This is a genomic window from Actinokineospora enzanensis DSM 44649, from assembly GCF_000374445.1.
GTDB classification, from domain to species: Bacteria; Actinomycetota; Actinomycetes; order Mycobacteriales; family Pseudonocardiaceae; genus Actinokineospora; species Actinokineospora enzanensis.
The window spans coordinates 1-113,875 of the sequence record NZ_KB894419.1; the positions used below are offsets into that span (position 1 = coordinate 1).

Annotated in this window: 112 protein-coding genes and 1 riboswitch; of the genes, 65 read left to right on the plus strand and 47 right to left on the minus strand. The window is 70.1% G+C overall.

The genetic code is table 11. The annotated features are described in order from the left end of the window. Positions 1-435: 435 nt before the first annotated feature. On the minus strand, positions 436-1,389 hold the full coding sequence (locus C503_RS0119770; RefSeq protein ID WP_018683953.1) for a 4-hydroxy-3-methylbut-2-enyl diphosphate reductase: 954 nt from the start codon (positions 1,387-1,389) through the stop codon (positions 436-438). Positions 1,390-1,498: 109 nt separating this feature from the next. On the opposite strand from C503_RS0119770, the gene C503_RS0119775 reads away from it, so the two are divergent. From C503_RS0119775 to C503_RS0119790, 4 genes are read left to right on the plus strand one after another with little or no spacing between them, the layout of a single operon-like run. Then, positions 1,499-2,020 (plus strand): lipid droplet-associated protein, encoded by a 522-nt coding sequence (locus C503_RS0119775; protein WP_018683954.1) that lies wholly within the window; start codon positions 1,499-1,501, stop codon positions 2,018-2,020. Beyond that, a complete protein-coding gene (gene xseA / locus C503_RS0119780; protein ID WP_018683955.1) occupies positions 2,017-3,261 on the plus strand; it encodes an exodeoxyribonuclease VII large subunit in 1,245 nt (414 codons plus the stop codon). Before C503_RS0119775 ends, xseA begins: the two co-directional genes overlap by 4 nt. A gap of 2 nt (positions 3,262-3,263) precedes the next feature. Further along, the gene (locus C503_RS0119785; protein ID WP_018683956.1) at positions 3,264-3,686 is read left to right on the plus strand and encodes a hypothetical protein; all 423 of its coding nucleotides are present in this window, start codon (positions 3,264-3,266) and stop codon (positions 3,684-3,686) included. Next, positions 3,683-3,883, plus strand: coding sequence for an exodeoxyribonuclease VII small subunit (locus tag C503_RS0119790; RefSeq protein WP_018683957.1), 201 nt, complete (start codon positions 3,683-3,685; stop codon positions 3,881-3,883). Before C503_RS0119785 ends, C503_RS0119790 begins: the two co-directional genes overlap by 4 nt. A gap of 675 nt (positions 3,884-4,558) precedes the next feature. On the opposite strand, the gene C503_RS40045 is transcribed toward C503_RS0119790, so the two are convergent. Together C503_RS40045 and rmuC are read right to left on the minus strand one after the other, a co-directional pair. Beyond that, on the minus strand, positions 4,559-5,206 hold the full coding sequence (locus tag C503_RS40045) for a DUF6542 domain-containing protein (protein ID WP_018683958.1): 648 nt from the start codon (positions 5,204-5,206) through the stop codon (positions 4,559-4,561). Positions 5,207-5,443: 237 nt separating this feature from the next. Beyond that, positions 5,444-6,382, minus strand: coding sequence for a DNA recombination protein RmuC (gene rmuC, locus C503_RS0119800; protein ID WP_018683959.1), 939 nt, complete (start codon positions 6,380-6,382; stop codon positions 5,444-5,446). Between the two features lie 134 nt (positions 6,383-6,516). Here rmuC and C503_RS0119805 point away from each other — a divergent pair, with 134 nt between their 5' ends. The 3 genes from C503_RS0119805 (at position 6,517) to C503_RS0119815 (ending at position 11,605) form a co-directional block, all read left to right on the plus strand. Further along, positions 6,517-7,659 carry an exonuclease SbcCD subunit D gene (locus tag C503_RS0119805; RefSeq protein WP_018683960.1) on the plus strand — a complete coding sequence of 381 codons (1,143 nt, stop codon included), beginning with the start codon at positions 6,517-6,519 and terminating at the stop codon, positions 7,657-7,659. After that, positions 7,656-10,616, plus strand: coding sequence for an AAA family ATPase (locus C503_RS0119810; RefSeq protein WP_018683961.1), 2,961 nt, complete (start codon positions 7,656-7,658; stop codon positions 10,614-10,616). Before C503_RS0119805 ends, C503_RS0119810 begins: the two co-directional genes overlap by 4 nt. A 77-nt stretch (positions 10,617-10,693) precedes the next feature. Further along, entirely contained in the window at positions 10,694-11,605 is a 912-nt protein-coding gene (locus C503_RS0119815) for a hypothetical protein (RefSeq protein ID WP_018683962.1), read from the plus strand. Between the two features lie 15 nt (positions 11,606-11,620). On the opposite strand, the gene C503_RS0119820 is transcribed toward C503_RS0119815, so the two are convergent. After that, positions 11,621-13,090 carry an AlkA N-terminal domain-containing protein gene (locus tag C503_RS0119820; RefSeq protein ID WP_018683963.1) on the minus strand — a complete coding sequence of 490 codons (1,470 nt, stop codon included), beginning with the start codon at positions 13,088-13,090 and terminating at the stop codon, positions 11,621-11,623. Positions 13,091-13,225: 135 nt separating this feature from the next. Next, entirely contained in the window at positions 13,226-16,432 is a 3,207-nt protein-coding gene (locus tag C503_RS0119825) for a S8 family serine peptidase (RefSeq protein WP_018683964.1), read from the minus strand. A gap of 342 nt (positions 16,433-16,774) precedes the next feature. Between C503_RS0119825 and ychF the strand changes: the two genes are divergently transcribed. Next, positions 16,775-17,848, plus strand: coding sequence for a redox-regulated ATPase YchF (gene ychF / locus C503_RS0119830; RefSeq protein WP_018683965.1), 1,074 nt, complete (start codon positions 16,775-16,777; stop codon positions 17,846-17,848). 160 nt (positions 17,849-18,008) lie between these two features. Here the strand turns inward: ychF and C503_RS0119835 are convergent, their stop codons facing one another. Next, positions 18,009-18,725 (minus strand): HAD family hydrolase, encoded by a 717-nt coding sequence (locus C503_RS0119835; RefSeq protein ID WP_018683966.1) that lies wholly within the window; start codon positions 18,723-18,725, stop codon positions 18,009-18,011. Positions 18,726-18,778: 53 nt separating this feature from the next. Here C503_RS0119835 and C503_RS0119840 point away from each other — a divergent pair, with 53 nt between their 5' ends. Together C503_RS0119840 and C503_RS42700 are read left to right on the plus strand one after the other, a co-directional pair. Next, positions 18,779-19,288: a helix-turn-helix domain-containing protein gene (locus C503_RS0119840; protein WP_169514563.1), complete on the plus strand. Its 510-nt coding sequence runs from the start codon at positions 18,779-18,781 to the stop codon at positions 19,286-19,288. A gap of 180 nt (positions 19,289-19,468) precedes the next feature. Next, positions 19,469-19,975 (plus strand): radical SAM protein, encoded by a 507-nt coding sequence (locus C503_RS42700; RefSeq protein WP_156893347.1) that lies wholly within the window; start codon positions 19,469-19,471, stop codon positions 19,973-19,975. Positions 19,976-20,321: 346 nt separating this feature from the next. Here the strand turns inward: C503_RS42700 and C503_RS48575 are convergent, their stop codons facing one another. The 4 genes from C503_RS48575 to C503_RS0119865 all read right to left on the minus strand — a co-directional run bounded on the left by C503_RS48575 (position 20,322) and on the right by C503_RS0119865 (position 23,399). After that, positions 20,322-21,245: a methyl-accepting chemotaxis protein gene (locus C503_RS48575; protein WP_018683968.1), complete on the minus strand. Its 924-nt coding sequence runs from the start codon at positions 21,243-21,245 to the stop codon at positions 20,322-20,324. After that, on the minus strand, positions 21,242-21,784 hold the full coding sequence (locus tag C503_RS0119855) for a PAS domain-containing protein (RefSeq protein ID WP_018683969.1): 543 nt from the start codon (positions 21,782-21,784) through the stop codon (positions 21,242-21,244). Before C503_RS0119855 ends, C503_RS48575 begins: the two co-directional genes overlap by 4 nt. 78 nt (positions 21,785-21,862) lie before the next feature. Next, the gene (locus tag C503_RS0119860) at positions 21,863-22,537 is read right to left on the minus strand and encodes a Clp protease N-terminal domain-containing protein (protein WP_018683970.1); all 675 of its coding nucleotides are present in this window, start codon (positions 22,535-22,537) and stop codon (positions 21,863-21,865) included. 52 nt (positions 22,538-22,589) lie between these two features. Then, positions 22,590-23,399, minus strand: coding sequence for an ATP-grasp domain-containing protein (locus C503_RS0119865; RefSeq protein ID WP_018683971.1), 810 nt, complete (start codon positions 23,397-23,399; stop codon positions 22,590-22,592). A 221-nt stretch (positions 23,400-23,620) separates the two neighbouring features. On the opposite strand from C503_RS0119865, the gene C503_RS46090 reads away from it, so the two are divergent. Beyond that, positions 23,621-26,296 (plus strand): RNA polymerase sigma factor, encoded by a 2,676-nt coding sequence (locus tag C503_RS46090; RefSeq protein WP_026316496.1) that lies wholly within the window; start codon positions 23,621-23,623, stop codon positions 26,294-26,296. Between the two features lie 110 nt (positions 26,297-26,406). Here C503_RS46090 and C503_RS0119875 read toward each other — a convergent pair whose 3' ends face one another. Beyond that, complete coding sequence (locus C503_RS0119875; protein WP_026316497.1) at positions 26,407-26,703, minus strand: 4a-hydroxytetrahydrobiopterin dehydratase; 297 nt, start codon at positions 26,701-26,703, stop codon at positions 26,407-26,409. 34 nt (positions 26,704-26,737) lie between these two features. Continuing rightward, a riboswitch (TPP riboswitch) is annotated at positions 26,738-26,851 on the plus strand. Positions 26,852-26,872: 21 nt separating this feature from the next. On the opposite strand from C503_RS0119875, the gene C503_RS0119880 reads away from it, so the two are divergent. From C503_RS0119880 to C503_RS0119890, 3 genes are read left to right on the plus strand one after another with little or no spacing between them, the layout of a single operon-like run. Then, positions 26,873-27,910 carry a thiamine ABC transporter substrate-binding protein gene (locus C503_RS0119880; RefSeq protein ID WP_018683973.1) on the plus strand — a complete coding sequence of 346 codons (1,038 nt, stop codon included), beginning with the start codon at positions 26,873-26,875 and terminating at the stop codon, positions 27,908-27,910. Beyond that, entirely contained in the window at positions 27,886-29,472 is a 1,587-nt protein-coding gene (locus C503_RS0119885) for an ABC transporter permease (protein WP_018683974.1), read from the plus strand. Before C503_RS0119880 ends, C503_RS0119885 begins: the two co-directional genes overlap by 25 nt. Before the next feature lie 27 nt (positions 29,473-29,499). Continuing rightward, positions 29,500-30,498 carry an ABC transporter ATP-binding protein gene (locus tag C503_RS0119890; RefSeq protein WP_018683975.1) on the plus strand — a complete coding sequence of 333 codons (999 nt, stop codon included), beginning with the start codon at positions 29,500-29,502 and terminating at the stop codon, positions 30,496-30,498. A 19-nt stretch (positions 30,499-30,517) separates the two neighbouring features. On the opposite strand, the gene C503_RS0119895 is transcribed toward C503_RS0119890, so the two are convergent. From C503_RS0119895 to C503_RS0119910, 4 genes are all read right to left on the minus strand, one after another. Beyond that, positions 30,518-31,990 carry a hypothetical protein gene (locus C503_RS0119895; RefSeq protein WP_018683976.1) on the minus strand — a complete coding sequence of 491 codons (1,473 nt, stop codon included), beginning with the start codon at positions 31,988-31,990 and terminating at the stop codon, positions 30,518-30,520. Positions 31,991-32,191: 201 nt separating this feature from the next. Continuing rightward, positions 32,192-33,052 (minus strand): ABC transporter permease subunit, encoded by an 861-nt coding sequence (locus tag C503_RS0119900; protein ID WP_018683977.1) that lies wholly within the window; start codon positions 33,050-33,052, stop codon positions 32,192-32,194. Then, positions 33,049-34,062 carry an ABC transporter ATP-binding protein gene (locus C503_RS0119905; RefSeq protein WP_018683978.1) on the minus strand — a complete coding sequence of 338 codons (1,014 nt, stop codon included), beginning with the start codon at positions 34,060-34,062 and terminating at the stop codon, positions 33,049-33,051. Before C503_RS0119905 ends, C503_RS0119900 begins: the two co-directional genes overlap by 4 nt. Further along, positions 34,059-35,150 carry a LolA family protein gene (locus C503_RS0119910; RefSeq protein ID WP_026316499.1) on the minus strand — a complete coding sequence of 364 codons (1,092 nt, stop codon included), beginning with the start codon at positions 35,148-35,150 and terminating at the stop codon, positions 34,059-34,061. The genes C503_RS0119905 and C503_RS0119910 overlap by 4 nt, the downstream gene beginning before the upstream one ends. A 132-nt stretch (positions 35,151-35,282) precedes the next feature. On the opposite strand from C503_RS0119910, the gene C503_RS0119915 reads away from it, so the two are divergent. The 3 genes from C503_RS0119915 (at position 35,283) to C503_RS48760 (ending at position 38,200) form a co-directional block, all read left to right on the plus strand. Further along, positions 35,283-36,002: a response regulator transcription factor gene (locus C503_RS0119915; RefSeq protein ID WP_018683981.1), complete on the plus strand. Its 720-nt coding sequence runs from the start codon at positions 35,283-35,285 to the stop codon at positions 36,000-36,002. After that, positions 35,999-37,336 carry a sensor histidine kinase gene (locus tag C503_RS0119920; RefSeq protein ID WP_018683982.1) on the plus strand — a complete coding sequence of 446 codons (1,338 nt, stop codon included), beginning with the start codon at positions 35,999-36,001 and terminating at the stop codon, positions 37,334-37,336. Before C503_RS0119915 ends, C503_RS0119920 begins: the two co-directional genes overlap by 4 nt. Before the next feature lie 222 nt (positions 37,337-37,558). Next, the gene (locus C503_RS48760; RefSeq protein WP_018683983.1) at positions 37,559-38,200 is read left to right on the plus strand and encodes an NUDIX domain-containing protein; all 642 of its coding nucleotides are present in this window, start codon (positions 37,559-37,561) and stop codon (positions 38,198-38,200) included. A 29-nt stretch (positions 38,201-38,229) separates the two neighbouring features. On the opposite strand, the gene C503_RS0119935 is transcribed toward C503_RS48760, so the two are convergent. Then, a complete protein-coding gene (locus tag C503_RS0119935) occupies positions 38,230-38,427 on the minus strand; it encodes a hypothetical protein (RefSeq protein ID WP_018683984.1) in 198 nt (65 codons plus the stop codon). A 131-nt stretch (positions 38,428-38,558) separates the two neighbouring features. On the opposite strand from C503_RS0119935, the gene C503_RS0119940 reads away from it, so the two are divergent. Together C503_RS0119940 and C503_RS0119945 are read left to right on the plus strand one after the other, a co-directional pair. After that, positions 38,559-39,434, plus strand: coding sequence for a Scr1 family TA system antitoxin-like transcriptional regulator (locus C503_RS0119940; RefSeq protein WP_018683985.1), 876 nt, complete (start codon positions 38,559-38,561; stop codon positions 39,432-39,434). Continuing rightward, positions 39,431-39,613, plus strand: coding sequence for a DUF397 domain-containing protein (locus C503_RS0119945; RefSeq protein WP_018683986.1), 183 nt, complete (start codon positions 39,431-39,433; stop codon positions 39,611-39,613). The genes C503_RS0119940 and C503_RS0119945 overlap by 4 nt, the downstream gene beginning before the upstream one ends. A gap of 43 nt (positions 39,614-39,656) precedes the next feature. Here the strand turns inward: C503_RS0119945 and typA are convergent, their stop codons facing one another. Further along, the gene (gene typA, locus C503_RS0119950) at positions 39,657-41,576 is read right to left on the minus strand and encodes a translational GTPase TypA (RefSeq protein ID WP_018683987.1); all 1,920 of its coding nucleotides are present in this window, start codon (positions 41,574-41,576) and stop codon (positions 39,657-39,659) included. Between the two features lie 203 nt (positions 41,577-41,779). Between typA and C503_RS46845 the strand changes: the two genes are divergently transcribed. From C503_RS46845 to C503_RS40055, 11 genes are all read left to right on the plus strand, one after another. Further along, a complete protein-coding gene (locus C503_RS46845; protein WP_169514565.1) occupies positions 41,780-41,920 on the plus strand; it encodes a hypothetical protein in 141 nt (46 codons plus the stop codon). A gap of 159 nt (positions 41,921-42,079) precedes the next feature. After that, on the plus strand, positions 42,080-43,045 hold the full coding sequence (trpS, locus tag C503_RS0119955) for a tryptophan--tRNA ligase (RefSeq protein WP_026316501.1): 966 nt from the start codon (positions 42,080-42,082) through the stop codon (positions 43,043-43,045). A 354-nt stretch (positions 43,046-43,399) separates the two neighbouring features. After that, positions 43,400-45,064, plus strand: a complete 1,665-nt coding sequence (locus C503_RS0119960; protein ID WP_026316502.1) for an ABC transporter family substrate-binding protein — start codon at positions 43,400-43,402, stop codon at positions 45,062-45,064. A gap of 237 nt (positions 45,065-45,301) precedes the next feature. Further along, positions 45,302-47,116 carry an ABC transporter family substrate-binding protein gene (locus tag C503_RS0119965; RefSeq protein WP_018683990.1) on the plus strand — a complete coding sequence of 605 codons (1,815 nt, stop codon included), beginning with the start codon at positions 45,302-45,304 and terminating at the stop codon, positions 47,114-47,116. Between the two features lie 173 nt (positions 47,117-47,289). After that, on the plus strand, positions 47,290-48,288 hold the full coding sequence (locus tag C503_RS0119970) for an ABC transporter permease (protein ID WP_018683991.1): 999 nt from the start codon (positions 47,290-47,292) through the stop codon (positions 48,286-48,288). After that, complete coding sequence (locus tag C503_RS0119975; protein WP_425393529.1) at positions 48,281-49,222, plus strand: ABC transporter permease; 942 nt, start codon at positions 48,281-48,283, stop codon at positions 49,220-49,222. Before C503_RS0119970 ends, C503_RS0119975 begins: the two co-directional genes overlap by 8 nt. Beyond that, a complete protein-coding gene (locus C503_RS0119980; RefSeq protein ID WP_018683993.1) occupies positions 49,222-50,373 on the plus strand; it encodes an ABC transporter ATP-binding protein in 1,152 nt (383 codons plus the stop codon). Before C503_RS0119975 ends, C503_RS0119980 begins: the two co-directional genes overlap by 1 nt. Next, entirely contained in the window at positions 50,370-51,419 is a 1,050-nt protein-coding gene (locus C503_RS0119985; protein ID WP_018683994.1) for an ABC transporter ATP-binding protein, read from the plus strand. The genes C503_RS0119980 and C503_RS0119985 overlap by 4 nt, the downstream gene beginning before the upstream one ends. A gap of 167 nt (positions 51,420-51,586) precedes the next feature. Next, positions 51,587-52,459, plus strand: a complete 873-nt coding sequence (gene mshB / locus C503_RS0119990; RefSeq protein WP_033400834.1) for an N-acetyl-1-D-myo-inositol-2-amino-2-deoxy-alpha-D-glucopyranoside deacetylase — start codon at positions 51,587-51,589, stop codon at positions 52,457-52,459. Further along, positions 52,456-52,872 (plus strand): hypothetical protein, encoded by a 417-nt coding sequence (locus tag C503_RS0119995; protein ID WP_018683996.1) that lies wholly within the window; start codon positions 52,456-52,458, stop codon positions 52,870-52,872. Before mshB ends, C503_RS0119995 begins: the two co-directional genes overlap by 4 nt. Further along, entirely contained in the window at positions 52,853-53,662 is an 810-nt protein-coding gene (locus tag C503_RS40055) for a hypothetical protein (RefSeq protein WP_018683997.1), read from the plus strand. The genes C503_RS0119995 and C503_RS40055 overlap by 20 nt, the downstream gene beginning before the upstream one ends. A gap of 115 nt (positions 53,663-53,777) precedes the next feature. On the opposite strand, the gene C503_RS0120005 is transcribed toward C503_RS40055, so the two are convergent. The 9 genes from C503_RS0120005 to C503_RS40060 form a co-directional block, all read right to left on the minus strand. Beyond that, on the minus strand, positions 53,778-54,770 hold the full coding sequence (locus tag C503_RS0120005) for an aldo/keto reductase (protein WP_018683998.1): 993 nt from the start codon (positions 54,768-54,770) through the stop codon (positions 53,778-53,780). 83 nt (positions 54,771-54,853) lie between these two features. After that, positions 54,854-55,621: a cyclase family protein gene (locus tag C503_RS0120010; RefSeq protein WP_018683999.1), complete on the minus strand. Its 768-nt coding sequence runs from the start codon at positions 55,619-55,621 to the stop codon at positions 54,854-54,856. Then, complete coding sequence (locus C503_RS0120015) at positions 55,612-56,850, minus strand: FAD-dependent monooxygenase (protein ID WP_018684000.1); 1,239 nt, start codon at positions 56,848-56,850, stop codon at positions 55,612-55,614. The genes C503_RS0120010 and C503_RS0120015 overlap by 10 nt, the downstream gene beginning before the upstream one ends. Before the next feature lies 1 nt (position 56,851). Beyond that, on the minus strand, positions 56,852-57,607 hold the full coding sequence (locus C503_RS0120020) for an SDR family oxidoreductase (RefSeq protein ID WP_018684001.1): 756 nt from the start codon (positions 57,605-57,607) through the stop codon (positions 56,852-56,854). Beyond that, a complete protein-coding gene (locus C503_RS0120025; protein ID WP_026316505.1) occupies positions 57,604-58,359 on the minus strand; it encodes an SDR family NAD(P)-dependent oxidoreductase in 756 nt (251 codons plus the stop codon). Before C503_RS0120025 ends, C503_RS0120020 begins: the two co-directional genes overlap by 4 nt. Then, positions 58,346-60,136, minus strand: coding sequence for an AMP-binding protein (locus C503_RS0120030; RefSeq protein ID WP_018684003.1), 1,791 nt, complete (start codon positions 60,134-60,136; stop codon positions 58,346-58,348). The genes C503_RS0120025 and C503_RS0120030 overlap by 14 nt, the downstream gene beginning before the upstream one ends. Further along, positions 60,129-61,073, minus strand: coding sequence for an aromatase/cyclase (locus tag C503_RS0120035; RefSeq protein WP_018684004.1), 945 nt, complete (start codon positions 61,071-61,073; stop codon positions 60,129-60,131). Before C503_RS0120035 ends, C503_RS0120030 begins: the two co-directional genes overlap by 8 nt. Before the next feature lie 26 nt (positions 61,074-61,099). Continuing rightward, positions 61,100-61,879 carry an SDR family NAD(P)-dependent oxidoreductase gene (locus C503_RS0120040; RefSeq protein ID WP_018684005.1) on the minus strand — a complete coding sequence of 260 codons (780 nt, stop codon included), beginning with the start codon at positions 61,877-61,879 and terminating at the stop codon, positions 61,100-61,102. 130 nt (positions 61,880-62,009) lie between these two features. Then, on the minus strand, positions 62,010-63,584 hold the full coding sequence (locus C503_RS40060) for an FAD-dependent oxidoreductase (protein WP_018684006.1): 1,575 nt from the start codon (positions 63,582-63,584) through the stop codon (positions 62,010-62,012). A gap of 241 nt (positions 63,585-63,825) precedes the next feature. On the opposite strand from C503_RS40060, the gene C503_RS0120050 reads away from it, so the two are divergent. Then, positions 63,826-64,323, plus strand: a complete 498-nt coding sequence (locus C503_RS0120050) for a nuclear transport factor 2 family protein (protein ID WP_245572533.1) — start codon at positions 63,826-63,828, stop codon at positions 64,321-64,323. 67 nt (positions 64,324-64,390) lie between these two features. Here the strand turns inward: C503_RS0120050 and C503_RS40065 are convergent, their stop codons facing one another. The 6 genes from C503_RS40065 to C503_RS0120080 form a co-directional block, all read right to left on the minus strand. Next, a complete protein-coding gene (locus tag C503_RS40065) occupies positions 64,391-64,645 on the minus strand; it encodes an acyl carrier protein (protein ID WP_018684008.1) in 255 nt (84 codons plus the stop codon). Next, positions 64,642-65,862 carry a ketosynthase chain-length factor gene (locus tag C503_RS0120060; RefSeq protein ID WP_026316506.1) on the minus strand — a complete coding sequence of 407 codons (1,221 nt, stop codon included), beginning with the start codon at positions 65,860-65,862 and terminating at the stop codon, positions 64,642-64,644. The genes C503_RS40065 and C503_RS0120060 overlap by 4 nt, the downstream gene beginning before the upstream one ends. Continuing rightward, positions 65,859-67,130 (minus strand): beta-ketoacyl-[acyl-carrier-protein] synthase family protein, encoded by a 1,272-nt coding sequence (locus tag C503_RS0120065; protein WP_018684010.1) that lies wholly within the window; start codon positions 67,128-67,130, stop codon positions 65,859-65,861. The genes C503_RS0120060 and C503_RS0120065 overlap by 4 nt, the downstream gene beginning before the upstream one ends. A gap of 185 nt (positions 67,131-67,315) precedes the next feature. Beyond that, positions 67,316-68,134: an SDR family NAD(P)-dependent oxidoreductase gene (locus C503_RS0120070; RefSeq protein ID WP_018684011.1), complete on the minus strand. Its 819-nt coding sequence runs from the start codon at positions 68,132-68,134 to the stop codon at positions 67,316-67,318. Then, positions 68,131-69,717 (minus strand): CocE/NonD family hydrolase, encoded by a 1,587-nt coding sequence (locus C503_RS0120075; protein WP_018684012.1) that lies wholly within the window; start codon positions 69,715-69,717, stop codon positions 68,131-68,133. The genes C503_RS0120070 and C503_RS0120075 overlap by 4 nt, the downstream gene beginning before the upstream one ends. Next, positions 69,714-70,589 (minus strand): NAD(P)-dependent oxidoreductase, encoded by an 876-nt coding sequence (locus C503_RS0120080; RefSeq protein WP_018684013.1) that lies wholly within the window; start codon positions 70,587-70,589, stop codon positions 69,714-69,716. The genes C503_RS0120075 and C503_RS0120080 overlap by 4 nt, the downstream gene beginning before the upstream one ends. A gap of 178 nt (positions 70,590-70,767) precedes the next feature. Here C503_RS0120080 and C503_RS0120085 point away from each other — a divergent pair, with 178 nt between their 5' ends. Beyond that, on the plus strand, positions 70,768-71,445 hold the full coding sequence (locus tag C503_RS0120085; RefSeq protein ID WP_051114884.1) for an O-methyltransferase: 678 nt from the start codon (positions 70,768-70,770) through the stop codon (positions 71,443-71,445). 278 nt (positions 71,446-71,723) lie between these two features. Here C503_RS0120085 and C503_RS0120090 read toward each other — a convergent pair whose 3' ends face one another. After that, the gene (locus C503_RS0120090; RefSeq protein ID WP_018684015.1) at positions 71,724-72,176 is read right to left on the minus strand and encodes a MarR family winged helix-turn-helix transcriptional regulator; all 453 of its coding nucleotides are present in this window, start codon (positions 72,174-72,176) and stop codon (positions 71,724-71,726) included. A 94-nt stretch (positions 72,177-72,270) separates the two neighbouring features. Between C503_RS0120090 and C503_RS40070 the strand changes: the two genes are divergently transcribed. Both C503_RS40070 and C503_RS0120100 read left to right on the plus strand, forming a co-directional pair. Then, complete coding sequence (locus C503_RS40070) at positions 72,271-73,686, plus strand: MFS transporter (protein WP_018684016.1); 1,416 nt, start codon at positions 72,271-72,273, stop codon at positions 73,684-73,686. Positions 73,687-74,025: 339 nt separating this feature from the next. Then, entirely contained in the window at positions 74,026-74,847 is an 822-nt protein-coding gene (locus tag C503_RS0120100) for an AfsR/SARP family transcriptional regulator (protein ID WP_018684017.1), read from the plus strand. 112 nt (positions 74,848-74,959) lie between these two features. On the opposite strand, the gene C503_RS0120105 is transcribed toward C503_RS0120100, so the two are convergent. Further along, positions 74,960-75,682: a GNAT family N-acetyltransferase gene (locus C503_RS0120105; RefSeq protein ID WP_018684018.1), complete on the minus strand. Its 723-nt coding sequence runs from the start codon at positions 75,680-75,682 to the stop codon at positions 74,960-74,962. Between the two features lie 154 nt (positions 75,683-75,836). Between C503_RS0120105 and fdxA the strand changes: the two genes are divergently transcribed. Beyond that, entirely contained in the window at positions 75,837-76,157 is a 321-nt protein-coding gene (fdxA, locus tag C503_RS0120110) for a ferredoxin (RefSeq protein WP_018684019.1), read from the plus strand. Further along, positions 76,154-77,239, plus strand: coding sequence for a succinyldiaminopimelate transaminase (gene dapC, locus C503_RS0120115; protein ID WP_018684020.1), 1,086 nt, complete (start codon positions 76,154-76,156; stop codon positions 77,237-77,239). The genes fdxA and dapC overlap by 4 nt, the downstream gene beginning before the upstream one ends. An 85-nt stretch (positions 77,240-77,324) precedes the next feature. Here dapC and C503_RS40075 read toward each other — a convergent pair whose 3' ends face one another. Together C503_RS40075 and dapD are read right to left on the minus strand one after the other, a co-directional pair. Further along, on the minus strand, positions 77,325-78,191 hold the full coding sequence (locus C503_RS40075) for a CHAD domain-containing protein (protein ID WP_018684021.1): 867 nt from the start codon (positions 78,189-78,191) through the stop codon (positions 77,325-77,327). A 35-nt stretch (positions 78,192-78,226) separates the two neighbouring features. Then, positions 78,227-79,222, minus strand: coding sequence for a 2,3,4,5-tetrahydropyridine-2,6-dicarboxylate N-succinyltransferase (dapD, locus tag C503_RS0120125; RefSeq protein WP_245572534.1), 996 nt, complete (start codon positions 79,220-79,222; stop codon positions 78,227-78,229). 44 nt (positions 79,223-79,266) lie between these two features. Here dapD and dapE point away from each other — a divergent pair, with 44 nt between their 5' ends. From dapE to C503_RS0120140, 3 genes are all read left to right on the plus strand, one after another. Further along, positions 79,267-80,334, plus strand: coding sequence for a succinyl-diaminopimelate desuccinylase (gene dapE, locus C503_RS0120130; protein ID WP_018684023.1), 1,068 nt, complete (start codon positions 79,267-79,269; stop codon positions 80,332-80,334). A 237-nt stretch (positions 80,335-80,571) separates the two neighbouring features. Continuing rightward, positions 80,572-81,327 (plus strand): LOG family protein, encoded by a 756-nt coding sequence (locus C503_RS0120135; RefSeq protein WP_018684024.1) that lies wholly within the window; start codon positions 80,572-80,574, stop codon positions 81,325-81,327. Continuing rightward, positions 81,309-81,860: an LOG family protein gene (locus C503_RS0120140; protein WP_018684025.1), complete on the plus strand. Its 552-nt coding sequence runs from the start codon at positions 81,309-81,311 to the stop codon at positions 81,858-81,860. Before C503_RS0120135 ends, C503_RS0120140 begins: the two co-directional genes overlap by 19 nt. A 60-nt stretch (positions 81,861-81,920) precedes the next feature. Here the strand turns inward: C503_RS0120140 and C503_RS0120145 are convergent, their stop codons facing one another. After that, the gene (locus tag C503_RS0120145) at positions 81,921-82,592 is read right to left on the minus strand and encodes a lysophospholipid acyltransferase family protein (protein ID WP_018684026.1); all 672 of its coding nucleotides are present in this window, start codon (positions 82,590-82,592) and stop codon (positions 81,921-81,923) included. 78 nt (positions 82,593-82,670) lie between these two features. Between C503_RS0120145 and folP the strand changes: the two genes are divergently transcribed. Together folP and C503_RS0120155 are read left to right on the plus strand one after the other, a co-directional pair. After that, on the plus strand, positions 82,671-83,558 hold the full coding sequence (gene folP / locus C503_RS0120150) for a dihydropteroate synthase (protein ID WP_033400835.1): 888 nt from the start codon (positions 82,671-82,673) through the stop codon (positions 83,556-83,558). Next, positions 83,555-84,472, plus strand: a complete 918-nt coding sequence (locus tag C503_RS0120155) for a glucosyl-3-phosphoglycerate synthase (RefSeq protein WP_018684028.1) — start codon at positions 83,555-83,557, stop codon at positions 84,470-84,472. The genes folP and C503_RS0120155 overlap by 4 nt, the downstream gene beginning before the upstream one ends. 3 nt (positions 84,473-84,475) lie before the next feature. Here C503_RS0120155 and C503_RS0120160 read toward each other — a convergent pair whose 3' ends face one another. Beyond that, a complete protein-coding gene (locus C503_RS0120160) occupies positions 84,476-84,943 on the minus strand; it encodes a GNAT family N-acetyltransferase (RefSeq protein WP_018684029.1) in 468 nt (155 codons plus the stop codon). A 96-nt stretch (positions 84,944-85,039) separates the two neighbouring features. Between C503_RS0120160 and C503_RS0120165 the strand changes: the two genes are divergently transcribed. Genes C503_RS0120165 through C503_RS0120175 form a run of 3 tightly spaced genes read left to right on the plus strand, consistent with a single transcriptional unit; the run spans position 85,040 to position 86,330 of the window. Then, complete coding sequence (locus C503_RS0120165) at positions 85,040-85,348, plus strand: DivIVA domain-containing protein (protein WP_018684030.1); 309 nt, start codon at positions 85,040-85,042, stop codon at positions 85,346-85,348. Then, a complete protein-coding gene (locus C503_RS0120170) occupies positions 85,345-85,785 on the plus strand; it encodes an SRPBCC family protein (RefSeq protein WP_018684031.1) in 441 nt (146 codons plus the stop codon). Before C503_RS0120165 ends, C503_RS0120170 begins: the two co-directional genes overlap by 4 nt. Further along, positions 85,782-86,330 (plus strand): DNA-3-methyladenine glycosylase I, encoded by a 549-nt coding sequence (locus C503_RS0120175; RefSeq protein WP_018684032.1) that lies wholly within the window; start codon positions 85,782-85,784, stop codon positions 86,328-86,330. Before C503_RS0120170 ends, C503_RS0120175 begins: the two co-directional genes overlap by 4 nt. 1 nt (position 86,331) lies before the next feature. Here C503_RS0120175 and C503_RS0120180 read toward each other — a convergent pair whose 3' ends face one another. Beyond that, entirely contained in the window at positions 86,332-87,162 is an 831-nt protein-coding gene (locus tag C503_RS0120180) for an enoyl-CoA hydratase-related protein (RefSeq protein ID WP_018684033.1), read from the minus strand. A gap of 15 nt (positions 87,163-87,177) precedes the next feature. After that, the gene (locus C503_RS0120185) at positions 87,178-87,969 is read right to left on the minus strand and encodes a PaaX family transcriptional regulator (RefSeq protein ID WP_026316512.1); all 792 of its coding nucleotides are present in this window, start codon (positions 87,967-87,969) and stop codon (positions 87,178-87,180) included. Positions 87,970-88,137: 168 nt separating this feature from the next. On the opposite strand from C503_RS0120185, the gene C503_RS44760 reads away from it, so the two are divergent. Both C503_RS44760 and C503_RS0120195 read left to right on the plus strand, forming a co-directional pair. Continuing rightward, a complete protein-coding gene (locus tag C503_RS44760) occupies positions 88,138-88,305 on the plus strand; it encodes a DUF3117 domain-containing protein (protein WP_018684035.1) in 168 nt (55 codons plus the stop codon). Between the two features lie 41 nt (positions 88,306-88,346). After that, positions 88,347-89,876, plus strand: a complete 1,530-nt coding sequence (locus tag C503_RS0120195; RefSeq protein WP_018684036.1) for a leucyl aminopeptidase family protein — start codon at positions 88,347-88,349, stop codon at positions 89,874-89,876. Here the strand turns inward: C503_RS0120195 and C503_RS40080 are convergent. Then, positions 89,798-90,355, minus strand: coding sequence for a GtrA family protein (locus C503_RS40080; protein ID WP_169514567.1), 558 nt, complete (start codon positions 90,353-90,355; stop codon positions 89,798-89,800). The genes C503_RS0120195 and C503_RS40080 overlap by 79 nt on opposite strands. A gap of 52 nt (positions 90,356-90,407) precedes the next feature. Beyond that, positions 90,408-91,568, minus strand: coding sequence for a glycogen synthase (gene glgA / locus C503_RS0120205; protein WP_018684038.1), 1,161 nt, complete (start codon positions 91,566-91,568; stop codon positions 90,408-90,410). Positions 91,569-91,697: 129 nt separating this feature from the next. Here glgA and glgC point away from each other — a divergent pair, with 129 nt between their 5' ends. Continuing rightward, a complete protein-coding gene (gene glgC, locus C503_RS0120210; RefSeq protein ID WP_211222428.1) occupies positions 91,698-92,924 on the plus strand; it encodes a glucose-1-phosphate adenylyltransferase in 1,227 nt (408 codons plus the stop codon). 15 nt (positions 92,925-92,939) lie between these two features. Here the strand turns inward: glgC and C503_RS0120215 are convergent, their stop codons facing one another. After that, a complete protein-coding gene (locus C503_RS0120215; RefSeq protein ID WP_018684040.1) occupies positions 92,940-93,590 on the minus strand; it encodes an O-methyltransferase in 651 nt (216 codons plus the stop codon). A gap of 171 nt (positions 93,591-93,761) precedes the next feature. On the opposite strand from C503_RS0120215, the gene sigE reads away from it, so the two are divergent. The 4 genes from sigE (at position 93,762) to tatB (ending at position 97,332) form a co-directional block, all read left to right on the plus strand. Beyond that, positions 93,762-94,400 carry an RNA polymerase sigma factor SigE gene (sigE, locus tag C503_RS0120220; RefSeq protein WP_425393530.1) on the plus strand — a complete coding sequence of 213 codons (639 nt, stop codon included), beginning with the start codon at positions 93,762-93,764 and terminating at the stop codon, positions 94,398-94,400. Between the two features lie 43 nt (positions 94,401-94,443). Continuing rightward, on the plus strand, positions 94,444-95,052 hold the full coding sequence (locus C503_RS42705; protein WP_018684042.1) for a zf-HC2 domain-containing protein: 609 nt from the start codon (positions 94,444-94,446) through the stop codon (positions 95,050-95,052). A 280-nt stretch (positions 95,053-95,332) separates the two neighbouring features. Next, complete coding sequence (locus C503_RS0120230) at positions 95,333-96,877, plus strand: S1C family serine protease (RefSeq protein WP_018684043.1); 1,545 nt, start codon at positions 95,333-95,335, stop codon at positions 96,875-96,877. A gap of 44 nt (positions 96,878-96,921) precedes the next feature. Beyond that, on the plus strand, positions 96,922-97,332 hold the full coding sequence (tatB, locus tag C503_RS0120235; protein ID WP_018684044.1) for a Sec-independent protein translocase protein TatB: 411 nt from the start codon (positions 96,922-96,924) through the stop codon (positions 97,330-97,332). A gap of 196 nt (positions 97,333-97,528) precedes the next feature. On the opposite strand, the gene C503_RS0120240 is transcribed toward tatB, so the two are convergent. Further along, a complete protein-coding gene (locus C503_RS0120240) occupies positions 97,529-98,674 on the minus strand; it encodes an Mrp/NBP35 family ATP-binding protein (RefSeq protein ID WP_018684045.1) in 1,146 nt (381 codons plus the stop codon). A gap of 146 nt (positions 98,675-98,820) precedes the next feature. On the opposite strand from C503_RS0120240, the gene C503_RS0120245 reads away from it, so the two are divergent. Next, the gene (locus C503_RS0120245) at positions 98,821-99,273 is read left to right on the plus strand and encodes a MarR family winged helix-turn-helix transcriptional regulator (RefSeq protein ID WP_018684046.1); all 453 of its coding nucleotides are present in this window, start codon (positions 98,821-98,823) and stop codon (positions 99,271-99,273) included. A 151-nt stretch (positions 99,274-99,424) separates the two neighbouring features. Here the strand turns inward: C503_RS0120245 and C503_RS0120250 are convergent, their stop codons facing one another. The 3 genes from C503_RS0120250 to C503_RS0120260 are packed head-to-tail and all read right to left on the minus strand — an operon-like array spanning position 99,425 to position 102,210. After that, positions 99,425-99,982, minus strand: coding sequence for a DUF1003 domain-containing protein (locus C503_RS0120250; RefSeq protein ID WP_018684047.1), 558 nt, complete (start codon positions 99,980-99,982; stop codon positions 99,425-99,427). Next, a complete protein-coding gene (locus C503_RS0120255; RefSeq protein ID WP_018684048.1) occupies positions 99,975-101,249 on the minus strand; it encodes a magnesium transporter MgtE N-terminal domain-containing protein in 1,275 nt (424 codons plus the stop codon). The genes C503_RS0120250 and C503_RS0120255 overlap by 8 nt, the downstream gene beginning before the upstream one ends. A gap of 46 nt (positions 101,250-101,295) precedes the next feature. Then, on the minus strand, positions 101,296-102,210 hold the full coding sequence (locus C503_RS0120260) for an ArsR/SmtB family transcription factor (protein ID WP_245572539.1): 915 nt from the start codon (positions 102,208-102,210) through the stop codon (positions 101,296-101,298). Positions 102,211-102,549: 339 nt separating this feature from the next. On the opposite strand from C503_RS0120260, the gene C503_RS0120265 reads away from it, so the two are divergent. From C503_RS0120265 to C503_RS0120325, 13 genes are all read left to right on the plus strand, one after another. Next, a complete protein-coding gene (locus tag C503_RS0120265; protein ID WP_026316514.1) occupies positions 102,550-103,614 on the plus strand; it encodes an HpcH/HpaI aldolase/citrate lyase family protein in 1,065 nt (354 codons plus the stop codon). Beyond that, positions 103,607-104,464 (plus strand): HpcH/HpaI aldolase/citrate lyase family protein, encoded by an 858-nt coding sequence (locus C503_RS0120270; protein WP_018684051.1) that lies wholly within the window; start codon positions 103,607-103,609, stop codon positions 104,462-104,464. The genes C503_RS0120265 and C503_RS0120270 overlap by 8 nt, the downstream gene beginning before the upstream one ends. A gap of 58 nt (positions 104,465-104,522) precedes the next feature. Further along, entirely contained in the window at positions 104,523-105,638 is a 1,116-nt protein-coding gene (locus tag C503_RS0120275; RefSeq protein ID WP_018684052.1) for an AAA family ATPase, read from the plus strand. Beyond that, entirely contained in the window at positions 105,631-106,293 is a 663-nt protein-coding gene (locus tag C503_RS0120280; RefSeq protein ID WP_033400845.1) for a DUF4276 family protein, read from the plus strand. Before C503_RS0120275 ends, C503_RS0120280 begins: the two co-directional genes overlap by 8 nt. Before the next feature lie 18 nt (positions 106,294-106,311). After that, a complete protein-coding gene (locus C503_RS0120285; RefSeq protein WP_018684054.1) occupies positions 106,312-106,587 on the plus strand; it encodes a hypothetical protein in 276 nt (91 codons plus the stop codon). A gap of 156 nt (positions 106,588-106,743) precedes the next feature. Continuing rightward, positions 106,744-106,929 (plus strand): hypothetical protein, encoded by a 186-nt coding sequence (locus C503_RS0120290; RefSeq protein ID WP_156893350.1) that lies wholly within the window; start codon positions 106,744-106,746, stop codon positions 106,927-106,929. Between the two features lie 92 nt (positions 106,930-107,021). After that, positions 107,022-108,218: an acyl-CoA dehydrogenase family protein gene (locus tag C503_RS0120295; protein WP_018684056.1), complete on the plus strand. Its 1,197-nt coding sequence runs from the start codon at positions 107,022-107,024 to the stop codon at positions 108,216-108,218. Between the two features lie 51 nt (positions 108,219-108,269). Further along, positions 108,270-108,797, plus strand: coding sequence for a YflT domain-containing protein (locus C503_RS0120300; RefSeq protein WP_018684057.1), 528 nt, complete (start codon positions 108,270-108,272; stop codon positions 108,795-108,797). 170 nt (positions 108,798-108,967) lie between these two features. Then, positions 108,968-110,245, plus strand: a complete 1,278-nt coding sequence (locus tag C503_RS0120305) for an ABC transporter substrate-binding protein (protein WP_051114880.1) — start codon at positions 108,968-108,970, stop codon at positions 110,243-110,245. Beyond that, positions 110,242-111,168, plus strand: a complete 927-nt coding sequence (locus C503_RS0120310) for a carbohydrate ABC transporter permease (RefSeq protein WP_018684059.1) — start codon at positions 110,242-110,244, stop codon at positions 111,166-111,168. Before C503_RS0120305 ends, C503_RS0120310 begins: the two co-directional genes overlap by 4 nt. Then, on the plus strand, positions 111,168-112,013 hold the full coding sequence (locus tag C503_RS0120315; RefSeq protein WP_018684060.1) for a carbohydrate ABC transporter permease: 846 nt from the start codon (positions 111,168-111,170) through the stop codon (positions 112,011-112,013). Before C503_RS0120310 ends, C503_RS0120315 begins: the two co-directional genes overlap by 1 nt. A 3-nt stretch (positions 112,014-112,016) precedes the next feature. Continuing rightward, positions 112,017-113,198 carry an ABC transporter ATP-binding protein gene (locus C503_RS0120320; RefSeq protein WP_018684061.1) on the plus strand — a complete coding sequence of 394 codons (1,182 nt, stop codon included), beginning with the start codon at positions 112,017-112,019 and terminating at the stop codon, positions 113,196-113,198. Positions 113,199-113,311: 113 nt separating this feature from the next. Then, the gene (locus tag C503_RS0120325; protein WP_018684062.1) at positions 113,312-113,695 is read left to right on the plus strand and encodes a peptidase inhibitor family I36 protein; all 384 of its coding nucleotides are present in this window, start codon (positions 113,312-113,314) and stop codon (positions 113,693-113,695) included. Positions 113,696-113,875 lie beyond the last annotated feature (180 nt).

Here is a 113,875-nt window from a genome sequence, read left to right on the forward strand (position 1 = left end):
ACACCACACGACACGCCACCGAGGCAATCTCCGATCACTCATGAACCCATGAAGATCATCTCACAGGCGGCGCATCGACCCATTGAGGTCAAGGATCCCCGGATTTCTACGTTACCGCTGGTAGGCGAGGTTGTGCGCGGAGCTGTCCACAGGCGCCGTGGTGTGCGGGCTCGTCAAGTGGTGGTGTGCGGCCTGGGGATGGTTCAGCGGGGCTGTGGACAACTCGCCGGGGAACCCCCGGTTTCCACGCTACCGGCAGCAGCCACAGGCATGCGGCGGCTTGTCCACAGGGGTGCGGAGGGGCAGGCGCGCGGCATGATTTGCTGTGACTGTGTCTACCCTGGGTAGCGTGGAATTTCGGGGGTTCCCTCACGGTTGTCCACAACCGCCGGATTCATCCACAGGCGCCGTAGCAGCCTTGACAACAGAGGAAGCTCAGGCCTTCAAAGCCTTGCGCAACTCCGCAGGCAACGCGAACGCCACCTTCTCGTTCGCCGTCGTCACCTCATCAACCTGGCCATACCCACGTTCCGCGAGCCACCGAAGCAAGTCCATCACCAGGTTGTCCGGTACCGACGCACCGCTGGTGACACCCACCGTGCTCACACCGTCCAACCACGACTCCTGGACCTCGTGCGCGAAGTCCACCAGGTACGCCGCGTCCGCGCCGGCTTGGAGGGCGACCTCGACCAGGCGCTTGGAGTTGGACGAGTTCTGGGAGCCGACCACGAGCACGAGTTCGCACTCCGGGGCCAGCGCCTTGACCGCGACCTGCCGGTTCTGCGTCGCGTAACAGATGTCGTCGCTCGGCGGGTTCTGCAGGTCGGGGAAGCGTTCGCGCAGTTGGTCGACGCGTTCCATGGTCTCGTCGACCGACAGTGTGGTCTGCGACAGCCAGATCACTTTGGACGGATCGCGGACCTCGACCTTCGCCACGTCCTCCGCCGTGTCCACCAGCTGCACGTGCTCGGGCGCCTCACCCGCCGTGCCCTCGACCTCCTCGTGCCCCTCGTGCCCGATGAGCAGGATGTCGTAGTCCTCCTTGGCGAACCGCCGGGCTTCGAAGTGGACCTTCGTGACCAGCGGGCACGTGGCGTCGATGGTGCGCAGCCCGCGCTCCGCCGCCTGCTCGTGCACGGCCGGGGACACCCCGTGCGCGGAGAACACGACCAGTGCGCCCTCGGGGACCTCGTCCGCCTCGTCGACGAAGATGGCGCCGCGTTCGCGCAGGGTCTCCACCACGTGCCGGTTGTGGACGATCTCCTTGCGCACGTACACCGGCGCGCCGTAGGTCTCCAGCGCCTTCTCGACGGTGATCACCGCACGGTCGACGCCCGCGCAGTAGCCGCGCGGGTTGGCGAGCAGGACGCGTTTGGTGGGGGCGCTCATGCCGTCCAGGGTACGGCGAGTTCCCGGACACACCGGGTGTGGTGTCGGACTCGCTGCGTTCGCCTAGGCTGCACTGGGCAGATCCACCGGACTCGGGCAGGCTGGTCACATGAAGTCTCTTCCCCTGCCGCTGCGCGTCGCGGCCGGGCTCGCGGTCACCGCCGTCGAACGGGCGCGGGACCTGCCGACCCGGATCGCCGGGCTGCCGGTGACCGTGGCCAGCCAGGCGCTGCAGGTGTCCATGCGGGTGCAGCAGCACGTCACCGAGCTGGCCGTCAAGGGTGACGAGGCGCTGGCCTCGCTGCGCCCCGCCGAGGAGAATCCCGAGTGGGCGACTTTCGACGAGGACCTGGACGACGAGGCGCCCGCCGAGGACCACCGGCCCGCGTTCGACCGCGTCGAGGACGACGAACCGGAGCAGGCCGAGGAGCTGTGGGACGAGCGGCGCGGCGCCCCGGCCTCGGTGGCGAGCTACGACGAGCTGTCCATGGCGCAGTTGCGCGCCCGGCTGCGCGCGCTGTCGGTCGACTCGCTGGAGGAGCTGCTCGACTACGAGCGCGCGCACCAGAACCGTCCCTCGTTCGTGAGCATGCTGACCCGACGCATCGCCACTGTTCGTGATAACGCGTGACCGGTCCGACCGCCGAAGAGCCGTGGCCGGTCCGCACGGTCGCCCGCAAGATCGCCGACTGGGTCAACCGGCTCGGCACCGTGTGGGTCGAGGGCCAGCTCACCCAGATCTCCGCCCGTCCGGGCACTGGGACCGCGTTTCTCACCCTGCGTGACCCGGCTGCGGACGTGTCGATGACGGTCACCTGCTCGACGCAGATGCTGCGTTCGCACGAACCGCCGCTGAGCGACGGAACTCGCGTTGTCGTACACGCGAAGCCGACATTCTTCCTGAACCGCGGAACGCTCAGCCTGCGTGCCGATGAAATCCGCGCGGTGGGCATCGGGGAATTGCTCGCCAGAATCGAAAGATTGCGCAGGCTGCTCGCCGCCGAAGGATTGTTCGACCCGCGACGGAAACGTAAGCCGCCGTTTCTTCCCACCAAAGTCGGCCTGATCACCGGTCGGGCCTCGGCGGCTGAACGGGACGTGCTGGCGAACGCGAGCGCGCGCTGGCCCGCCGTGCGGTTCCGGGTGGAGAACGTCGCGGTGCAGGGCGCGCTCGCCGTTCCACAAATCCTCGACGCGTTGCGCGTGCTCGACCGTGACCCCGAGGTCGACGTGATCGTGATCGCGCGTGGCGGCGGCAGTGTCGAGGACCTGCTGCCGTTCTCCGACGAGGCACTGTGCCGCGCGGTGGCGGACTGCCGCACCCCGGTGCTCAGCGCGATCGGCCACGAACCGGATACGCCGCTGCTCGACCACGTCGCGGACGTCCGCTGCTCCACCCCGACCGACGCGGGAAAGCGGGTCGTCCCGGATGTCGCCGAGGAATCCACGCGCGTGCGACAACTTCGCGACCGGGCGCGACGCGCACTGCACGGATGGGTGGATCGCGAGGTCCGCGTGCTGGCGCAACTGCGCAGCAGGCCGGTATTGGCAGACCCGTTGACACCCCTGCACCGGCATGGCGAACAGGTGAATGCCCTGGTCGAACGGGCCAGGCGGGCATTGCTCGCGCGGCTGGCGCAGGAGCGGTCCGGGCTGGACGCGACGAAAGCCCGCTTGACGACCTTGGGACCAGCCGCCACGCTTGCCCGTGGGTATGCGGTCGTACAGCACACCGATGCCGACGGGACTCCCCGGGTTCTCCGCTCGATCGAGGACGCCACCGAGGGCACCGCCGTCCGCATCAGGCTCGCCGACGGTGCCCTGCACGCGGTCGTCACCGGCGACCGGGAAGCGGCAGGCGAAGGGAGGTAGCGGTGCGGCCCAGTCGGGAACCGACGTTCCTCCCGCTGACCCTGTCCACGGTCGGGGCGGTGTGCGCGCGATCCGGCACCGAACCACGCGCCCAGGTGGTCCAGGCCACCGCCCGCCGCGCCGACTCGGCCGCCGCCGAGTGCTGGGCGGCGCTGCTCGCGGGCTGCGACGCCCCGGGCAGGCACCAGCTGCCGGGCAGGCTGCGCGAACTCTCGGAAGCCACCTCCGCCTACGCGGGCCACTCGTGGTGGCAGACCGCGGGCGCCTGTCACCGCGGCCGCATCGACCGCGCCCGCGCCCGCATCGAGGAGGCCGTCGCCGAACGCGACGGCGCCGACTTCGCCGAGGCGTTCGTCGGCTACGACCAGGCGGTCGCCACCGCCCTGGTCCGCGCCCACAACCGACTGGAGAGCACCCCCCGGTGAGCGAACCCGGCTACGAGCAGGCCCGCGACGAACTGGTCGCCGTGGTGGCCAAACTGGAGGCGGGCGGACTGTCCCTAGAGGACTCCCTGATCCTCTGGGAACGCGGCGAGACCCTGGCCAAGATCTGCGACCGCCACCTCGCGGGCGCCCGCGAACGCGTTGAGACCGCCCTCGCCGCCGCCGAAGCCGACGACTGATCTACCGTCTACGGGCGTAGTCGAACTCCCTGGCGGACCCCCGATCTCCACCCCACGACAGAACCTGTGGATGACTCATCCCCATTGTGGATAACTCCCTGGGGACCCCCGAGGTCCATTCTACCCGCGGGGCTAGGTCGGCCGCGACCATTAATGATCTTGCCTGTGGACAACCGTGTGGACACGGGTCGGTCAAGCGCTTGGCGAGGCCTGTGGATGGTTTTGCGGGCTTGTGGACAACTCGCTGTGCCCCGGTTTTCACGCTACCCGAGCTGGGCTCGGGGTGAAGGGAACTGTCCACAGGGCTGGGATTTGCGTGGTGGGGAGAGCGGAGGGGTTGTCAAAGGCGTGGTGGGTGCCTGTGGATGGATTGCGGGCCATGTGGACAACTCGCCGGTGGACCCCCGGAATCGACGCTACGGGAGGTGGGTGTGCGATGCCAGGGTGAGGGTGCGGCTGTGGATGGTTTGGCGGGATGTGGATAACCGCGCTGGGAACCCCCGGATTCAACGCTACCTGGGCGCGGGCGCGTGGGGATAGGGGCGAGTTGGGGCTGTGGATGATTTCGGGGGATGTGGATAACTGGCCGGGACCCCCGAAATCAACGCTACTGGGTAGCGGGCGCGCGGCGATAGACGGCGACGTGAAGGGTGTGGATAACTGCCTGATCCGGCGCTAGCGGCTTTCTGGGCGCGGGCGGCGTGGGGGAGTGCGGTCTCGCGAGTCGCGGGTGGGGGACTGGCGGTCGCGGGAGGGGCGGTCCGCGGCGGGGCGGCGGTCGCCTGCGGGGCGGTCCTTGGTGGGACGGTCGCTGGCCGGGCGGCGGTCGGGGGTGCGGGTTGGTTTGGGGGCCCGGGTGCCGCGGTGGGGGTCGCGTTGGGTCAGGAGGCGGACTATGCCTAGGACCAGGGCTATGCCGGTGGCGATGGCCATGGTGGGGAAGTTGCTGGTCAGCGGGAGGCCGACGGAGAAGACCAGGTCGCGGAGGCCGCCGCTGTCGTCGGGGGCGAGGGCCAGGTTGGCGGTGATGGCGACGATGGCGAAGACCAGCGGAGGCTGGACCATGGGGGCGAAGATGTCGCGCCTGCGGACCAGGCAGATGGCGGCGACACAGCCGATCACGTAGGCGTACTGGAAGACCTTGCCCAGGGTGTCCTGGCGCTGGGCGTCGACCAGGGCCGCGACCGCGGTGAGGCCGAAGGCGAGCAGGACGGCGCCCCACCAGGGCAGGCCGCGCGAGCGGCCGAGGATGGGGCGTTCGTCCCAGGTCGGCTCGGCGCGGTCGTTGTCAAGATCGCTGCGGCGCTCGCGTGTCGCGGTCACGCGGCCACAGTAGCCCGTCCGAGGAGCGGGGTGGCGGGGCTCGTCCGCAAGCAGCCGCCGGGACCACTCGTTGTTGTGATCCTCGCGTGTCGGATTTGTCTGACCGGCGTGGTCACTCCGCACGCCACATCCCGTCTACGCGGTGCCGCTCGATCATCGGCATGGCGCATTTTGGGGGGCCTGCGCACACAATTACGAGGCCATTCCGGCGGCAGCACCCAGCCACGCCGTCTGGTGCTAGTGGTCGTCCACGGCTCCGTTGAGGGTGACCACCGCTTCCTCCGCGCGGCGGACCTCGGGCAATGGGCCGGGAGTGGCAGCAGCGTCGCGCAATGGTTCGACAGTCGAGCGGAATTGTTCCAGTGCGTCCAGCTCACGGCGGCGGGCGGACAGGAAACGCTGTAGGTGGGTGCTGGAGAGGTTTACCGCGTCGATTGCGGCGACGGCGGCGCGTTGGGCGGATTCGGCGCTCGCGCGTACCGCGGCGACGTCGGCGGCGATGGTGCGTTCGGTGGCGGCGAACAAAGCCGCTGAGGCGACCACGGCGAAACCGGTCGGGCCGCAGAGGAAGACGCGGCGGTCGAGGAGCCAGCGGAGGAGTTCCGGGTCGGTGTCGAGGGCGGCGACGACGGCCGCGTCGGAGGGGACGAACATGACCGTGCCGTAGATCGCGTCCGCCCAGCGCTGGTAGCCCTTGCCCGCGAGCTCGGCCGCGCGGGAGCGGATGTTGCGCACGTGCACGCGCAGTGCGTCTACCCGTTCCTCTGTGTCGTTGGTCTCCACTGCCTCCGCCCAGCACGCCATGCTCATCTTCGCGTCGACCGGCACCCTGCGGTCGCCGTCGACGACCAGGAGCAGGTCGGGGCGGACGGCTCCGCCGCCCGCCACATCGGTCTGGAGCGTGAAGTGCAGGCCCTCGCGCAGGCCGAGAGCGCGGGCGGTCTCCACCAGTACCTGCTCGCCCAGTTCGCCGCGGCCGCTGATGGACGCGAACGCCACCTCGTAGCGGCGCAGGGCCAGCGACTGGGCGTCGGCGCGGGCGCGTTCGGCGGAGATCTCGGCGCGGGCGGCGTCGGCGCGGCGGACCGCGTCGGTGTAGAGGCGCCAGAACAGGGCTCCGGCCGCGACGAGCAGCAGCACGAGCACGGCGACGATCGTGCCCAGGACGGCGGTCACGGGTCGGCCTCCTCGGGAAGTGGTGTGGCTGCGGTGATCTCTACCGTATTCCCCCGACGGAACCAGGCTCGAACGGGCGTTCGACCGGCGAGCCTCCCCCGATCGGGGGGACGATCCGCCTAGCCTGGCGCGCCATGCGGGTGCTGCACACCTCCGACTGGCACGTGGGGCGCACGTTCCACGGCCGGGACCTGCTTGCCGAGCAGGAGGCGGTGCTGGGGAGCCTGGCCGACCTGGTCGCGGACGAGCAGGTCGACGTGGTCGTGGTGTCCGGCGACCTCTACGACCGAGCGGTGCCCTCGGCCGAGGCGGTGGACGCCTGCACGCGCGTGCTGGGCGCGATCTCGGCGGCGGGCGCCCGGATCGTGATCACGCCCGGCAACCACGACTCCGCACCCCGGCTGGGCGCGTTCGCCGGGTTCGCCGCGGCCGGTGGTCTGTACCTGCGCACGACGATCGCCGAGCTGCACAGGCCGGTGCTGATCCCGGACGAGCACGGCCCGGTCGCTTTCTACGGCATCCCCTACCTGGAGCCCGAGCTCGCCCGGCACGCCCTCGACGACCTGGAGCTGCGCGGGCACGCCGCGGTGCTGGGCGAGGCGATGCGGCGGATCACCCGGGACCTGGCGACGCGGCAGGCCAGGTCGGTCGTGCTCGCGCACGCGTTCGTCATCGGTGGCGAGGCCAGCGACTCCGAGCGCACGATCTCCGTCGGCGGTGTCCCGCACGTGCCCGCGGGGCTGTTCGACGGTGTGGACTACGCCGCGCTGGGGCACCTGCACGGGCCGCAAACGCTTGCCGAGCACCTGCGCTACTCCGGGAGCCCGATCGCGTACTCGTTCTCCGAGGCGCGGCAGCGCAAATCGGTGTGGTTGGTCGACCTCGACGCGCGCGGTCTGGCCGGGGTGGAGCGGCGGGAGTTGCCGGTGCCGCGCGCGCTGGGGACGTTGCGTGGCGACCTGACCGAGCTGTTGAGCGATCCGGTGCTGGAGACCGAGGTCGACAAGTTCCTCTCCATCGAGCTGACCGACGTCGTGCGTCCCTTGGACGCCATGCGCCGGTTGCGTGAACGGTTCCCGCACGCGTTGCACCTCGACTGGCGTCCCGAGGGCGGTAGGCCTATCGCGCGCCGGTACACGGAAGCCGTGCGGGGGCGTACGGACGAGGAGGTCGCGTGCTGCTTCGTCGCCGATACGCGTAACAGCGCGCCCACGGAGTCCGAGCGTGCGTTGTTGCGTGAGGCGTTGGCCGCGGTTGCCGGGAAGGAGCCCGAGTGAGGCTGCATTACCTGGAGCTGAGTGCGTTCGGGCCGTTCGCGGGCACGGAGACCGTGGACTTCGACCTTCTCGGCGCGGAGGGCCTGTTCCTGCTGCACGGTGACACCGGCGCGGGTAAGACGACCTTGTTGGACGCTGTCGCGTTCGCGTTGTTCGGGGCTGTGCCGGGCGCGCGCGCCGAAGCCAAGCGGCTGCGGTGCGACTACGCGGACCCGGACACACACACCGAGGTGACGCTGGAACTCACGGTCCAGAACCACCGCCTCCGCATCGTCCGCAGCCCGGAGTATGAGCGCCCCAAACGGCGTGGCGACGGTATGACCAAGCAGAACGCGCGCGCGTCGCTGGTGTGGGTCGGCGGCGCGTCGCCCAGCGGGCACCGGTCGGAGGGCGTGAGCCGGATCGACGAGGTGGCGCGCACGGTCGAGCGGCTGCTGGGGATGACCAAGGACCAGTTCTTCCAGGTCGTGCTGCTGCCGCAGGGCGAGTTCGCCCGGTTCCTGCGGTCCTCCACCGAGGACCGGGAGACGTTGCTGGAGAAGCTGTTCGGCACGCAGCATTTCGAGCGTGTGGAGCAGTGGTTTCGTGAGCGCCGCCGGGAAAGCGGGCGAGCGTTGGAACAGTCGCTTTCCACGTCCCGGGAACTGGTCGCGCGGTTCGCGCAGGCGGCGGGTGTGGAACCGCCGGAGAAGTCGGATTCGGCTTGGTTGAGCCAGATTGTCGCTGAATCGGAGAAGGCTGATTCCGAGGCGCGTGTGGCGGCGGAGGCGGCGTCGGCGAACCGGGCTCGTGCCGAGGCGGCGCTGGTCGACGGGCGTGATCTGGCCAACCGGGTCAACCGGGTGCACCGGGCCGTCAACGGGCTCGCGGAACTGGCGCACCAGGCACAGGACCGGACGCAGTGGAAGGAAGAACTCGCGGCCGCCGAGCGCGCGGTCCCGGTCGTCGCGGCGACCGAACAGTTGATGCGCTTCGAAAGGCGCGCGGACGACGCCGACGGCAAAGTGCGGGCGTTGGCGGAATCGGCGCAGGCACAGGGGTTCGGAGATCCCGATGCCGGTTTGGCGAAGCTGCGCGAGGCGGCGGCGGACCTTCGCGAGGAAGCGGGTGGACTGGCCAAGCTGGTCGAAGAGGCGGAACGGCAGCGGGCGGATTCCCGACGCCTGCACGCTTTGCGCGAGCGGGTCGAGTCCGTGCGCGTGCAAGCCGATGAGGTGGCCGGGAAACTCGATTCCACGACGGTCGACACCGCGCGGGAACGGCTCGCCGAGGCGGCGACCGCGCGGGCGGCGTTGGCCGGGATGCGGTCCCGTTGCGAGGAACTGACCGCGGTCGTCAAGGATCGAGACTCGGTGCCCGGTGTGGAACGGGCGCTCACGAAAGCGAAGGATGCCAGCCGGGAAGCCATCGACCTGCACCATGCGGCGCGCGAGGAAGTGTTGCGGCTGCGGCAAGTGCGGCTTGACGGCATGGCGGCGGAATTGGCGACCGGATTGAGCGCGGGGGAGCCGTGCCCGGTGTGTGGTGGGGCGGAACATCCGCATCCGGCGCCGGTGGCGACCGCGGTGGCGACAGCCGCGGACGAGCGGGCCGCGCAATCGGTCGAGCAGCAGGCATTGCGGAAGCGGGAATACGCGGTCGCCGCGGTGGAGAAGGCGCGGACGACACTCGACGGATTGACCGCGCGGTTGGTGGCGTGGGCGGACAAGGATCTCGATCTGCTGCGGTCCGTCGCCCTGACCGAGTACCGCGCGACCGAGGACCTGGCGTCCCGGCACCCGACGCTGCTACGGGCGGTCGCCGAGGCCGAGCGGGAGCAGGAGACGCTGCGGTCGGAGCGCGGCAAGCTCGAACAGGAGTTGGCCCAGCTCGTCGCGCAGGCGGCGGAGGTCGGGTCGGTGATGGACCGCCGGGCGTCCGAGTTGGAGCAGGCGCGTGGCGAGTTCGCGAGCGTGACCGAGCGGCGGGCGCGGCTGCTGGCGACCGTGACCGCGGTCGACGCGTTGGTCGAAGGGCGCGGCGTGGCTCTGGGTGCGCACGAGCGCGTTCGCGAACAACAGGACGTGGTCACGGACCGGGTGTCGACGGCGGGCTTTTCCGGGCACGCGGAGGCGATGGCGGCCGCGCGTTCCGACGCCATCATGGAGAAGCTGCGCGAACGTCTGACGGAAGCGTCGGAGGCCGAGCAACAACACCGGGCGACATTGGCCGACCCCGATCTCTTCGGTATCGACGCCGAAGAGGACGTGGATCTCGCGCCGCTGGTGTCCGCTGCTGGCATGGCGCGGTCCGAGGCGGAAGAAGCGGTGGCGGTCGCGCGCGCCGCTGCTACCCGGGTGGAGCAGGTGGGCCAACTCGGCAAGCGTTTGCAGCGGGTCTGGGTGGAATTGGCGCCGCGGGAGTCCGAATACGCCGAACTGGACGCGCTGACCGATGTAGTGAATGGCCGGGGACAGAACAGCACGCGGATGTCCCTAAGGTCCTATGTTCTGGCGGCCCGGTTGGAAGAAGTCGCCACGGCCGCCAGCGCGCGGCTGCGGAGAATGACGCAGGGCCGGTACTCGTTCGAACACTCCGACCAGGCCGGCGCCCGCGGCACCCGTGGTGGCCTGGGCCTGGACGTGCTGGACGACTACTCCGGCCAGACCCGCCCGGCGAAAACCCTGTCCGGCGGGGAATCCTTCGTGGCCTCGCTCGCCTTGGCCCTTGGCCTGGCGGATGTGGTGGCCGCGGAAAGCGGCGGCGGCGCATTGCTGGACACGTTGTTCGTCGACGAGGGGTTCGGCACGCTGGACGCCAGCACCCTGGACGAGGTCATGGCCATCCTGGACGACCTGCGCGACGGCGGCCGGGTGGTCGGCATTGTGTCCCATGTGGACGAATTGCGCCAGCGCATTCCGTCGAAACTGCATGTCCGAAAAGCCCGAACCGGTTCCACCCTCGAACTGACCGCCTGACGGCTCGTCCCGGGAATGTCGTAACACCCGTAGCGGCCGCGCGGATATTCGCCGAGTCATGCGCGTGCATCACCGAGATGCGCAGGCTGAACCTGGAGGGCCGCCGGTTCGAGGAGGACAAGAACGAGCGGCTGATCGGCCTGCGGGACCGGCAGGTGGTCGTCGCGGCCACGCTCGGCGGCATGCACACCCGCATCGACCACGCGGAGCTCAACGCCCGCGGGTTCCGGCAGTGCGTCCAGAAGGCCAAGATCGGCCGATTGCTGCCGCGGGCCCTGATGCTGTTGCTGATCACCAACCTGACCGCGCTGGTGCTGGTCATGTCGGGCAACCTCGCGCACGGACCCGACGCCATGCGGCAGACACTGATCGTGGTCGGCGGGACCGGTGTGGCGGGTCTGTTGGTGCTGGCGATGTTCCGGCTGTGGGACCGGTGGTTCCCGCCCGGGGTGCACGTCGAGCCGGTCACCGTGGAGCGGGTCCGCGAGGTCACCGTCCACGCGGAGCGGACGTTGCAGCGGGTGCGGGCCGACAACCAGCGGGTCGCCCGGATGGCCGCCCAGGTCGAGCAGCGGCTCCAGACCGTGCGGGTCATGGACTTCATCGCGCTGCGCGACCTGCACCACGAGTCCGTCGGCTGCGCGGACGGCGCCTACCGGCACTACCGGTCCGCGGGCCTCTCGCTGGACTCCATGTCCGGGATGCTGGTCCGGGTGCGGGCGAACCTGGCCCTGCGCAGGCCCACGCGCGGTGGGAACCGGGGGACGCTCAGCGCGGCGGCGGCGAACCTGGCGCAGACGAAGCAGTCGCTGGGGGTCGAGGTCAAACGGGGACGCGCCATGGTGCACACGCTCAACGCCAACACGGCCCAGTTGAAGCACTCGATCAGGGACAACTGCGGCAAGCGCGGACAGCGGTGGTACGCGGAACTGGAACAGCGGACCGAGGCGAGGAAGGCGCAGAGCGATTCGGCCCGGTCCGGAAGTTAGTTACTGCGAAGCAAATTACAGGGTGGTTCCGGCGGCCGCGGCGCGCCAGAGGTGCATTCCGGCGTAGGAGCGCCAGGGTCTCCAGGCCCTCCCGTGCTCGGCGAGATTTTCCATGCTCGACGGCAGGCCCAGCGCGCGGGCCCCGTTGCGCAGGGCGATGTCCTGCGGCAACAAGATATCCGGGTCGCCGAGCAATCGCATGACCACATATCCGGCCGTCCACGGACCGATCCCGGCATAGGACTGGAGTCGGCTGCGCAGGGTCTCCGCGTCCACGCCCACGTGCAGTTCGATATCGCCGGAGGCGATCGCCGCACATACCGCGCGAATGGTCTCCACCCGTCTGGCCGGGCCGGTGAGGATCTCCGACGCGCGTTCCGCGACGGCCGCCGCGGACGGGAACAACGTGGTCAGGTCACCTTCCGGGGCCGGGAGCTCCTCGCCGACGGCCTCGGTCAGCTTCCGCGCGGCCGTGCGCGCGGCCGAGACGCTGACCTGCTGGCCCAGCAGCGCCCGGACCACGGTCTCGGTCCCGTCCACGCTGCCCGGCACCCGGATGCCCGGGGTCGCCGCCACCGCCGCGGTCAGCGCCGGGTCGGCGGCCAGCACGCCGTCGATCACCGCCGGGTCCGCATCCAGGTCGAGCAGTCGGCGCAACCGGGCCACCGCCGTGCTGAGGTCACGTAAATCGGCCAGCTTCAGCGTGCATTCGACATGGGTGCCCGCCGGACGCAGATGCGCGGTAGCCGAACCGTGCGGCAGCCGCAGCGTGCGGGAATACCTGCCGGGGCGCGAACTCTCGACGCCGGGGATCGCTCGGGCGCCGAGGAAGGCAAGGATCCCGGACGCGTCGAACGGTGTGCGCACGGGTAACCGCAACCGGACACGGCCACCGGTGGCGTGTTGGCGTACCCGGCCCGCCCGCTGCGCGGCGATGCGCAGGTCCGACGGCGTGGTCGCGAACACCGCGCGGATCGTGTCGTTGAACTGGCGCACGCTCGCGAAACCCGACGCGATGGCCACGTCCGACACCGACATCGTGGTGGTCTCGATCAGCAGCCGCGCGGTATGCGCGCGATGTGCCCTGGCCAGCGCCAACGGGCCCGCGCCAAGCTCGGCGGTCAGCACCCGGGTCAGGTGCCTCTCGGAGTAGCCGACCCGGCGGGCCAGGCCGGGTACCCCCTCGCGCTCGACCACCCCGTCGATGATCAGGCGCATCGCCCGACCGGCCAGGTCGCCGCGCAGGTCCCATTCCGGGGAGCCGGGGACGATATCCGGGAGGCACCGCCTGCAGGCCCGGTAACCCGCCTGTTGGGCCGCCGCCGCGGTCGGGAAGAACTCGGCGTTCCGCCGCCGCGGCGCGATGGACGGACAGGACGGCCTGCAATAGAGCCCGGTCGGTCGGACGGCGAGGAAGAACTGACCGTCGAAGCGCGCGTCGCGGGAGACGACCGCGCGGTATCCCTGCTCCGGGTCGATCAACACCCGACCATGCTGCCGGCGCGCGTCCGGAAGGGCTGGCAGGAAAGAGACATCTGGTTCGCGATATCGCGGAAATGCGGCGGGGACCCGTCCGGACGGACGGGTCCCCGCTTGTTTCGTCGGGAAAATACCGGCTGGTTAGGAAACCGCCGAGACCTCCACGTCACCGGAGCCGATCAGCACCCCGGCGTCGTTGCGCACCTCGACGTTGCCGATCAGCACACGTCCGGCCCCCGGCGCCTCGGTCGCGGTGACCGTGGCCGGGACCGTCCAGCTCGCCCCGGTCGCCCGCGTCGACGCCGTGTCGGTGATCGCGATCGAGCCGTAGACCGGGTTGGTCAGCACGTCCAGGTAGTCGTAGGTCGTGGTGCCCGCGGGCACCGAGTACCCGGCGACCAGCGCGATCCAGACACCCGCTGCCGGGTTCGGGATCGTCACCTCCTCCTCGGAGTCGCCGTCGGCCGACTGCCCGGCGAGCACGCAGGACCCGGACGAGCAGTTGTAGACGGCCAGGTCGAGGTCGGCGGCCGCGTCCGAGACGTTGCCGATCTTCACCCGCAGCGCCGTGGTGCCCGGCAGGACCTGCACCTGGTACTGCTGGTCGGTCTGGTTGGCGATGGTCGGCTTCTGCTTCTTGGCGCTGCCCAGCGCGGTGCCGCCCGCCTTGCCGGTGAACGGCCCGAACAGGTTCTTCAGCGTGTACTGCCGGGACACCGGGGTGTTCTTGGCGACCGACGGGATCACGTCCGGGTTCGGCGAGACGCTCACGCCGAGCGCCTGCGCGGTCAGCACGAACGGGGCATACGCCACGTCCGAGGTGCGCCGCGCCTCGACCACGACCTCCCAGACGCCCGGCGTCGGGTTGGCCACCACGCGGCTGGACGGGTCGCCCGCGTCACAGCCCGCGACCGGCGGGTTGTAGCAGTTGGTCGAGGTGTTGGCCTCGACGCCGGTGCCGTACGGGTGGAAGCGCAGGAACCGCAGCTGGCCCTGGCCCTTGCCGGTGCCGCCGCCCTGCAGGTCCACCTTGAACGTCGAGGTGCCCTGCGGGACCCGGTAGAAGAACTTCTGCACCTCGTTGCGGCCGACCTGCCCGCCGGTGCGGACGGTGAACGAGTTGTCCGCGGTGAAGTCGTTCGCCGCGATCACCGTGTTCAGCGTCTGCGCGTCGATGCCCGCGGTGAGCGGGCTGTCCAGGTTCAGGATCGCCGAGTGCACGCCCACGCTGCGCGGGTTGATCGTCACCGTGTACTTGACCGCGCTGTTCTTCGGCAGCGTGATCGTCGGCGCCGAGGTGAAGGTGCCGTCGTTGCCGACCCAGCGGGCCTGGTAGGTGACCGGGGAGTCCGAGCCGGAGGTGCGGTTGAAGGTGTAGGTGCGGGTGTAGCGGTCGCCCTGCTTGACGCCCTCGCGATCGTTGATGCCGACGCCGATGCCCGGGGTCTTCAGCTTCGCCGACAGCGCGGTGTTCACCGGCACGGACGCGGAGATGTCCGGGGTGCTCGGGTTGTCCTTGAGCAGGTTCCAGGCCTTCTTGGTGTCGATCAGGCCGTTGCCCTGCTCGTAGGCGCCTAGGCCGTCGATGAACCGGGCGGTCGACTTGAACGCGGTGCGGATTTGCGCGGCGGTCGCCGAGACGTGCTTGGCCCGCGCGGCGCTGACCAGCAGCGCGGCCGAACCGGCGGCCTGCGGGGAGGCCATCGAGGTGCCGTTGAACATGCCGTAGCCGGGCGGCAGGGCGAAGACGCCCGCCACCGGCTGGCCCTCCTGCCAGGTCGGCACCGCCGAGATGGCCGAACCGGGGGCCACGATCTCCGGCTTGAAGCCGCCGTCCTCGCGCGGGCCGCGCGAGGAGAACGGGTGCAGCGACTCGGCGCGGCCGAGGTCGGAGCCGTAGTTGGCCTGCCAGGTGGCCTTGGTGATGTAGGAGCCGACGGACAGCACCTTGGTGGCCACCGACGGGTCGCCGACGGTGTTCTCACCGGCGCCGTTGTTGCCCGCGGAGATGAACATCTGCACGTTGTAGGTGTCGATGATCTTGTCGTAGAGCTCGGCGCGGGCGTTGTTCGCGTCGTTGAGCGGCGGCAGGCCGCCGATCGACATGTTGATGACGTCCACGTGCGCGTCGCGGGCGGCGTAGATCATGCCCTCCAGCAGCGCGTGGTTGGTGCAGCCGGTGATGAACAGGCAGACCCGCACCGAGACCAGCTTGGCGCCCGGCGCCGCGCCGTTCATGGTGCCGCCGAACAGCCGGTTGCCCGCGACGATGCCCGCCACGTGCGAGCCGTGCGCGCCGGAGACGATGCCGATGTTCACGGCCTCGTCCGCCGGGTCGGTCTGCACGACGAACGGCAGGGACTCGCTGACCGGGGTCGCCGGGTTGTCCTTGCCGAAGTGGCCGATGTCGTACTTGACCTTGTAGTCGGTCATCGGCTGCTCGTCGCCGAAGGTGCCGTTCTGGTTCGTGTCGACCCAGACGGTGCCGGTGCCGATGTTCCACACCACGCCGAACAGGCCGCTGCTGCCCGCCGGGTTGCCGTCCCGGTTGACGTCGTTGCCCAGCTCGCTGCCCAGCCGCGGGTCGCGCTCGTTGAGCACGCCGTAGCGCAGGTCGCCGGTCTCGTTCGGCAGGCCGCGCGCCGCGCCGGTGGTCTTGGTGGTCATCTGCAGCCACGTCGGGTCGTCATCGTCGTTGACGCCGTCGGTGAAGTGCGGGTTCGTCGCGGTCACCCAGTCGACGATCTTGCGCTCGTTGGTGGAGGTGGTGTTCAACGCCGGGTGGTCGAGGTCGACGCCACTGTCCACGATCGCCACCGTCGCGCCCCGGCCGTCCCAGGTCGGGTGGTCGTTGACGAACTGCGCGGCGTTGGTGTCGCCGGTCGGCATGTACGGGTTGACCCGCGGCGTGCCCGGCCCGGGGGCGGGCTGCGGCGTCGGGTCGGCCTGCGCCTGCGGGCGCGGGTCGTCCAGCGGGACGTTCTCGTCCAGGTCGAGCGCCGACACGCCGGGCAGCTTGGCCACCTTCAGCACCTGGTCGACCGGCACCTCGGCACGCACATAGCCGATCTGGTCGTCGCGGTACTCGACGTCCGCGCCTGCTTTGGCGATCTCGTCCACGTGCTTCGCGCTGTCCCCCTGTTTGGTGGAGATCAGCACGGTGACGGACTTCTCGCCCGCGGCGCGGGCCTTGTTCAGCAGCTCCAGGTCGTGCTTGCCGATACCGGGACCCTCGCCGGTGGGTGCCTGCGCGGGGGCCGCGGTGGCGGACGGGGCGGTCACCAGCAGGGCGCTCGCCACCGCGGTGGCCACGCCGATGGCGAGCCCGCGCCTTCGGGGTTGATACATCCCACTTCCTTCTTCCTCAGCGGGTGAGCTGGGCGCGCCCGGTGAAACCCCCGGTGGGCGGACGACAGCAGGGCGCTCACGGAGTGTTCTTTGCGGGTGACCCGGTGACTAGCGTCCAACCGGGCTAATCCATGGGGGTTGATCCGGACTATTTGGCACGGAGTGTGTACGCATCGTCGCCGAGTGCGGCAACGTTACCCAGCGAATGGGCGCTTTCGTGCGTATGTACAGCCCCGGACACAGCGCGTTCGGTAGTCAAATCTGGTAATGAGTGTTGGTAACTATTTCGCACACCTGTGGGGTCTGAGGCATCCGGATGGGCGGTCCGTAGACTCAGTCCCCGTGAGTTTGACCCTCGGGATCGTCGGCCTGCCCAACGTCGGCAAGTCCACCCTGTTCAACGCCCTGACGAACAACGACGTGCTCGCCGCGAACTACCCGTTCGCGACCATCGAGCCCAACGTCGGCATCGTGCCGCTGCCCGACCCCCGGCTCGACGAGCTGGCCAAGCTCTACGGCAGCGAGCGTGTCGTGCCTGCCACGGTGTCCTTCGTGGACATCGCGGGCATCGTCAAGGGCGCATCGGAAGGCGCGGGCCTCGGCAACAAGTTCCTCGCCAACATCCGCGAGGCCAACGCCATCTGCCAGGTCATCCGCGTCTTCGACGACCCGGACGTGGTCCACGTGGACGGCGCGGTCGACCCGTCCTCGGACATCGAGACGATCAACACCGAACTCATCCTGGCCGACCTGCAGACCCTGGAAAAGGCCCTGCCCCGGCTGGAGAAGGAGGCGCGCACCCGCAAGGAGGCCCGCCCCACGCTGGAGGCGGCCACCGCCGCCAAGGACATTCTGGACGGTGGCACGACCCTGTTCGCGGCGGGCACGGACGTGTCACTGCTGCGCGAACTGAGCCTGCTGACGACGAAGCCGTTCCTGTACGTGTTCAACGCGGACGAGGCCGTACTGACGTCCGCCGAGCGTCGGGCCGAGCTGACCGCGCTGGTGGCGCCTGCGGACGCGGTGTTCCTGGACGCGAAGGTGGAGGCCGAGCTGCTGGAGCTGGACGAGGAGTCCACTCGGGAGCTGTTGGAGTCGGTGGGGCAGACTGAGCCTGGGTTGAACGCGTTGGCTCGTGCCGGGTTCCATACGCTTGGGTTGCAGACCTATTTGACGGCTGGGCCTAAGGAGGCTCGGGCTTGGACTATTCCTCAGGGGGCTACTGCGCCGCAGGCTGCCGGAGTTATCCATACGGACTTCGAGCGGGGCTTCATCAAGGCGGAAATCGTGTCATTCGACGACTTGATGGCTGCGGGGGCGATGACTGCGGCTCGGGCGGCTGGGAAGGTTCGCATGGAGGGTAAGGACTACGTCATGGTTGATGGGGACGTAGTCGAGTTTCGTTTCAACGTTTAGCTGGAATTTGGCCCGCTCTTATCGCGACTGGTCGTGGGCGGTCAAATACGCAGGTAGGCTGAGGGAACCCGCTGTGGCACACCCGGTGTGTCATGGCGGGTTCTCGCCGTTTCCCGGTCCCGTGCTGGCTTGGTGCTGACTCCGTCGGGGGTTTTGAGTCCTAATCGGACGGTCCTTGGATCAGCTCCGGACTGAACTCTTCCAGTGAGTCGATCACGATATCCGCGCCCTGTAGCGCGGCGGCGTCGAACTTGCCGGTGGTGACCGCGATGACCCGCGCGCCGGTGGCGGTTGCCGCCGTCACGTCGCCCGGTGTGTCGCCGATGATCACGGTGTCTCTACCGTCGAAGCCGGAGCCGAACCGCGCTGCGGCCCGCTCCCGCGCCACGGCGACCAACGCGGCGCGTTCCTCATGATCCGCTCCGTAAGCGCCTGCACTGAGGTCGAGGTATTTCGCCAGGTCGAACACTTCGAGCTTTACCCTGGCTGCCTCTGGCAGGTTTCCGGTCAGCACCGTCTGGAAGATCGCGGGCTCGCTTTCGAGCGCTTGAAGCGCTTCCCGCGCGCCTGGCAGCGCCCGCCCGGTAGCGGCCAGTTCGTCGCGGCCTTGCTCGTATTCGCGCACTAGCGAGGTGGCGACTTCCGCCACTCGATCGTCGTTCGGCTCGATGCCGTTGACGTTCAGGCTTTCCCTGATGATGTCGAGTTCGGTGCGACCGGAGATGTTCGCCCGATTGGTGAGTGGGCGGCCGGTGGCGGCCCGGAACGCCTGCTCGAAGAACCGGCGCCCCGCTCCACGGGTCTCGATCAACGTGTGGTCGACGTCCCAAAGCACCAGGTAGCTCGGGGTGGATGGGGCGGAACCGGTACCCGACATGTCCAGGATTCTGCCACCGTGTACCCACGGCTACGTGGTGTGTGGGGGTTGTGGTGGATGACGGACTGGCGCACGAGGTCGGCAACCGGGTGCGGCAGATCCGCCTGGCCAACCGGCAGACACGTGAGGTTGTCGCTGGTCTGAGCGGCATCACCGCTGACTACCTGTACCAGATCGAACGTGGCAGGAAGCTGCCCACGTTGCCGGTCCTGCTCGGCTTGGCCCGGTCGCTGCGGCGTGCGGCCAGTGATCTACTGCCGTCCGCCACCGTCCGCCCGCGCGGGTTCGTAGCGCGGCCGGTTTCCACGGAGATCCACCGGGCGCTCACGGTGCCGATCAGCGGGTCCGATGAGCCCGTCAGCGGACTGGAGATCGGCAGGCGAATCCGCGAAGCCTGGCGTACGTGGCAGGGATCGCCCAGTAGGTACACCGACCTGACCGGGACCCTGCCTGGTCTCATCGCCGATACCGAGCGCTTCCTGCGGGCACGACCCGCCGATGCCAACGTGTATGCCGCCCGTCAAGGGGCTGAGCTCGCCGAACAGCTCGGCATCCCGGTCTGACAGACAACTCGGTCTGCGAGACCGAATTACCGGCTGGTAGCCGCTCTAGGTTCGCTGACAGGCACCCGGTGCCGAGAAGGTCGTGCCTGTGGAACCCGCTGGTCCGGCCCGATCAGGCTCGACGTTCCGCCTCCCCTCGGCATCGGGTGTCCCTGACACGTCGCCGACTCTGGAGCTGGTATGTCTTCGACCCGAACAGTGGAAGTCAGCGTCATCGACTACCAGAAGTTGGCCTGGACCTGGCTGACTCCCAGTCCGAACACGATGATCTTGCAGCCGGCCACCTTCTGCCCGATGGACTGCGGGTACTGCTACCTGCCGAACCGCCACCGCAAGCAGGACATGTCGGTCGACACCGTGGAGGCGATTGTCCACGGCATGGCCGACGACTGGTTCACGGACAAGCCGGTCGAGATCGTGTGGCACGGCGGGGAGCCGTTGGCGGTCGGGGTCGACAAGTTCGAGGAGTTGCTACAGCCGTTCGAGCCTTTGCGAGCGGCAGGCAAAGTCGTCCAGCGAGTCCAGACCGGCGCGATACTCATCAACGACGCGTGGTGTGACCTGTTCAAGCGCTACGAGATCGACGTCGGTGTCAGCATCGACGGCCCGGAACACACGAACACAACCGCGTCGATCGCGGTGGGCGGCCGGTGTTCTCCCGGATCATCAGGGGCATTGAGAAGCTGAAAGAACACGGCCTGTCGTTCACCACGCTCGCGGTCGTCACGATCGAGGGAACGACCCGGGCGGTGGAGACCCTGGACTTCTTCGCCGATCTCGGCTGCCACTGGGTCGGGCTCAACGTTGAGGCGAAAGAAGCGGCCAACGTCAACGGCATCACACCGGAGATCGACCAAGCCCAGAGCTTCTGGCGAGACGCGTGTTTTGGGCCGCCGATATGTTTTGTGCGAGCAGAGCGCATCAGGTGGCCGGGAGATTCGCCGAATTGCGTCAATTCGGGGTTAGTTGCAGGGAAGTACGAAAGAACACGTCCACCCGCGGCGGCGGGTGGACGTGTTCGGGCGTTATCGGGCTACGCCGAGCGGATGGTGCGGACGAAGTCGCCGACCTCGCTGCGGAGGAGTTCGGCCAGGTGGACCAGGCCCTCGCCGTCGGTGCCGCCGGTGCCTTCGACGGCGCGGGCGATGCCTGCCACCAGTTCGTCCATCTCGCCGATTCGTTTGGCGACACTGTCCAGGACCTGGGCGGTCTCGCCGACGGCCTGCTGGACCGACTCGACGCGGGTCACGATGGTCTCGCTGGAGATGGCCGACTTGTCGGCGAGGCTCTTGACCTCGACGGCGACCACGTTGAAGCCGCGGCCCGCCTCGCCTGCGCGGGCGGCCTCGATGGTGGCGTTCAGCGCGAGCAGCTTGGTCTGCTCGGCGATCTGGACGATCTCCGAGACGGAGCGGCGGATCTCGGCGGCGGCCTCGCGGAGGGCGTCGATGGTGTGGACGCCGCGATCCGATTCGACCACGGCGGCGGCGGCGAACTGGGCGACGCCGCCCGCGGTGGAGGCCATCTGGGCGGAGGCGGTGGCCAGTTGCTCCGAGACGCGCAGGACGGTGGACTCGATGCGTTCGGCCATGGACATGCGCTCGCTGTCCGCGGCGGCGATGCGGTCGGCGGCGTCGCGCAGGCCGGTGCGGGTGGCGTTGATCTGGGTGACGCCCGCGGCGAAGGCGCCGCTGAAACCGTCGGACAGCAGGCGGCGGTGGTGGTCGCCCTGTTCGGCTGCGGTGAGGGTGGCGGCGGACTCGCGCACGTAGGCGTCGGTGACGTCCAGCAGGGCGTTGACCGCGCGGCGGGCGGCCTGGGTGATCGCGTCGTCGCCCAGTTGGGGGACGCGGGCCTCCAGGTCGCCGCGGGCGGCGCGGTCGCAGACCTCGGTGAGGGCGCGGAGGGCGGCGGTGTGGTCCGAGCCTGCGTCGGCTCGGTCGCGCCTGGTGTTCATCGGGTGCTCCCGGGGGTGATCGACCAGAAGTACTCGTCGTAGCTCTGGCCGTGCGCGGCAAGCTCGCGGTTCAGCGCCTCGGTGCCCGCGGCGATCGCCGCGCTGGTGCTGGTGGCGGCCTGCTCGGCGGTGCGGATTCGGTCGTAGATCTGCTTGACGGTGGCGACCGCGGAAGGGGTGGGCAGCCTGCGGCTGGAGTGGTAGCCGACCACCCGGCCCGCGCCGTCGAAGGACGGCGTGGCGTGCGCGAGCACCCAGTAGTGGTCACCGTTCGAGGCCATGTTCATCGCGTAGGCGAAGATCTCGCGGCGGGCCTGGATGGTGTCCCAGAGCAGCTTGAACAGCGTGCGCGGCATCATCGGGTGCCGGATGACGTTGTGCGGCTTGCCGATCACCTCGTCCTCGTGGAACTCGGACACCCGCAGGAACACGTCGTTGGCGTAGGTGATCACACCCTTGAGGTCCGTCTTGGTGACGATCAGCTCGTCGGCCCCGAACCGGCGCTCCACGCCGGTCGGTCGGACGCTCGCCTGACGCATTCCCGCTCCCTTCCCCTGTACCGCCTAGCCATCGGACACGGGAAGGGAGACCTGCGGGAAACCGGCGAGTAGTACCCGTCACTCCACCCGATCGCGCAGCGCCTTCTCCACAGCGTCACGGGTCAGGTCGTGCTGCGCGACCGCGACCAGCGCGGGCTCCTCGGGCGTGGACAGCAGGCCGAGCAGCAGGTGCTCCGGCCGGATCCGCTCGGAGCCCAGCCGCAGCGCCTCCCGGTGGCCGAGTTCGAGCGCCTTCTTCGCGCCTGCCGAGAACGGGATGTGTCCGACCAGGTCGGCGTCCCCGGTACCGACCGCGTCGGCGACCGCCGCACGCAGCGAGTCCGCGTCCACCAATCCGGCGATGCCCTGATCGTGTAGCAGGGCGAGCAGCACGTGCCCGGTCAGGATCTGGGTGTGCCCGGCCCGCCTGGCCTCCTCCTGGGAGGCGACGATCACCGCGCGGGCACCGTCGGTGTAGCGCTCGAAGACGCGCAGGCCGGTCTCGGCGGTGGCGGGTTCGTTGGGCACGAACCGCTTCTGCGCGGCCTGCTTGGTCACGCCCATGTTCTCGCCGATCGTCGTCCAGGAGGCGCCGGACCGGCGGGCCCGGTCCACGAAGTGCCCGATCAGGTGGTCGGCCAGCTCGTCAAGGTGCTGCCCGAGGGTGACGGCCTCGCTGAGTCGGGTGAGCGGGTCGTCGGTGCTGGACTCGATGGCGGAGATGAGGTCGTCAAGCCGTGGGGTCGCGTTCATGTCGTCAACTGTAGGTTGACGCTGACGCTACCGTCAACCGAGAGTTGACGCTCTAGCGGAGGGCCGCGGCGACCGCGCGGGCATAGACCTGACCGGCGAGGTCGGTGTACTCCGGGCTGTGCCTGCTGAAGCGCTCCAGCGAGACGCCGCTGTTGACCTCCAGGACCAGCGGGCCGTTCGGGGTGGTCACGATGTCGACGGTGGCGAAGCGCAGGGTCAGCGCGGCCATGGTGTCGCGGCCGAGGTCGGTGAGCAGGTCCACGGTGGACGGGTCCGCGCAGACCTCGGGCGTCGCGCCGAAGTGGAGGTTGTGCCGCCATTCCCCGTTGTCCGCGCGCACCTTGCGGAACGCCAGCAGCAGCTCGTCGTCGAGAAAGACAGTGCGATATTCGTCACCGATTTCCAGGAATGGGGACCAGGCCAGCGCGCGGTGGCGTTCGGCCAGTTCGGAAATCGTCCGATCCAGCTCGTCGAGGGTGTGCACGAGGTGTACGTCCCGACCGCCGGACTCGACGTTCGGCTTGACCACGACCGGCAGCTCGGCCTGCCAGCCGATCTGCTCCGTGCCGCTCCACGCGGGTCTGACCAGGCGATGCTCGACGCAGGGGACCTTGTTCTCGCGCAGGATCGTGGTGGTCGCCACCTTGTCGTCGGCCACCCGCGCCGACGAGACCGCGTTGAGCGGGAACGAATACCCGATCACGAACTTCCGCGTGTCGCCCCGGCTCATTTCGCCGACCCAGTGGTCGCAGTGCCAGGTGATCGCGCCGCCGACCTCGGCGATCCCCCGCTCCACGTGCCGCACGAAATGCCGGGCCCGGATGGAATCGGGCTCGGTCACGCCGTCCAGGAAGTCCTTCACCGCAAACCCTCCCGCGTCCCCTGACGAAGGTGAGCATACGTTCGACTGCCGCCCGGCTTCACACCACTGGGTGACAGAAGCAGGGCATTCGCCCGCGGGCGCTTCCGCTCGTGCGGGTGGTTCGTGAGGATGGCGGGGAAAAGTTCCGCGGCTTCGGAGAGAACGGCGCCTCGACCGCCACGTACCCCCGACCACATGGCCCGACTCCGGGGAGACACGCCATGGACAACGGGAACGACCGGTTACTGGTGGCTCGGCTGCGCGCGGGTGACGGCGCCGCGCAGCGCGAGCTGTTCGAGCAGGTACAGCCGTGGCTGCGGGGCTACTTCCGGGCCCGCGCGGACGCGGTGGACGTCGACGACCTCGTCAGCGAGGTGATCACGCGGGCGCTGGAGGGGATCCGCGGCGGGGCCGAACCGGCGGTGCTGGGCGCCTGGGTCTCGGGGATCGCCAGGCACGTGTACGCGAAATGGTGCGAGCAGCGCAAGCGGCGCGTCGGCGCGCTGCCCGACGACCTGGTGCGGCCGGAGGACGAACCGCGGTTCGACCTCGATCAGGTCGACTCGCCGGAACAGCCCGCGGAGCTGGTGGGACGGCTGAGCAAGCAGCAGCTGTGGGACACGATCCTCGCCGCCGTGCACGGCCTGAGCGGAGACATGGCCACGATCATGAGCAAGCATCTGGAGCTGACCCGGCGGCGCGGGCGCTGGGTGGCCGGGAACGAGCTGGCCGAGGCGGTGGGGCGGCCGGTCGAGCTGGTCAACCGCCAGTTCAACCGGTCCCACGCCAGGATGCTGGACCTGGTGTCGGCGCTGGTGATCGCGCGCACCGGTCAGGGTGATTGCCCCGCATTGGCCGGAATGCTCCGACCCGAGCAACGGCGGGCGACCGACGGGCTGGTGTTGGACGCGGACCAGGCGAAGCAGGTGCTCAAGCACGCCAAGGGTTGTCCGGCCTGCGCGCCGCGCGCCCGGCGGGCCAAGGACTTCAGCCGGTGGGCGCTCGGACCGGGCCTGGTCGGCCTGGGCGAGGACGACGACGAACGCCGTCGGATGATCGCCATGCTGTTCAGCCGGGCGGGCGACGCCCAGGCGGGGGCGGTCGCGTTGGGCGCGGTGCCCGCGCCGGTGGTCGTGGACGAGCTCGGGATCGTCCAGCGGGTGCGGGCGGTGCTGGCCGCGAAGGCGGCCGCGGTGCTCCGGCCGGACGGGCTGGTCCGGCTGGCGCAGGAGAACCCGGACGTGTTCCAGCGGGTCGTGGCGGCCGCGGCGAGCGGGGTTGTGCTGGCGGCCGCGATCGTGCTGGCGATGCTCTCGTCCGACCAGCGGCCAGTGGCGGAGCCGTCCCGCGACGTGCCGCCGGTCGTGAGCACGTCGGCCGGGGCCGTGCCGACATCGCCCGATGGCGGGCCGGGGCCGATCGTGCCGGTCGCGGAGACGAACCCGACCAGTCCGCCCAGGTCGGTGCAGGTGACCACGTCCGCACCGACCGTGACCACGCGTGCGGCCGAACCCCGTGGCGGGCAGGCGCAATCCGGATCGGAGGGCAGCACGACCCAGCCCGGGAACGCGGTTCCCACGACCACCATGCCGACCACGACCACCTTGCCAACCACAACTAGCTTGCCAACCACAACTACCAGTGCGGTGACCACCACGACCGTCGCCAACCAGTCGAACCCGAGTGACGACACGGTGACCATCGATATCACCGGGTTGTCCTATGAGACGTTCACCGTGAGCGGTCAGACCGGAGTGCTGAACGCGCACGAGTCCCACCGGTTGAGGCTGGCGCCTGGCCCACACACGCTCACGGTCTCCGCCGGTCACAAGGTGTCGTTCGGGGTCACCGCCGATCACCGGATCACCTACGACCCGGCCAGGGAAGGCATGCTCACCGGCGCGGGTTCCGCGACGCTGGTGGTGCACGGCTATGCGATGGTCCTCGACGCCACCGACGTCGACTACTACAACATCACGGTCACCGGCACCGGCTGGTCCGTGTTCGACCCGACCCGGCGCCGCTACCTGTTGCCCGGCAAGCACTTCGTCGTGCCGCCTGCGGGCAAGCAGATCCCGTTCACGATGACCGACTCCGGACAGGTGACCTACGACCCGGCCCTGCGCGGCGTGCTGACCGGCGAAGGCACATCGACGCTGGCCGTGCACGGATACGCGGTCGCGATTGACTCCACTGGGTTGAGCTATGCCAACGTGACTGTCAGCGGTACCGGTTGGCCTGCTTACCGACCGGTCGCGACGCGCAGGCTGCTGCCTGGCGCGTACTTGTTGCTTGGCATGAACGGCAACTCGGTCCCGTTCACCGTTACCGACGACGGCAATGTCACCTATGCCGCGAGCCTGCAAGGGGTGTTGTCCGGCGCGGGCGGCAAGACTCTGGTCGCGCACGGACTATCGGTGACGTTGAACTCCACTGATCTGGACTACTACAACGTGACCCTGGCTGGTGCGGGGTGGCTGGTCAGACAGAATGTGCGGACCTATCACATGTTGCCGGGCAACCAGACCGTGCTTACCGCTGGCGGACAGTCTGTGCTGTTCAGGTTGACCGCCGACGGAAAGGTCCAGTACGACGGCGCCGTGGCCGGGACCCTGACCGGCGCCGGGACCGAGACCGTCGCCGTGCACGGAGAAGACATCACGGTCGACGCGCGGGCCACGGGGTGGCGAACGGTCGTCATCGGCGGTGTCGGGGTGACGGACGCGCGGCAGCCGCAGGCGCTGCGGTTGTTGCCGGGCAACCATTCTGTCGGGAGTCCGACCGGGGAGTACTCCGCGTTCCAGGTGACCGCCCAGGGGACCGTCGACTACGCGCCCGCCCTCGATGCCGTGCTCGCTGGCCGGGGCACGGGGACGCTCGTCGTCCGCAGGCGCTAGCGGCCGGCCGGACTGCTGGATCGGGTGTCACTTGATCCAGCAGGAGACCACGGAGAGTGGCCAAGCGAGGCCGGGGTGTGGTGCGAGGGTCCGCACCACACCCTGGGCCATCAGCCGCGAATGGCGTCGATGACGCCGTCGATCTCCTCGGCCAGGGTTACATCCGATGCGGTGATTCCATCCTTACTGTGCGTAGTGCAACGGAACGTCAGGGTGCGCCAGCGGATGTCGATGTCCGGGTGGTGGTTGTCGTTCTCGGCGATCTCCGCGACCCGGTTCACGACCTGGATCGCCTGCGGGAACCCGGCCAGCTCGACCGTGCGGACCAGCGCGCCCTCGTTCAGCCGCCAGTCGGTGAGGGTGCCGAGGGCCTTGCCGATGTCCTGTTCGCTCAGCAGTTCAGCCATGGTGTCCATCCTGGCCCGATGGGCAGGCGTACGCTCGTCACGCCACGGGAGTCCGGACACGCGCCGGGCTGAGAGGAGGGCACGCGGCCCTCGACCGTCCACACCTGATCCGGATCATGCCGGCGCAGGGAGGTTGCCTCGTGGCGCACGCCCGCGAGGAGAGGATCCCATGCGCCGACTCGGAGTTCTGCTGGTCACCGCCGCCCTGGCGGCGGGTTGTTCGGTCGGCGGGTCCACCGACGCCAAACCCGGCGACCGGACCGTGGTGTTGGTCACGCACGACTCGTTCGACGTCGACCAGGCCCTGCTCGACCAGTTCCGCACCCAGACCGGCATCAACGTCGACATCCGCAAGAACGGCGACGCGGGCGCGCTGACCAACCAGCTCGTGCTCACCAAGTCGGCCCCGCTCGGCGACCTGGCGTTCGGCGTCGACAACACGTTCGCCTCGCGGGTGCTCGACGAGGGCGTGTTCGCCGAGTACCGCAGCCCGGAGGCGGACAAGGGGCCGCAGAAGTACGCGGTCGACGACAAGAACCGGCTGACCGCCGTGGACGTGGGCGATGTGTGCGTCAACGTCGACCCGGCGTTCCTGGCGGGCCGGGAGACCGAGGCGCCGAAGACCTTCGACGACCTCGCCGACGCCCGCTACAAGGACCAGCTGGTGGTGGAGGACCCGGCGACGTCCTCGCCCGGCCTGGCGTTCCTGCTGGCCACGGTCGCGCACTACGGCCCGGACGGCTGGGTCGGCTACTGGCAGCGGCTCAAGGCGAACGGGGTGAAGGTCGTCAGCGGCTGGGAGGAGGCCTACTCGCAGGACTTCTCCGGCTCGTCCGGCAAGGGTCCGCGCCCGCTGGTCGTCTCCTACGCCTCGTCCCCGTCGGCGGAGATCGGCGATGACGGCAAGCCGCACACGACCGCGCTGCTCGATACATGTTTCCGCCAGGTCGAGTACGCGGGTGTGCTCAACGGCGCGAAGAACCCCGACGACGCGCGCAAGGTGCTCGACTGGATGCTGTCGGAGCCGTTCCAGAAGCAGGTCCCGGACAAGATGTACGTCTACCCGAGCCGGGACGGCGTGGCGCTGCCGGACGCGTGGCAGAAGGCGGCGCCGCTGCCGGACGAGTCCGCGACGCTGCCCGCGAAGGACATCCAGGCGAACCGGGAGCGGTGGATCGAGCAGTGGCGCGCGGCCGTCCGGGGCTGATCGCGCCCGTCGCGGCGGCCGTCCTGCCGCTGGGTTTCCTCGCCGTCTTCTTCCTGTGGCCGGTCGCCGCGATCATCCGGCTCGGCCTCGGGCCGGGGGTCGGCGCGGTACTCGGGCGCGCGGAGACGTGGGGGATCTTGGGGTTCACCCTCGGGCAGGCGGCGGCCGCGACGGTGGTGGCGGTGCTGGCGGGGTTGCCGGTGGCGTTCCTGCTGGCCAGAACTTCGTTGCGGGGCAACGGTTTCGTGCGTACCGTGGTGATGGTTCCGTTCGTGTTGCCGACGGTCGTGGTGGGGCTCGCGTTCCGCTCGCTGCTGCCCGCGGGCGGCCCGGTGGCGATCGTGTTGGCCAACGCGTTCTTCAACGTCGCCGTGGTGGCCCGCACGGTGTCCGGTCTGTGGTCGCATGTGGACAGACGGGCGGAGGACGCGGCCCGGTCGCTTGGCGCGTCCCGGTGGCGCGCGTTCACCTCGGTCACGCTCCCGATGCTGCGCCCGGCGATCGGCTCGTCGGCGGCGGTGGTGTTCCTGTTCTGCGCCACGAGCTTCGGTGTCGTGCTGCTGTTGGGCGGCGGCGAGTACGCGACGCTGGAGACGGAGATCTACCTGCGCACGGTGGAGATGTTGGATCTACCGGGCGCGGCAGCACTGTCTTTGTTGCAGGTCGGCGCGGTTGTCGCGGTGCTGGTGATCGGCGCGGTGACCCGTCGGCGCGCGACGTCGCTGCGGTTGCGCGGTCGGGCGGAGACGGCTCGACGGCCGGTCGGCGGCGAGTGGGGCGTGGTTGCCGCGGCCTGGGTGGTCGTGGTGGCGTTGCTGGTTCCGATCGGGTCGCTGGTCGCGCGGTCGTTCTCCGGTGGGCTGGCCGGGTACCGGGCCATGACCGGGACCGGGTATCGCGGGTCGTTGCAGGTCACCGGCTGGGAGGCGATCGACAACTCGCTGCGCGCGGCGACCGACGCGACGCTGCTGGCGTTGGTGCTGGGAGTGCTCGCCAGTGTCGCGGTGGTGTCGCTGGGGCGCGCGCGGATCCGTCCGAGCGTGGTGGAGACGGTCGATACGGCGATGATGCTCCCGCTGGGCGTCTCGGCGGTGACCGTCGGGTTCGGCTACCTGGTCACGTTGGACGCATTGCCGGGGGATCTGCGCACGTCACCGGTGCTGGTTCCGCTCGCGCAGGCGCTTGTCGTGACCCCGTTGGTGATCCGGATGCTGCTGCCGGTTCTGCGCGCGATCGACAACCGCCTGCGTCAGGCCGCCGCCACGCTGGGCGCCGCGCCGTGGCGGGTCTGGCGGGAGATCGACGTGCCGCTCGCCGCTCGCGCGTTACTCGGCGCGACCGCCTTCGGGTACGTGGTGGCCCTGGGCGAGTTCGGCGCGACCAGCTTCCTGGCCCGCCCGGACACCGCGACGCTGCCGGTCGTCATCGGTCGGCTGGTCGCCCGGCCCGGGGAGTTGAACAACCAGATGGCCTATGCCGCCTGCACGCTGTTGATGCTGGTCACGGCGGCCATCGTGATCATCGTGGACCGACTGCGGGTGTCCTCGGTAGGGGAGTTCTGAGATGTCGCACGTCCGGAAGGGGGAGAGGTGCTGAACGTCGAGGGTGTACGCGTGCGGTACGGGGCGGTGACCGCTGTGTCCGATGTGGACATACAGGTCGCCGATGGTGAGGTGGTGGCGTTGCTGGGGCCGTCCGGCTGTGGCAAGTCGACGCTGTTGCGGGTGATCGCCGGACTGGAGACCGCGCAGGGGCGGGTCTGCTGGGATGGGGAGGATCTCGACGACGTGCCCGTGCACCGGCGTGGCTTCGGGCTGGTGTTCCAGGACGGGCAGCTCTTCCCGCACCGCGACGTCGCCGGGAATGTGGCGTTCGGGCTGCGGATGGTGGGGGTGCCGAAGGCGGAGCAGGACTTCCGCGTCACCGAACTGCTGACCATGGTCGGGCTGGCGGGCTACGAGTCCCGGAAGGTGACAGAACTGTCCGGCGGTGAGCAACAGCGCGTCGCACTCGCGCGGGCATTGGCGCCGCGACCGCGACTGCTGCTACTGGACGAGCCGTTGTCCGCGCTCGACCGTGCGCTGCGGGAACAGCTGGCCATTGATCTCGCTCGGCTTCTGCGCGAAGCGGGTACCACTGCGCTGGTCGTCACCCACGACCATGACGAGGCGTTCACGCTCGCGGATCGGGTGGCGGTGATGCGTGAGGGGCGGATCGTGCAGGAGGGGAAGCCGGAGGACGTGTGGCGGTATCCGGTGGATGAGGAGACCGCGCGGTTCCTCGGTTGCGGGCTGGTCGTGGACGGGGAAGGCAGACAGGGCAAGCTCATCACCGAGTTCGGCACCGTCGACTTCCCGGGAATCGACGACGGGCCCGCCCGCGTCGCGTTGCGGCCGACGGCGCTGGAACCCGGCGACGGTCCGGTATCGGGCGTGGTCACCGCGCAGCTGCACCGCCGCGATCACGTGCGGGTCACCGTCGACACCGGCAGACACCTGGTCGACGCCGTCACCCCCACGGCCCCGCCCACCGGGACCACGATCCGCCTCACCCTCAACCCGGACGCGGTGGCACTCATCAGGAAGTAGTCGGTCAGGAAGTAGTCGGTCAGGAAGTGGTCGGCACCTGTCCGGGCCGGGGACCGCCCAGCGCGTGGTATGCCTCCAGGACCTGCGCGTCATACTGCTCGCCATAGACCTGCCCGAGGAACACCTCGGCCACGAACTCCCTGGGGTTCTGCGCCGCGTAGACGCTGACGTCCTGGTGCGCCGAGCCGCCGACCGCGCCGGTCCAGGTAGTGGAGGTCAGGTCGAGAAACTTGCCCGCGTTCTGGTGGTAGTGCAGGTAGTGGCCGAGCTCGTGGATCATGGTCGTGGTCATCGAGTCGTCCCCGGACTGCTCCGCGAGCTTGGTCGACAGGTACTGGTACTGGTCGCCGAGCTTGTTGGTCAGCGGGTTGTCCGCCAGTTCCGAGCTGCCCACCAGGTTGTTCGGCGGGAAGAACTCCGCGCGGTGCATCTTCTGCTGGCCCGGTCTGATCATCCCCGCCTGTACCGCCAGGTTGCGGCCGTACTTCGGCAGGTACGCGCGCAGCGGCGGCACGTCGAAGCCCTGCGCCTGGACCTTGGTGATCGCCGTGATCACGGCTTGCACGCGGCGGCCCGCCTGCGGATCGGTGGGATCGGTGTACGTGGTCAGCTGGGTGCCGCCGACGTCGTGCACCTGTTGTTGCGTGTCCCGCGTGCCACGGCTTTCCGGCGCGGGATCGCCGGTGGCGGGGAGAGAGTCCAGATAGGCCCGCAGCTCGGGGAAGGTCGTCTGCCCGGTGGACGCGTTGACGTTGGTCGGGCTGTTCATGAGCTTGTCCAGCTCGTCGCGAGATAGACCGCCGGGGTCGACGCCGCCGATGAACTCCAGAGCCTTGCCCAGGTTCTCCGCCGCGACCTGGCGGAGCACGGTCAGCGCGGCCGGGGACAGTTGCCCCTGGTCGTCCCGGTCGTCGGTCAGCGCCTCGTGGAACCGGTTCCCGGTCGGGTCGAAGGTGATGTTCTGCGCCTGCCTGCGGGCGTGCCCGGCCATCGCCGGGTCGATCTGGCTGTACTTCGCGCCCAGCGCGTCGTTGCGGGCCCGCTGGGCGCGCACCTGGCCGATCGCGGCGAGGACGGCGTCCACGCGCTGCACCAGCTCGTCGATGAACGCGTCCCGCCTGCTCGGGCCCTTGCCGGTGCGCCAGCGGGTCACCGCGCCCTTGATGCCGTTGAGCTGGGCCTCGTTGAGGTCCAGGTTGCCCGGGACGCCGCTGCCGCCGGTCAGCCAGGTCGTCACGGCCTGGTCGACCCGCTGCAGGTCACCGGACCGGGACTTGTACTTGACGTTGGACGTCTCCATCCAGGTGCTCGCGTACGCGACGAGGTCGTCCTGGGCGGTCCGCTGGATGGTGTGCGTGAATGCCTGGTTGCCGACAGTCCGCTGCATGGTGAGGACCTGTCCGCCCGCGGCGGTCTCGGTGCGGCGGGCGGGGGTGGGGACTGGGATGCGGGTGTCGCGGTCGTCCTGGCGCTGGGCGCGGTTGCGGTGCATCGTTCGGACACCTCGGGGTCGTCGGACCTGGCCGATTCCACCGTGCCCGGCTCGCTTGGCCGTTCCCAGGAACCGGAGGGCCGAGGTGGGGGCAACACACTTGCACGCCTGCTGTCGCACCAGGCGGTACCCGGGTGCGGGCACCGCCTGGTGGGCTGAGCGCGTACGGCAGGTCACCCCCTGACCTGCCGGGCCGCGGTCTCAGCCGTCCCGGGTGAGCATTCGGGCGTAGGCGATCGAGTAGCCGATCACCAGGTAGCAGGCGGCGCGCAGCAGGCCCTGGCCCATCGTGTCGCCGGTGAGTGGGTCGCTGATCACGTCGCCGACCGCGTCCCAGCTGGTGGTGATCAGGACCGGGTGGATGGCGTCCAGGGTCGGGATGGCGCCCAGCACCCCGGAGACGATCACGATGCCGGTGGTCACCACGACCACGATCAGCGGGTGCTCGGTGAACGCGGACACCGCCAGCGCCACTGCGGCCAGCGCCCACATCTGGGCTGCCGAGTACAGCACCGCGAGCAGCACCCGGCCAAGGCCGTCGACGAACGGCAGGGTCGAGCCGGAGGTGGTCAGCATGCCGTCGCCGCCGAGCAGTACGACGCCCGCGATGGTGCCGGTGACCGCCATCAGGGTGACCGCCAGCAGGATCACCGTGGCCACGCCGAACGCCTTCACGGCCAGCAGCCTGCCCCGGCTGACCGGGGCGATCAGCAGGCCGCGCAGGGTGCCGTGCGCGGTCTCGCCCGCCAGCGCGTCGGCGGCGAGCATGGCGCTGGTCAGCGGCAGCAGCATGGTCATGCCGACGGCCAGCGCGAAGATCGGCAGCACCAGGCCGTTGCCCGCGACCATGGCGGCCAGGCCCTCGGTGCCGTTGGAGGTGTCCCCGTTGCTGGTGGCGATGGTGATGCCGATGCCTGCCACGATCGGCACCAGGGCGAGCAGGGTCAGGCCGATCAGGGTGCGCGGGCGGCGCAGGATCATCCGCAGCTCGGCGCGCAGCAGCCGGGGCAGCGGCGCGCGGCGCACGGGAGCGTCTTGAGGGTGCACGGCGATCGCGGTCATCGGGCGTCCTCGGGGATCAGGGTGTCCAGGTCGTCGAGACCCGCCACGGCGGTGTCCTCGGTCAGGCGGGCGAACAGGTCCTCCAGGCCGGTGCGCTGCTTGCGCACCTCGTGCACCGGGACCCCGGCCCGCACCAGCGTGGCCACCACCTCGGGCGCGGTCGTCGCGGTCAGGTCGACGCGGATGCCGTCGGGGACCGGCCGGGCGGGCACGCGGTGCTCCCGCAGCGCGTCCACGGCCAGGGTGACCTCGGGTGTGGTGATCAGTAGGTTGGCGCTGCCCGCCTCCAGCAGCGCGGTCAGCTCGCCCTGCGCCACGACCGTGCCCTGGTTGAGCACGGCCACGTGCGTGCAGGTGGCCTCCACCTCGGCCAGCAGGTGCGAGGAGACCAGCACCGTGGTGCCTGCCGCGTGCAGGTCGGCTATCACGGTCCGCACCTCGCGGGTGCCCGCCGGGTCCAGGCCGTTGGTCGGCTCGTCCAGTACGACCAGCCTGCGCGGCACCAGCAGCGCGGCGGCCAGGCCGAGCCGCTGCTTCATGCCGAGCGAGTAGGCCTTGAACCGGCGGCCCGCGGCGTGTGCGAGGCCGACCCGCTCCAGGGCCTCGGCGACCGCCTTGGCGATGTCGCCACCGGCCAGCAGCGGCTCCGCGGCGCCCATGCGCATCAGGTTGTCGCGGCCGGAGAGGAACGGGTAGAAACCGGGGCCCTCGACCAGCGCGCCCACATCGGGCAACGCACGGGGACCGCCGTCGGGCATCTTGTGGCCGAGCAGCTCCACCTCACCGGCGGTGGGGGTCACCAGGCCGAGCAGCATCCGGATGGTCGTGGTCTTGCCGGAACCGTTGGGGCCGAGCATCCCCAGCACCGCACCCATCGGCACCTCCAGGTCCACGTTGTCCACCGCGACGGTGCCGCGGTAGACCTTGCGCAGACCCCTGGTGCGGGCGGCGGGCGGGCCGGCCGCGGCGGAGACCGCCGCGACCGTCCCGGACTCGGAGACGCCGGTCACTTCTGCCCGAGCGCGTCGACGAGCACCTGCTGCGGGACCGCGCCGATGGCGACCCGGCCATCGGTGGTCACCAGCGCCGTGCCGACCTTGGTGGAGATCACGTACCCGGTGCCGAACGGGCCGCTGACCTCCTTGCCCAGCTGCTTGAGCATGCCCAGCGGGTTGACATCGGCCTTGCCTGCCTTGCCCTCGCGCTGCGGGGTGCCCGAGTTCTTGACCAGGTCCGCCGGGATCTTGCCGGTCAGCACGGTGTCCCAGCCCTCGCCGACGACCTTGGCGTCCAGGCCGTCGATGAACTGGTTGCGCTGCGCCTCGGTCGGCTTGTCCTGGTCGCCGAACTCGGTGATCTTGGCGCCCGCGGGCGGGGTGAAGCTGAACAGCGACGGGTTCTGCGGGCCCGTGCTGAACTCGGTGAAGCCCACCCGCAGTGCCGGGTCGGCTTGGCCGTTGGCCATCACGTCCAGCCGCAGCGGCAGCCGGGTCTCGGAGTCCACCGACACCCGGATCTCGCGCAGCAGCGTGCGCTCGGTCGGCTTCGGGGTGAGGACCAGCTGGTAGACCGGGCGGTCGGCGACCTTGGCGGTGCCGTCCACGCTGATCGTGCTGTCCCGCTGCATCAGGCCCACCAGGTCCCGGGCGGCGGTGGCCGGGTCGGCCATCTTGTCGGCCGCGTCGGCCTTGTCCGCGTGGTCGACCGAGCCGGTGTACTTGACCACGGTCCGGTCGGCGGAGCTCCACAGCCAGGTGGTCTGGCCGTCGCGGACGACGGTGTGCTCGCCGCCGCGCTCCTGCACCGCGAGCCGACCGCGGCCGCTGCCGTCGGCGTAGACGTGCGCGATCGCCTCGCCCGGCGAGCTCTGCGGCAGGCCCGGGATCGGCAGCCCGATGTTGTTGCGCAGCTCGACCGCGCCGGACAGCGCGGGTACGTCGGTGGTCAGGACCGACTGGACCAGCGCCTCGGCGCTGATGGCGGGCAGCGCCGGGGGCGTCTCGTCCGCGCCCGCCGGGGTCGCGATCAGGATCAGCCCGACCACACCGATGGCCGTTCCCCCCGCCGCGACGGACAGTGCCGTCTTCTTCCTGTTCATTGCTCTCTCCCTGTTCGGGTTCGTGTTCCCGCACCGAGAACACTGCCTGCCGGTCGCTGAGATGGAGCTGAGAGTGATCGGCGAGCTGAGAGTCGGCTGAGAGCGGGCGCCGTGGCCGGTGCCCGGAGGGCCATGATGGCACTCGTGAAGCCTCGGGTGCTGGTGGTGGACGACGAGCTCGGTGTGCGCCGGGCGCTGCAACGCGGTCTGACCGCCGAGGGAATGGACGTGGTCGTGGCCGCGGACGGGCCCAGCGCCCTGCGGATCGCCCTGACCGGCACGTTCGACGTGCTGCTGCTCGACATCATGCTGCCTGGCCTGTCCGGCTACCGGGTGCTGGAACGGCTGCGCGCGGAGGGCGTGCGCACGCCGGTGCTGCTCGTTTCGGCCAAGGACGGCGAGATCGACCAGGCCGACGGGCTGGACCTGGGGGCGGACGGCTACCTGGTCAAGCCGTTCTCGTTCGTGGTGCTGGTCGCGCAGGTGCGCGCGGTGCTGCGGCGCGGTGCGGAGGAGGGCGGCGGGCGGAAGCTGCGGCTGGGGCAGCTGGAGGTCGACCGGGGGACGCGCGAGGTGCGGTACGCGGGTGAGCCGGTGTCGCTGAGCCCGCGCGAGTTCGCGGTGCTGGACACGCTGGCGGGCCGGGCGGGCTCGGTCGTCACCAAGGACGAACTGCTGCGCGCGGTGTGGGGCGACGAGCAGGCCGCCACCCGCAACGCGGTCGAGGTCTACGTCGGCTACCTGCGCCGCAAGCTGGACGCGGTGGGCGCCGACGGCATCGTGCGCACCGTGCGCGGACACGGCTACCTCGCCTCCACCACCGACATCGACTCCGCGCTCGATCCCCGGTGATCAGTCCACGCGGCCTGTGGGCGCGGCGCGGGATGCGGTTCCGCGTGACCGCCGTGGCCACGGTCGTGACACTGGTGGTGCTGCTGGGGCTGGCCCTGCTGAGCAGCCGCAAGATCGAACCGCTGGTGGTGGCCTCGGCCGACGACGAGCTGACCCCGGTGCTGGCGACTGCGGTGGTGCAGGTCGGCGAGGGGCGCGTGCCGGTGTCGACATCGCCGAACATCCAGGTGCATGTGATGGACACGGCGGGCACGCCGATGGACGGGGGACCGGTACCCGCGCTGTCGGCGTCGGACATCCGGGAGCTGAAGGCGGGGACGCCGGTGCTGCGGTCCACCGACACGCCACCCGCGCGCTGGCTGGGGACGGTCGCGACGGCGCCGGACGGGGCGCAGCGCGTGGTCGCGGTGGGTACCGGGTTGGCGGGTTATCGAGCGGCACAGGACAGCGCGTTGCGGTGGCAGCTTGTTGCGGCGTTGATCGCCACTGCTGCGGCGGCGTTGGCAACGTGGTTCGCGGTCCGCTCGGCGTTGCGCCCGGTGGCTCGGCTGCGGACTGCTGCTGCTCGGCTGGGTTCTGGGCAACGGTTGCCGCTGCCGGAGTCCCATGACGAGATCCGTGCGTTGGCCGGTGCGTTCAACGATTTGTTGGCCCGGCGCGATGAGGCGGCGGACCGGTTGCGGCGGTTCACGGGGGATGCGGCGCATGAGCTGCGGTCGCCGGTCGCGTCCATCCGGGTACAGGCGGAGGTGGCTGTCGCACATCCCGATCCGGAGTTCTCACAGGAGGTGCTGACCGACGTCATGCACGAGTCGGAACGATTGTCGGCCCTGGTAGACGGGTTGCTGACACTGGCACGGTCGGACGCGGGGGAGCTGCCGCCTGCCGAGCCGGTGGACCTGACGGTCGCGGCAACCGCTGCTGCTGCGCGTTGTCCTGAGGATGGGCCGAGCGTGGTTGTGCACAACCCAGTGGGGTTGGCCTGGGTTCTGGCGGCGCATTCCGAGGTAGAGCTGGTGACGGACAACCTGCTGCGCAACGCGTGCAGGCATGCGCGCTCGCGGATCACGGTGACGGTATTGGCCGGGTCGTCGGTTACCCGCCTGGTGGTGGATGACGATGGCGATGGGATCGCACCGGAGCACCGGAAGCGGGTGTTCGACCGGTTCTACCGGGTACAGGACGACCGGGCGCGGAGCAGTGGGGGGACCGGGCTGGGGTTGGCGCTGGTCGCTGAACTGGTGCGACGGCGTGGGGGGACTGTGCGGGTGGGGGAGTCGCCGGAGGGCGGTGCGCGGTTCCTGGTGAGCTGGCGCTCGGTGACGGTCACCTGACCAAGCCAGCCGCCAAGACGTCAGCAACGCTCACCTGGTCAACCACCCCCAACTTGACCACCCCCAACTTGACCACCACGCGAGATCGCGCCGGTCTCTTCCCACCCGATCCCGTGCGGCCCCTCGGGCCGCACGGGATCGGGTGGGAAGAGACCGGCTGAAGGCGATCGAGCCGCGAGGCGAAGCCGAGCCAACAAACACAGCACCAGGGAGGATGGCGGGGTGCGTGCGTTTGCTGCTGCCTTGGTCGAGGCATCCGTGGTCGGGGTCGAGTCGGGTTTTCCGTTGTTGGCTGAGGGGGATGAGATCTGGGTCGGCGACGCTCGACTACGGGTGGTCCGGCTGGGTGGTTCCGGATTGGTGGCCGAAGGGCCGGGCGGGGTTCTCCGGGTGGAGTTGGGGAATGGAACGGTCGAGTGCGCGGGGTTGGTGCCCGATGGTCTGGGGGTGAGGCTACGGGCGCGGGCCGAGGAGTTGGCAGATGCGCGGATTGTCGTGGGGGCCGCGATCGTGGGCGCGGATGGATTGTTGGCTCAAGAGCGGGGATTCCCGGCTGAGGTGGCGGGGAAGTGGGAGCTGCCCGGCGGGCGGGTCGAGCCGGGGGAGTCCGATGTGGACGCTGTGGTGCGGGAGTGTCAGGAGGAGTTGGGAGTCCGCGTCGCGGTAGGCGCGCAGGTCGGAGTGGATGTGCCGGTGCGGGCGGACCTGGTGTTGAGGGTGTACGCGGCGACCGTGGTGGAGGGGGCGCCCGTAGCGCGTGAGCATCGGGCCGTCCGGTGGGTGCCGTGGGATGAGGTGCCCGAGGTGGATTGGCTGCCTGCGGACCGGGTGCTGGTGCCCGCGCTCACCCGGCTGGCCGGGTAGACCGGCCGGGTAAGTCGGGGGCAGTGAAGTCAGTCGGTGGCGATGCCGGTCTGGCAGACGGTCACCAGGGCCTCGAAGGCCTGCTGGGTGAACTGGAGGGTGAAGAGCTGACCGAGGCGGTTTTCATTGAAGTGGAGTTCGATACCGTCGGCGGTCTGCTCGACACTGATGGGACAGTCGGAGTTGACGGAGACGACTGTGTCGATGCTGATCGGCGTGTGCTGCATGGGTTTTCTCCCTGTCTTGGTTGGATGAGCGGGGCGAAGCAGCCCGTGGGATGCATGTATCCCACATCGTACGGGGTACATGTGCCCGGCGACATACCCTCGATCGGGGGAATTTCGGCTGAGGAGGACTGATGGCCAAGGGCACGGCGACCATGCCCCGGGTGTTCCTGGGAGTCGCCCTGCACCAGTTGCGGGTGGAGGCGGGGATCTCGTTGGAGGCCGCCGCCAAGCACATTGGCAAGTCCCGCCAACGCCTGATGAATCTCATCGAGGGGCGAGCAACGCTCACTGCGGACGAACTCAAGAGTCTGGCCGAGTACCTGGGGGCTGCGGGGGATCGGCTGTCCGAGTTGGAAGCGCTGGGGGCGGAGGCAAGACGGTCTCCGACCGGAGACCCTTATACGGACCTCGGGCCCGAGTCGTGGCGGCGAGTGGCCTACCTGGAAGCCAAGGCACGGACGATTCAGGCCTACGAGAACGGTGTTTTTCCCGCGCTGATCCAGTGTCACGAGTACTTGACCGCCATGACCGAGGCCAGTGAGGGCATCTGGCTGGACCCGATGGATGGTGAGACTCGCGCCAAGCGTGTGGCGGCTCGTCTGGAGCGGCAGCGCTATGTCTTCGAGGCGGCGGAGTCAAAGCGGGTGCAGGTGTTCTTCACCGAGGACACCTTCAATGCCTTGGTGGGCAACAAAGAAGTCATGCGCGCGCAGTGCGCGCACATCATGGACCTCGCGCTCGTGCACGCCAACCTGGACATTCGGATCATCCCGAGCCCGGTGTGGGACAACCCGGCGCAGTATTGCGGTTTGGCTCTGTTCGGTTTCGGTGATCTACTCAGGCCTGTCGGCTTCCTTGCTGTCGTCTACGGCCCGTCGGCCTATTTGGACAAGGAAGAGGACACTGTGCGTATCGCCCGAGCGTTCGAGCGGCTTGAGGAGTTGGCGCTCAGTCGAGATGAGACCCTCAAGTTGATCGAAGTGAAAAAAGAAGGGTTCAGTAGATGACTAGCGGTCGTCCCAGCACCGGCTGGTTCAAGAGCAGCTTCAGCTTGCCTTCCAACGACAACTGTGTCGAGGTGCGTCTCACCGAAGGCGAGCCGGTGTCTGTTCGGGACTCCAAGAACCCCGGGCCGGAGCTAGCCATCCCGGCCTCCGCGTGGGCGAAGACCCTGCGCTCGCTGTAAAGCAATGAAGGGGCGCTGCCGTGATCGGCAGCGCCCCTTTGTCTTACTTCTGGTCCCTTGCCTTCTCGCGGGAGCGCTGCCGACCACGGGTCGTCGCGTCCAGGATCACCTTCCGCACGCGCACCACCTCGGGCGCGACCTCCACGCACTCATCGTTCGCGCAGAACTCCAGGGCCTCCTCCAGGCTCAGCTTGCGCGGCCTGGCCAGCGTCTCCATCACGTCGGCCGAGGACGACCGCATGTTGGTGAGCTTCTTCTCCTTCGTCACATTCACATCGAGGTCCTCGGCGCGCGGGTTCTCGCCCACGACCATGCCCTCGTAGACATCCGCGCCCGGGTCGACGAAGAACGTGCCCCGGTCCGCCAGCTGCAGCATCGCGTACGCGGTCACCGGGCCCTGCCGGTCGGCCACCAACGAACCCGAGTGCCTGCTGCGAATCTCGCCTGCCCACGGGTGGTAGCCCTCGAAGATGGCGTTCGCGATGCCCGTGCCGCGCGTCTCCGTCAGGAAATCAGTGCGGAAGCCGATCAGGCCCCGGGACGGCACCACGAACTCGATCTTGATGCGGCCACTGCCGTGCCCGCTCATGTGCTCCATCCGCCCCTTGCGGTTGGCCAGCAGCTGGGTGATCGCGCCAAGGTGCTCCTCCGGCGCGTCGACCGTCAGGCGCTCGAACGGCTCGCACAGCTTGCCGTCGACCGTCCGGGTGACGACCTCCGGCTTGCCGACCGTCAGCTCGAAGCCCTCCCGGCGCATCTGCTCGACCAGGATCGCCAGGGCCAGCTCGCCACGGCCCTGCACCTCCCAGGAGTCCGGGCGCTCGGTCGGCAGCACGCGCACGCTCACGTTGCCGACCAGTTCCGCGTCCAACCGGCTCTTCACAATGCGCGCTGTGAGCTTCGTCCCACCATTGCGACCGGCCAGCGGCGAGGTGTTCACGCCGACGGTCATCGAGATCGCGGGCTCGTCCACGGTCAGGCGGGGCAGCGCGACCGGGTGGTCGGTGTCGGCCAGGGTGTCACCGATGGTGATCTCCGGGATGCCCGCGATGGCGACCAGCTCACCCGCGCTGGCCTCCTCCGCGGGGACCCGCTCCAGGGCCTCGGTGACCAGCAACTCGGTGATCCGGACGTTCGAGACCGAGCCGTCCGCGCGCATCCACGCGACGGTCTGGCCCTTGCGGATGCGGCCCGCGTGGATCCGGCACAGCGCGATACGACCGAGGAAGCTGGACGCGTCCAGGTTCGTGACCAGCGCGCTCAGCGGCGCCGACGCGTCCGCGAGCGGGGCAGGGACCTTGTCCAGCAGCAGGTCGAACAGCGGGTCGAGGTTCTCGCTGTCCGGCAGGCCGCCGTCCTCCGGCTGGTTCAGGCTGGCCCGGCCCGCGCGCGCCGAGGCGTACACGACCGGCAGGTCCAGCACCGACTCGTCCAGGTCGTCCAGCTCCGAGGCCAGGTCCAGCAGCAGGTCGTGGGTCTCCTCGACGACCTCCGCGATCCGGGCGTCCGGGCGGTCGACCTTGTTCACCACCAGCACCACCGGTAGGCCCGAGGCCAGCGCCTTGCGCAGCACGAAGCGGGTCTGCGGCAGCGGGCCCTCACTGGCGTCGACCAGCAGTAGCACGCCGTCGACCATGGACAGTCCACGCTCGACCTCGCCGCCGAAGTCGGCGTGGCCGGGGGTGTCGACCACGTTGATCACGATCGGGCCGTCCGGGGTCTGGCGGCGCACGGCGGTGTTCTTCGCCAGGATAGTGATGCCCTTCTCCCGCTCCAGCTCGCCGGAGTCCATCACCCGGTCGACGACCTCGGCGCGGGCGGCGAACGCGCCGGACTGGCGCAACATGGCGTCGACCAGGGTCGTCTTGCCGTGGTCGACGTGCGCGACGATGGCGACATTGCGCAGGTCGTGGCGGCGCAGGCCGGTCTGGGCCTGCTCGGCGGTGGCGGTCGCTGTGGGCACGCGCGCGCTCCCTGGTCTTCTGCTCTGGCGGTGGACGGGCTGCCCGGCGAGAAGTCACGGGGCGCCCCTGCGGCGGAGAGAGCCGCTGATGGCGGTTCCAGGATACCTCGTCACCCGATGTGAGCAGTGCCACGCGGCGATCAAGGAAGGTTAACCTTACCTTAGTTGAGGAATTCACCCTTCCCGAGAGGACCGGCCGACCGGTGGCGAAGAAGGATCGGACGCCTGCCGAACGCGTCAAGAAGCTCATGAAGAAGGGCAAGGTCAAGAAGAAGTGCTGCAAGTCGAAGCCCCTGTGTGGCAAGTGCCCTGTGCTGGCGTTTAGGCGATTGAAGGCGGCGTGAGTCCTGCGCTACCGTTCGTCCCGATGTACGAGCGCACAGTCACCCAGTGGTGGGCCGCCGACCGGCGGTCCTGACCCTGCGCACCCACAGGCCGCCCCTCCCGGGCGGCCTTCGTGTGTCCCGGGTGTGGCGGCCCGGCTCCCCGAGGAGGAGACCGAGATGACCCGCCTGTCCGGAGTCACCCCGTCCGGCCACGCCCACCTGGGCAACTACCTGGGCGCCATCCGCCGCTGGGCCCGCGAGGGCGGCCCAGGCGACCTGTACTTCGTCAGCGACCTGCACGGCATGACGATCTCGTACAACCCGTCCCGCCTGCGCAAACTCGCCCGCGAGTCGCTAGCGGTGCTGCTTGCCGCCGGGATCGACCAGGAACGCGTGTTCGTCCAGTCCGACCTGGTCCGCGAGGTGGGCGCGCTGACCTGGCTGCTGGAGTGCACCTGCTCCTACGGCGAGGCCGCGCGGATGACCCAGTTCAAGCAGAAGGCCGAGGGTCAGGGCATGGTCCGGCTCGGCCTGCTCACCTACCCGGTGCTGATGGCCGCCGACATCCTGCTGCAGAACGCCACCGAGGTCCCGGTCGGCCAGGACCAGACCCAGCACGTCGAGCTGGCCCGCAGCCTCGCCCGCCGGTTCAACTCCACCTACGGCGAGGTCTTCACCGTGCCGAGGGCGGTCATGGCACCGACCGCCGCACGGCTGATGGACCTGTCCGACCCGACCCGCAAGATGTCCAAGTCGACCCAGGACAACGCGGGCGTGGTCTTCGTCCTGGACGATCCCGACCTGGTCCGCCGCAAGATCACCCGGGCGGTCACGGACACCGAGGACCGGCTGGAGTACCGACCATCCAGCCAGCCCGGCCTGGCCAACCTGCTGGAGATCCTGGCCGCCTGCGTCGGCCGAAGTCCGGCCGAGGTCGCCGACGACTTCTCCGGCTACGGCGAACTCAAGACGGCCGTCGCGGACGCGGTCATCGAGGAGCTCCGCCCGCTGCGCACCCGGGCGCTTGAGCTGATCGACGACCAGCACACCCTCGACAAGATCCGCGAAGCAGGCGCCGAACGAGCTCGTGAGCGCGGTGCCCACACCCTCACGGCGGCCTTGCGCATGGCAGGCGTCGGCTGAAGCTGTACAGGCGTGGGCCAAAGATGTATTTGATGGCTTGCTGTGTTTGATGCCTCGGCTTCGCCTCGGGGCGAGATCGCCTTCAGCCGGTCTTGTCCCACCTGATTCCGCTCGGCCCTGGGGGCCTCCCGGAATCAGGTGGGACAAGACCGGCGCGATCTCGCGGGTGGGGTGCGACGGGGGGTGCGAGTTGGCACAGCACGGAACCTGAGGGGCGGTCGATGCGTCATGCGGGGGGCTGCATAACCGGTGGGTGCCGGGGTGGGGGTGTCTGGCAGCATGGGGCTTCGAGTCGCCTGGGGAGGAGGATTCGTGCGCGTGCGGGGACGGGCTTCCCGGTTTGGGGTGGCGATCATGGCCGCCCTGGTGCTGGCGGGCTGTACGAACGCCCCGCCGCCGCCCCTGGTGACCACGGAGATCGCCCGTACGGCGCCCACCAAGGCCGCGAACCTCAATGAGGCCGTGGTGGGCGTGGACAGCGTTGCGGGGGGTTACAACCCGCACAAGCTGGCGGACCAGTCGACGATCACCACGGCGTTGGCCGACGTGCTGTTGCCCAGCGTGTTCCGGCCTGGTCCGGACGGCACGCCGACGCTGGACCAGACGTTGATGGTCGCCGCCGATGTCTCCAAGGCCGAGCCGTACACGGTCACCTACCGGCTGCGGGCCGAGGCGGCCTGGTCGGACAGCGCGCCGATCGCCGCCGAGGACTTCGTCTACCTGTGGGAACAGCTGCGCGAGGAACCCGGCGTGATCGACAGCGCGGGCTATCGGCTGATCTCCAACATCTCCGCCAGGGAGGCGGGCCGGGTGGTCGAGGTCACCTTCGCCAAGCCCTACCCTGGCTGGCGGTCGCTGTTCTCCGACCTGCTGCCCGCGCACCTGCTCAAGGACATCCCGGGCGGCTGGGCCAGCGTGCTGCGGGACAACTTCCCGGTCACCGGCGGCCCGTTCTCGATCAAGACCCTGGACCGCGACCGGGGCGAGGTGGTGCTGGAGCGCAACGACCGCTACTGGGCCGCGCCCGTGCCGCTGGACCGGATCATCCTGCGTCGCGGTGACACCAGCGGCATCACCAGCGCCCTGCGCACCGGCCACAACCAGCTGGCCCTCACCGCCGCCGATGCCGACGACCTGGGCAGCTTCCAGAGCCTCGGTCCGCTCGTCAGCACCGCGACCGTGCCCCGGCCCACGGTGGCCACCGTGCTGCTGCGGCCGGTCGGCACCGCCATGACCGACCAGCGGCTGCGCTCCGCCGTGCTGGCCATGATCGACCGTGCCGCGCTGACCCGGGTCGGCACCGAGGGCGGCGCGGGCGCCACGCTGCCCGCCGACGCCCAGGTACTGGCCCCCAGCGCACGCGGCTACGCCCCCACGCTGCCCGCAGGTGCCCTCGCCAAGCCCGACCAGGCGCGGGCCGACACGCTGCTCACCGAGGCCGGGTACGCCAAGAAGGACGGCAGCTGGGCGCTCGGCGAGACCCCGCTCAACCTCGTCATCGCCGCGCCCGAGGGCCGCGAGACCTACATCAAGCTGGCCCGCGAGCTCCAGCGGCAGCTGTCCGTCGGCGGGGTCCAGTCACACCTGGTGACCCCGTCCGCCGACGATTTGTACACACGGCTGCTGGCGCCGCGCGGCGCGGCCACGGTGGCCACCGCCGACGAGGCCGACCTGGTCGTGGTGCCCGAGCCGAGCGCGGGCGACCCGGCCACGATGCTGGCCTCCCGGTTCGGCTGTGCGGCCGCGCAGGCCGGTCAGCAGGCCAAGGCGACCAACCCGATCGGCTACTGCGACCAGGCCGCGCAGCCGACCATCGACCAGGCGCTGACCGGCGAGATCGGCTTCCGCAGTGCCTCCGAGCTGCTCGAACCCACTTTCTGGAGCCGGGCCATCGCGGTCCCGCTCTACCAGGAGGCGGACACGCTGGTGGTCCGGCAGGACATGTCCGGTGTGTCCGTCGGGCCCGCTTGGGCGGGGCCGTTCGCGGGGGCCACTCAGTGGAGACGCGCGGGAGGGTGACTCAGACAACAGCGGGTAATCGGTTGACACCAATGGGTTCCTGCCGGTAACGGTCCCGTTGCGTGTGGCTGCCTGCGTGTCACCCTTTGGTCACGAATCCCGCGCCAGAGGTGACCGGCCGGCTCATCGTTCCTAGCGTGCCCACCAGTACGCCGCCTAACGCTCGTTAGCGGCGTGATGGGTTACGGGTGCGGCCCGGTCCGACCGGCTGCGGGCGGCCCTGTGCTAGGAGGGCACGTGTCAATTAAGAAGAGGTCACTGTCGGCGATCGCGCTGATCGCCGGTGCGTCGCTCGTCCTGAGCGCTTGTGGCGGCTCCACGGACAACGGAAACGGCGGTAGTGGCGGCACCGCTACCGAGCCGACCGGCGACATCGCGGCGATGGCCATCGCCAAGGGTGAGTCGGGCGACAACTACACCTCCCCCGAGGTTCCCCAGTCCAACGACACCTTCACGGTGTCGACCGACAACCCGTACACCGCCTACAACAACACGGCGGCGGACGCGAACAACTCGTACAACGCGTTCGCGCTGACCCTCGTGCTGTCCGGCGCGTACAAGCTCGACGGCAACAACAAGGTCCTGCTCAACAAGGACGTGATGGACTCCGTCGAGCTGACCAGCAAGTCCCCGCAGGTGGTCACCTGGAAGATCAAGCCCGGCGTGGTCTGGTCCGACGGCGAGCCCTGGGACTGCGACGACTTCTACCTGGACTGGCTGTCGAGCACCGGCAAGGCCAAGAGCGCGGACGGCAAGGACCTGTTCACCTCGGCCAGCACCACCGGCTACGAGCTGATCACCAAGGTCGAGTGCCCCACCCAGACCACGGTCGTCACCACCTTCTCCGAGACCTACCCGGACTACAAGGGCCTGTTCGGCAGCTCGCTGGACGTCATGCCCGCGCACATCGTCGAGAAGGAGACCGGCGTCGCGGACATCACCAAGCTGACGCCGACCGGCGGTGACCAGGCCGCGCTGGCCAAGGTCGCGGAGTTCTGGAAGACCAAGTGGAACGGCTGGGACCCCAAGCTCATGCCGTCCTCCGGTCCGTACAAGATCACGGGCTTCGAGCAGAACAACTCGATCACCCTTGAGCGCAACGACAAGTGGGGCGGCAAGCCAGGCGGCCCGGCCAAGATCGTGCTGCGCGGCATCTCCGACCAGGTGGCCCAGGCCCAGGCGCTGGAGAACGGCGAGGTCCAGGTCAACTCGATGGCCCAGCCCGACGTGAACGCCGCCGACCGGCTGCGCTCGCTGTCCTCGCAGGGTGTGCGCTTCGGCGCGGCCAACGGCCTGACCTTCGAGCACATGGACCTCAACTTCAAGAACCAGTGGCTCAAGGACCCGGCGGTCCGCAAGGCGTTCATGCAGTGCGTGAACCGCAGCGAGCTGGCCGACAAGCTGATCCGCCCGGTGCTGGAGAACGCCAAGCCGCTCGGCTCGCTGACCTTCTTCCAGGCGGAAGAGGGCTACCAGGACAACTACGCGCAGTACACCGGTGACGCGGCGGCGGCCAAGGCCACCCTGGAGGCGGCGGGCTACACCATCGGCGCGGACGGCTTCGCCACCAAGGGCGGCGCCAAGCTCACGCTGAAGATCAGCCACACCGACATCCCGCGGCGCAAGCAGACCGTCGAGCTGGTCCAGTCGCAGTGCAAGGCGGCGGGCATCGAGATCCAGGACGACACCGACCCGAACTTCCTCGACACCCGGGTCAGCCAGGGCGACTACGACATCGCGCTGTTCGCGTGGTCGGCGCAGCCGTTCAAGTCCTCGCTCTCCTCGATCTACCAGACCGGTGGCGGCCAGAACTGGTCGAGCTACACCAACACCAAGGTCGACGCCGCGTTCAAGGACGCGTCCACCAACCTGGACGAGGCCACCGCGCGCAAGTCGCTGGCCGAGGCCGACAAGCTGATGGCCGAGGACAACTACTCCCTGCCGCTCTACCAGCTGCCGAACATGTGGGCCTTCAAGGGCATCGACAAGGTGTACTTCCAGTCCTACAACGGTGCGCTGTGGAACGCGAACGAGTGGGTCAAGTCCTCGTAGTCGATTGACAGCCGCCCCCAGGCGGCGCGCACTGGTCGACACACGGAGGGGCCGGACCAGAAGTCCGGCCCCTCCGCTTGGGTACCCGCCCCAGTCAGGCGCACACTGACGCGAAGCGGGGAAAACCGAGCGCAGCCCCACCCGGCCGCCTGGGACCCCACCGAGGAGTTCTCGTGATTCGCTACATCATCCGCCGGCTGTTGATCTCGATCCCCATCCTGCTGATCGGCAGCATCCTGGCGTTCTTCCTGGTCTCAGCCGCCGGTAACCCGGTCGCCGAGCTCAAGGCCAAACCGGGCACCACCCCGCAGCAGATCCACGATCTTGAGGTCAGCCTGGGCCTGGACCAGCCGATCATCGTCCGCTACTGGCGGTGGCTGGTCAACTTCATCCAGGGGGACTGGGGGCAGAGCATCGCCCTCGGCCAGGCCAAGGTCGACATCTTCAGCTCGGTCATGCGGGCGCTCTGGATCACCGCTCGACTGGTCGTCGGCGCCGAGATCCTGGCCATCGTGCTTGGCGTGGTGGTCGGCGTCATCGCCGCCGTCAAGCAGTACTCGATCTTCGACTACCTGGCGACCTCCAGCGCCTTCCTGATGTTCTCGATGCCCATCGTGTGCGTCGCGGTCATCCTCAAGACCTACGGCATCCGGTTCAACAACCTGCTGGAAAGCATGGGCATGGACCGCTGGCTGAGCACCGTCAGCCCCGCGTCCGGCGGTTTCCAGGGCTCGTTCGGGCATCAGATCTTCCAGTACACCGGCACATATCTGTTGCCGACACTGAGCCTCACGCTGATCAGCTTCGCCGCGTACAGCCGCTTCCAGCGCGCCTCGATGCTGGAGACGCTCAACTCGGACTACGTGCGCACCGCGCGGGCCAAGGGCATCTCGCAGCGCCGGGTGATCTTCCGGCACGCCTTCCGCAACGCGCTGATCCCGGTGTCCACGCTGTTCTCGCTGAACGCCGCCGCGCTGTTCTCCGGCGCCATCGTCACCGAGACCGTGTTCGGCTGGCGTGGCATGGGCTTCATGCTGGTCCAGTCCATCCGCACGTTCGACCCCTACATGCTGATGGGCTGGCTGATGGTCACCGCCACGCTGGTCATCTTGTTCAACCTGGTTGCCGACATCATGTACGGCATCCTCGACCCGAGGATCCGCCTTGCCTAGCGACCCGTCTCCCGTGCTGAACCCGCTTCAGCCCGCGGCGCTCGGCGCCGCCATCCCCACCACCAGCGAGTTCGACGCCACCAAGGCGCGCAAGCAGAGCACGCTGATCATCCGCCGGTTCTTCCGGCACCGGCTCGCCGTCGCCGCGCTCGTCGTGTTCCTGCTGATCTGCGCGTTCGGCTTCCTCGGCCCGCTGATCTGGACCGTCTCGGTCGAGGACACCACCAGCCGCGGCTACCTGCCGCCCAGCGGCGCGCACCCGCTCGGCACCATCCAGACCGGCAAGGACATGCTCGCCCAGCTCATCGTGGGCACCCGGCTGTCGGTGCAGATCGCGCTGGTCGTCGCGATCGGCTCCACGGTCGTCGGGGTGGCGCTCGGTTCACTCGCCGGTTACCTGCGCGGCGCCGTGGACAGCGCGATCAGCCGGTTCACCGACCTGATGCTGATCATCCCGCAGATCGCCGTTGCCGCCATCCTGGTCCGCGCGCTCAGCGGCTCCTGGTACACCGTGGCGTTCATCCTCGCCGCCTTCGCCTGGATGCAGATCGCCCGGATCACCCGCGGCGAGACGCTGTCGCTGGCCCAGCGCGAGTTCATCGAGGCGGCCAAGGCCTCCGGCGCCAAAACCCGGTGGATCATCTTCCGGCACCTGGTGCCCAACATGATCGGCACCATCACGGTGAACACCACGCTGGCCGTGGCCACCGCGGTGCTGTCCGAGGCCGCGCTGTCGTTCATCGGCCTGGGCGTGCAGTCGCCGGACACCTCGCTCGGCCTGATCATCAGCGAGAACTACTCCCAGATCACCAACCGGCCCTGGCTGTTCTGGGGTCCGTTCGTGATCATCGTCCTGCTCTCCCTCGCGGTGAACTTCATCGGCGACGGTCTGCGCGACGCGTTCGACCCGAGGCAGACGAAGGTGCGTGCTTGATGAGCCATGCCATCCCCGGGACCGCGGGCGCCGATCCGGTGCTCTCGGTCGAGAACCTGTCGGTCACCTTCCCCACCGACGACGGCAACGTGCAGGCCGTGCGCGGCGTGTCGTACCAGCTGCGCCCGCGCGAGGTGCTGGGCATCGTGGGCGAGTCGGGTTCCGGCAAGTCCGTGTCCTCCATGGCCGTGATGGGCCTGCTGCCGAACAGCGCGAAGATCACCGGCTCGATCCGCTACCGCGACCGCGAGCTGGTCGGCCTGTCGTACAAGCAGATGCAGAGCGTCCGCAACAACGGCGTGGCCATGATCTTCCAGGATCCGATGACCTCGCTCAACCCGGTTTACACCATCGGCTGGCAGCTGGCCGAGGCCTACCGGGCGCACCACGACGTGTCCAAGAAGACCGCGTGGGCCAAGGCCATCGACGCTCTGGAGCTGGTCGGCATCCCGCAGCCGGACAAGCGCGCGGCGCAGTACCCGCACGAGTTCTCCGGCGGCATGCGGCAGCGCGTGGTGATCGCGATGGCGATCATCAACGACCCGGACGTGATCATCGCGGACGAGCCGACCACCGCGCTGGACGTGACCGTGCAGGCGCAGATCCTGGAGACGCTGCTGCGGCTGCGCGACGAGGTGGACGCGGGCATCGTCATGATCACCCACGACCTCGGCGTGGTCGCGGGCATGGTCGACCGGGTGCAGGTCATGTACGGCGGCACGGTGGTCGAGTCCGGGCCGGTCGAAGAGGTCTTCGAGCTGCCCAGGATGCCCTACACCGTCGGCCTGCTCGGCTCGCTGCCGAACCCGGCCGCGCTGGGCAAGCGGCTCACCCCGATCACCGGCGCCCCGCCGTCGCTGATCAACCTGCCCACCGGCTGCGCGTTCTCGCCGCGCTGCCCGCTGGCCATCGACGAGTGCCGGACGGTCGAGCCGAACCTGCTGGCCGCCGAGCGCGGCGACCACAGCACCCGCTGCCACCGCTGGCAGCACCTCGCCTCGCTGAGCCAGCCGCAGAAGCTGTTCGAGCACGAGGAGATCGGCACGATCGAGAACCCGGCGGCGCTGGTCGAGGCCGATCCGGACATGCCGATCGTCGAGGAGGCGCACACCATGGAGCTGCGCCTGCCGCAGGAAGGTCCGCACGCATGACGACCAACACCAACACCGCGCCCGGCGCGGGCAGGCACGCCACCCCCGACACCCGCGAGGTGCCACTGCTGGCTGTGGAGAACCTGGTCAAGGAGTTCCCGGTGCGCGGCGGCGGGATCATCCCGCGGGTCGTCGGCCAGGTGCACGCCGTCTCCGGGGTGTCCTTCGACCTGCATCGGGGCGAGACCCTCGGCCTGGTCGGCGAGTCCGGCTGCGGCAAGTCCACCACCGGCCGCGCGGTCCTGCAGCTGCACAAGCCCACCTCCGGATCGGTGCGGTTCGAGGGCCGCGAGCTGACCACGGTCAAGCCCGCGCAGATGCGCTCGCTGCGGCAGGACCTGCAGATCGTCTTCCAGGACCCGTACGCCTCGCTGGACCCGCGCTGGCAGGTCAACGACGTGGTGGCCGAGCCGCTGCGCATCCACGACCGCGGCGACGCCAAGTCCATCCAGCACCGGGTGGACGAGCTGCTGGAGCTGGTCGGGCTCAACCCGGAGCACCGCAACCGGTACCCGCACGAGTTCTCCGGCGGCCAGCGCCAGCGCATCGGCATCGCCCGCGCGCTCGCGCTCGACCCGAAGCTGATCGTGCTCGACGAGCCGGTGTCCGCGTTGGACGTCTCGGTGCAGGCAGGCGTGGTCAACCTGCTGGAGGAGCTGCAGCAGCGGCTCGGCCTGGCGTACCTGTTCGTCGCGCACGACCTGTCGGTGGTGCGGCACATCTCGCACCGGGTCGCGGTGATGTACCTGGGCAAGATCGTCGAGATCGGCGACCGGGAGGCCATCTACAACCGGCCCACCCACCCGTACACCCAGGCGCTGCTGTCCGCGGTGCCGGTGCCGAACCCGCGGCTGGAACGCCAGCGGCAGCGCATCGTGCTGACCGGTGACGTGCCCAGCCCGGTGTCGCCGCCCTCGGGCTGCCGCTTCCGCACCCGGTGCTGGAAGGCGCAGGACATCTGCGCCGTGGAGGAACCGCCGTTGGTCAGCCACGGCGCGACCGTCTCGGCGTGCCACTTCGCCGAGGAGCGCAGCGTCCTGCCGTAGGGCCGGACATCGGTGCGATCCGGGGCCACCGGGTCGTATCGGACAGGTGCCCGGGAGTGGGCACGGTAGGGTCTTCGTCCGGGGCTCGTCGCCCCACACGGTCGACCGGTGCCGGTGCGCGGGAGTCCGCCGCACCGGCACCGCCCTACGCGCATAGGCTGAACCCGATGCTGACAGCCCCACCTCGATTGCTGCTCGTCCACGCCCACCCGGACGACGAGAGCCTGTGTACCGGCGGGACCATCGCCCGCTACGCCGCCGCGGGCGTCCAGGTCACCCTGGTGACCTGCACCCTGGGCGAGGAGGGCGAGATCATCCCGGAGACCCTCGCCCAGCTCGCCGCGACCGCAGCCGACCAGCTGGGCGGCTACCGGGTGGGCGAGCTGCGCGCCGCGTGCGCCGCACTGGGCGTTTCCGACCACCGCTACCTGGGCGGCATGGGCCGCTGGCGGGACTCGGGCATGGTCGACACGGAGGCGAACGCCCACCCGCGCGCCTTCGCGTCGGGGGACTTCGAGGCGCAGGTGGACGACCTGGTGGCGATCCTGCAGGACGTGCGTCCGCAGGTGGTGGTCACCTATGGACCCGATGGCGGGTATGGACATCCCGATCACGTGCGCGCGCACGAGATCACGGCCGCCGCTGTGGCTCGGGTGCCGGAGGTCGTGCGGCTGTACTACACAGTCGCCTCCCGGTCGGCGGTCGAGGCGGGAGTCGTGGCCCTCGCCGACGTCGACGGTCTGCCGTGGCGGCTGCCGGAACCGGGCGAGCTGCCGGTGGTGGACGACACGGAGATCACCACGGCGGTCGACATCACCGACCACGTGCCCGCCAAGCTGCGGGCCCTGCGCGCGCACGCCACCCAGGTGGGTGTCTGGCAGGGACAGGACGGGACACACAGCTACGCGCTGTCGAACGGCATCGCCCAGCCGGTCGTCGAACGCGAGTACTTCGTCCTCGCCCGAGGCGACGGCGACACGATCGAATCGGACGTCTTCGGCGGCCTGTCCCCGGTCGAACACGCGGGCGCCGACCGGTGACCCTCGTCGAGCGCGCCCGCTACACCGGCCTACTGGCCGTCAGCGTCGTGCTCGGGGTGTTCGAACTTTTCTTCCTCCCACTCCGACTCGACGGCCGGGTCCTGCCGGACGTGGACGCGCTGCCGTTCCCGATCACCGCACTGGTCGCGGGCCTGACCCTGCCCTGGCTGGTGACGCGCGCGAGCCGCATCGAGCTGCGCGCGACGATCGCGGGCGGACCACTGTACGTGTGGCTGGCCACGCTGCTGCTGTTCGTGGTCGTCGGTCCCGGCGGGGATGTCATCGTGATCTCCGACTGGCGAACGCTGCTCCTGCTGGCCGCGGGCGCGTTCCCGGCCACGGTGAAGATCGGCGACGTGCTCGCCCGATCCATGGTCGACAAGGGGAAGGACAATGGCCGAGACGATCACTGACCGGCAGGTCGTCGCCGTCCTGCGCCCGTTCGTGCGCGCGACGACTCCGATGCTGGACGGCCTGCGCGAGGCAAATCCATTCGGGATCGTGCGGCGGGTGTTGCCCGGCGACGGGCTGGAGAAGGTCGAACGCGGTCTGCGCGAGAAGTTGTTGGCAGGTCTGGAAAGCACGCATGTGCCGGGCACGGCCGCCTGGCACGCGATGACCGTGGACGAACGGGACGACTGGTGGGTCGGTCGGGTCGGCCGGTTCACGGTGTTGTTGGCTTCGATTCCCGGTATCGGCGGGGCGCTGGCCGATCGACTGCCCATTCAGGACACGTTGGCCACCGCGGGGCAGGGGTTGGTGTTGTCCGCCTTGGCGGTCGAGCATGGGGTCACCGACCAAGGGGCCCGGGTTCGGCTGATCGCCAAGGTGTTGTTCGATCGGGATATCGATCACGGGCTGGCCGCCGGTGCTGCCACTGTGGCGGAAGACGCTGCCGCCGCCGAGATGACGGCGGATTTGGAAGAGTCGCAGCGGAAGCATGGGAAGGTCACGTTCAAAGCTGCGTCGGGGGCGTTGTGGCGGTTCGGGCGGACGTTGTTGGCTTTGGGGGATGAGCTGGACAAGCGGCCGCAAGGGCGGTTCTACCACAAGGCATTGGGGGCGGTGCCGGTCGTTGGGATGGCCGGGGACTACCTGGGGGAGCGCAGCGCTTTGAAGCGGGCCGCCAAGCGGGGGCGGAAATGGCTCGATGCGGAGACCGGTGTGGCCGTGCGAGAGACGAAGCCGAAGAAGTGGTGGTAGGGGGACAAGCGGTAGAGCAGGCTGGGGGCGCCTGCCCTACCGCCCGACCCCGGGGCCACGCTCCCCGGGGCCGGTCCCACACCGCCTGCCGGTGATCGCCGAACCCGGTTCCTCCCTAGTCCCGGTCGACGAGCGCCAGTAGCGGAGCGGGGAATCGGTCGCCCGCCGTTCCCATGGAAGCAGCAGCATCGAGCGCGGCGAGATCGGCGGTGCTCAGCATGACCTCGGCGGCAGCGACGTTGTCCACCAAGTGGGTGCGCCGCTTACACCCCGGAATAGGCACAATGGACTCGGTTGTCTCGCCCTGCGCGAGCACCCACGCGATCGCGATCTGACTCGGCGTCGCGTCCTTCGTCCGGGCAAGCTCACGCACAGCCCGCCCGATCCGGTCGTTCTGCTCCCAGTTCTCCGGGCTGAACCGCGGGTCGGCCCGCCGGAAATCCCCCTCCGGCAGGTCGGCGGGCGAAGCGATGGCGCCGGTAAGGAAACCGCTGCCGAGAGGCCGGTACGGGACCAGGGTGATCTCCAGTTCCACGCAGGCGGGCAGGATCCGTTCCTCCACATGGCGTTCCCACAGCGAGTACTCCGTCTGCAACGCGCTGATCGGATGCACCCCGTTGGCCTTGCGGAGAGTGTCGGCGGACGCCTCGCACAGGCCGATGGCGCGGACCTTGCCCGCCGCCACCAGAGCCCCCAGCGCGCCAACGGACTCCTCGATCGTGACCTCGGGCGAGACCCGGGCCAGGTAGTACAGGTCGAGATGGTCGACACCGAGGCGTTCCAGGGTGCCGTCGATCGCCGAGGTCAGGTACTCCGGCGAGCCGTCCACCCACATGCGGCCCTCGTCGGTGCGGCGCATGCCGGTCTTGCTCGCGATCACCGCCTCGTCGCGACGGCCTGCCAGGGCCCGGCCCAGCAGCCGTTCGCTGGTGCCGGGGCCGTAGAAGTCGGCCGTGTCGAAGAGGGTGACCCCCAGGTCGAGCGCGCGGCGCACGGTGGCCACGCACTCCTGTTCGTCGACCGGGCCGTAGCTGCCGGAGAAACCCATGCACCCCAGGCCGATCGCGGACACCTCGATACCGGAGGTGCCCAGCTCGCGCTGCTTCATCCCGCTCCCATCCCCGCCCGAGACCGGGCGACCAAACTTGGTAGCCGTCTAACAAACACCCTAGGACATGAACTCGTTAGCCGTCAAATGAATGCCACGGCGCGGCACCAGCCCGCGCCGGAGCGGGCGACCTTGACCGGGAAGCAGGTGACCGTGAAGCCGGTCGGGGACGGCAGGGCGCCCAGGTTGCCGAGCCGTTCGATCTGGCAGTACTCGCGTTCACGGCCCGCGAAATGGGCGGGCCAGAGCACTTCCGGGCGGCCGGTCTCGTGATAGCGGTTGATCATGTCCGGGAACGGGGCGTCCAGGCTGAACGCGTCCGTGCCGATCACGCGCACGCCCGCGTCGAGCAGCAGGTCGACGCCGGAGCGGTCCAGGCCGACGAAGTCGGTGAAATAGCGGGGAGAACCCAGCAGGCGTTCGGCGCCGGTGTGCAGCAGCACGATGTCGCCGGGGCTGAGTTTGTGCCGTACCAACGCCAACTGTTCGCGCAACGCGTCCGCGCCGACCGCGCCGATGGGCCAGGCGCGCAGGTCGAGCCGCACTCCCTGGCCGTGGAACCATTCCAGTGGCAGCTCGTCGATGCTGCGTGGCCTGCCGTAGCTGGCTTTCGAGCCGTAATGCAGTGGCGCGTCGATGTGGGTGCCGGTGTGGGCGGACAGGTAGAGGAAGTCGTTGGACAGGAACTCGCCGTCGGGGAAGACGTCCACGGGCAGATCGAGGTCGAAATGCGCGCGCATCTCGGAGATGACGTGCCGGGCGCCGTCGGCGTGCGAGAGGACCTCGTGCTTGATCGGGTCCGGTTCCCAGAACTCCGCGTCGATGGGGGAGGACAGGTCTATCAGAGGCATGGTTCGGGCTCCGTGAACAGGTCGGTGTGGACGTGTACCGGGCGGTCACCGAAAGCGATGCGGCGCAACACTTTCCCGTAGATGGGCGTGTATGCGAGAAGTCGCGCCAATGCAGGGCGTACGGCGGTGGCGACGCGTCCGGTCGTGAGCATTGCTTTGCCTTGGCGGCGTTGTAAGGCCAGTACTGCCTCGATTGAGGGGCGGCGTTGCGTGGTGAACTCGTTCAGTCGCTCCGCACTGAAATTGTTGTCGTGCAGGGTATTCACTAGGATCGGGTGCAGTACGGCCGCGTCCTGGATCGCCAGGTTGACGCCCTGGGCGCCGATCGGACTGTGGGTGTGGGCACTGTCGCCGAGCAGGACAAGGCCGTCGCGGGTCCAGTCCCGGGCGCAGCCGGAGAACACGTCCAGGAGGGTCAGGTCGCCCAGGGCCCGGAGCTGATCCTCGATCGTGTCCGCGTGCGCGGGCAGGGCTGTGGTGATGCGCCGCTTCACCTCACCGATGCCTTGGCCTGCCAGCTCGCGGTAACCCTGGTGCGGCAATGTCCATCCGACTTGCACACGGTCCGGGAAGGAATCGTGCAGCAATACCGGGCTGCCGTCGTTGCGCACCACCTGGACACGGCGTGTGCCTTCCGTGACGGCGGGCAGTTTGAACCAGAGGACGTCGTGTTCGAACGCCTCGATCCGGTCGTATTCGATGCCCGCGAGCCTGCGCACCTTCGAATAGCGGCCATCGGCGCCGATCACGCACCGGGAACGCACCACCACCTCGTCATCGCCGGTCCCGCAGCGCACACCGGTGATCCGGCCGTCGTCATCGCGTTCGAGGCCGTGTACGCCCCTGCCCGGCAGCGGCCGGAACGCCGGGTACGCCTCGCACGCGGTGGACAGCTCGGCGAGGATGTGGCGCTGGGGCACAGAGAACAGATGGTTGTGCGGCTCGGGGAGTTGCCGGTAGTCGATATCCATCAATACACGGCCCTGGTCGACGAGCTGGAACCGTTCCATCTCGTAACCGCCGCGCGCCTGTACGCCGCCGAGCACACCGAGTTCGTCCAACAACCGTAGCGCGCCCGGTTGCAGGATCTCGCCGCGATACTCGCGATCCAGCGACGAAGTCCGCTCCACCAGCGCGACGCTCGCGCCGGAACGCACCAGCAGCAGGCTCAGCGCCAACCCGGCCGGGCCGCCGCCGACCACGCAGAAGTCCGCGTCCACAGTGGTCATGTCAGGCCCGCAGCCCGAGTCCGCCGTCGGCCGTGACGACCTGGCCGTGGATCCAGTGCGCTTCCCGGGAACACAGCAACGCCACCGCGTCGGCGACATCGTCCGGCTTGGTGAGCCTGCCCGCGGGGGTGCGGCCGCCGAGCATGGCGGCCAGCTCGGGACTGTGGTTGTGCTCGCCCTTGTCCAGCATGCCGGTGGACACGGCGGTCACCGCGACCCCGCGCCCGGCGAACTCGGCCGCCAGGTACCGCACCAGCGACTCCAGCGCGGCCTTGCCGACCCCGGTGGCCACGTAGTCCGGGATCACCGAGTGCGCGCCGTTCCCCGAGATGGCCACGATCCGCCCCGCCCGACCCGCCATCAACTCGGCGAACAGGGGCGCGCCCAACAGCAGCGGGTCCAAGGCCAGCGACAGCTCACGCCAGAACGCTGTGTGATCCACCGCCAACGCCGACATCGGTCGCCAGGACGCCGCGTTGTGCACCACGATGTCCAGCCCACCGTGGCTCGCGCGCGCCAGCTCCCCGATCATCGCCAGGGTGCCCGCGTCCCGGATGTCCCCCTTGACCGGTGTCGCGACGCCGGGGGCGTCGGCCAGCGCGTCGACGGTGGCCCCCGCGGCCGAGTCATCGTTGCGATAGTTGACCAACACGTCGCACCCGGCCCGGCACAGCCGGTGCACGATCGCCCGGCCCAGGCCCCGGCTGCCGCCGGTCACCAGGGCGAGCTTGCCGGACAACGGTTCCAGGCTGCTCATCGACTGGGTCTCCCTTCATTGCCGTTCACTACGACGACCTGGCCCGTGTGTGTGGTCATTGCCCCGGCCAAGGCGAGTACCGCCGCCGCTACCTCCGCCGGGCTGTTCACCGCGACTCCCGGCGGCAACCCGGGAACCGGCTGCCCCGGCTCGGCCACCGGACCCGGCGCCACCGCGTTGACCAGCACGCGCAGGGGCGCCAAGTCCTGGGCCAGGGCGAGTACCAGCCCGTTCACCCCTGCCTTGGCCGCGCACAGATGCGCCGCGCCGGTTCGGCCCCGGACCCCGGCCAGCGACGACAGCAGCACTACCCGCGCGCCGTCCGGATCCAGCAAAGGAATCAAGTCGCGGACGAGAGCGTGTGCTCCCACGAGGTCCGTGTCGACCAGCCGCCGGAACCGGTCATCGTCCAGATCGGTGGCTGTGACCGGTTTGCCGGTGTAGCCGGTGACGCAGTTGATCACTGCGACCACGGACTCAACCCCGCCCACGGCCGCTGCGGCTCGCGCGCGGGCGACGCCACCAGCGGCGGTGATGTCGGCACAGACTTCGACAGTCTGGACACCGTGGTCGGCGCGGAGGCGTTTGGCCAGGGTCGCGACGGCCTCGGTGTCGCGGCTGCCGTGGACGACGATGTCGGCGCCCAGGGCCGCGGCGGCGGTCGCGGTGGCCGAGCCGATCCGGCCGGTGGCGCCCGCGACCCAGACCCACCGGCCCGCCAAGCCCGGCGAGGCGGGATCAGGAGGCGTCACACTCGATCACCACCGAGCACAGCTCCGGCTCCGCCTTGGCCAGCACCGCGATGGCCTCGATGTGCCTGCGGAACGACTCGCCGCGGACCACCCGCTGGTGGTCGGCGGCCTCGGCCCACTCGGCGATGTTGATGTAGACCGTCGGGTCGTTGACCGAGCGGACTAGGCGGAAGCCGCGGAACCCGGCCTGGGTGCGCATGAACTCCGAGCTTTCCACCCAGATCCGCTCGAACTCGGCGGGATCGCCGGACACGGTGAACTTGTTGACCAGGGTGACCATCGTGCGTTCTCCATTCCATCGAACCGAGGGGAGCGCGGCGGACTCCGGACCGCCGCGGTGCAGCCGGGCGCGCAGTGCGGCGCGCGGCACCTTTCCGTTGGGGGACCGGGGAATCGCGGGTACCAGCTCCACCGAGCCGACCCGCTCGTAGTAGGCGAGATCCGCGTTGACGGCGTCCACCGCGGCTCGTGCATCAGAGCCGCCGACCACCAGCGCGTGCGCGACGCCGCCGTGTACGGGGTCGGGACGGTCCAGCACGCAGCAGTCGGTGATCTCCGGGCGGGCCAGCAGCGCTCGCTCGACGGCCGTCGGCGAGACCAGCCAGTTGTCGTGCTTGAACACGTCCTTCAGCCGGTCGACCAGGTACAGCCTGCCGTCCGCCGCGATCCGGCCGATGTCACCGGTGGCGAGCCAGCCGTCCGAACCGCCGCCCCCGCCGCCGAGGTAGCCCAGCATCACCTGCGGGCCGCGCACCTGCACCTCGCCGACCTCGTCGACGCCCAGCACGCGCCGCCCGCCGACCTCGACGGTCCGGCATTCCGTGCCGACGACCGGCAGCCCCACGGACTCGGGGTGCGGGTCCTCGGGCAGGTCGAAGTGGGTGAGCGGGGAGGTCTCGGCGAGGCCGTAGCCCTGCACCACCGGCACCTTGAAGTGCGCGGACAGGAGGCAGGCCAAGGCCGGGGCCAGCGCGGAGCCGCCGGACGCGATCATCCGCAGGGCGGGCGCCCGCAGCCGGGGCAGGTCGGGATGATCGGCCAGCCGGGTCAGCAGCACGGGCAGGCTGTAGTAGTGGGTCACGGCGTGCGCGGCCGCCAGCCGCATCGACTCGGCCGGGTCCGTGGACCAGCACAGCACCTGGGTCGCTCCCGCGTGCAGGGCCGAGTTCAGGTGCATCGGGTGGTAGCTGGGCAGACCGTTGCCCGCCACCGAACCCGGCCGCAGCCGGTGCGCCATCGCGGTCTGTGCCGCGTTGACCGCGAGGTTGCGGGCGCTGAGCAGCACGGCCTTCGGATCACCGGTCGTGCCGCTGGTGAACAGCACCGACGCGGGCGCGTCCAGGGACCGCGCGGGGCGTGGCGGCCGATGTGGACCGCCCGTGCGCCACTCGGCGAGCGGGGCCGTTGGCACCGAGTCGGACTCCGGACCGATCGCGAGCCGGACCTGGCCGTCCCGCAACACCCCGGCCAGGGTGGCGGGCGGTAGCAACGGGTTGGTCGCTGCGACGACGTTCCCGCTGCGCAGAACTCCCAGGTAGACCACGGCGAAGTCCGGCCGGGGCACGGCCGTCACCGCGACGGTCGAACCGGTGACCGGTGTGCCGTGCCGGGCCAGCAGGTCCGCCACCCAGTCCGCGGCGACATCCACCTGACGGTCCAGCTCGGCGAACGTGGTCACCGACCCGGCGTGCACGAGCGCGGCCCGGTCCGGCGCGTCGGCGGCCGCCGCGGACAGCAGCTCGTCGACGCTGATCAGGACGTCGAGCGGCTCAGCCACGGACGTGCTCGGCGGCGCGGTGCAGGGTCGCGGTGCTGTTGGTGCCCAACGCGGTCCGCACGAACTCCTTCGCGTCGTCGACCGTGGCACCCGCGCCGAGCACACGTTCCACCGCGTCCGGCCGGATCCGGATCGTGTGCCGGGACGACGCCCGCACGTGGTTGCCCGCCGCCGTCAGCGTCCACTCGCCGGTGTGCGCGTCCAGCAGCGCGGGCGGCTCCAGTTGCTTGTAGACGATTCGGTGGTCCGGCAGGCAGACGCGGGCGGAGCGGGTCGTGTGCACCGAGCCGTCCGCGGTGCGCGTGTCCATGATCATCAGTTGCAGGCCGGGGGTGTCCTCGATCAACTCCAGTCGGTCCACGTGCGGGATCCGTTCCGGCCAGTGGGCGGCGTCGCGCAGGAAGTCGTAGACACCGTCCACCGGACCGGTGATCTCCACGGTGTCGGTGAAGTCCAGTTCCAGCGCGCGCAACCGGTCCTCACTACGCGCGTGGTCGGCGATCGCGGCCAGTTCGGCCTCGCTGTTGCGGTCGACCGCGCGCCGGATCCAGGTCACCGCGTCCGGGTCGTCCGCCTCGGCGGCGAAGTCGTGGTCCAGCACGACGCGGGTGCCGCCGTCGCCGAGCGACTCGAACGCCCATGCCCCGCCCATGGCCGCGACCGGCGGTGACGGCTGCTGTTGGCGGAACGCGATCCGACCCGGCGTGGGCGCCAGGTCGCGGCGCGAGGTCCAGGTCCGCACCTCGCCGTTCGCGGTGGCCCACAGCCGCAGCAGCTCGGTGCGCCCGTCCCCGTCGATCCGTTCCACGTGGACGGTCGGGCCGAGCACCATGGGCCAGCGCTCGACCTCGGCGACGACCCGGTGCAGCACCTCGGCCGGGGCATCGGCGACGACGGTGTGCCGCACGTGGTGGGTGGCGAGTCTGGTGGTGGTCACGCGGGTGCCTCCTCGATCGGGGGTGCTCAGTAGTTGCCGAGACCGCCGCAGACGTTGATCGCCTGCGCGGTGATGGGGTCGGCCGCCGGGCCGGTCAGGTACTCGACCAGCGCGGCCACCTCGTCCGGCGTGGCGTAGCGGCCGAGTGGGATCTTCGCCTCGAACCGGGACAGCACGTCGTCCTCGGTGGTCGACCAGGCGGCCGCGTAGCCCTGCCGGACCCGTTGCGCCATCGGGGTTTCCACGTATCCGGGGCAGACGGCGTTCACGGTCACGCCGGTGCGTGCCAGCTCCAGGCCCAACGCCTTGGTGAAGCCGATGACGCCGTGTTTCGACGCCGAGTACGGCGCGCCGAGCACCACGCCCTGCTTGCCGCCGGTCGAGGCGATGTTGACCACCCGGCCGCGCGGGCGCTCGGCCAGGCCGCCGATGGTCAGTGCCGCGCGGGTGACCAGGAAGACGCTGGTCAGGTTGGTCTCCAGGACGTCCGACCAGAGTTCGTCGGTGAGCTCGGCGGTCACCCCGCCGCCGCTGCGGCCCGCGTTGTTGACCAGGGTGTCGATCGGGCCGAACCGGTCCACGGCCGCGGCCACCAGGTCGTCGACCTCGGCCCGCTCGCGCACGTCGCAGCGTGTTCCGGCGGCCTCGACACCGTCCGCGTGCAGCTGCTCGACGACCCGGTCGACGTCGTCCTTGGTGCGCGCGCAGACGAACACCCGTGATCCGCCCGCGCCGAGCCTGCGGGCGACCGCCAGGCCGATCCCGCTGGTCGCGCCGGTCACGATGGCGGTGCGCTGGTCGGGCATCGTCGCCTCCCTTGCTCGGATCCCTTACCCGACAAGGGTCGCGCCCCGGCCTGGAGCGACCGGGGCGACGACGCTGGAGCCCGCCTGTAACCGCCGGTGCCGCCTGGGGACGGCACCGGCGGCTGCCAGGTCAGGCGGCCCGCTCGCGCAGGCTCGTGAGGATGGCGGTCGAGCAGCGGTCGGCGATCGCGGTGATCGTCAACGCCGGTGGCACCGCGCCGCAGCTGCCGGGCAGCAGCGACCCGTCCACCACCCACAGCCCCGGATACCCGTGCAGGGCGCCGAAGCCGTCGCAGTCACGGCCCATCCGGACGCCGCCCAGCGGGTGCGCGGTCGTCCCCGGATCGGTGAACCCGGTGAAACTGCCCTGTGTCACCGCGTTGATCCGGTCCAGCGTGGCGTTCACGGCGGTGGTCGTGGCCCGCACCTTCGGATTGGTGCCGGGCCAGGTGAGTTCCACCTGGCCCGCGCGGTAGGCGAACGTGCCCACCGCGGGCACCACGGCGACCCCGAGGGTGCCGAGCGCACCCGTACCGTCCGCGGGCTCGGTCGCCCACGGAAAGTTGAGCAGGGTCGCGGCGGCGTTCCGGTCTGCCCAGTCCCGGATGACCACACCGGACGGTCCGCCCTGGGTGGGGTTGTTGAACGGCAGACCACCACGCATGCTGATGTTGTCGCCGTTGTTGCCCCAGCCCTGGCCGATGCCCGCGCTCAGACTCGGGAGTCTGCCGGTGTCCCTGGCTCGCACGAGCAGGCGGTTGGTGTTGAGCGAGCCCGCGGCGAACACGACCGTGTCGGCGGTGTACCGGGTGGTGCCCGCGACCTGGCCGTGCTCGTCGATCCGCTGGGTGGTGACGACGTAGCCGTGGCCCCGGCGCTCGATGTCGGTGACGTTGGCCTGCGTCACGACCCGCACACAGCCCACCGCCTCGGCGGCGGCGAGCACGGTCCGGTCGACACTGAGCCGGGCACCGCTGTTGACACCCCAGATCGACTGACCGGCCACGACCGACGGGACCCTGGCCCCGGTCATCTCCTGGCGGACCACCGACCAGTCGATGCCCATGTCCACGAACAGCGGCGGAAGTCCCGCCCTGGTCGCCTCGTCGGCGAACATCCGCGCCGCCGTGTAGAAGCGGGAGGCGAGGACGTCGTCGGGCATGGGCTGCGGGCGTAACAGCGCGCGGGCACGCGGGTACCAGGTCGCGGCTAACTCGGCGTAGTCCACGGCGTCCGTACCCGCAACCGAGGCCAGGTACAGCTCCTCGGACGGCTGCATGAGCACGGAGTTGTTGACCAGCGAGCCGCCGCCCACCCCGGCCCCCGCGAGCACCGTGATGCCGTCGGCCGGGTAGGCCTCCAGCACCCCGGGATAGCGGTTGAGCGTGGCGGTGGTGAACGGCGAGGTGGTGCTCAGCCACGCCGCTCTCCCGTCGGGGTGGTCGGGCGTGGCGAACGTGTCGCCCTGCGGCGTGATCCGCCACCGCCGTCCCCGCTCCAGCACGGTCGTGTCGATCCCGTGCTGGGCCAGCCGGTAGGCCACGACGGCGCCCGCGTACCCGGACCCGATGACGATCACCGACTGGTGTTCGTCGGCCTCGGCCCGGAACCGGCCGCCTGCGAGGGTGGCCCCGGCGGCCAGTACCCCGATCCCGGCGGCCCCACCGAGGAAGGTGCGCCGGGAGGTCCGATGGTTGCGTTCCATGATGATTCCCTCTCAGACGGTTGTCGCCCCCCATTCGGGGCGGGGGCTACACCATCAGGGACCAATCTGGAGCGCCACTGGAGCGCTTTTGTGACCGGCGCTACTCCAACCGAGGAGTTGGACTTCGAGTAATACGCCAATCGGTGAGGTGGTTTCGCCTGCGTTGCGTGATCGGTTGCTCGGAAACCCCGCGCTGGGAAGGAAAACGGCGTTCCGGTCGTCCTGCACCGACTTTCCAGGCGTGACCGCCAAGGTCGGGAGACGGTTCTTACCTGAAGGGGACGATATGACCAGCGCCACATCCGGACCCGCCCTTTCGACTACGGACAGTGATTCGTTGCGTGCGCGGATCGACCACTTCTATGCCAGGCAGATGCACGCCCTCGATGACAATCGCCCCGCGGAGTGGGCCGCTACCTTCACCGACGACGGGGTGTTCGCGGTCAAAGGCCAACCGGAACCGACCAGGGGACGTGCGGCATTGACGGCCGCCGCGGCTGCGGTGCGTGATCAGTTGGCAGCGGACGGGGTGATGCACCGGCATTGGCTGGGAATGCTGTCGGTGGATCCTCGGAGCGACGGGACCGTGCTCGCCCGGTTCTACGCGTTGGTGATCGCCACACCTCGGGACGGCGCGCCTTGTTTGCACCGGAGCACTTGTTGTGCGGACGTACTGGTGGGAGATGGGGAGGGGTGGTTGGTGCGCGAGCGGCAGGTCGAGCGGGATGACTTGATCTGAGGCCGGGCACGCGAAAAGGGCGCCGAACCTGATTGATCAGGTCCGGCGCCCTTTTCGAGCGGTGGGGTCAGCGGTCGTGCTCGGCGAGCTCCGCGTTGATCAGGGCCAGTAGGGCCCGAGGCGTGTCCGCGCGACCGGCAAGATCGTCCGCGAGTCGCACCCCGTACTCCCGCTCCACCGCACCCAAAGTCTCCAGCAGTGCGATCGAGTCATACCCGAGGTCGTCGAAGGGCGTGTCCGGCGTGCTCTCCGACGAGCCCCCCGGGACGCCCGCGCTGGCATGCAAGAGCCGAACCAGATCCGCATAGCCAATGGACTTCATCGACTACCTCCTGAGTGAGCACGAACGACAAGGGCCGAGTTGAACCCGCCATACCCCCTGGCCAGGATCAGCACGGTGTGCGCAGAAAGAGCGCGCGGTGTATCGAGAACGAGATCGAGATCCGCGCACGCGATTCGCGAGGTTCCGACCGTGGGCGGCAGCAAACCGTCCCGAATGGACAGCAAGGCCGCCACCACGTCCAGCGGGGCCCCGCCGGAATAGAGGCGACCGATCGTGGTCTTCGGAGCGGTCACCGGAACCGCCCGCGCGCCGAACACCTCGGTCAGCGCCGAAGTCTCGGCCTGATCCAGCTCGGGCATCCCCGCGGCATCGGCGAACACGGCATCGACCTCGGCAGGATCCACCGAGGCATCGGCCAATGCAGACCGAATTGCCCGGCACAACCCATCCGACGTCACCGGCCCGGCCGGATCCAGGGCAGCACCCCATCCGGCGATCTCCCCATACGCACGCGCACCCCGCCGAGCGGCCGACGCGGCATCCTCGACCACCAGAATGGCGCCGCCTTCCCCAGGCACATGCCCACAGGCGCGCTCATCGAACGGCAGATAGGCAGTCTCCGGATCGTCAACGGGACTTAACCGCCCACTGGGCAGTTGGGCCACCAGTCCCCACGGACACAACGACGAATCCACCCCACCGGTCATCACCAGCCGCGTGCCCCGCCGAACATGTCTCCGCGCCTGGGCAATCGCGTCCAGGCCACCGGCCTGCTCGGCCACCAGCACACCGCTCGGGCCACGCATCCCATGTCGGATCGAGATCTGCCCGGTGTTCACCGCATAGAACCAGGCAAACGACTGATACGCACTCACATGCTGAGACCCGTGCCGCCACAGCTTTTCCAGCTCCCGCTGCCCGAACTCGAACCCGCCGGACGCACTTGCGGTGACCACGCCCATGTCGAACTCCGGCACAGTCACCGGATCCACACCCGCGTCGGCCAGCGCCCAGTCCGACGCCAACAGCGCCATGCGGGTCATATGGTCGGTCTGCGGCAACAAGCGTGCGGGCAGGTGTGCGGACGCGTCGAAGCCGGAGACCTCACCGGCGAGGCGCGTCGGATAGCCCGCCGGGTCGAAACGGGTGATGGGGCCGATGCCGCTCACGCCCTTCAACAACGCCGTCCAGTACTGCTCCACACCGAATCCGTTGGGCGCCAACGCCCCCATTCCGGTGACCACGGCCGCGTTCATGCCGCACGCCCCGGTCGGGACAGGACCATCGCGCTCTGGAATCCACCGAAACCGCTGCCCACGGTCAATACCGCGCCCAGCTTCCGCTCGCGCGCGGTGAGCGGCACGTAGTCCAGGTCGCATTCCAGGTCCGGTTCGTGCAGGTTCGCGGTCGGTGGGACCACACCGTGTCGGATCGCGAGGGCGCAGGCGGCGATCTCGATGGAGCCGATCGCGCCAAGGGAATGGCCGATCATGGACTTGATGGAACTCATCGGCACCTCATAAGCGCGTGGCCCGAGTGCGGCCTTCACCGCCGCTGTCTCGTGCCGGTCGTTCTGGACCGTGCCCGAGCCGTGCGCGTTGACGTAGTCGATCGCCGAGCGGTCCAGCGCCGACTCGGTCAGTGCGGCGCGGATCGCCTCGGCCATCTCGCGGCCGTCCGGGCGGAGGCCGGTCATGTGGAAGGCGTTGCAGCGTGAGGCGAATCCGGTGATTTCCGCGTATATCCGTGCGCCGCGAGCCCGTGCGCGTTCCGCCTCCTCCAACACCAGCACCGCCGCGCCCTCGCCGAGCACGAAACCGCGGCGGGTGTTGTCGAACGGGCGCGAGGCGTGTTCGGCGTCGTCGTTGTACGGGCTGGTGGCCTTGATCGCGTCGAAGCAGGCGACCGTTATCGGGGAGATGGGGGCGTCGGTCGCGCCCGCCACCACCACGTCGGCCGAGCCCTCGGCGATCAGCTCACGGCCGTGGCCGACCGCGTCGATGCCCGAGGTACAGCCGGTGGACACCAGGGCGGCCGGGCCGAGCGCGCCGACCGACCACGCCACCTCGCGGGCCAGCGAGCTGGGGACCAGGTAGTCGTACAGGTGCGGCATCGCGTAGCCAGGGTCCACCAGCCTGCTCGCCCCCGAGTCGCTGACCACGGTGTACTCCCGTTCCAGGCTCATCGTGCAGCCCACCGCGCTGCCCACCACCACGCCGGTGCGGTCAGCGGGCAGCTCGGCCGCGGCCAGACCCGCGTCGGCCAGCGCCTCGGCCGCGCAGACCACCGCGAACTGGGCGGCGCGGTCCATCCGGCGGGTCTGCCGCGGGCCGAGGCCGTGTGCCGCCGGGTCGAAGTCCACCTCGGCGGCCACCCGGGAGCGGAAACCGGAGGCGTCGAAGAACGAGATCGGGCGGGTCGCGGTGCGGCCGCTGGTGATCAGGTCCCAGAACCGGTCCCGCCCCACCCCGCCGGGCGCGACCACGCCCATGCCGGTGATGACGACCCGTCGTTGTCCGGACACCGATATGTCCTCCCCCTGTCGTCCGCGCCCTCGGAGCGGATCGGACCTTGCGACTCCAGCTTCCCGACCGGGACTGGAGACCTTCTGGAACACCAACGAAAATCGGGTCCAGCACCGCGGTATCCCCGCCTGTACGAGGAAAGGGGACCGGCTGGTGCCGGTCCCCTTTCGTGGTACTGCCTCGGTCAGCCCGGAATCGGGGCGCCCGCGCGCGCGAGTTGGGCGAGGGTCAGCTCCCACAGGCGTTCCCGGTCCCGTGGCCGACCGGCCATCGGGTGCGCGGGCGCGGGATCGCCCTGGTCCACATAGGATCCGGAAGGCAGTCGTGGCCGCGACATCGGCGCGAGGACGTTGGCGGCGCCGGTCTCCACGTCCAGTGCGGGGCCGCCATTGCCCTGTCGGACCATCTTCGTGTCGACGTACCCCGGGTTCACGCACACCGAGTGCACCGAGCCGTGGCGGGCGGCGAACTCGGCGGTGAAGACGGTCAATGCCAGCTTTGACCGCGCGTATGCCTTCATCCGCTCCCAACACACGTGCGACTCGGGATCCGACCAATCGAACACCGCCCGGTGGTGCGCGCTGGATCCCACGTTGAGCACGGTCGCCCCATCGAGCAGCGGCGCCAGGCCAGTGGTGAGGGCGAACGGGGCGAGGTAGTTGACCGCCCAGTGCAGCTCGAACCCGTCGGCGGACAGCCGCCGTTCGGACATGAGTCCGTTCGGGGTGAACACGCCCGCGTTGTTGACCAGCAGTGTCGGCGGCTCGTCCGCGTGCCGCAGCCTGCCGACCAGGTCGGCGATCTGGCCGAGACTGGCGAGATCGACCGCGACCGGGGTGAAGCGACCGTCGGGCAGCGACACCCGGAGCCGGTCGACGGCGTCGTTCGCCCGCCCCTCGTTGCGGCCGTGCACCAGCACATGATGGCCTTGCCTGGCCAGGTCCCGGGCCACGACCCAGCCGATCCCGTCGGTGGCACCGGTGACGATGGCGAGCCCGGTCATGACGTGTCACCTTCCAGCACAGGCAGCAGCAGCCGCGAAGGGTGGTCCGCGTTGTGATGGTAGGTGTCCGTGCCGACTTTCAGGCCGTAATCGTGGGTAAACGGTCCTTCCGTGAGCGGTGAATCGCCGTTGGTCAGTTCCAGCCGGATACGGTGGCCTGCCCTGAACACGTACGCGGCGGGGAGCAACTCAACCCGCAGCAGATAAGGCTGTCCGGGGACGAGCGGTTGTGGGTCGCGGTGTGTGTGGAACGGTCGGAGTGGCGTGCTCAGGACAGGATCTTCCGCGCGATGTGATGCGCGAAGCCAGCCTTGGGTGACCGGAATGGCTCGGTCCGGTGCGATGTCCCGGACCTTGGCATACACATCGGCATCCCTTTGGTCGCTGGATAGATAGAGCTCCAGCACTACCGGGCCCGCGATCGACAGCTCATGCTCCAGTGGTGGACTAGTCCAGGTGGTGACACCCGCGACCGGGTCCGGCCTGCCGTGCTCATCGAACGCGACGACGCCGAGCCGCCACTCCGGGCGCGGGTAGCTCCACGAGGTGGCGCCGCCCGGGTCTGTCCACACCAGACTGCCATCGTTCACCGACCGGACCTGGCCTGCCTGCTCGCCGGACAGGTACAGCGCCTGGGGAGCGATGTTCGCGGGCGGCCACCGGGACATCGTCCGATACTCGTCCGCGCCGCGCACCCACACCGTGACCGGCGGCTCGTCCAGCCTGCCGATGCCTTTGAGGTGGTGGTCGTACCAGGGGAGCAGGTATCGCTTGTGGAACTCCGGGTCGTCGAACAGGCTCTGCGCCCCCGCCACATCCGCCGCGCCGGTGACCAGCAACTTCTTCGGTCCGGTCAGGCGTTCGTAGCCGAGCAGGTTCCCGCGCAGGTGGAGCGGGCCCTTGCCCCAGCAGCCGATGGACAGCACCGGCACGTGCACCCGGTCGAGATCCCAGAACGGCGACCGGTCCCGCATCCAGTCGTCGTCGACCGGATGCCGCAGGATCTCGCCCAACAGTCCGTCCCGCAGACCTGCGGGCGGGTGGCCGCCCGCCTGGTGCAGCAACGTGATCCGGGCACTCCACCCGGCCGCGAAACCGGTCGACGGAATGCCGCCGTGGTAAAGGAAGTCCCGATAGATGTCGGTGTTTCCGTCGTAGGGCGCGATACAGGCCAGGTGCGGCGGATTCGCGCGGGCGGCGTTCCACTGGGCCATGGCGAAGTACGACTGGCCGATCATGCCGACCCGGCCGGTGCACCACTCCTGCCCGGCCAGCCATTCGACCGTGTCATACAGGTCGGCCGACTCGACCGGGCCGCCGAACGTCCACTCGCCGCCGGAGTCGCCCGTGCCACGCAGGTCCAGCCAGGCGAACGCGTAGCCGTGGTCGAGGTAGAAGGCGATCGGACCGGTCTCCCGGAACGGGAACAACGGGTGCGCGGGCAGATCACGCAAGACCTTGCGATAGGGCGCGGCGGCCAACAGCACCGGCACCGGCTCCTCGGTCTCCGGCAGGTACTTGGGTAGGTAGATGTCGATCGCCAGCCGGGTGCCGTCCCGGGCGGTGAGCCAGGTGCTCCTCACGCCCGGACCGCCCGCGCGGCCAGGAACGCCGCGGTCAGGTCCTTGTCCGCGTGCCCGAGTTCCGCCGCTCGCCGGTACTGCTCCCGCACGGCCTCCGCCACCAGCGCGGACGCCCCGGTCGCCCGGCCCACCGCGGTGATCAGCTCGGCGTCCTTGAGCGCGGACCGCACGGAGAACGTGGGCGCGTAGTCGCCCGCGAGCACCGCGCCGCCCTTGAACCGGGCGTACGCCGTCCCCAGTGGACTGTCCTCTATCGCGTCCAGGAACAGCTGAGGATCCAGCCCGGCCGACTCGGTCAGCGCCATGGCCTCCAGCAGGGCCAGGGTCACCGCGAGGACCCAGCTGTTCACCGCCAGCTTGAGCCTGCTGGCCTCGGTGCCCTCGCCGACCCACAGCGTCCGCGCGCCGATGGCGGCCAGCACCGGATCGAGGCGGTCGGTGCGCGGACCGGAGATGAGCACGCCCAACCTGCCCTCGCCCGCGGCCCTGGGCGGGCCCACCACCGGTGTGTCGTAGAACGGCACGCCGTGTTCTGCGGCCAGGACGGCCAGATCGTCGATCGCGCCGCCGACCGTGCTGGTCTGCAACCACACCGCGCCCGGCGCCAGCAGCGGCAACGCCTCCCGCGCCGCCGTCGCCACCACGTCCGCGTCGAGCAGCATCGTGATGAGCACGCCCGCGCCCTCGGCCGCCGTCGCCGGCGAGGAGTGCGCGGTGGCGCCCAGCTCCACCAGGGGCGCGGCCTTGGCGGGTGTCCGGTTGTACACGCGCACCGGGAAACCCGCGCGGAGCAGGCAGCGGGCGATCCCGCCGCCCATCATCCCGGTGCCGAGGACGGCGACCGGACGTCGGTCGGTCGGGGTGCTGGCCATGGTGATCTCCCTCGTCGGCGCGGCTGGGTACGGCGTACCCAGCGTCACCGGGCAGCCCGCAGCCCCGCTGGAGCGGTACCGGACCGATGGGCGCTCCACCGTCGCTCAACCGGCGCGACCGGGCGCCACTGCCAGCCTGGGGTGCGGCCAGAAACCGAACGAGGTGGCGGGAGCACACATGACCTACGGGATGGATGTCCGCGAACCCATGCGGGTGCCGCAGTCGGCCGAGATCATCGACTACGTGGTGCGCAACGGTGCGCGTCTCGACGACGCGCACCGGTTCCTGATCGACCGCACGCGTGAGCTGTTCGGCGACCGGGCGGGCATGCAGATCGCGCCGGAGCAGGGTGCCCTGATCAGCCTGCTGACCCGGCTCATCGGCGCCCGCAAGGCGGTCGAGGTCGGCACCTTCACCGGGTACTCCGCGCTGTGCATCGCCACCGGCCTGCCTGCCGACGGCGAGCTGCTGTGCTGCGACATCAGCGAGGAATGGACCGGGCTGGCCCGCGAGGGCTGGCGGCGCGCCGGTGTGGACGACCGGATCCGGCTGCGCATCGGCCCGGCCCTGGACACCCTGCGCGGGCTGCCGGACGTCGCGGACATCGACCTGTCGTTCATCGACGCCGACAAGCCCGGATACCGGGCGTACTACGAGGAGCTGCTCCGCCGCACCCGGCCCGGCGGCCTGATCCTGCTGGACAACGTCCTGTTCGGCGGCCGGGTCCTGGACCCGGCCGCGGACGGCCCGGCCGCCGCGCTGCGCGAGCTGAACCCGGCTCTCGCCGCGGACGACCGGGTCGACCTGGTGGTGCTGCCGCTCGCCGACGGCCTCACGCTCGCCCGCAAACGCTGACCTTCCCGCCGCCTGCCGACGGATCCGCCCGGATCGGCAGGCTCCCCGCGTTTGCAGGCATATGCGGCCCCGGCCGGTCGGCGCGGTACCGGTGCACCGACCGGTACCGCCCGGCCTGCCGGTGCGCCGCCCACTGCGCTGCTTGAAGCACTACTGCTCGAAGCACTGCCCACATGGCTGCCCGAACGGCCGCCCGGGGTGGGGTGTGCCGCGCAAGTGAGTACGGGTTCCAGTTGACTGGCCCCGGGTCCGCCGGACCCGGGGCCAGTCGCACGTGGTCAGTCCTCGGCAGGCGCGGGCGCCGGTGCGGCCGGGGTGCTGTCGGCCAGCGCGGCGGCCATCCGGGCCAGGCCGTCGCGCAGCTGGTCGCGCTCGGCGACGGTGAGCAGCGCGGTGGCCCGGCGCTCCAGCTCGGCCAGCTCGTTCATCACCGACTCGCGCAGGGACAGGCCCAGCTCGGTCAGGTGCAGCCGGACCAGCCTGCCGTCCGACTCGTCCGGTCTGCGACGCAGCAGTCCGGAGGTCTCCATCCGGGTGGCCATCTTCACCACCGTGGGGGTGGCCAGCCCCAGTCCGGTGGCGATCTGACCCGGCGTCTGGCCGTCACGCTCCCAGAGCGCCTCCAGTACCAGGTTCTGCCCGACCCGCACGCCGTGGCGGATCATCGCGGCATCGGCGGCGGACCGCATCAGTTTGGCGGCCCGGGTGAAGGTGGCGATGAACTCCGACACGTCCGGCAGTCTAGCGCCCCCGGAGATTGATTGACGGCTAATGATTTTCCTCCTAGTCTCGATCGGTAGCTGGCTACCAAACACGGGGAAGATCATGGAAGTGGCCGTCGTCCGCACCCGGCGCGCGCTCCTCGGCGCCGGGCTGGCGATCTTCATGGCGATGCTGGACAGCAGCGTGGTGGTCGTGGCGCTGCCCGCGATCGAGACCGACCTTGGCGTACCCACGACCACGGTCGAGTGGGTGGTGCTCGCGTACACGCTCGCCCTGGCCTGCCTGGTGGTGCCCGCCGGTCGCTGGCTGGACCGGGTCGGCACGCGCAACGCGCTGGTCAGCGCCCTGCTGGGGTTCCTGGCCACCAGTCTGCTGGCCGCCATCGCGCCCACGGCGGCGCTGCTGATCGCCGCGCGCGCCGCGCAGGGGTGTTGCGCCGCGGTGCTGTTCGCGGCCGTCCCGGCGATCGCGGCCACCGTGTCCGCGCCCGGCGCGCAGGGCCGCACCCTGGGCGTCATCGGCGCGATCGGGCCGCTCGGCGCGGTCAGCGGCCCGGCCGTCGGCGGTCTGCTGGTCGGGGCCGCGGGCTGGCCCACGATCTTCCTGATCAACCTGCCGATCGGCGCGGTCGCGATCGCCGCGCTGGTCAGCGCGTTGCCGGGGGACGGGTCGCTGCGCGCGCCGCGCTCACATGAACTCGCCGAGGCCGCGCTGTTCGGGGCCGCGGTCGCCGCCGTGCTGCTGGGGCTCACGTTCGCGGCCGAGGCGGGCCCGTGGTGGGGAGCGCTGGGCTTGGCCGCCCTCCCGTTGTTGATCGCCTGGAACCGGGTGTCCGGCAGGCACCCGCTGGTCGACCTGCTCGGCCGGGGACGCGCGGGCGGCCTGCTCGGCGCGATGGCCCTGACCACGACCGGCGGCACGATCCTGCAGTTCCTGGCCCCGTACTTCCTGCTGCGGGTGGTCCAGGCGACGCCCGGCGAGGTCGGGTTCACCGTGCTGGCGTTCCCGCTGGCGATGGCCGCCGTCGGACCGCTGGGCGGGGCCGCCGCCGACCGTTGGGGACCACGACGGGTGTCGGTGCTCGGGGCCGCGGTGCTGACAGTCGCGCTGGCGCTGGCGGTGCCCGCCGCGTCGGGTTGGGGGCCGGTGGACATCGCCTGGCGGATGGCGCTGGCCGGGCTCGGCCTCGGGCTGTTCATCGGCCCGAACCAGGTCGCCATCATGGCCGCGGCGGGCCGGTCCCGGCTGGGCGTCGCCGCCGCGGCCAGCGGCCTGGCCCGCAGCCTGGCGTTCTCGCTCGGACCGGCGCTGGCCACGGCCGCCTGGGCGCTCGGCGGCTACGCCCCGGCGGGGATGCGCGCAGCGTTCGGCCTCGCCTGCGGGCTCGGCCTGCTCGCCGTGGTCCTGGTGCTCGTCGGGCGGGGCGACGGGAACCGGACAGGGAATATTCGGGAAAGCGCGCCGCCCGAGGGTGCGGTCATTGTTGGCACATCCGAGCGGGATGTCTCGGAAGCGTGACCGGGTGCCGATCCGCGCCGCCGGGTATTCTCGATCATGGCCGGGGAAGTCCGCCGAGCCGGGGCCGCACGGCCGTCCGGACGGAATTCCCGGGCCGACCGACGGGCTAGTCAATTGGAGTGAAGGCGCTGGCGCCCGATCGGCGTTCGGGTACACTCTGGAATGTCGTGTGGGAATTGAACTGGGGTGTGTCAGTCAGTCTGCACAGTCGGTCTGCGCAGTGGGTCCGCGTGGTCGGCACGTGGCCATTGCGTGGGCACCGTGGGGTCGGTGCCGCAGCTCATGAGGGATGCCGGGAAAGGTTTCTATATCTATTTCCGTGAAAATTGGGGGAAAGAAGTGATCAAGGTTTCCGTGCTGGGCCCGCTACGCCTGGACGGGGCCGGGGGCTCGTTCGCGCCCACCGCGTCCAAACCCAAGAAGGTGCTCGCCCTGCTGGCGTTCCGGGCCAACCGGCCGGTCTTCGCCGCCGAGCTTATCGACGAGATCTGGAACCAGCACCCGCCCGCCACCGCGCTGGGCACGCTGCAGACCTACATCCGCCAGCTGCGCAGGCTCATCGAGAAGGCGCTTGGGCCGGGCGCCACCGTGGGCGCGCACCAGGTCCTCGGCACGCTGGCGGGCGGCTACCAGCTCAACCTCCCGCCCGGCCACCTCGACCTTGAGGTGTTCCACACCCGCGCGCGGGAGGGCAGGCAGGTCCTCGACGATGGCGACGACCAGGCCGGATCCGAGCTGCTCGGCTCCGCGCTGCGGCTGTGGCGCGGCCCGGCGCTGTTCGACGTCGAGCACGGGCCGCTGCTCAGTCTGCACATGAGCAGGCTGGAGCAGTGCCACCTCGGCGTCACCGAGCAGCGCATCGAGGCCGACCTGCGGCTGGGAAGGCACCAGGAGGTGCTCGGCGACCTGGCCGTGTTGACCAAGGTGCACCCGTTCAACGAGAACCTGCGCGCGTTGCAGATGGTCGCCCTCTACCGGGCGGGCCGCCGCCGCTCGGCGCTCCAGGTCTTCCACGAGCTGCGCCAGGTGCTGGTCGACGAACTGGGCCTGGAACCGCCGCTGCGGTTGCACCGCCTACAACACGCCATCCTGTCGTCGGCGCCGGAATTGGAATTGCCCGCCCAGTCCGTGCACCCGCTCGACCGGTTGCTCACCTCGTGACCGGCGGTGGAAAAGTGGTATTTCGACGGTCCGTGCCCGGGTGGTCGCGCTGTTCCGTTCCGGCGCGCCGGTGACTCCGCAATGCTGCGGATATCGGGTGGGCGGGCGTCGATCAGTCGACAGGCGCCCAATACCGGTAGCGATGAGATTCGATGTAATCGAAACCGCGGTATAAAGTGCGCGCGGCCGTGTTGTCCGTGGAAACCTGCAACACCCGACCCGTCGCACCGAGTGCGGCACCCCAGGTGTCCAGGCCCGCGAGCAATTCGGTGGCGATGCCGCGCCGCCGATACTCCGGCAGCACCTCCACCACCGCGATGTACAGCCAGGTGCCGACCAGGCAGCCGCGCGCGACCCCGACCAGCCGGTCGTCGCGGTGCACCGAGGCGTAGCCCACCCGGGGCCCACCGGTGAGCACCCGGCGCTGCGCCGGCGACACCGCGCCCCGCACGGCCAGCTCCAACCAGCCCGCGGGCGGCACGTCGGCCACCCGGGCGCCGGGCCCGGTCGCGGAGAGTGGGCTGTGCAGCACCGACGACTCCGCACCCTTCGGGTGCGCCAGGTTCACCCGCCACCCGGCGCCCGCCAACCGCTCCTCCCATGGCGAACCCACCACGACCTGCGCATACGGCCGGATGGCGTGCTCACGCGCGAACCGCACCACCGAGGCAAGCGCCGCCCCGGCCGGGACCCCGGGGTCGCCGTGCGTGAGCGCGCTGTTCCCCCGGCCGGTGTACCCCTCGGACGCCCGCAGCCGCCACCCGCCCAGGCGCCGCTCGACCACCGGTGGCCACGCGTCCGCACAGACCTGTTCAAGTACCTCGACGGTGTCCACCCGGGGATTCTCCGGGACACTCGTAGGGGTCCCGTATCCCGGTGTGACCTAGATAGCACCGGGTGCGTGCGACTACGCGGATCGGTAGATACTGTCGACAGTCGCGCGTCCTCCCGAATGCGCGCGCCACACCATGAAGGAGCAGGAGAGCGCAGTGACCTACGTGATCGCCGAGCCCTGCGTCGACATCCTCGACAAGGCGTGCATCGAGGAGTGCCCGGTCGACTGCATCTACGAGGGCGACCGGATGCTCTACATCCACCCCGACGAGTGCGTGGACTGCGGTGCCTGCGAACCGGTCTGCCCGGTCGAGGCCATCTACTACGAGGACGACGTGCCGGACCAGTGGTCCACCTACACCAAGGCCAACGTCGACTTCTTCAACGACCTCGGTTCCCCCGGCGGCGCCGCCAAGACCGGCAAGGTCAGCGCCGACCCGGACTGGATCAAGGCCCTCGACCAGCGCGGCGAGTGACCTTCCCCGCGCTCCCGGACTTCCCCTGGGACGTCCTCGCCGACCACGCCGCTCGGGCTCGGACGCACCCGGACGGCGTGGTCGACCTCTCCATGGGCACCCCGGTCGACCCGGTGCCCCAGGTCATCCAGGCCGCCATGGGCACGGCCGCCGAGCTCCCGGGCTACCCGACCACACACGGCCTGCCGGAGCTTCGCGCGGCGGTCGTCGCCGCGATGGCCCGTCGGCACGGCGTGCCCGACCTTGACCCGGTGGCGGTGCTGCCGACCATCGGTTCCAAGGAGCTGGTCGCCTGGCTGCCGACGCTGCTGGGCGTGCGGTCGATGGTGATCCCGGAGGTCGCGTACCCGACCTATGAGGTCGGTGGGCGGCTCGCGGGCATCGAGGTCACCCGGGCGGACGGGCTGCTCGCGCTGGGTCCCGCCACCCCGGGGCTGGTGTGGATCAACTCGCCATCGAACCCGACCGGCCGCGTGCTGCCGGTGGAACACCTGCGCAAGGTTGTCGCGTGGGCGCGGGAGCGGGGGAGCATCGTCGCTTCCGACGAGTGCTATCTGGCTCTCGGGTGGGAGACCGAGCCGGTGTCCATCCTGCATCCGTCCGTGTGCGACGGGGACGTGACCGGGTTGCTGGCCGTGCACTCGTTGTCGAAGATCTCCAGCCTGGCCGGGTATCGGGCCGGGTTCGTGACCGGGGATCCCCGGTTGGTCCGCGGGTTGCTGGAGGTTCGCAAGCACGCGGGGATGATCGTGCCCCGGCCCATCCAGGCGGCGATGGTCGCCGCGCTGGTGGACGACGGGCATGTGGTGGCGCAGAAGGAAAGGTTCGGGGCTCGGCGGGTTCGGCTGCGGCACGCGCTGGAGTCGGTCGGGTTCCGGATCGACCATTCGGAGGCCGGGCTGTACCTGTGGGCCACCCGGGGCGAGTCTGCCTGGTCCACAGTGGAGTGGCTGGCCGAGCGCGGGATCCTGGTCGCGCCCGGGACGTTCTACGGGCCCAGTAGCGGCGAGCATGTGCGAGTCGCGCTGACGGCGACGGATGAGCGGATCGACGCGGCCGTGGAACGGCTCAAGGCCGCCTAGTGGTGCGTTCTGGGTCGCACCGCTAGCCAATAGGCATACGAAATCCGCCCTGCTGGAAACCGGCTGGCTTCCAGCAGGGCGGGGTTCAGAGCTCGCCCAGTGCCGATCGGGCGTAAGTGTCCACATCGGCCAGAGCGCCTCGCCACTGCGCCCGGCAACCGGCCTTCTTGCCTCGTTCCCGCTCGACCAACCGCCCGGCGACGAACACCACGTCCACCGGGACCCCATCACCGAGATCGCTCAGCAGCCGCCGGACAAGCGTCTCGGCGATGACTGCGTCCTGGTGATCCCCGAGAATGTCCTGGAACTCCTTGGTGGCCTTCACCAGCGCCCGAATCCGCCTCTTGGCGGCGGACTCGGCCATCTCGGCCGCATACCGCAACCGCTTGCCGTGGATCCGCAGCTCGTGCAGATCGTCATCCGGCGGATCCTCGCCCAAAGCCGCCGCGGCCCGCATCAACTTCCGGTGCGGCTTCCGGACAACCGTGATCAACGCGGGCGGCTCGTCCTCATCGGCGACAGCGGCCGGAACCACGACCCGCTCGGAAGCCGCAGTGCGCAAGGCTTCCAGCAGCTTCGTGTACCGCTTGCCGCGTAACACCTTCAGCATCTTCCGCCGCGCGTCAGCCCGCTCCACGACAAGCCCGTGCAGCAGCGTCTCCACGGCCGCCAGCTCGTCGGCGTCGAAGCCGACGGTCTGCGCGCGCAGGTTGTCCAGCTGGACGTCGAGGTCCCGGACCGCGCCCAGGGCGGAGCCGAGCCACTTCAGCTCGGCGTCCAGCTCGGGCGCGGTCAGGCCTGCCTTCAGTGCCGCGCGGGCGCGGCGGACCGCGACGCGCATCTGGTGGACGTGTTCCGGGTCGGTGCCTTGGCGGGCGCCGTCGGTGCGGGCGGCTAGCTCGGTCGCTTGCGCGCCGAGACGGGTGCGGATGTGCTCGCCGAGGTCAGTCACGCCGCCATGGTATTCGTAGAATGTTCACGCACGGTTCAGTCGTTGGCGTGCAATGCCGCGTTCAGCTCGATGCCCCGGCCGTCGCGGGAGACGACCTCGACCGTGCCGGTGGCCGAATTCCGGCGGAACAGCAGGCCGGACTCGCCGGACAGCTCGCGGGCCTTCACCAGGGTGCCGTCGGACAACGTCACCTTCGTGCCCGCTGTCACGTACAGGCCCGCCTCCACCACGCAGTCGTCGCCGAGGGAGATGCCGATGCCCGCGTTGGCGCCCAACAGGCAGCGCTCGCCGATGTTGATGGTCTCCTTGCCACCACCGGACAGCGTGCCCATGATCGAGGCGCCACCGCCCACGTCCGAGCCGTCGCCGACGACCACACCAGCCGAGATGCGGCCCTCGACCATCGACGCGCCCAGCGTGCCCGCGTTGAAGTTGACGAAGCCCTCGTGCATGACCACGGTGCCGGTCGCCAGGTGCGCGCCGAGGCGGACGCGGTCGGCCTCGGCGACGCGGACCCCGGCGGGCAGCACGTAGTCGACCATGCGCGGGAACTTGTCGACGCCGTAGACGGTGACCTGGCCCCGGGCGCGCAGCCGCAGACGGGTCGCCTCGAAGCCGTCCACCGGGCACGGACCGTGGTTGGTCCACACCACGTTCGCGAGCACGCCGAACACGCCGTCCAGGTTCTGGCCGTGCGGATGCACCAGCCGGGTGGACAGCAGGTGCAGCCGCAGGTACGCGTCGTGTGCGTCGGCGGGCGGGCTCTCCAGGTCCTCGATCACCGTGCGGACCGCGACCACCTCGACCCCGCGCGCGGGGTCCGGGCCCAACAGCGCCGTGACCCCCGCGCCCAGCACCTCGACGGCTTGCGCCTCGGACAGCCGGGTGGTGCCGGACGGGCCGTCGGCGCCCAGTCGGGGGTTCGGGAACCAGGTGTCCAGCACCGTCCCGTCGGTGGCCACGGTGGCCAGTCCCACCCCGTGGGCGCCCTGGTTCGAACGGTCGATCTCAGTCACTTCTGCGCTGCTCACAGCCAACACGGTAGCCAATCCGGGACCGGGTAGCGTGCCGGGACATGACCGTTGCGTTGGATCTCACGACCGACCCCGTCGAGCTCACCGCCGCCCTGGTGGACGTGCCGAGCGTGTCCGGCGAGGAGGCCGTCCTGGCCGACGCCGTGGAGCACGCGCTGCGCGCCCAGGCCGGTCATTTGGAGATCATCCGCATCGGCAACAACGTGCTCGCGCGCACCAACCTGGGTCGTCCGTCGCGGATCGTGTTCGCCGGGCACCTGGACACCGTGCCGGTCAACGACAACCTGCCGTGCAGGCGCACCGAGGGCTTCCTGCACGGCCTCGGCACCGTCGACATGAAGGGCGGCGACGCGGTCATGCTGCATCTCGCCGCCACGGTCACCGCGCCAAGGCACGACCTGACGTTCCTGTTCTACGACTGCGAGGAGGTCGCGGCGGTCCGAAACGGACTGAACCAGGTCCAGCGCGACTACCCCGAATGGATGACCGGCGACCTCGCTGTGGTCTGCGAGTCCTCCAACGCCATCGTCGAGGCGGGCTGCCAGGGCACCATGCGCGTCGAGCTGCGCGCCACCGGCAAGCGCGCGCACGTCGCCCGGGGCTGGATGGGCGTCAACGCCATCCACGCGTTCGCTCCCGCGCTGGCCACGCTCGCCGCGTACGAGTCCCGCGAGGTCGACATCGACGGCTGCCACTACCGCGAGGGGCTCCAGGCCGTGCACATCGAGGGCGGCGTCGCGGGCAACGTCGTGCCGGACGCGGCGCTGCTGCGGGTCAACCACCGCTACGCCCCCGACCGCACTCCCGAGCAGGCCGAGGCGTTCCTGCGCGAGACCTTCGCCGACTACGACCTGACCGTCGTCGACTCCGCCGCGGGCGCACTGCCCGGCCTGACCGCCCCGGCCGCCCGCGAGCTCGTCGAGGCCTCCGGCGGCGCCCCGGTCGCCAAGCTCGGCTGGACCGACGTCGCCCGCTTCGCCGCGCTCGGCATCCCGGCCGTCAACTTCGGACCCGGCGACCCGACCCTCGCGCACACCCAGCAGGAACACGTGCCGACCGCCGACATCGAGCGCTGTGCCCAGGTCCTGCGGACCTTCGTCTGCGGCTAACGGACCACCAACCGACGGCCACTCAGCGAATAGTCGTCCGCGTCCAAACGAGATCCACCCAATCGGCCTAGACTGTGCTCCATTTTCTCCCGCCACCCGCCCCCTCGTCCCCGCCCGGCACCGTCCCCCGGCAGGCAACCACACCGCCACCACCGCGCAGGGCACGTCGCGAGACGAACTGCAACGGACTCGTGAAGCTCGGCCTAGACTCGCCGCGTGACAACAGACTCACCCGCAGTGCCTGAGGAGCACCCCCGCGAGCGCCAGCGCGGCCCGGTCACGCTGCGCCGTGGCCGCAGCGACGAGACCACCACCACCGACCAGCGGCTGCTGGACTCGCGCGGCCCCAGCGACTGGGTGCACACCGACCCGTGGCGGGTGCTGCGCATTCAGGCCGAGTTCGTGGAGGGCTTCGGCGCGTTGGCCGAGGTGCCGCGCGCGGTGACCGTGTTCGGCTCGGCCCGCACCCAGCGCGAAGACCCGGAGTACCAGCTCGGACGCGACATCGGCGGCGCGCTCGCCAAGGCGGGCTTCGCCGCCATCACCGGCGGCGGCCCCGGCGCGATGGAGGCGGTCAACCGGGGCGCCTCGGAGGCGGGCGGGCTGTCCATCGGCCTCGGCATCGAGCTGCCCTTCGAACAGGGCCTCAACCCGTGGGTCGACCTCGGCGTGAACTTCCGCTACTTCTTCGCCCGCAAGACCATGTTCATCAAGTACTCGCAGGCCTTCATCTGCCTGCCCGGCGGCTTCGGCACCCTGGACGAGCTGTTCGAGGCGCTCACCCTGGTGCAGACCAAGAAGGTCACCAAGTTCCCGGTCGTGCTGTTCGGCACCGCGTACTGGGGCGGCCTCTACGACTGGCTGCGCGCGTCGGTGCTGGCGGGCGGCAAGATCGGCGAGAAGGACATGGCCCTGCTGCACCTCACCGACGACGTCGACGAGGCGGTCGGCGTGGTGGAGAAGGCGTACCAGGCGTGGAGCGACGCGCATTGAGCCGCGCGGTCGCGGTCTACTGCGGGTCCAACGAGTCCGTGCCGCGCGCCTATCTGGATTTGGCCGATGAGGTCGGGGCCGGATTGGCGGCGCGTGGCTGGTCGCTGGTGTGGGGCGGGTCCGCCGCGGCGATGATGGGATCGGTCGCTCGCGCCGCTCGCCGTGGTGGTGCTTACACGCTCGGGGTCATTCCGCGCGGGTTGGTCGACCTGGAGTTCGCCGATCCGGACGCGGATGAGCTGATCGTGGTGGACACGATGCGGGAGCGGAAGCGTGAGATGGACTCCCACGCGGATGCTTTTCTGGCGCTGCCCGGTGGTTTGGGGACCTGCGAGGAGTTGTTCGAGGTCTGGACGTCCGGGTATTTGCGGATGCATGACAAGCCGGTGGTGTTGCTGGATCCGGATGATCACTGGGCCGGGCTGTTGGAGTGGGTGCGAGAGCTGCATTCGCGCGGGTTCGTGTCGCAGGCGGGCCTTGATGGGCTGGTTGTGACACGGACCGTGGACGAGGCGTTGGCCGCCTGCGGATAGGTCCTGCTTTCGTGGGTGGCTCGATAGGTTCATATCGAGCCACCCACGCAAAGACCGATTTCAGGCAGCCTCGCCGGGACGCTTGTGATAGGAGTCGACATACTCCTGCCCGCTCAACTCCAGAATCGCGTACATGACCTCATCGGTCACCGCACGCCGAATCGGCAGCGAGTTGGCCAACCCGTCATAACGACTGAAGTCCAGCGGCTCACCAAACCGCACCGTAATGCGATGCGGACGAGGGAACTTCTTCCCGGCGGGCTGCACCTTGTCGGTCCCGATCACCGCCACCGGAACCACGAGCGCGTTGTGCTCCAACGCCAACTGCGCCACCCCGGTCCGCCCCCGGTGCAGCTTCCCGTCCAGCGACCGAGTCCCCTCCGGGTGGATCGCGAATGCCTCGCCCCGGTCCAGCACCTCGCCCGAGACCTCCAACGAGGCCAGCGCGGCACGACTGTTGTCCCGCTCCACCGGGATCGCGCCGACAGCCCGGAACAGCATCCTGACCAGGCGCTTGCGGGGCGAACCGACTGCGAAGTACTCCGCCTTCGCCAGGAAGGCCACCTTGCGCGACACCATCATCGGCACCAGGAAGCTGTCGATCACCGCGAGGTGGTTGATGGCCAGGATGACCGGCCCCTTCGCGGGTACCCGCTCGGCGCCCTCGACCCTGGGCCGCAGGTAGAGCCGGGCCAGGAACGCGAGCACGGCGCGCAGGGTGCGGTACAACATCGGGAAGGCCTCCTAGGTCCGCCTCAAGGGTAGCCAGTGGGCGCGTCGGGCACCGCAGGGCGGAGACGCCGCTCACGCATGGCACGATCGGTGCCCGTGACCACTATCCGGTTCGGTGTGCGCGAGGTGCCGCAGGACCGCGCCCTGGTGATGGCGATCGTCAACCGTACCCGCGACTCGTTCTACGACCGCGGTGCCACCTTCGACGAGTCCGCCGCGCTGGCCGCGGTGGACCGGGTGGTGGCCGAGGGGGCCGACATCGTCGACATCGGCGGGGTGCGCGCGGGCTCGCACGGCGAGCCGGTGGACGCGGCCGAGGAGGTGCGGCGGGTGGTGCCGTTCGTGGCCACCGTGCGGGCGCGCCATCCCGCGTTGGTGATCAGCGTCGACACCTGGCGGCACGAGGTCGGCCGGGCGGTGTGCGAGGCGGGCGCGGACCTGATCAACGACACCTGGGCAGGCGCGGACCCGCGGCTGGCCGAGGTCGCCGCCGAGTTCGGGGTCGGCATCGTCTGCTCGCACACCGGCGGCGCCGCGCCGCGTACCGACCCGCACCGGGTCCGGTACACCGACGTGGTCGCCGAGGTGGTGTCCGAACTGGTGGCCCGCGCCGAACGCATGGTCGCGCTGGGGGTGCCGCGCGAGGGCGTGCTGATCGACCCGACGCACGACTTCGGCAAGAACACCTGGCACGGCCTGGAACTGCTGCGCAGGCTGGACGAGCTGGTCGGCACCGGCTGGCCGGTCCTGATGGCACTGTCCAACAAGGACTTCATCGGCGAGACCCTTGGCGTCGGCCTGGACGAGCGGGTCGACGGCACGCTGGCGGCCACCGCGGTCGCGGCCTGGGCGGGCGCCCGGGTGTTCCGCGCGCACGAGGCAGGCCGCACCCGGCACGTCGTCGACCTGGTCGCGGGCATCGCGGGCACCCGCCCACCCGCGCACGTCGTCCGGGCCCTGGCGTGACCGGTCTGCACCGCACCACCTGGCAGAGTCCGGAGTGGACGGTGTCGGAGCTGGTCCTGGCCAAGGGCGCCCGCACGGTGAGCGTGGTGCTGCCCGCGCTGAACGAGGAGCACACGGTCGGCCAGGTGGTCGCCTCGGTGCTGCCGCTGCTCGGCACCCTGGTCGACGAGCTGGTAGTCATGGACTCCGGCTCCACCGACCGAACCCGCGAACGCGCCGCCGCCGCGGGCGCCCGGGTGGTCAGCCGGGACGACGTACTGCCCTCGGTCGAACCCCGGCCGGGCAAGGGCGAGGTCCTCTGGCGCTCCCTGGCCGCGACCAGTGGCGACCTGGTCGTGTTCCTGGACTCCGACCTGGTGGACCCGGACCCGTCCTTCGCCCCCGCCCTGCTCGGCCCCCTGCTGACCGCCACCGGCGTCCACCTGGTCAAGGGCTTCTACCGCCGCCCGCTACGCCTGGAATCGGCCGAACTGGACACCGGCGGCGGCCGGGTGACCGAGCTGCTGGCCCGCCCTGTCCTCTCGGCGCTCCGCCCGGAGCTGTCCCACGTCATCCAGCCCCTGGGCGGCGAATACGCGGCCACCCGCGAGTTCCTGACCTCGGTCCCCTTCGCCGCGGGCTACGGCGTGGAGATCGGGCTCCTGCTGGACGCCCATTCCCGCTACGGCCTGGCAGGCCTGGCCCAGGTCAACCTGGGCGTCCGCAAACACCGCAACCGCTCCCTCCGCCAACTCGGCGTCATGGCCCGCCAGATCCTCGGCACCGCCCTGGACCGCTGCGGCATCCCCGCCGCCACCACCGACTTCATCCAGTTCGTCCAGGTAAGCGACGAATGGCTCCCCGACCACACCAAGCTCCTCATCGCCGACCGCCCACCCATGGACGAGGTCGGGAACGCCTGCGTGGAATCGTGAGAGTCACAACGCCAGGGTCAGCTCGTACTCGGTCACCGTCGGGTCGTTCGGGAAGGCCATCGTCTCGCCTGTGCGGGTGAAGCCGAGGCGGTCGTAGAAGCGGATCGCGCGCGGGTTGTTCTCCACCACCCACGCGTTCACCCGCGAGCTACCCGACTCCCGCGCCCACTCCACCACCGCCGCGATCAACCCGGTCGCCAGCTCCGTGCCCCGCGTCTCCGGCGCCGCCCACACCGAGATCAACCCGGCCACATCCCCCGGCATCCCCGCCGCCACCCCGACCGCCCGGTCCGCCGACCAGCCCAGGAACACCGCGTGCCTGGTGGGCCACGAACGCCAGTGCGAGTCCGGCAGGGGCTGTTCACGCGCCAGGTTGGAGGCGAACGCGTACGGGGCGTCCGCCAACGCCCGTAGGCGGACCGCGCGCAGATCGGACCAATCGTCGGGGGTGGCGCGGCGGATGTCGGGCATGGCGGGGAGGTTCCCCAGTGACCGACACGCCGGGCAAGCGGTTTTTCTCCGGCCCGACCGATGCGCCGACCCCGGTTGGCGTGCCACGATCTGCCCGTGACCACCGCTCTCATCTACCTCGTCGTCATGGTGCTCGTGGCGGCCGTGGTGTTCCTGCTGGCCTCCCTGGTGTTCGGCCGGGGCGAGGAGCTGCCCCCGCTGCCGCCCGGCGGCACGCCCACCCGGCTGCCCGGCCATGACCTGACCGGGGACGACGTGCGGCAGGTGCGCTTCCAGCTGGTCTTTCGCGGCTACCGGATGACCGAGGTGGACTGGGTGCTCAAGCGCCTGGGCGGGGAGATCGACCAGCTGCGGGCGCAGGTGGCCGAGCTGGAGCGCGGCCGGGCGGTCGAAGAGACCAGGTGATCGAGGTCACCGAGCGGGTCGAGGTGGCCGCCCCGGCGGCGGTGACCTGGGCGGCGCTCACCGACTGGCGGCACCAGGGCGACTGGATGCTCGGCACCGAGGTGCGGGTCGTGGCGGGTGACGGCGCCGGTCCCGGGTCGCGGCTGGTGGCGGTCACCGGTGTCGGTCCCCTGGGGTTCACTGACCACATGGAGATCACCACCTGGGACCCGCCGCATCGTTGTGTCGTGCGCCACACCGGCGGGTTCGTGCGCGGCACCGGGGAGTTCGAGGTGCTCGACCGGGGCGCGGGCTCCACGTTCGTGTGGCACGAGCGGCTGCGGCCGCCGCTGGGCAGGCTCGGCGAGCTGGGCTGGGTGGTGGTCGGCCCGGCGTTCCGGCTGGGCGTGCGGGCGTCGCTGCGGCGGTTCGCCAGGTTCGCGGAGGCGCGGGCATGAGCGACCGCGTCCGTTGCGCCTGGGGCGACTCCACACCCGACTACGCCGAGTACCACGACACCGAGTGGGGTGTCCCGCTGCGCGGCCAGAACGAGATGTTCGAGCGGGTCAGCCTGGAGGCGTTCCAATCCGGACTGTCCTGGATCACGATCCTGCGCAAGCGGGAGTCCTTCCGCGCCGCCTTCCTCGGGTTCATCCCGGAGAAGGTCGCCGAGTTCAGCCCGGACGACGTCGAGCGGCTGATGGCCGACGCGGGCATCGTGCGCAACCGCGCCAAGATCGAGGCCACCGTCCGCAACGCGCGCGCCATCGGTGATCTCGACCGGCCGCTGGACGAGCTGCTGTGGTCGTTCGCCCCGACCGGCCCGCGCGTGCGCCCGGCGACCATGGCCGACGTGCCCGCCGTGACGCCCGAGTCCAAGGCCATGGCCAAGGAGCTCAAGCGCCGCGGGTTCGCCTTCGTCGGTCCTACCACCTGCTACGCGTTGATGCAGGCCACCGGCATGGTCGACGACCACATCGCCAGCTGCTGGCGGGCCTGCTGACTCACCGCCCGGTGAACCGCGGCGGCCGCTTCTCCACGAACGCGGCGACGCCCTCCCGGTGGTCGATGGTCGCGCCCGCCTCGGCCTGGGTGCGGCCCTCCACCGCCAGCCCCTCGGCCAGTGTGCCGCCCGCCGAGGCCAGCAGCGCCTCCTTGATCTTGGCGTAGGCGGTGGTCGGCCCGGCCGCCAGCCGCGCGGCCAGGTCGTGCGCGACCTGGGTGACCTGCTCCGGCGGCACCACCTGGTTGACCATGCCCAGGGCCAGCGCCTCGTCCGCGGTCACCGGCGCGCCCAGCAGCATCATCTCCATCGCCCGGCCGTAGCCGACCAGGCGCGGCAGGGTCCACGCCGAACCGGAGTCGGCGGTCAGGCCGATGCCCGCGAAGGCCATCAGGAACTTCGCCGAGCTGGACACGATCCGCAGGTCGCAGGCGTAGGCGAAGGACGCGCCCGCGCCTGCGGCCATCCCGTTGACCGCGGCGATGATCGGTTTGGGCAGCGTGGTGATGGCCGTCACGATCGGGTTGTAGTGCTTCTCCACCGTCGACAACGGTGACGGGTCGCCTGCCGCGAGCAGGGCCAAGTGTTCTTTCAGGTCTTGACCGCCGCAGAAGGCCTTACCGGCGCCGGTCAGCACCACCGAGCGCACCGCCGGATCCTCGCCCGCGGCGAGCAGGGCGGCCAGCAGCGTCTCCTTCAGCTCGACCGTCAAGGAATTGAACGAGTCGGGGCGGTTGAGGGTCAGGGTGCGCACACCGTCGCGGTCTTCCACGGTCAGCACTGTCGACACTGACTGCACCTTCCTGCCGGTAACCAGGTCATCACCCTGCATACCATCCACGGCCGGTCACGCCGATGACCTCTGCTTTCCCAGGCAGTCGTCCACGAACTGAGAAGCCGCCGGTGCCAGCCGCGCTGTCTGCTCGTCGAAGAACCGCGCCGCTGCCTGTCCCGGCCAGTCCGGCGGCAGTAACTCGGCGGGCAATCCCGGATCCTGGAACAGGAACTTCCGCCACGCGTGCAGCAACCGCTGCGCCCCCGCGAACGCCGCCGCGGGCGCCGACGCGTCCACAACGGACATCACCGGCGCCCACTGGTCCACAAACCCCCGGTAGCGCTCACCCAACCCGGTGAGATCCCACGCGCGCGCGGCCAGCTCCGCGTCGTCCCCCTCGTGCGCGCCGTGGAACACCCGAGCGGTCACCTCCTCGGCCGCCAGTACCTCCGCGAGCTCCGCTGACGGCCGCGGCGCCACCCAGGTCGCGGGGCCGAGCGGACCGTAGCCGAGCAGTCGCAACGAGGAGGCGAGCCGCTCCCGACCACCTCGCGCGGGCAGTTCCTCCAGCACCACCACGTGCCAGCGGTGTTCCCATGTGGACGGACCGGTGCGGTAGATGCGGGCCCCGGCCTCGTCCAGCCGCCGCTCCGCGCGCGGGGTCAGCGCGTAGCCCGGCCCGCCCGCCAGCCGTACCGGGGCCAGCCAGCCCTGACGGACCATTCTGGACACCGCGGTCCGGATCGCGGGCGCGCCGAAGTCGAGCGGGGCCAACAGCCGCACCAGCGCGGCGATGGCGGCCGAGCCGTCCCGCTGCCGCAGGTGGCCGCCGAAAACGTCGAAGAGGGCGGAACGGGCGCGCACGGCGGTCGAGTCTGGCAGGCTGCCGGGTCTCGGCGCCACCTATCGTGGCCGGTCACCCGACACGCGATGATCGGTTCCGATTTCACCGCCGCGAGCCGGATGGGGGAGAATGGCGCGGACCCGTCGGTTCGCCGCCGGGTGGGCAGGCTATGACGGAGGGAGCACGCTATGGCGGCCATGAAGCCCCGGACCGGGGACGGTCCCCTCGAAGTGACGAAGGAGGGCCGGGGCATCGTGATGCGCGTCCCGCTGGAGGGCGGCGGACGTCTGGTGGTCGAGATGACCCCGGAGGAGGCCAGCAACCTCGGCGACGCCCTCAAGTCCGCCGCGGGCTGAGTCCCGCCCGAGTCCCATCCCCGTCCCGCTCGGAGGAACGCTTGACCACGCCGGTGCCGACCTTGCCGACGACGCTGCCCGACGTGGAGGTGGCCGCCGGGACCCGCGCGGGCGTCCCGGTCGTGGTGCTCTGCCGTACACCGGACGGCGACGGTCCGGTGCCGCTCGGCCCCGGCGCCGCCGACCTGCCCGCGGCCTGGGTCGAGGCGGTCGGCCTCACCGGTGCCCGCGGCGAGGTGCGGGACGGTCCGGTCGGCTCCTCGGTGCGCTGGGTCGTCGGTGTCGGCGCCTGCGAGCCCGAGCACTGGCGGACGGCGGGCGCGGCGCTGGCCAGGGCCGTGCACCAGCGGCTGGCCACGCTCGCCGACGCGGGCACCGATCCCGGGCCCGACCAGGCGGTACAGGTCGAGCTGCCTGCCCAGGACGCGGCCATCCCGGCCGATGACGAGGCCATCGCGCAGTTCGCCCGCGGGCTGCGGCTTGGCGGCTACCGGTTCACGGTGAGCAGGGCGGCCACCCCGCCGGGCCTGCGCACCGCCCGGCTGGTGGTGTCCGAAAAGGACCGTCGCGAGCGGATCGCGGCGGAGCTGGCCAGGTCCGCCGCGCCCGCCGCGGCCACCGCCTTCGCCAGAGACCTGGCCAACACCCCGTCCAACGTCAAGGACCCGGCCTGGCTGGCGCGCACCGCCGCGCGGGCCGCGGCCAAGGTCCCCGGCCTCACCGCGCACGTGCGCGACGAGCGCTGGCTGGCCGAGCAGGGCTTCGGCGGCGTGCTCGCGGTCGGTGCGGGCTCCACCCGCCCGCCCCGCCTGCTGCACCTGGACTGGTCCCCGGCCGACGCCGAGGGCCCGCACCTCGGCCTGGTCGGCAAGGGCATCACCTTCGACACCGGCGGCATCTCGATCAAGCCCGCGGACGGCATGCACCTGATGCGCACCGACATGGCGGGCGGTGCCGCGGTGATCGCGGCGACCATCGCGGTGGCCCGGCTCGGGCTGCCGGTGCGGGTCAGCGCGCTGGTGCCGTGCGCGGAGAACCACGTCTCCGGCTCGTCCTACCGGCCCGGCGACGTGGTGCGCCACTACGGCGGCCGCACCACCGAGGTCAGCAACACCGACGCCGAGGGCCGCATGGTCCTGGCCGACGGCCTGGTCTACGCGCGCGAGGCGCTCGGTGTGGACGTCCTGGTCGACGTCGCCACGCTCACCGGCGCCATGAAGGTCTCACTCGGCCTGCGCATCGGCGGCCTGTTCGCCTCCGACGACGACCTCGCCGCGCGGATCACCGACGCGGGCGCGGCGGCGGGGGAGCGCTGGTGGCGGATGCCGCTGCTGGACCAGTACGCCGCCGAGGTGCCCAGCGACATCGCCGACGTCCGGCAGTGCCCGCCCGGCCCCGGTGCGATCACCGCCGCGCTGTTCCTGCGCGAGTTCACCGGCGACCTGCCGTGGGCGCACCTGGACATCGCCGGACCGGCCCGCGCCGACCGGGTCTACGACGAGGTCGTGCCCGGCGCCACCGGGTTCGCCGCGCGCACCCTGGTCGAGCTGGTCGCCTCGTACGCGGGCTGATCCGCGCGGTCGGCCTGCTCTGTTCGGTCGGCCAGGTCGGCCCGCTCCGCTTGGTCGGCCCGGTCGGCGAAGACCCGGTCGAGGAACGCGTACTTGGCCACGAACACCGGCAGCCCGCCGAGCACATAGGTCACGTTCAGCACCAGCGACCGCGCCGACCGGTCCGCGACCAGCGGCTGCACCAGCCACTCCGCCGCCGTGGTCAGCAGCACCGAGACGATCCCGCCCAGCACGGTGACCACGATGTACCCGACCACCTGCCTGCTCAGCCGCGGCATCCCGCGCTGACCCCAGGCCCACCAGCGGACCATCACGAAGTGCGGCACCGCGCCGACGGCGAACGCGATCGTGCTCGCCACCGCCGCGCCAACGCCGCTCCACGCGTACAGCCCGTACAGCACGAGCTGGCTGATGCCCGTGGCGATCAGCGAGGCCACCGAGTAACGCGTGAAGCGGACCCGCACGCCATTCCGTCGCACGGCCCTCACGGTATGCGCGCCCGAGTGGCGTTTCCGTCAACCCGGGCGGACGTCACGGGAGTTCACGCACTGTGCGGTAGACATCCACGGTCTGTTCCGCAACGGACGCCCAGGAGAACTCGCGCCCGGCCCGCTGCCGCCCGGCCACACCCATCGCCGCCGCCCGGCCGGGGTCGGCCAGCAGCCGGTTGACCGCGTCGGCCAGCCCGGCCCGGAACTCCTCGGTCCCGGCCTCGTCGTAGTGCACCAACAGCCCGGTCTCGCCGTCCGCGACGACCTCCGGGATACCGCCCACATCGGAGGCGACCACCGCGGTGCCGCAGGCCATCGCCTCCAGGTTCACGATGCCCAGCGGCTCGTACACCGACGGGCACACGAACACCGTGGCGTGGCTGAGGAACTGCCGCACCTCCTCGGTGCGCAGCATCCGCTGGATCCAGAACACGCCCTCGCGCGCCGCCGCCAGCTCGGCCACCGCGGCCCTGGTCTCCTCGGCGATCTCCGGCGTGTCCGGCGCGCCCGCGCACAGCACGACCTGCGCGGCCGGGTCGATCCGGTGCGCGGCGGCAATCAGGTGCGCCACGCCCTTCTGCCGGGTGATCCGCCCGACGAACACCACGGTCGGCCGCTCCGGGTCCACCCCGTGCGCGACCAGCGCGTCCACTTCGGACACCGGGTGGTAGGCGGTCGAGTCGATCCCGTTGCGGACCACGTGCACGCGCGCGGGGTCCAGTTCCGGGTAGACCGTCAGCACGTCCCGGCGCATACCGTCACTGACCGCGATCACCGCGTCCGCGGCCAGGTACGCGGTCCGCTCCGCCCAGCAGGACAGCCGGTAGCCGCCGCCGAGCTGCTCGGCCTTCCACGGCCTGCGCGGTTCCAGCGAATGCGCGGTAATCACGTGCGGGATGCCGTGCAGCAGCTTGGACAGGTGCCCGGCCATGTTCGCGTACCAGGTGTGCGAGTGGACGACGTCCACACCGCCGACAGCGGCCGTCATGGACAGATCCGCGGACAGTGTCCGCAACGCCGCGTTCGCGTGCTCCAAACCGGCCGCCGCGTTGTGCGCGGTGGCGTCCGCGCGGTCGCCGCCGAAGCAGTGCACGTCCACCTCGACCAGCTCCCGCAGCCGGGGGACCAGGAAACCGACGTGCACGCCCGCGCCGCCGTAGACCTCGGGTGGGTATTCACGGGTGAGGAGTCCGATACGCACGACCTCACCGTAGTCGCCGCGAGACCCGTTCCCCGGACCGGAACGCCGTGCGGCGCCCGGGTGAACGGTCAGGCAACGCACGCCCACACGGAGTAGCACGTCTGGCAGGACCATCACGCGGACGGTTAGATGACAGGTGTGAAGGGCAAGCCGCGCGTACTCGGGATCGTGTTGGCGGGTGGCGAGGGAAAACGACTGTGGCCCCTCACCGCCGACCGAGCCAAGCCCGCGGTGCCTTTCGCGGGCAACTACCGGCTGGTCGACTTCGTGCTGTCCAACCTGGTCAACGCGGGCTTCCACCAGCTGTGCGTGCTGACCCAGTACAAGTCCCACTCGCTCGACCGGCACATCTCCACGACGTGGCGCCTGTCGAACGTGCTCGGCCAGTACGTCACCCCGGTTCCCGCCCAGCAGCGGTTAGGACCGCGCTGGTACACGGGCAGCGCCGATGCCATTTACCAGTCGCTGAACCTGGTCTATGACGAGCGCCCCGACCACATCGCGGTGTTCGGCGCGGACCACGTGTACCGGATGGACCCGGGCCAGATGCTGGGGCAGCACATCGACTCCGGCGCGGGCGTCACCGTGGCGGGCATCCGGGTGCCGCGCGTCGAGGCGCGCGCGTTCGGCTGCATCGACTCCGACCAGACCGGGCGCATCACCCGCTTCCTGGAGAAGCCCGACGACCCGCCCGCGGTGCCGGACGACCCGGACGTCACCTTCGCCTCGATGGGCAACTACATCTTCGCCACCGACGCGCTGGTCGAGTCGCTGCGCGCGGACGCCGCCGACCGGGACTCGCTGCACGACATGGGCGGCGACATCATCCCCATGCAGGTCGACGCGGGCACCGCGCACGTCTACGACTTCGCCGACAACGTGGTGCCGGGGGAGACCGAGCGCGACCGCGGCTACTGGCGCGACGTCGGGACCCTGGACGCCTACTACGACGCGCACATGGACCTGGTGTCCGTGCACCCGGTGTTCAACCTCTACAACATGCAGTGGCCGATCCGCACGGCCACGCCGCCGCTGCCGCCCGCCAAGTTCGTCAACAGCGGCACGGCGACCGAGTCCATCGTCGGGCCCGGGTCGATCATCTCCGGGGCCACCGTCACCGACTCGGTGATCAGCTCGGACGTGGTGATCGAGGACGGTGCGGTGGTCGAGGGCAGCGTGTTGCTGCCGGGCGCGCGCATCGGCAAGGGCGCGGTGGTGCGGCGGGCGATCCTGGACAAGAACGTGGTCGTCGCCGACGGTGCCCGGGTCGGGGTGGACGCGGAGGCCGATCGCGCGCAGTACACGATCAGCGCGGGCGGGGTTGTGGTGCTCGGCAAGGGCACCCGGGCCGAGTAGCCAGGGGTCGCACCACTAGCCCGTCTTGGCGGCGAGCAGGAGGCCGTCGCCGAGGGGCAGCAGCAGCGGGACCAGGCGATCGTCCTCGCGGACGACCCGCACCAGCTCGCGCAGCGCCAGCGTCTCCGCGTCCCGGCGGGCCGGGTTGGCCACGTTGCCCTGCCAGAGCACGTTGTCGAAGGCCAGCACGCCGCCGGGGCGCAGCAGCCGGACGCCGTGGTCGGCGTAGGCGGGGTACTCGGTCTTGGCGGCGTCCACGAACAACAGGTCGTAGCCGCCGTCGCTGAGCCGGGGCAGCACGTCCAGCGCCCGCCCCATGATCAACCGGGTGCGGCCGGGGGCGATCCCGGCGGCCCGGAACGTGCGCTTGGCCGCGGCCTGCACCTCCGGCTCGACGTCGATCGAGGTCAGCACGCCGTCCGGGGCCATGCCGCGGAGCAGGTGCAGCCCGCTGACCCCGACCCCGGTGCCGATCTCGACCACCGCCCTGGCCCGCAGCGCGGCCGCCAGGAACCGGAGCGCGGCACCCCCGCCGACCCCCACCGGGGCGCAACCGAGCTGGTCGGCCATGGCGCGCGCGGCAGCGAGCACGTCGTCCTCGCCGAGGAAGCCCTCGACGTACGCGCTCAGCTCCGCCGCGCCGACGGCGGCCGGTTCCGGTCCCACGGGAACGGAGGTTAGCCGCGCGCGTGGCCGAAACGGGTGAACCTGACCGGAAGGTCACCCCGTCGTTTTCTCAGGCTCATCTCAGCCGACTCTCACGGTCGCCATAGCCGCGTACCCCATCGTGGACGTCATCAAGGGGAGTTCGTGAAAGCGGGGAACACGGTGGGCCAGGTGCGCGTTGATCGGGTGAAGAGGCAGAACAGCTCGCAGGAGGAGCGTATCCCCACGATGAACCCCGGCACCAAGTACGGCAAGCCGGTGGATATCGACCCAGCCGAGTGGGCCATCCCCACCTGGGAAGAGGTCGTGCGCGAGCACGGCGACCGGGTGTACCGACTGGCCTACCGGCTCGCGGGCAACGCGCACGATGCCGAGGACCTGACCCAGGAGACCTTCATCCGGGTCTTCCGGTCGCTGACCGCGTACAAGCCCGGCACCTTCGAGGGCTGGCTGCACCGCATCACCACCAACCTGTTCCTCGACATGGTCCGCCGCCGCTCGCGGGTGCGGATGGAGGGCCTCCCGGAGGACACCGACCGGCTGGAGGGCGACGAGCCCAGCCCGGAGGTGGTCTACGAGGAGACCCATCTCGACCCCGACCTGCAGGCCTCGCTGGACGAGCTCCCGCCGGAGTTCCGCGCCGCAGTGGTGCTGTGCGATGTCGAGGGCCTGTCCTACGAGGAGATCGGCGCGACCCTCGGCGTGAAGCTGGGTACTGTGCGCAGCAGGATCCACCGGGGTCGCCAGGCCCTGCGAACTTCGCTGGAGCGGCGCCGGGCGCTCGCGCTCGCGCAGGAGGCATCGGCATGACACTGACCGCTGAGTACGTCCGCGTACGGCCGGAGGTCGACTCATGACGTTCGAACGCGCCCTCGGCCTGCCCGAGCAGCACCTGCTGCCCGACGCCGTGGTCGCCTTCGTCGACGGCGAACTGGGCCGCACCGCGCACGACCGCGTGGCCGCCCACCTGGCCGGGTGCCCGTGGTGCGCCGCCGAGATCACCACTCAGCGCCAGGCCCGCGCCGCCGTCCAAGCCGCCCACACCCCGACCATGCCCGCCGGTCTGCTGGCCGCGCTGTGCGCCATCCCCCAGGAGACCGAGCTCCCGTCGACCCCCGATGGCCTCGCGGTCACCGAGGACGGCCAGCTCGTCGCCATCCAGCGCCCGGACCGCGCCGCCTTCGGCAGCACCCCGCCGCTGGGCTCGTCAGCCAAGCTCGGCGAGGGCCGCGTCGTCCTGGGCAAACGCAACCGCCGCGCCGCCCAGGGCGCGGGTGTCGTGGTCTCCGGCCTGGTCCTTGGCGCGCTTGCCCTGGTCAACACCACCGGCGCCACCCCGGACACCTCGACCCCGCCCGCCCCGTTCACCGGCGGCGACGTCCACCCGGCGGGCTTCACGGGTCACACCGCGTCGACCCAGCCGATCCCGTCCCCCAGCTTCGGCCTCTTCGCCGCCCGCTGACCCAAGCCCTTTCCCACACGTGAAGGCCACCAGCCCCCGCGGCGGTGGCCTTCATGCTGTCCGGGTTCCTTTCCGGTGGTGCCACCACCAACGAAGATCACCCTCCGGACCCTGGGCTGAGCGCACCACTAGCTCGGGACGAGTGCCGCGTCCGGCTCGCCAGACCTGGTCGGACGCGGAGGCGATGTCCCGGTGGTCGGCCGTGTCCCCCGATCCGGTGAGTCGCCGACGCGGGGGTCCGCACGCGCACTTCACCGGGGGTTTGGCACTGTGGAGCTTGATGAACGAGAACCTCGACGCCACCCCGGCGTCCTCGGGTGATGGGGCGCGGAACGGGGTCGTGCCCGGTGGTGTGGAGCAGCGGTTGGGGCCGCGGCCGTTGGAGCGGCCCGCGGTGGATCCCGGCTCGGCGGCCGCGTTCGGCAGGCCGTCCGGGGTGAGCGGTGCGTTCTCACCGTCGGCTGCCGCGCGGCCGGTGCTCGGTGAGCTGCGGTCCGTGCCGCCGACGCCGGAGGCGTTGGCGAGTGCGTTCGGCAGGCCGGTCGGGGAGAACACGCTGTTGCAGCGGCCGCCCGGGGCGGTGGCCAGCGATCTGGACGTCGAGGAAGCGCTGTGGACCCAGGACGCCGACCCGTGGCGGGATCCGGCGGCGGGCGCGGTGATCGGCCCGCCCGCGGTGGAGCGCACCGAGGACGGTGACGGCAAGGACGCGGCCGCCCGGGTCGGACCGCAGCTAAGCGTGACGGACGTGCTGTTCGGCAGGCGCGTCAAGCCGGTCGCGCTGGGCATCCTCGGACTGGTCGCGCTGCTCGTCGGTGCCGCGGGCGGCCTGGTCGGCTGGTTTGTCGCGCGCGGTGGGCAGGGCCTGACCAGCGACGTCACCCTGGCCTCGGTCGAGGCGGGCAAGGAGCGCCCGGCCGGGTCGGTGGCCGATATCGCCAAGCGGGTGCGGCCCGCGGTGGTGTCGATCGAGGTGAAGATCGCCCAGGGTGGCGGCACCGGGTCCGGCATCGTCATCGACCGGGCGGGCTACATCGTCACCAACTGGCACGTGGTCACCCTGGAGGGCCGCGCCGACGCGTCCGCGAAGATCACCGCGGTGTTCACCGACGGCAACCGGGTGGACGCCAAGCTGGTCGGCACCGACCCGAAGACCGACCTGGCGGTGATCAAGGTCGAGGTGAACAACCCGACCGTCATGCAGTTCGGCAACTCCGACGACCTGCAGGTCGGCGACACCGTGCTGGCCATCGGCTCACCGCTCGGCCTGACCGACACGGTCACCGAGGGCATCGTCAGCGCCCTGCACCGGCCGGTCGTGGCGGGCGGCGACAACGGCGAGGCGCCGATCACCTACGACGCCATCCAGACCGACGCCGCGGTCAACCAGGGCAACTCGGGCGGCCCGCTGGTCGACTCGACCGGCGCGTTGGTCGGCATCAACTCGGCCATCCGCAGCAGCGCGGGCAACACCGGCAGCGTCGGCCTCGGCTTCGCCATCCCGTCCAACGACGCCAAGCGCATCGCCGAGACGATCATCCGGGACGGCAAGGTCAAGCACGCCGATCTGGGCGCCAACGTCAAATCGGTCTCCGCGGACACCGCGGAGGGCGCCCAGGTGGTGAACGTCACCGACGGCGGCGCCGCGGCCAAGGCGGGCATCGTCGAGGGCGACGTCATCCGCAAGCTCGGCGACCGGCAGGTCCGCAACGCCGCGGAGCTCACCGTGGCGGTCCGCCAGCACCAACCGGGCCAATCCGTTCCCGTTGTACTCGCCCGTCAGGGCCGAGAGTTGAAAATTGATGTGACCCTGCAGTCGGACTGAGCGGCTACGCTGGTGGCCAGAGGCGTCGTTCGGAGGTATCTGGGGTGTTCGAAAGCATCGGCTGGTCCGAGATCCTCGTGCTCGCCGTGGCCGGGTTGTTCATCCTCGGCCCCGAGCGCCTGCCCTCGGCGGCGGCCTGGGTCGGCCGCAACATCCGCAAGGTCCGCGAGTTCGCCTCCGGCGCCCGCGACCAGCTCAAGGGCGAGCTTGGCCCGGACTTCGACGAGCTCCGCAAACCTCTGCAAGACCTCCAGCGCCTGCGCAGCTTCGACCCCAAGCAGATAGTCGCCAACCAGCTCTTCGGCGACGACACCAACGGCACGAAGCAGAACGGCTTCTCGGCCACCGCCCAGCCGTCGATCCCGCCCGTGCCGCCCGCCTCGCCCGCGGTCAAGCCGGACCCGCCGAAGCCCACCTCCGGCGAGCGCCCCCAGATCGACCCGGACGCCACCTGACGCTGTTCGATTTTTCCCGCCACCCGCCCCCGCATCCCCGCCCGGCATCGTCCCCGGCTTGGCGACCACGCTGCTGCCAGGGCACCGGGAGCGTCGCGGGACGGCACCACGGATCTGTGCACGTGACCGATGCCCGCCCCACCTCGGGGCGGGCATCGCCATCTCCGCCGTGAAGTCCGCGGGACAGCCAGGAGGGTCAGCGTCCGGCCGGGCTCACCGACAGCATCCGTCCGGCCAAGCCCCGCGCTCGCACCGACAGTTTCGTCGCGACCTCGGTCAGCACCCGGGCCGCCGCAGTCTCCGGCCCGGACTTCACCAGCGGCGCCCCAGCGTCCCCACCCTCACGCAACCGCGGGTCCAACGGCACCTGCCCAAGCAACGGCACCGAAGACCCCACCGCCCGCGACAGCGACTCCGCCACCGTCTGACCGCCGCCCGCGCCGAACACGTCCATCCGCGAACCGTCCGGCAGTTCCAGCCACGACATGTTCTCGATGACCCCCGCCACCCGCTGCCGCGTCTGCAGCGCGATCGCCCCCGCGCGCTCGGCGACCTCCGCCGCCGCCTGCTGCGGGGTGGTGACCACCAGGATCTCCGCGTTCGGGATCAGCTGGGCCACCGAGATGGCGATGTCGCCGGTGCCGGGCGGCAGGTCGAGCAGCAGCACGTCCAGGTCGCCCCAGAACACGTCGGCGAGGAACTGCTGGAGGGCGCGGTGCAGCATCGGGCCGCGCCAGACGACCGGGGTGTTGCCGGGGGTGAACATGCCGATGGAGATGACCTTCACGCCGTGCGCCTGGGGCGGCAGGATCATCTTCTCGACCTTGGTGGGCTTCTCGGTCGCGCCGAGCATGCGCGGGATCGAGTGGCCGTAGATGTCGGCGTCGACGATGCCGACCTTGACGCCGCGGGCGGCCATGGCGACCGCCAGGTTGACCGTGACGCTGGACTTGCCGACGCCGCCCTTGCCGGAGGCGACGCAGTACACGCGGGTGAGCGAGCCGGGTTCGGCGAACGGGATGCGCGGTTCCTCGGCGTCGCCGCGCAGGGACTTGCGCAGGGCGGTGCGCTGCTCGTCGTTCATCACGTCCAGCTCGACGCGCACATCGATGACCCCGGGCAGCGCGACCACCGCGGCGGTCACATCACGGGTGATCTTGTCCCGGAGCGGACAGCCCGCGACCGTGAGATAGATGGCGACATCGACGCGGCCGTCCGGGTGCACGGTCACGTCCTTGACCATGCCGAGGTCGGTGATCGGCCGGTGGATCTCCGGGTCCTGCACACCCGCCAGTGCCGCGCGGACGGCCTCGACGCCGGGAACCTGATCGGTGGTGGTCACCTGTCCATGCTACGGGCGGGTAGTGGTCACCCGGTCGAGTGGGACAGGAAGCACAGTCATTGTCAAGGGCAACAAGGGTGCTGTTCTGTCCGCCTACCGGGTTCCGTAGCATTGTCCTCCTGTTTTCGGGCCTCGAAGGAGGAACCTTGACCGTGCCGGACCAGTCCGCCCGGCCCACCCGAGAAGAACTGCAGGCGTGGCGCGCGTTTTTGCGGGCGCACGCCCGGATTACCCGCTCGCTGGAGGCCGAACTGGTGGCCGAGCAGCGGCTTTCGCTCGGTGGGTACGACGTGCTCGTCCAACTCGCCGAAGCTCCGGAACGCAAATTGCGAATGGCAGAACTCGCCGACGCCGTGCTGCTGTCCCGCTCCGGCGTGACCCGCCTGGTCGACCGGCTCGAACGGGCCGGAATGGTGGCCAGGGAACGGGTCGCGGGCGATGGTCGCGGGGTGGTCGCCACCCTCACCGACCAGGGCCTCGACGTGCTGCGGATCGCCTCCACCACACACTTGGCCGGGGTCGTGCGGCACTTCGTGGCGCGGCTGGGGGCTGATCAGCTGCGGTACCTCGGCGACCTTTGCGATCAGCTCGTGGACTAGGCGTTTCCCCGGCCGCGTGTCCGAATTCTCCCGCTCGTGAGTGATACCTACTCACTCGTTCGATATCGCGAGTCGTCGTCGGGCAAGATCCACGCCGACGGCATTGTCGAGAATGGCCCGCGGCTGGGTTAACGGTGGGAACCCAGGCTGGTCAGACGGGTTTGTCCAGCTGATTGGCCGGGACGTCATCCCAGCGTGGATCCTCGCGCAGGGATTTCGCCGCCGGGCGGGATTTGCCGCGCTTACCGCGCAGGTCGCCGCGTAGTTTGTCCAGTTCGCCGCGCAGGTAGTCGCGGGTGGCGACCTCGCCGACGGCCAGCCGCAGCGCGGCCAGCTCGCGGGCCAGGAACTCGGTGTCGGCCTTGGTCTGCGCGGCGCGGGCGCGGTCCTCCTCCAGCGACACCCGGTCCCGGTCGTCCTGTCGGTTCTGCGCGAGCAGGATCAACGGCGCCGCGTACGCCGCCTGCGTGGAGAACGCCAGGTTGAGCAGGATGAACGGGTACGGGTCCCAGCGCAGGGTCACCGCGACCAGGTTGACCGTGATCCACGCGACCACGATCATGGTCTGCCAGAACAGGAACTTGCCGGTGCCCAGGAACCGGGCCAGCCGCTCGGAGAAGCGGCCGAACGCGTCCGGGTCGATGGCGAAGCGCAGCCCGCGTGGCCTGCGCGGTTGGTCGAGGCGCCTGCGCGCGGTGGGTTCAGGCACGGCGGGCTTCCTCCGCGACCGGGTCGATGTGCGGCTCGCGTTCCCGCCAGCCCTCGGGCAGCAGGTGGTCGAGCACGTCGTCCACGGTGATCGCGCCCAGCAGGTGGTCCTCGTCGTCCACCACCGGCGCGCACACCAGGTTGTAGGTGGCGAAGTAGCGGGTGACCTCGACCAGCGAGTCGGTCGGCCGCAGGCTCGCCAGCTTCTTGTCCACCGCGCCCGCCACCAGGTCGAACGGCGGCTCGCGGAGCAACCGCTGGATGTGCACGCAGCCCAGGTAGCGGCCGGTCGGGGTGGCGGTCGGCGGGCGGCAGACGAACACCATGCTGGCCAGCGCGGGCGTCAGGTCCGGGTTGCGCACCCTGGCCAGCGCCTCGGCGATCGGCGCGTCCGGGGTGAGCACGATCGGCTCGGGCGTCATCAGGCCGCCAGCGGTGTCGTACGAGTACTCCAGCAGCCGCCTGACCGGCGCGGACTCCTCCGGCTCCATCAGCTCCAACAGCCGGTTCTTGTCCATTTCGGACAGTTCGGCGAGCAGGTCGGCGGCGTCGTCCGGGTCCATCGCCTCCAGCACGTCGGCGGCCCGCTCCTCGTCCAGGTGCGCCAGCAGCTCCTTCTGGTCGTCCTCGGGCAGCTCCTCGATGACGTCCGCCAGCCGCTCGTCGTCCAGCGCGTCGGCCACCTCGTAGCGGCGCTTGAGCGGCAGGTCCTGCAACGCGCTGGCCACGTCCGCGGCCCGCATGGTGTCGAACACGGCCAACAGCTGGTGCGCGGCCTGCGGCTGCCCGGTCAGCTCGGTGATCCCCGGCGCCCGGATCTCCGACCAGGTCAGCACCTGGATCGGCCCGCGCCTGCCGAGCCTGCCGGTGCGCTCGCGGATCGCCACCCGCCCCAGCACCCAGTCCCGCGTCCTGGTCGGCTCCATCGCGGTGTCGACCACCACCGCCTGCGCCCCGGAGGCCACCACCTCAACCCGCGCGTCCAGCAGCTGCCCGACCACCAGCACCTCGTTCGGCCGCTGGTGGAAGTGCCGCAGGTTGACCGACCCGGTGGCCAGCATGATCGCGTTCGGCTCGATCCCGGCCACCCGCAGCATCGGCACGAAGATCCGCCGCCGGGTTGCCAGCTCGATGACGACGCCAAGCACCCGCGGCGGGGCGCCGTCCACCCGCAGGCCCGCGACCAGGTCCCGGATGCGCCCGATCGACTCGCCGTCCGGGCCGAACACGGGCAGGCCGAGCAACTGTGCCACGAAGATCTTGCCCATGCCCGCCACGTCGGTCAGGCTAGCCGCACTCCCGCGAGCGCACCCGTCAACTGTGACCGGCGCGCTGGTAGAGCACGGCCCGCTTGTCGCGGGTCCGGGTGACCAGGCCGTTGTCGTGCAGCACGGACAGGTGGTAGGAGACGGTGCCCACCGCCAGACCGTGCCGCCTGCCCAGCTCGGTGGTCGTCCGCGGCACCTCCAGGTCACGCAGCAGCGCGGCGCGCGTGGGTCCGAGCAGACGGGCGACCGCGGCCGGGTCGCCGCCGCGCGGGACGCCGAGACCGTTCGCCGGGAAGTACACGGCGGCGTCGTCGGCCAGCTGCACCAGGCACACGGGCCAGGACAGCGCGGAGGGCACCAGGACCAGGTTCGCCGGGTGCGTCTCGACCTCCATGTCGCTCTTCTGGATGCGCAGCGCCGCACCGTCCCAGTCGAGCCTGCTGTTGAGGCTGCCCAGCATCGAGCCGAGCCCGCTCGTCGCCATCACCTGCGCCTTGGCGGACAGATCCGCGTGCAAGCGCTCGCGCAGCCCCGACCAGCTGTCGGCCATCGCCGCCGACCAGAACCGCACCAGCCCCGACGTCACCCGCGCGACGAACGTGCCCGACTCGACCGCGTCCAGCACCTCCGGCGTCGTCCGCGACATCGCGGCCACCTGGGCCGCGGCCTGCTCCGGCGCCGTGGCCGCGACCTGCTCCAACTGGGTCTCCCACAACCGCTCGGGCGCGGCGGACGGCGGAGTGGGGGTGAGCAGGTCGAGCAGGTTGCCGGTGGGCGTGGGCAGGGTCCCGGCGACCAACCGCACATCCCGGTCCTTCAACGCGAACCGCGCGGCGGCCCCGGGGTCACCGAAGATCGGATGCGTCCGGCCGTAGACGGTGACCTGCAACCAGGCCAACGCCTCGCACACCGGGGACACCGCCAGCCGGACCCGGGCCAGGGCAGCGGAGTCCAGGTGCATCTTGATCACACGATCGACAGTAGCCCTGGATTCGAACCGACTCGAAACGTTTCGGTTCCCGGATCGCGTGCGGTGAGCTTGACCTCGTCGGGGGGAAACTGGGGGTGACGGCCGGGGCGCGCGAGCCCCGGCCGTCTTCCATCCGCCCACAGGAGGTGTGCGGCGTCGCGCCCTGATCAGCATCGTCGCGTCTGTCCGATGTGGAGCGACGGGGACCGGGAAGCGTCGCCGATGTGGTGTTGCGCAGGCCACAGTGGCGTGGTCGGGGGTGACATGGTCGACTACAACCCCGGAGAGGGTTACCGGCGAGTTAACCCCGACCGCCGATCGGAGGACGCGTTGCGCTCACCCAAGGACTTCTTCCGGCCGTTGGCGGTCGGCGCCCCGGAGCCGGTGCGGGAGATCCCGTTCCGACCATCGCGGATGATCCACTTCTTCGACCCGGGGAACGAGAAGATGGCCGCCAAGGTGCCGGAGCTGGTGGGGCGGGCCGATGTGGTGCTCGGCAACCTGGAGGACGCCATCCGGGCCGACCACAAGGAGCGGGCGCGGGCCGGGCTGGTGCGGATCGCGCGGGCCACCGAGTTCGGTGACACCCAGCTGTGGACGCGGGTCAACAGCCTGGACTCGCCGTGGGTGCTGGATGACCTGATCACGTTGGTCACCGAGATCGGCGACAAGCTGGACGTGATCATGGTGCCGAAGGTCGAAGGCGCCGAGGACATCCACTACGTCGACCGACTGCTCGCCCAGTTGGAGGCGCGCGCCGGGCTGAGCAGGCCGATCCTGGTGCACGCGCTGTTGGAGACCGCGAGCGGCGTGGCCGACGTCGAGCAGATCGCGATGGCGAGCCCGCGTATGCAGGGCATCTCGCTCGGGCCCGCCGACCTCGCCGCGAGCAGGCGGATGAAGACGACCCGGGTCGGTGGCGGCCATCCCGGCTACCTCGTGCGCACCGACCCCACCGGCGACGACCTGACCGCCGGGCGCGCCACGTACCAACAGGACCTCTGGCACTACACCGTCGCCCGCATGGTCGACGCCTGCGCGGCCGCCGGGATCCTGCCGTACTACGGGCCGTTCGGCGACATCGCCGACGTCGTGGCCTGCGAGGACCAGTTCCGCAACGCCTTCCTGCTCGGCTGCGTCGGCGCGTGGAGCCTGCACCCGAGGCAGATCGACATCGCCCGCCGGGTCTTCTCCCCGGACCCGGCCGAGGTCGCCTGGGCCCGTCGGGTCATCGCGGCGATGGGGGACGGCACCGGCGCGGTGATGATCGACGGGAAGATGCAGGACGACGCCACCGTCAAACAGTGCCGCGTGGTGGCCGAACTGGCCGACGCGCTCGCCGCCCGCGACCCGGAACTCGCCCGCGCCTACGCCCAGGAGTCCCCCGATGCCTGACCCGCGCCCCCGCCGCTCCGTGCTGTACATGCCGGGCGCCAACGAACGCGCGTTGGAGAAGGCGAAAACCCTCGACGCCGACGCGTTGATCCTCGACCTGGAGGACTCCGTCGCCCCGGACAGCAAGGCGGAGGGCCGCGCCCGCGTGTGCGCCGTCGTCGAATCCGGCGCGTATGGCCGCCGCGAGGTCGCCATCCGCGTCAACGGCCTGGACACGGAATGGTTCACGGCCGACATCCACGCCGCGGCCGCCGCCCGCCCGGACGCGGTGGTGGTCCCCAAGGTCGACTCCGCCGCCGACGTCCACCGCATCGAGTCGGCACTGGGCGACGGCCCGTCGGCCATCTGGGCCATGCTGGAAACCCCGACCGCCATGCTGCACGCCCACGAGATCGCGTCAGCCTCGGACCGGCTGACCGTGCTGGTGTTGGGCACCAACGACCTGGCAAAGGAGCTGCACGCCGAGTTCATCCCCGGCCGCGCACCCCTGCTGACCAGCCTCTCCCTCGCCCTCCTCGGCGCCAGAGCCGCGGGCAAGGTGATCCTCGACGGCGTCTACAACGACGTGAAGGACCTGGACGGCTTCGCCGAGGAATGCACCCAGGCCCGCCAGTTCGGCTTCGACGGCAAGACGTTGATCCACCCGAGCCAACTGGAGCCGTGCAACCGCATCTTCGCCCCGTCGGCCGCGGAGATCGCCCACGCGGAGAAGGTGATCGCCGCGTTCGACGAGGCCATGGCGGCGGGACGGGGGGTGGCCACGGTGGACGGCCGCATGATCGAAAACCTGCACGTGGCCAACGCCCGCCGCATCCTGGCCGTCGCCGCCGCCATTGCGGACCGAGATTGATTGGGTTCGCAACGATGAGTATGCGCGCAGGGTAGGTACTCACCGTAGAGTTGGCCGCATGGTCAACCAGGTGTTGAGTGAGATCGAGGTGGAGGGTTACACCTCGATCTCTCGCGCCCGGGTTGATCTGCGCGAACTGAATGTGTTCGTCGGTGCCAACGGCGCGGGCAAGAGCAACTTCGTCGGAGTACTGGAACTCGTCGGCCGGATCGTGGACCAGGAACTCGGCTTTCACGTCGGGGTCAATGGGGGAGCATCGGCCCTGCTTGACCGTGTGCTGACCACCGGACGAATCCGGGTCGGACTGGCGGGCGGGCGCAACGCCTACGAGGCAGTGCTGGTGCCCGCCGCCAACGATGAACTGATCTTCGAACGCGAAGTCGTGTCCTACCAGGGCGAGGGGCTGGATCAGCCGTTTACCCAGGGTTTGGGCAGCGGCCATCGGGAGAGCAGGCTGGCAGCGCTAGCGGAACAGGGCGGACCCGTCTCCTACGTCCTCGGTCTGCTGCGTGGATGTCGTGTCTTCCATTTTCACGACACCAGTCGGGATGCCCCGGTCAAGCAACTCAGTCCAATCGCCGACAACCTGGGGTTGCGCGGCGACGCGGGCAACCTCGCCGCCGTGCTCCTGGCAATGCGCGACAGCCCCGATGCGGCAGCCCGCTCGGCGTACCGGCGAGTCGGTGCCGTGGTGCGTCAAGTCGCGCCCTTCTTCCGTGACTTCGTCCTGGTGCCGGACCACGACCACGTCCTGCTCCGCTGGCGCCAAACCGACTCCGACGTCGTGTTCTCCGCGAACCAGCTCTCCGACGGAACGCTGCGGTTCATCTGCCTGGCCACGTTGCTGCTACAGCCGACCCTGCCGGGGCTGGTCGTGTTGGACGAGCCGGAGTTGGGGCTGCACCCGTACGCGATCGTCCAGTTGGCTGGCTTGCTCCGACAGGCGAGCACCAGAGCCCAGGTTCTGCTCGCAACCCAATCGGTGACCCTGATGAACCAATTCGGCGTGGACGACCTGGTCATCGTCGAGCGACGCGGCGGTAGCTCGGTGTTCACTCGCCCGGACCCCGCTGACCTGGCCGCTTGGCTGGATGAGTACTCCCTCGGAGAACTCTGGGAGAAGAACATCCTGGGCGGCAGGCCGGGGCCCGCGGGAAGTGGCCCGCGTGCCTGAGTACCGGCGCCTGCATCTGCTGGTCGAGGGACAGACCGAGGAGACTGTGGTCCGGGATCTCCTGGAACCGCACCTGCGCCAGGCGGGATGGGTCACCACCTGGTCGATCGTCATCACCAAGCGACCGGCCGGTGGCCCGGCGTATCGGGGTGGGGTCGCCGGTTGGCGGAAGGTCGAGGGTGACATCCGGCGGTTGCTGGGCGATTCGAGCCTTACGGTGCTGACTACGGTGATCGACTACTACGGTTTGCCCGCGGCGTGGCCCGGCATGGATTCCAGGCCCAACGGCTCAGCTCACGACCGCGTCGACCATGTCGAGGCGGCCATGGCTGCCGTCATCGATGACCGAAGGTTCCTGCCCAACCTGGTACTGCACGAGTTCGAGGCGTGGGTGTTCGCCGCCGCGCGGCAACTGGGCGAACTGCGTGAGGATCCCGCTCTCGCGGAGCGCCTGTGCCAGGATTCTGTTGCCGCAGGCGGGCCGGAGCTGGTCAACGAACGTCCTGAGACCGCACCGTCGAAGCGATTGCTTCGGTACTGCCCCGACTACGCCAAGACGCTCGATGGACCGTTGGTCGTCAGTGAGCTGGGATTGGTGGAGTTGCGGGAATCGTGTCCTCATGTGCACCGCTGGCTCACCCGGCTGGATGCCTAGCTCTGGGACAATGCCAGTGTGTGGTGGGTCTTGGTGGAGCGGCTTGGCGAGCATTGGACGATTGTCGAGTCGCACAAGACGGATGGGCGGCAGGCGGCGGATGAGTTGGCCAGGCGGCTGGCGCGGGAGTTCAAGCCGCGGATGATGATGCGGGTGCAGCAGCGGTCGATCTGGCGGGCAGGCGAGGATGGGTACTTCATCCAGGTCGACGGTCTGGTCGGGACCGACTACTTCCGGGTGCTCGTCGCCGAGTTGGTCGAGCGGCTGGACGGGCGGGGGAACCCGGTCTCTTGACGCGGTTGTTAACCGTCGTGTGATCTCCGGGTTCGGCTACCGACAGCAAGCATCGCAGGTCAGCGACGTGACAACGCGTGCAAGGTTGCCGTGACATAACGCACAGATCACGGCGGAGACTTGCTCGTGACCATCGGTGTGGGGTGCCCTAGGGGCATGGGTAGACACAGCCTTCCTAGCGAGTCGCGCGGCGTCCTGGGCATTCTGGTCGGGCGGCGGCGGCAGCGGGACGACCTGTTCGACCGGAGTTTCCGTCCCTGTGGCGACTGCGGGGCCGATGTGTACGTGCTGGCCGAGGGCTGTAAGGACTGCGGTTCCAGCCTTGAGCTCAAGGTCGGCTGACCTGGGGGAGTGGCCCAGCCCACTTCCTGGCGCGAACGAACGTTAACCACGGGATACTGGCCGGTAACCACCGCCGTCCCCGAGGAGTTCGCATGGCTCGCCTCGCGCAGACCGCCGGACTGACCGACATCCAGCGGGAGATCCTGGCCACGGTCAAGGACTTCGTGGACAAGGAGATCATCCCGCACGCGCAGGCCCTCGAACACGCGGACGAGTACCCCGCCGACATCGTCGCGGGCATGCGGGACATGGGCCTGTTCGGGCTCACCATCCCAGAGGAGTACGGCGGGCTCGGCGAGTCCCTGCTCACCTACGCCCTGGTCGTCGAGCAGATCGCGCGCGGCTGGATGAGTGTCTCCGGGGTCATCAACACCCACTTCATCGTCGCCCACATGATCCGCCAGCACGGCACCGACGCGCAGAAGCAGCACTACCTCCCCAAGATGGCCACCGGCGAGATCCGCGGCTCGTTCTCCATGTCCGAACCCGATCTCGGTTCCGACGTCGCCGCCATCAAGACCCGCGCGCGCCAGGACGGCGACGATTTCACCATCGACGGTGCCAAGATGTGGCTCACCAACGGCGGCAGCTCCAACCTCATCGCGCTGCTCGCCCGTACCGACGACGGCGCGCCCAAGCCGTATCAGAACCTGACCGCGTTCCTCATCGACAAGCCCGAGGGGTTCGGCGAGGTCGCGCCCGGCCTCACCATCCCCGGCAAGATCGAGAAGATGGGGTACAAGGGCGTCGACACGACCGAGGCCGTGTTCACCGGGCACGTCGTCGGCCGGGGCAAGGTGCTGGGCGGGGCGACCGGCCGGGGCTTCGCGCAGATGATGGACGGTGTCGAGGTCGGCCGGGTCAACGTCGCCGCGCGCGCCTGCGGGATCGCGATCCGCGCGTTCGAGCTCGCAGCCGACTACGCGCAGCAGCGCCGGACGTTCGGCAAGCCGATCGTCGAGCACCAGGCGATCGCGTTCAAGCTCGCCGAGATGGCCACCAAGGTCGAGGCCGCGCACCTGATGATGGTCAACGCCGCCCGGCTCAAGGACTCCGGCGAGCGCAACGATGTCGCCGCGGGCATGGCCAAGCTGCTGGCCAGCGAGTACTGCGCGGAGGTGACCCAGGAGGCGTTCCGCATCCACGGCGGCTACGGCTACTCCAAGGAGTACGAGATCGAGCGGCTGATGCGCGAGGCGCCGTTCCTGCTCATCGGCGAGGGCACCAGCGAGATCCAGAAGACGATCATCTCCCGCGGCCTGCTGCGGGACTACCGCACCCGGGGCTGACAGGAACAGTCGGGTTCGCACCGTTCCTCCGGGGTTGGCAGGATGGTACGCATGACCGGTGCGTTCTCCGGCCCTGGACGAGCGAACCAGGGTCTACCCAAGGTCCCCACCCCGCCGACGGGGTGGCCGATCGGCTCGTACGCCACCTACCAGGAGGCCCACCGCGCGGTGGAGCACCTCGCGACGAACGAGTTCCCCGTCGAGGAGGTGACCATCGTCGGCGTGGACCTCATGCTGGTCGAGCGTGTCATCGGGCGGCTGAGCTGGCCGAAGGTGCTGGGCACCGGCGCGCTGTCCGGTGCCTGGTTCGGCCTGTTCGTTGGGCTGCTGCTCGGGCTGTTCAACCAGCAGCAGGCCTCGTTCGGCCCGATCCTGGTCGGGCTCGGCATCGGTGTGGTGTTCGGGCTGGTGTTCGCCGCCGTCGGCTACGCCAGCACGCGCGGCCGCGGCCGGGAGATCGCGTCGGCGACCCAGCTGGTGGCGGGCCGGTACGACGTGCTGGCCCAGCCGCGCAACGCCGAGCGGGCCCGTGACCTGCTGGCCAAGCTGGCCCTGCGGCCGAACAGCGGTATCGAATAACCCCTACGCCCGCCCCTACCGGAATTGCGGCACCTGATCATCGGGAATAGTTTCAGGGAACCCCCACGTGGGTAACGAGGTACCCACGTGTCGGTGCACGCCGAGGTGCTTGGGGTCGCTTGTGGGCGAATAGCCGCCACCCGGCGTGACCGTCGGAAGGAGGCTGGGCGATGAGGTTTGCTCATCGGGTTCCGGGCCGCCGAGGACGACGCCTCCGAGTGGCGCTGTGCGCCGCGCTGGTCGCGTCCCCGCTGGTGGCGGCCTGTGGTTCGGACGATGGCGGGATCACCGTCAACGTCTACTACTCCATCGAGGAGAACTTCGACAAGGTCATCGCGAACTGCGCGGACGCCGCGCACGGTCGGTACAAGGTGGCGTTCACCGCGCTGCCCCGAGACGCGGACGACCAGCGCGAGCAGATGGTGCGCAGGCTGGCCGCGGGCGACAGCGACATGGACATCCTCGGGCTGGACGTGACCTGGGTGGCCGAGTTCGCGCAGGCAGGCTGGATCGCCGAGTGGACGGGCCAGGACAAGGCGGATATCGAACAGGGCACGCTGGCGGGTCCGCTCACCACCGCGCGGTGGCAGGGCAAGTTGTTCGCGGCGCCGAAGAACACCAACGTCCAGTTGCTCTGGTACCGCAGCGACGTTGTACCGACGCCTCCGAAGACGTGGTCGGAGATGTTGGACATGGCCGCTCGGCTCAAGGCCGAGCACAAGCCGGCGACCGTACTGATGACCGGCGCCCAGTACGAGGGCCTGGTCGTGCAGTTCAGCACGCTGACCGCGGGCGCGGGCGGCAAGATCCTGTCCGACGACGGCAGCAAGGCGGTCGTGGACGACGGCGCGGTACGCGCGTTGCAGGCGCTGCGGGACGTGGCGACGTCACCCGCGGTGAGCCCGTCGTTGTCCAACGCCAAGGAGGACAACATCCGCCAGGAGTTCGAGAAGGGCAACGCCGCCTTCGAGCTGAACTGGCCGTTCGTGTACGCCTCGATGGGCAAGTCCAACCCGGAGCTGGCGAAGGTGTTCAAGTGGGCGCCCTACCCCGCGCTGGACGCGAACAAGACCGGCACCTCGACCATCGGCGGTTATGACCTCGCGGTGAGCACGTACTCGCAGCACAAGCCGGAGGCGTTCGAGGTCGCGAAGTGCTTGCGCAGTGCGGAGAACCAGAAGTACTCCGCGATCAACTCGGGAGTTCCCCCGACCATCGAGTCGGTGTACCACGACCCGGAGATGGCCGAGCCGTACCCGATGCGGGACGCCATCCTGACCGAGCTGAAGAGCGCGGCGGTCCGGCCGGTGACCCCGGTCTACCAGAACGTGTCCACATTGGTCTCCGCGATCCTCTCGCCGCCGTCCGGCATCGACCCGCCGAAGACAGCCGAACGGCTGCGCACGGAGCTGCAGGACGCCCTCGACTCGAAGGGAGTTCTGCCGTGAGCGAAGCAGTCGACACACCCCGCGCGGCCGTGAAAGGGGCGAGTGACGGCAAGAAAGCCGAGCGCCGCCTGGCGTTCTGGCTGTGCGCGCCTGCCGCGCTGGTGATGCTGGCCGTCACCGGGTACCCGATCATCTACTCGATCTGGCTGTCCCTGCAGCGCTACGACCTCCGCTTCCCCAGCCAGCACGAGTTCGTCGGCCTGGACAACTACATCACCGTGCTGACCAACTCCTACTGGTGGACCGCGTTCGGCGTGACCGCGTTCATCACCATCGTGTCGGTGGTCATCGAGCTGGTACTGGGCATGGCGCTCGCGCTGATCATGCACCGCACGCTGGTGGCGCGCGGTCTGATCAGGACGGTCGCGCTCATCCCGTACGGCATCGTCACAGTGGTGGCCGCGTTCTCCTGGCGCTACGCCTGGGACGCCAACACCGGCTACCTGTCCCAGCTGTTCGACCCGGACGGCGCCCCGCTGACCCAGCGGGCGTCCGCGCTGACGATCATCATCGCGGCCGAGGTGTGGAAGACCGTGCCGTTCATGGCCCTGCTGCTGATGGCCGGGCTGGCGCTGGTGCCGGAGGACCTGCTCAAGGCCGCGTCCATGGACGGCGCGACGGCCTGGCAGCGGTTCACCAAGGTGATGCTGCCGGTGATGAAACCGGCCATCCTGGTGGCCCTGCTGTTCCGCACGCTGGACGCGTTCCGGGTGTTCGACAACATCTTCGTGCTCACCAGCGGCGCGCAGGAGACCGGCTCGGTGTCCATGCAGACCTACAACAACCTGATCAAGGGCCTGAACCTGGGCATCGGATCGACCATGTCCGTGCTGATCTTCCTCGCGGTGGCGCTGATCGCGTTCATCTTCGTCAAGGTATTCGGTGCGGCCGCGCCGGGTAACTCCGACAACGGGAGGCGATGATGGCCGTCATCGGCACCAAGGCGCCGGGCGGCCTGAAGGCCCGCTGGACGCTCATCGACATCATCGTGGTGGTCTACGCGCTCGTACCGGTGCTGTGGATCCTGTCGCTGTCGTTCAAGACCAAGGACACGCTCGCCGACCGGAACTTCTTCCCGCGCGAGTGGACCTGGCAGAACTACATCGACATCTTCAACACCAGCGAGTTCCTGCGCGCGCTGCTGAACTCCATCGGCATCGCGGTGATCGCCACCGTCATCGCGGTCGTGCTGGGCACCATGGCGGCCTACGCCATCGCCCGGCTGGACTTCCCCGGCAAGCGCCTGCTGGTGGGCGTGTCGCTGCTGATCGCGATGTTCCCGCAGGTGTCGCTGGTGACGCCGCTGTTCGAGATGGAGCGGTCGCTTGGCCTGTTCGACACCTGGCCCGGCCTGATCCTGCCGTACATCACGTTCGCGCTGCCGCTGGCCATCTACACGCTGTCGGCATTCTTCCGGGAGATCCCGTGGGAGCTGGAGAAGGCGGCGAAGATGGACGGCGCGACGCCCGCGCAGGCGTTCCGCCGGGTCATCGCGCCGCTGGCCGCGCCGGGCGTGTTCACCACGGCCATCCTGGTGTTCATCTTCTGCTGGAACGACTTCCTGTTCGCCATCTCGCTGACCTCCACGACCGCGTCCCGGACCGTGCCAGCCGCGCTGTCGTTCTTCCAGGGCTCCTCGCGGTTCGAGGACCCGACCGGGACCGTGTCCGCCGCCGCCGTGGTGATCACGATCCCGATCATCCTGTTCGTGTTGTTCTTCCAGCGTCGCATCGTCGCGGGGCTGACCTCGGGTGCGGTGAAGGGCTGAGCCATGGCTGAGATCGTGTTGGACAAGGTCACCAAGCGGTACCCGGACGGCGCGCTCGCGGTGTCCGAGGTGGACATCCGGATCGCGGACGGCGAGTTCGTCATCCTGGTCGGCCCCTCCGGCTGCGGGAAGTCCACGACGCTGAACATGATCGCCGGGCTGGAGGACATCACCGAGGGCGAGCTGCGCATCGACGGGGAGCGAGTCAACGAGCGCGCCCCCAAGGACCGCGACATCGCCATGGTCTTCCAGTCGTACGCCCTCTACCCGCACATGAGCGTCCGCGAGAACATGGCCTTCCCGCTGCGGCTGGCCAAGGTGGACAAGGAGACGGTCCGGCAGAAGGTGGAGGAGGCCGCGCGCATCCTCGACCTGACCCAGCACCTGGACCGCAAACCCGGCAACCTGTCCGGCGGCCAGCGTCAGCGGGTGGCGATGGGCCGCGCGATCGTGCGCGACCCCAAGGCGTTCCTGATGGACGAGCCACTGTCCAATTTGGATGCCAAGCTGCGCGTGCAGATGCGGACCTCCGTGGCCAAGCTGCAGAAACGACTCGGCACGACCACCGTCTACGTCACCCACGACCAGACCGAGGCGATGACACTCGGCGACCGCGTAGTGGTCATGCGGGGCGGACTGGTGCAGCAGATCGGCTCGCCGCAGTCCCTCTACGAGCAGCCTGCGAACCTGTTCGTGGCGGGGTTCATCGGCTCTCCGTCGATGAACTTCCTGCCCGCCACCCTCGCGGACGGCCACCTGCACACGCCATTGGGCGACTTCCCCCTCACGGACCGCGTCCGTCGACTCGCGGAGACCGCCAACGCCCCGCGCGAGCTGATCATGGGTCTGCGCCCGGAGCACTTCGAGGACGCGGGACTGCTGGACGACGCGGAGAAGGCCAGGGGCGGGACGTTCACGGCGTCGGTGGACGTCCTGGAGTCCATGGGGTCGGACAAGTACGCGTACTTCACGGTCGAGGGCGAGACGGCCACCTCGGCGGAGCTGGAGGAGCTGGCGGCCGAGTCCGGTTCGACGGAGATGACGGACAACGGCTCGCAGGTCGTCACCCGACTGTCCGCCGCGTCGGGTGCCCGGATCGGCTCCGACCTCACGGTGTGGTTCGATCCGGACAAGATCCATCTGTTCGACCCGCAGGACGGGCGCACGCTGACATACAGCTCGTAGCGGGTCTGTCAATGGGCTGTGGATAACTTTCTGCGGGAGTTGCCCCTCCTCTGTCACCTTGTTCCCGCGCGGCGCTCCACCGGGGAGCGCCGCCGGGAGCAAGGAGTTCCGCCATGCGAAAGAAGACCTTCCTCGCCCTGCTGCTCGCCTTGGCGTCGGCGCTCGGCCTGTCATCCACTCCGGCCTCGGCTGGTACCGGCCTGGATTCGGCTGGAGCAGGCCTGTGCGAGCAGGGGGAGCTGTGCCTGTGGGAGGCCGATGGCTTCCGGGGCTCCGTCGACCGCCTGACCCTCGCGGATACCGTGCCGGGGGAGTGCGTTGTCCTAGCCGGTGATACGCGGTCGTTCGCGAACCTGATGAGCCGGGATGTGACGGTCTACCAGTCGGAAGAGTGTTCGACCGAGGGCGACTTCACGACATATCCGGGTAGTGGGACGTGGGTGCCGAGGGCGCCGTTTCTGGTGAGGGCGGTGCAGCTCTGGCCCATCACTGAGTGATCTCTCCCCGTCCCCATCGGCCCTCGCGGCACCATCGCACCTTGACAACTCCATAGTGGTCGGCTGGCGGATTCGCCAAGCAAGGAAGCCCAGCCCGGGTCAGGGCCGGAGCCAGCGGTCGAACCAGGCACGGGTCCGGCGCAGGAGGTCGAGCTGGTGCCTGCGTTCCCGGATCGAGTG

Coding starts and splice junctions, on each gene's coding strand:
- C503_RS0119945 (WP_018683986.1), top strand. CDS start 39,431: ATGACTAGCGGTCGTCCCAGCACCGGCTGGTTCAAGAGCAGCTTCAGC.
- C503_RS0120005 (WP_018683998.1), bottom strand. CDS start 54,770: ATGAAGCAGCGCGAGCTGGGCACCTCCGGTATCGAGGTGTCCGCGATC.
- C503_RS0119825 (WP_018683964.1), bottom strand. CDS start 16,432: ATGTATCAACCCCGAAGGCGCGGGCTCGCCATCGGCGTGGCCACCGCG.
- C503_RS0120270 (WP_018684051.1), top strand. CDS start 103,607: ATGCCTGACCCGCGCCCCCGCCGCTCCGTGCTGTACATGCCGGGCGCC.
- C503_RS40060 (WP_018684006.1), bottom strand. CDS start 63,584: ATGGAACGCAACCATCGGACCTCCCGGCGCACCTTCCTCGGTGGGGCC.
- C503_RS0120010 (WP_018683999.1), bottom strand. CDS start 55,621: ATGCCTCTGATAGACCTGTCCTCCCCCATCGACGCGGAGTTCTGGGAA.
- C503_RS0120070 (WP_018684011.1), bottom strand. CDS start 68,134: ATGACCGGGCTCGCCATCGTCACCGGTGCCACCGACGGGATCGGCTGG.
- C503_RS0119910 (WP_026316499.1), bottom strand. CDS start 35,150: ATGAACAGGAAGAAGACGGCACTGTCCGTCGCGGCGGGGGGAACGGCC.
- C503_RS0120040 (WP_018684005.1), bottom strand. CDS start 61,879: ATGCCCGACCAGCGCACCGCCATCGTGACCGGCGCGACCAGCGGGATC.
- C503_RS0120175 (WP_018684032.1), top strand. CDS start 85,782: ATGAGCGACCGCGTCCGTTGCGCCTGGGGCGACTCCACACCCGACTAC.
- C503_RS0120160 (WP_018684029.1), bottom strand. CDS start 84,943: ATGCCCGACATCCGCCGCGCCACCCCCGACGATTGGTCCGATCTGCGC.
- C503_RS0119980 (WP_018683993.1), top strand. CDS start 49,222: ATGAGCCATGCCATCCCCGGGACCGCGGGCGCCGATCCGGTGCTCTCG.
- C503_RS0120325 (WP_018684062.1), top strand. CDS start 113,312: ATGCGAAAGAAGACCTTCCTCGCCCTGCTGCTCGCCTTGGCGTCGGCG.
- C503_RS0120230 (WP_018684043.1), top strand. CDS start 95,333: ATGAACGAGAACCTCGACGCCACCCCGGCGTCCTCGGGTGATGGGGCG.
- C503_RS0120300 (WP_018684057.1), top strand. CDS start 108,270: ATGACCGGTGCGTTCTCCGGCCCTGGACGAGCGAACCAGGGTCTACCC.
- C503_RS0119985 (WP_018683994.1), top strand. CDS start 50,370: ATGACGACCAACACCAACACCGCGCCCGGCGCGGGCAGGCACGCCACC.
- C503_RS0120320 (WP_018684061.1), top strand. CDS start 112,017: ATGGCTGAGATCGTGTTGGACAAGGTCACCAAGCGGTACCCGGACGGC.
- C503_RS0119860 (WP_018683970.1), bottom strand. CDS start 22,537: ATGAACGCGACCCCACGGCTTGACGACCTCATCTCCGCCATCGAGTCC.
- C503_RS0119775 (WP_018683954.1), top strand. CDS start 1,499: ATGAAGTCTCTTCCCCTGCCGCTGCGCGTCGCGGCCGGGCTCGCGGTC.
- C503_RS40065 (WP_018684008.1), bottom strand. CDS start 64,645: ATGAAGTCCATTGGCTATGCGGATCTGGTTCGGCTCTTGCATGCCAGC.
- C503_RS0120180 (WP_018684033.1), bottom strand. CDS start 87,162: ATGCAGGGTGATGACCTGGTTACCGGCAGGAAGGTGCAGTCAGTGTCG.
- folP (WP_033400835.1), top strand. CDS start 82,671: ATGGCACGATCGGTGCCCGTGACCACTATCCGGTTCGGTGTGCGCGAG.
- C503_RS0119900 (WP_018683977.1), bottom strand. CDS start 33,052: ATGACCGCGATCGCCGTGCACCCTCAAGACGCTCCCGTGCGCCGCGCG.
- C503_RS0120020 (WP_018684001.1), bottom strand. CDS start 57,607: ATGAGCAGCCTGGAACCGTTGTCCGGCAAGCTCGCCCTGGTGACCGGC.
- C503_RS0120305 (WP_051114880.1), top strand. CDS start 108,968: ATGAGGTTTGCTCATCGGGTTCCGGGCCGCCGAGGACGACGCCTCCGA.
- C503_RS0120015 (WP_018684000.1), bottom strand. CDS start 56,850: ATGACCACTGTGGACGCGGACTTCTGCGTGGTCGGCGGCGGCCCGGCC.
- C503_RS0119815 (WP_018683962.1), top strand. CDS start 10,694: ATGCGCAGGCTGAACCTGGAGGGCCGCCGGTTCGAGGAGGACAAGAAC.
- C503_RS0119855 (WP_018683969.1), bottom strand. CDS start 21,784: ATGCGTCAGGCGAGCGTCCGACCGACCGGCGTGGAGCGCCGGTTCGGG.
- C503_RS0120145 (WP_018684026.1), bottom strand. CDS start 82,592: ATGTTGTACCGCACCCTGCGCGCCGTGCTCGCGTTCCTGGCCCGGCTC.
- C503_RS0119770 (WP_018683953.1), bottom strand. CDS start 1,389: ATGAGCGCCCCCACCAAACGCGTCCTGCTCGCCAACCCGCGCGGCTAC.
- C503_RS0119935 (WP_018683984.1), bottom strand. CDS start 38,427: ATGCAGCACACGCCGATCAGCATCGACACAGTCGTCTCCGTCAACTCC.
- C503_RS42705 (WP_018684042.1), top strand. CDS start 94,444: ATGACGTTCGAACGCGCCCTCGGCCTGCCCGAGCAGCACCTGCTGCCC.
- mshB (WP_033400834.1), top strand. CDS start 51,587: ATGCTGACAGCCCCACCTCGATTGCTGCTCGTCCACGCCCACCCGGAC.
- C503_RS40055 (WP_018683997.1), top strand. CDS start 52,853: ATGGCCGAGACGATCACTGACCGGCAGGTCGTCGCCGTCCTGCGCCCG.
- C503_RS0120295 (WP_018684056.1), top strand. CDS start 107,022: ATGGCTCGCCTCGCGCAGACCGCCGGACTGACCGACATCCAGCGGGAG.
- C503_RS0119940 (WP_018683985.1), top strand. CDS start 38,559: ATGGCCAAGGGCACGGCGACCATGCCCCGGGTGTTCCTGGGAGTCGCC.
- C503_RS0120080 (WP_018684013.1), bottom strand. CDS start 70,589: ATGGCCAGCACCCCGACCGACCGACGTCCGGTCGCCGTCCTCGGCACC.
- C503_RS0120260 (WP_245572539.1), bottom strand. CDS start 102,210: ATGCACCTGGACTCCGCTGCCCTGGCCCGGGTCCGGCTGGCGGTGTCC.
- C503_RS0120275 (WP_018684052.1), top strand. CDS start 104,523: ATGGTCAACCAGGTGTTGAGTGAGATCGAGGTGGAGGGTTACACCTCG.
- C503_RS0119835 (WP_018683966.1), bottom strand. CDS start 18,725: ATGTCGGGTACCGGTTCCGCCCCATCCACCCCGAGCTACCTGGTGCTT.
- C503_RS0120290 (WP_156893350.1), top strand. CDS start 106,744: ATGGGTAGACACAGCCTTCCTAGCGAGTCGCGCGGCGTCCTGGGCATT.
- C503_RS0120060 (WP_026316506.1), bottom strand. CDS start 65,862: ATGAACGCGGCCGTGGTCACCGGAATGGGGGCGTTGGCGCCCAACGGA.
- C503_RS40070 (WP_018684016.1), top strand. CDS start 72,271: ATGGAAGTGGCCGTCGTCCGCACCCGGCGCGCGCTCCTCGGCGCCGGG.
- dapE (WP_018684023.1), top strand. CDS start 79,267: ATGACCGTTGCGTTGGATCTCACGACCGACCCCGTCGAGCTCACCGCC.
- C503_RS0119875 (WP_026316497.1), bottom strand. CDS start 26,703: ATGGCTGAACTGCTGAGCGAACAGGACATCGGCAAGGCCCTCGGCACC.
- C503_RS0119895 (WP_018683976.1), bottom strand. CDS start 31,990: ATGCACCGCAACCGCGCCCAGCGCCAGGACGACCGCGACACCCGCATC.
- C503_RS48575 (WP_018683968.1), bottom strand. CDS start 21,245: ATGAACACCAGGCGCGACCGAGCCGACGCAGGCTCGGACCACACCGCC.
- C503_RS0120085 (WP_051114884.1), top strand. CDS start 70,768: ATGACCTACGGGATGGATGTCCGCGAACCCATGCGGGTGCCGCAGTCG.
- C503_RS0120315 (WP_018684060.1), top strand. CDS start 111,168: ATGGCCGTCATCGGCACCAAGGCGCCGGGCGGCCTGAAGGCCCGCTGG.
- C503_RS0119805 (WP_018683960.1), top strand. CDS start 6,517: ATGCGGGTGCTGCACACCTCCGACTGGCACGTGGGGCGCACGTTCCAC.
- C503_RS46090 (WP_026316496.1), top strand. CDS start 23,621: ATGGACAACGGGAACGACCGGTTACTGGTGGCTCGGCTGCGCGCGGGT.
- C503_RS0120255 (WP_018684048.1), bottom strand. CDS start 101,249: ATGGGCAAGATCTTCGTGGCACAGTTGCTCGGCCTGCCCGTGTTCGGC.
- trpS (WP_026316501.1), top strand. CDS start 42,080: ATGACCCGCCTGTCCGGAGTCACCCCGTCCGGCCACGCCCACCTGGGC.
- C503_RS0119960 (WP_026316502.1), top strand. CDS start 43,400: ATGGCCGCCCTGGTGCTGGCGGGCTGTACGAACGCCCCGCCGCCGCCC.
- C503_RS0119915 (WP_018683981.1), top strand. CDS start 35,283: ATGATGGCACTCGTGAAGCCTCGGGTGCTGGTGGTGGACGACGAGCTC.
- C503_RS0119880 (WP_018683973.1), top strand. CDS start 26,873: ATGCGCCGACTCGGAGTTCTGCTGGTCACCGCCGCCCTGGCGGCGGGT.
- glgC (WP_211222428.1), top strand. CDS start 91,698: ATGACAGGTGTGAAGGGCAAGCCGCGCGTACTCGGGATCGTGTTGGCG.
- C503_RS44760 (WP_018684035.1), top strand. CDS start 88,138: ATGGCGGCCATGAAGCCCCGGACCGGGGACGGTCCCCTCGAAGTGACG.
- C503_RS42700 (WP_156893347.1), top strand. CDS start 19,469: ATGTCTTCGACCCGAACAGTGGAAGTCAGCGTCATCGACTACCAGAAG.